The 107,109-nt window shown below is 52.4% G+C and carries 90 protein-coding genes and 1 tRNA gene (1 of these 91 running past the window's edge); 45 read left to right on the top strand and 46 right to left on the bottom strand.

The features are described 5' to 3' along the window. Nucleotides 1-315: transposase (locus OGX83_RS21160; RefSeq protein WP_286589071.1), on the top strand; the 315-nt coding region annotated here is incomplete at its 5' end. Between the two features lie 176 nt (nucleotides 316-491). Here OGX83_RS21160 and rsmJ read toward each other — a convergent pair. Next, on the bottom strand, nucleotides 492-1,241 hold the full coding sequence (rsmJ, locus tag OGX83_RS21155; protein ID WP_003827462.1) for a 16S rRNA (guanine(1516)-N(2))-methyltransferase RsmJ: 750 nt from the start codon (nucleotides 1,239-1,241) through the stop codon (nucleotides 492-494). A gap of 8 nt (nucleotides 1,242-1,249) precedes the next feature. Further along, nucleotides 1,250-3,292, bottom strand: coding sequence for an oligopeptidase A (gene prlC, locus OGX83_RS21150; protein ID WP_286589069.1), 2,043 nt, complete (start codon nucleotides 3,290-3,292; stop codon nucleotides 1,250-1,252). A gap of 208 nt (nucleotides 3,293-3,500) precedes the next feature. On the opposite strand from prlC, the gene OGX83_RS21145 reads away from it, so the two are divergent. Next, the gene (locus tag OGX83_RS21145) at nucleotides 3,501-4,343 is read left to right on the top strand and encodes a 23S rRNA (adenine(2030)-N(6))-methyltransferase RlmJ (protein WP_003827459.1); all 843 of its coding nucleotides are present in this window, start codon (nucleotides 3,501-3,503) and stop codon (nucleotides 4,341-4,343) included. Nucleotides 4,344-4,447: 104 nt separating this feature from the next. Continuing rightward, complete coding sequence (gene gorA / locus OGX83_RS21140) at nucleotides 4,448-5,800, top strand: glutathione-disulfide reductase (RefSeq protein ID WP_286589067.1); 1,353 nt, start codon at nucleotides 4,448-4,450, stop codon at nucleotides 5,798-5,800. 85 nt (nucleotides 5,801-5,885) lie between these two features. On the opposite strand, the gene OGX83_RS21135 is transcribed toward gorA, so the two are convergent. Further along, nucleotides 5,886-7,049: a mandelate racemase/muconate lactonizing enzyme family protein gene (locus OGX83_RS21135; protein WP_286589066.1), complete on the bottom strand. Its 1,164-nt coding sequence runs from the start codon at nucleotides 7,047-7,049 to the stop codon at nucleotides 5,886-5,888. A 183-nt stretch (nucleotides 7,050-7,232) separates the two neighbouring features. Between OGX83_RS21135 and OGX83_RS21130 the strand changes: the two genes are divergently transcribed. Further along, the gene (locus OGX83_RS21130) at nucleotides 7,233-8,159 is read left to right on the top strand and encodes a LysR family transcriptional regulator (RefSeq protein WP_020996067.1); all 927 of its coding nucleotides are present in this window, start codon (nucleotides 7,233-7,235) and stop codon (nucleotides 8,157-8,159) included. 65 nt (nucleotides 8,160-8,224) lie between these two features. Here the strand turns inward: OGX83_RS21130 and OGX83_RS21125 are convergent, their stop codons facing one another. Further along, nucleotides 8,225-9,619 carry a cytochrome-c peroxidase gene (locus tag OGX83_RS21125; protein ID WP_003837773.1) on the bottom strand — a complete coding sequence of 465 codons (1,395 nt, stop codon included), beginning with the start codon at nucleotides 9,617-9,619 and terminating at the stop codon, nucleotides 8,225-8,227. A 427-nt stretch (nucleotides 9,620-10,046) separates the two neighbouring features. On the opposite strand from OGX83_RS21125, the gene OGX83_RS21120 reads away from it, so the two are divergent. After that, nucleotides 10,047-11,696, top strand: coding sequence for an alpha,alpha-trehalase (locus OGX83_RS21120; protein ID WP_057068832.1), 1,650 nt, complete (start codon nucleotides 10,047-10,049; stop codon nucleotides 11,694-11,696). Between the two features lie 27 nt (nucleotides 11,697-11,723). Here OGX83_RS21120 and OGX83_RS21115 read toward each other — a convergent pair whose 3' ends face one another. Continuing rightward, a complete protein-coding gene (locus OGX83_RS21115; RefSeq protein ID WP_008786401.1) occupies nucleotides 11,724-13,313 on the bottom strand; it encodes an STY4199 family HEPN domain-containing protein in 1,590 nt (529 codons plus the stop codon). A gap of 167 nt (nucleotides 13,314-13,480) precedes the next feature. On the opposite strand from OGX83_RS21115, the gene OGX83_RS21110 reads away from it, so the two are divergent. Continuing rightward, nucleotides 13,481-14,020, top strand: a complete 540-nt coding sequence (locus OGX83_RS21110; protein WP_153752060.1) for a GNAT family N-acetyltransferase — start codon at nucleotides 13,481-13,483, stop codon at nucleotides 14,018-14,020. An 86-nt stretch (nucleotides 14,021-14,106) separates the two neighbouring features. Next, nucleotides 14,107-14,463 (top strand): glycoside hydrolase family protein, encoded by a 357-nt coding sequence (locus tag OGX83_RS21105; RefSeq protein WP_286589063.1) that lies wholly within the window; start codon nucleotides 14,107-14,109, stop codon nucleotides 14,461-14,463. A gap of 9 nt (nucleotides 14,464-14,472) precedes the next feature. Here the strand turns inward: OGX83_RS21105 and OGX83_RS21100 are convergent, their stop codons facing one another. Next, nucleotides 14,473-15,078: a helix-turn-helix transcriptional regulator gene (locus tag OGX83_RS21100; protein ID WP_286589061.1), complete on the bottom strand. Its 606-nt coding sequence runs from the start codon at nucleotides 15,076-15,078 to the stop codon at nucleotides 14,473-14,475. Between the two features lie 371 nt (nucleotides 15,079-15,449). Further along, on the bottom strand, nucleotides 15,450-16,208 hold the full coding sequence (locus OGX83_RS21095) for an SDR family NAD(P)-dependent oxidoreductase (RefSeq protein ID WP_103014705.1): 759 nt from the start codon (nucleotides 16,206-16,208) through the stop codon (nucleotides 15,450-15,452). A 119-nt stretch (nucleotides 16,209-16,327) separates the two neighbouring features. Between OGX83_RS21095 and OGX83_RS21090 the strand changes: the two genes are divergently transcribed. The 3 genes from OGX83_RS21090 (at nucleotide 16,328) to OGX83_RS21080 (ending at nucleotide 19,957) form a co-directional block, all read left to right on the top strand. Then, a complete protein-coding gene (locus OGX83_RS21090) occupies nucleotides 16,328-17,227 on the top strand; it encodes a LysR family transcriptional regulator (RefSeq protein WP_103014704.1) in 900 nt (299 codons plus the stop codon). Between the two features lie 71 nt (nucleotides 17,228-17,298). Continuing rightward, nucleotides 17,299-18,300 carry an inner membrane protein YhjD gene (yhjD, locus tag OGX83_RS21085; protein WP_032945313.1) on the top strand — a complete coding sequence of 334 codons (1,002 nt, stop codon included), beginning with the start codon at nucleotides 17,299-17,301 and terminating at the stop codon, nucleotides 18,298-18,300. A gap of 334 nt (nucleotides 18,301-18,634) precedes the next feature. Next, a complete protein-coding gene (locus tag OGX83_RS21080) occupies nucleotides 18,635-19,957 on the top strand; it encodes an MFS transporter (protein ID WP_003023312.1) in 1,323 nt (440 codons plus the stop codon). A gap of 83 nt (nucleotides 19,958-20,040) precedes the next feature. Here OGX83_RS21080 and OGX83_RS21075 read toward each other — a convergent pair whose 3' ends face one another. Beyond that, complete coding sequence (locus OGX83_RS21075) at nucleotides 20,041-22,101, bottom strand: AsmA family protein (RefSeq protein WP_048227286.1); 2,061 nt, start codon at nucleotides 22,099-22,101, stop codon at nucleotides 20,041-20,043. A gap of 78 nt (nucleotides 22,102-22,179) precedes the next feature. Then, a complete protein-coding gene (gene pdeH, locus OGX83_RS21070) occupies nucleotides 22,180-22,947 on the bottom strand; it encodes a cyclic-guanylate-specific phosphodiesterase (RefSeq protein ID WP_008786408.1) in 768 nt (255 codons plus the stop codon). Between the two features lie 230 nt (nucleotides 22,948-23,177). Between pdeH and kdgK the strand changes: the two genes are divergently transcribed. Then, the gene (gene kdgK, locus OGX83_RS21065) at nucleotides 23,178-24,107 is read left to right on the top strand and encodes a 2-dehydro-3-deoxygluconokinase (protein ID WP_286589057.1); all 930 of its coding nucleotides are present in this window, start codon (nucleotides 23,178-23,180) and stop codon (nucleotides 24,105-24,107) included. A gap of 99 nt (nucleotides 24,108-24,206) precedes the next feature. Here the strand turns inward: kdgK and OGX83_RS21060 are convergent, their stop codons facing one another. The 4 genes from OGX83_RS21060 to OGX83_RS21045 all read right to left on the bottom strand — a co-directional run bounded on the left by OGX83_RS21060 (nucleotide 24,207) and on the right by OGX83_RS21045 (nucleotide 29,705). Continuing rightward, nucleotides 24,207-25,700, bottom strand: a complete 1,494-nt coding sequence (locus tag OGX83_RS21060) for a M16 family metallopeptidase (protein ID WP_032945317.1) — start codon at nucleotides 25,698-25,700, stop codon at nucleotides 24,207-24,209. 221 nt (nucleotides 25,701-25,921) lie between these two features. After that, nucleotides 25,922-27,208: a C4-dicarboxylate transporter DctC gene (dctA, locus tag OGX83_RS21055; protein WP_008786411.1), complete on the bottom strand. Its 1,287-nt coding sequence runs from the start codon at nucleotides 27,206-27,208 to the stop codon at nucleotides 25,922-25,924. Between the two features lie 157 nt (nucleotides 27,209-27,365). Beyond that, the gene (gene hmsP / locus OGX83_RS21050) at nucleotides 27,366-29,372 is read right to left on the bottom strand and encodes a biofilm formation regulator HmsP (RefSeq protein WP_075553079.1); all 2,007 of its coding nucleotides are present in this window, start codon (nucleotides 29,370-29,372) and stop codon (nucleotides 27,366-27,368) included. A 225-nt stretch (nucleotides 29,373-29,597) separates the two neighbouring features. Continuing rightward, entirely contained in the window at nucleotides 29,598-29,705 is a 108-nt protein-coding gene (locus OGX83_RS21045) for a type I toxin-antitoxin system toxin Ldr family protein (protein WP_003827426.1), read from the bottom strand. A 425-nt stretch (nucleotides 29,706-30,130) separates the two neighbouring features. Between OGX83_RS21045 and megL the strand changes: the two genes are divergently transcribed. Both megL and OGX83_RS21035 read left to right on the top strand, forming a co-directional pair. Beyond that, the gene (gene megL, locus OGX83_RS21040) at nucleotides 30,131-31,327 is read left to right on the top strand and encodes a methionine gamma-lyase (protein WP_008786414.1); all 1,197 of its coding nucleotides are present in this window, start codon (nucleotides 30,131-30,133) and stop codon (nucleotides 31,325-31,327) included. 117 nt (nucleotides 31,328-31,444) lie between these two features. Beyond that, nucleotides 31,445-32,743 (top strand): SLC5/6 family protein, encoded by a 1,299-nt coding sequence (locus OGX83_RS21035; RefSeq protein ID WP_008786415.1) that lies wholly within the window; start codon nucleotides 31,445-31,447, stop codon nucleotides 32,741-32,743. Nucleotides 32,744-32,778: 35 nt separating this feature from the next. On the opposite strand, the gene OGX83_RS21030 is transcribed toward OGX83_RS21035, so the two are convergent. The 10 genes from OGX83_RS21030 to OGX83_RS20985 all read right to left on the bottom strand — a co-directional run bounded on the left by OGX83_RS21030 (nucleotide 32,779) and on the right by OGX83_RS20985 (nucleotide 44,917). After that, a complete protein-coding gene (locus OGX83_RS21030) occupies nucleotides 32,779-33,981 on the bottom strand; it encodes a sigma-54 interaction domain-containing protein (protein ID WP_057067482.1) in 1,203 nt (400 codons plus the stop codon). 176 nt (nucleotides 33,982-34,157) lie between these two features. Continuing rightward, complete coding sequence (dppF, locus tag OGX83_RS21025; protein WP_071446715.1) at nucleotides 34,158-35,162, bottom strand: dipeptide ABC transporter ATP-binding subunit DppF; 1,005 nt, start codon at nucleotides 35,160-35,162, stop codon at nucleotides 34,158-34,160. Next, complete coding sequence (dppD, locus tag OGX83_RS21020; RefSeq protein WP_048236981.1) at nucleotides 35,159-36,142, bottom strand: dipeptide ABC transporter ATP-binding protein; 984 nt, start codon at nucleotides 36,140-36,142, stop codon at nucleotides 35,159-35,161. Before dppD ends, dppF begins: the two co-directional genes overlap by 4 nt. A gap of 10 nt (nucleotides 36,143-36,152) precedes the next feature. Next, the gene (gene dppC, locus OGX83_RS21015; RefSeq protein ID WP_003024315.1) at nucleotides 36,153-37,055 is read right to left on the bottom strand and encodes a dipeptide ABC transporter permease DppC; all 903 of its coding nucleotides are present in this window, start codon (nucleotides 37,053-37,055) and stop codon (nucleotides 36,153-36,155) included. A 9-nt stretch (nucleotides 37,056-37,064) separates the two neighbouring features. Then, on the bottom strand, nucleotides 37,065-38,084 hold the full coding sequence (dppB, locus tag OGX83_RS21010) for a dipeptide ABC transporter permease DppB (protein WP_003827415.1): 1,020 nt from the start codon (nucleotides 38,082-38,084) through the stop codon (nucleotides 37,065-37,067). Nucleotides 38,085-38,250: 166 nt separating this feature from the next. Further along, nucleotides 38,251-39,858, bottom strand: coding sequence for a dipeptide ABC transporter periplasmic-binding protein DppA (gene dppA / locus OGX83_RS21005; protein WP_003827414.1), 1,608 nt, complete (start codon nucleotides 39,856-39,858; stop codon nucleotides 38,251-38,253). An 830-nt stretch (nucleotides 39,859-40,688) separates the two neighbouring features. Next, a tRNA-Pro gene (locus OGX83_RS21000) sits at nucleotides 40,689-40,765 on the bottom strand. Between the two features lie 91 nt (nucleotides 40,766-40,856). Beyond that, a complete protein-coding gene (eptB, locus tag OGX83_RS20995; protein WP_153687809.1) occupies nucleotides 40,857-42,551 on the bottom strand; it encodes a kdo(2)-lipid A phosphoethanolamine 7''-transferase in 1,695 nt (564 codons plus the stop codon). 210 nt (nucleotides 42,552-42,761) lie between these two features. Further along, a complete protein-coding gene (locus OGX83_RS20990) occupies nucleotides 42,762-43,964 on the bottom strand; it encodes an L-lactate MFS transporter (RefSeq protein WP_020996062.1) in 1,203 nt (400 codons plus the stop codon). A gap of 251 nt (nucleotides 43,965-44,215) precedes the next feature. After that, nucleotides 44,216-44,917, bottom strand: coding sequence for an autotransporter outer membrane beta-barrel domain-containing protein (locus tag OGX83_RS20985; protein ID WP_020996061.1), 702 nt, complete (start codon nucleotides 44,915-44,917; stop codon nucleotides 44,216-44,218). Between the two features lie 158 nt (nucleotides 44,918-45,075). On the opposite strand from OGX83_RS20985, the gene tag reads away from it, so the two are divergent. Together tag and OGX83_RS20975 are read left to right on the top strand one after the other, a co-directional pair. Further along, nucleotides 45,076-45,645 carry a DNA-3-methyladenine glycosylase I gene (tag, locus tag OGX83_RS20980; RefSeq protein ID WP_008786423.1) on the top strand — a complete coding sequence of 190 codons (570 nt, stop codon included), beginning with the start codon at nucleotides 45,076-45,078 and terminating at the stop codon, nucleotides 45,643-45,645. Continuing rightward, nucleotides 45,635-46,075, top strand: coding sequence for an N-acetyltransferase (locus tag OGX83_RS20975; RefSeq protein WP_008786424.1), 441 nt, complete (start codon nucleotides 45,635-45,637; stop codon nucleotides 46,073-46,075). The genes tag and OGX83_RS20975 overlap by 11 nt, the downstream gene beginning before the upstream one ends. Here the strand turns inward: OGX83_RS20975 and OGX83_RS20970 are convergent. Continuing rightward, nucleotides 46,044-48,377 (bottom strand): molybdopterin guanine dinucleotide-containing S/N-oxide reductase, encoded by a 2,334-nt coding sequence (locus tag OGX83_RS20970; RefSeq protein WP_286589056.1) that lies wholly within the window; start codon nucleotides 48,375-48,377, stop codon nucleotides 46,044-46,046. The two genes, OGX83_RS20975 and OGX83_RS20970, sit on opposite strands and share 32 nt — an antisense overlap. A gap of 159 nt (nucleotides 48,378-48,536) precedes the next feature. On the opposite strand from OGX83_RS20970, the gene OGX83_RS20965 reads away from it, so the two are divergent. The 6 genes from OGX83_RS20965 to ghrB all read left to right on the top strand — a co-directional run bounded on the left by OGX83_RS20965 (nucleotide 48,537) and on the right by ghrB (nucleotide 54,453). Next, the gene (locus tag OGX83_RS20965) at nucleotides 48,537-49,199 is read left to right on the top strand and encodes an OmpA family lipoprotein (protein WP_003827397.1); all 663 of its coding nucleotides are present in this window, start codon (nucleotides 48,537-48,539) and stop codon (nucleotides 49,197-49,199) included. A gap of 104 nt (nucleotides 49,200-49,303) precedes the next feature. Further along, a complete protein-coding gene (locus OGX83_RS20960) occupies nucleotides 49,304-50,320 on the top strand; it encodes a LacI family DNA-binding transcriptional regulator (RefSeq protein ID WP_005133828.1) in 1,017 nt (338 codons plus the stop codon). 99 nt (nucleotides 50,321-50,419) lie between these two features. Then, a complete protein-coding gene (locus tag OGX83_RS20955) occupies nucleotides 50,420-51,169 on the top strand; it encodes a sugar phosphate isomerase/epimerase family protein (RefSeq protein WP_174770944.1) in 750 nt (249 codons plus the stop codon). A 3-nt stretch (nucleotides 51,170-51,172) separates the two neighbouring features. Then, nucleotides 51,173-52,111, top strand: coding sequence for a sugar kinase (locus OGX83_RS20950; RefSeq protein WP_071446719.1), 939 nt, complete (start codon nucleotides 51,173-51,175; stop codon nucleotides 52,109-52,111). A gap of 64 nt (nucleotides 52,112-52,175) precedes the next feature. Continuing rightward, complete coding sequence (locus OGX83_RS20945; RefSeq protein WP_048215328.1) at nucleotides 52,176-53,456, top strand: MFS transporter; 1,281 nt, start codon at nucleotides 52,176-52,178, stop codon at nucleotides 53,454-53,456. A gap of 22 nt (nucleotides 53,457-53,478) precedes the next feature. Then, a complete protein-coding gene (gene ghrB, locus OGX83_RS20940; RefSeq protein ID WP_174770943.1) occupies nucleotides 53,479-54,453 on the top strand; it encodes a glyoxylate/hydroxypyruvate reductase GhrB in 975 nt (324 codons plus the stop codon). Between the two features lie 58 nt (nucleotides 54,454-54,511). Here the strand turns inward: ghrB and OGX83_RS20935 are convergent, their stop codons facing one another. Continuing rightward, the gene (locus OGX83_RS20935; RefSeq protein ID WP_003827386.1) at nucleotides 54,512-55,222 is read right to left on the bottom strand and encodes a DUF3053 domain-containing protein; all 711 of its coding nucleotides are present in this window, start codon (nucleotides 55,220-55,222) and stop codon (nucleotides 54,512-54,514) included. A gap of 380 nt (nucleotides 55,223-55,602) precedes the next feature. Here OGX83_RS20935 and OGX83_RS20930 point away from each other — a divergent pair, with 380 nt between their 5' ends. The 3 genes from OGX83_RS20930 (at nucleotide 55,603) to cueP (ending at nucleotide 57,112) form a co-directional block, all read left to right on the top strand. Further along, a complete protein-coding gene (locus OGX83_RS20930; RefSeq protein ID WP_003827383.1) occupies nucleotides 55,603-55,893 on the top strand; it encodes an HTH-type transcriptional regulator in 291 nt (96 codons plus the stop codon). A 279-nt stretch (nucleotides 55,894-56,172) separates the two neighbouring features. Beyond that, entirely contained in the window at nucleotides 56,173-56,385 is a 213-nt protein-coding gene (gene cspE, locus OGX83_RS20925) for a transcription antiterminator/RNA stability regulator CspE (RefSeq protein ID WP_000014594.1), read from the top strand. Nucleotides 56,386-56,572: 187 nt separating this feature from the next. Continuing rightward, a complete protein-coding gene (gene cueP / locus OGX83_RS20920; RefSeq protein WP_032945331.1) occupies nucleotides 56,573-57,112 on the top strand; it encodes a copper-binding periplasmic metallochaperone CueP in 540 nt (179 codons plus the stop codon). A gap of 113 nt (nucleotides 57,113-57,225) precedes the next feature. Here cueP and glyS read toward each other — a convergent pair whose 3' ends face one another. From glyS to OGX83_RS20905, 3 genes are all read right to left on the bottom strand, one after another. Further along, the gene (gene glyS, locus OGX83_RS20915; protein ID WP_008786433.1) at nucleotides 57,226-59,295 is read right to left on the bottom strand and encodes a glycine--tRNA ligase subunit beta; all 2,070 of its coding nucleotides are present in this window, start codon (nucleotides 59,293-59,295) and stop codon (nucleotides 57,226-57,228) included. Nucleotides 59,296-59,304: 9 nt separating this feature from the next. Then, the gene (gene glyQ, locus OGX83_RS20910) at nucleotides 59,305-60,216 is read right to left on the bottom strand and encodes a glycine--tRNA ligase subunit alpha (protein WP_001168551.1); all 912 of its coding nucleotides are present in this window, start codon (nucleotides 60,214-60,216) and stop codon (nucleotides 59,305-59,307) included. A 95-nt stretch (nucleotides 60,217-60,311) separates the two neighbouring features. After that, nucleotides 60,312-60,620, bottom strand: coding sequence for a YsaB family lipoprotein (locus tag OGX83_RS20905; protein WP_191226671.1), 309 nt, complete (start codon nucleotides 60,618-60,620; stop codon nucleotides 60,312-60,314). Between the two features lie 172 nt (nucleotides 60,621-60,792). On the opposite strand from OGX83_RS20905, the gene OGX83_RS20900 reads away from it, so the two are divergent. Continuing rightward, nucleotides 60,793-61,788, top strand: a complete 996-nt coding sequence (locus tag OGX83_RS20900) for an acyltransferase (protein ID WP_008786435.1) — start codon at nucleotides 60,793-60,795, stop codon at nucleotides 61,786-61,788. Here the strand turns inward: OGX83_RS20900 and yiaB are convergent. From yiaB to xylA, 3 genes are all read right to left on the bottom strand, one after another. Continuing rightward, nucleotides 61,785-62,150 carry an inner membrane protein YiaB gene (gene yiaB / locus OGX83_RS20895; RefSeq protein WP_286589053.1) on the bottom strand — a complete coding sequence of 122 codons (366 nt, stop codon included), beginning with the start codon at nucleotides 62,148-62,150 and terminating at the stop codon, nucleotides 61,785-61,787. The two genes, OGX83_RS20900 and yiaB, sit on opposite strands and share 4 nt — an antisense overlap. 167 nt (nucleotides 62,151-62,317) lie before the next feature. Continuing rightward, nucleotides 62,318-63,772: a xylulokinase gene (gene xylB, locus OGX83_RS20890; protein WP_286589051.1), complete on the bottom strand. Its 1,455-nt coding sequence runs from the start codon at nucleotides 63,770-63,772 to the stop codon at nucleotides 62,318-62,320. Nucleotides 63,773-63,843: 71 nt separating this feature from the next. Further along, nucleotides 63,844-65,166 (bottom strand): xylose isomerase, encoded by a 1,323-nt coding sequence (gene xylA, locus OGX83_RS20885; RefSeq protein WP_048236992.1) that lies wholly within the window; start codon nucleotides 65,164-65,166, stop codon nucleotides 63,844-63,846. A gap of 361 nt (nucleotides 65,167-65,527) precedes the next feature. Between xylA and xylR the strand changes: the two genes are divergently transcribed. Further along, nucleotides 65,528-66,706, top strand: coding sequence for a D-xylose utilization transcriptional activator XylR (xylR, locus tag OGX83_RS20880; RefSeq protein ID WP_286589048.1), 1,179 nt, complete (start codon nucleotides 65,528-65,530; stop codon nucleotides 66,704-66,706). 44 nt (nucleotides 66,707-66,750) lie between these two features. Here xylR and OGX83_RS20875 read toward each other — a convergent pair whose 3' ends face one another. Next, nucleotides 66,751-67,575: a protein bax gene (locus OGX83_RS20875; RefSeq protein WP_008786441.1), complete on the bottom strand. Its 825-nt coding sequence runs from the start codon at nucleotides 67,573-67,575 to the stop codon at nucleotides 66,751-66,753. Between the two features lie 316 nt (nucleotides 67,576-67,891). Here OGX83_RS20875 and malS point away from each other — a divergent pair, with 316 nt between their 5' ends. Together malS and avtA are read left to right on the top strand one after the other, a co-directional pair. Then, on the top strand, nucleotides 67,892-69,922 hold the full coding sequence (malS, locus tag OGX83_RS20870) for an alpha-amylase (protein ID WP_286589046.1): 2,031 nt from the start codon (nucleotides 67,892-67,894) through the stop codon (nucleotides 69,920-69,922). Between the two features lie 176 nt (nucleotides 69,923-70,098). Beyond that, entirely contained in the window at nucleotides 70,099-71,349 is a 1,251-nt protein-coding gene (avtA, locus tag OGX83_RS20865) for a valine--pyruvate transaminase (protein ID WP_353622198.1), read from the top strand. Nucleotides 71,350-71,383: 34 nt separating this feature from the next. Here the strand turns inward: avtA and OGX83_RS20860 are convergent, their stop codons facing one another. Both OGX83_RS20860 and yiaJ read right to left on the bottom strand, forming a co-directional pair. Next, the gene (locus tag OGX83_RS20860; RefSeq protein ID WP_048227301.1) at nucleotides 71,384-71,857 is read right to left on the bottom strand and encodes a 4Fe-4S dicluster domain-containing protein; all 474 of its coding nucleotides are present in this window, start codon (nucleotides 71,855-71,857) and stop codon (nucleotides 71,384-71,386) included. A gap of 105 nt (nucleotides 71,858-71,962) precedes the next feature. Then, the gene (yiaJ, locus tag OGX83_RS20855) at nucleotides 71,963-72,778 is read right to left on the bottom strand and encodes an IclR family transcriptional regulator YiaJ (protein WP_003827359.1); all 816 of its coding nucleotides are present in this window, start codon (nucleotides 72,776-72,778) and stop codon (nucleotides 71,963-71,965) included. A gap of 217 nt (nucleotides 72,779-72,995) precedes the next feature. Between yiaJ and yiaK the strand changes: the two genes are divergently transcribed. From yiaK to araD, 8 genes are all read left to right on the top strand, one after another. Then, entirely contained in the window at nucleotides 72,996-73,994 is a 999-nt protein-coding gene (gene yiaK / locus OGX83_RS20850; RefSeq protein WP_003827358.1) for a 3-dehydro-L-gulonate 2-dehydrogenase, read from the top strand. Nucleotides 73,995-74,005: 11 nt separating this feature from the next. Continuing rightward, nucleotides 74,006-74,470: a YhcH/YjgK/YiaL family protein gene (locus OGX83_RS20845; RefSeq protein ID WP_286589041.1), complete on the top strand. Its 465-nt coding sequence runs from the start codon at nucleotides 74,006-74,008 to the stop codon at nucleotides 74,468-74,470. Nucleotides 74,471-74,484: 14 nt separating this feature from the next. Continuing rightward, nucleotides 74,485-75,417, top strand: coding sequence for a DUF4862 family protein (locus tag OGX83_RS20840; protein ID WP_208743629.1), 933 nt, complete (start codon nucleotides 74,485-74,487; stop codon nucleotides 75,415-75,417). A 31-nt stretch (nucleotides 75,418-75,448) separates the two neighbouring features. After that, nucleotides 75,449-76,768 (top strand): MFS transporter, encoded by a 1,320-nt coding sequence (locus OGX83_RS20835; protein WP_286589039.1) that lies wholly within the window; start codon nucleotides 75,449-75,451, stop codon nucleotides 76,766-76,768. 98 nt (nucleotides 76,769-76,866) lie between these two features. Then, a complete protein-coding gene (locus OGX83_RS20830; protein WP_286589036.1) occupies nucleotides 76,867-78,369 on the top strand; it encodes an FGGY-family carbohydrate kinase in 1,503 nt (500 codons plus the stop codon). Beyond that, complete coding sequence (gene ulaD / locus OGX83_RS20825) at nucleotides 78,369-79,031, top strand: 3-keto-L-gulonate-6-phosphate decarboxylase UlaD (protein ID WP_048227376.1); 663 nt, start codon at nucleotides 78,369-78,371, stop codon at nucleotides 79,029-79,031. The genes OGX83_RS20830 and ulaD overlap by 1 nt, the downstream gene beginning before the upstream one ends. After that, nucleotides 79,024-79,884, top strand: a complete 861-nt coding sequence (locus OGX83_RS20820) for an L-ribulose-5-phosphate 3-epimerase (protein ID WP_286589034.1) — start codon at nucleotides 79,024-79,026, stop codon at nucleotides 79,882-79,884. The genes ulaD and OGX83_RS20820 overlap by 8 nt, the downstream gene beginning before the upstream one ends. Further along, nucleotides 79,878-80,576, top strand: coding sequence for an L-ribulose-5-phosphate 4-epimerase (gene araD, locus OGX83_RS20815; protein WP_103284584.1), 699 nt, complete (start codon nucleotides 79,878-79,880; stop codon nucleotides 80,574-80,576). The genes OGX83_RS20820 and araD overlap by 7 nt, the downstream gene beginning before the upstream one ends. 76 nt (nucleotides 80,577-80,652) lie before the next feature. On the opposite strand, the gene OGX83_RS20810 is transcribed toward araD, so the two are convergent. Next, complete coding sequence (locus tag OGX83_RS20810; RefSeq protein WP_003827350.1) at nucleotides 80,653-81,468, bottom strand: helix-turn-helix domain-containing protein; 816 nt, start codon at nucleotides 81,466-81,468, stop codon at nucleotides 80,653-80,655. Nucleotides 81,469-81,720: 252 nt separating this feature from the next. Between OGX83_RS20810 and OGX83_RS20805 the strand changes: the two genes are divergently transcribed. After that, nucleotides 81,721-83,121, top strand: coding sequence for an MFS transporter (locus OGX83_RS20805; RefSeq protein WP_048236996.1), 1,401 nt, complete (start codon nucleotides 81,721-81,723; stop codon nucleotides 83,119-83,121). 10 nt (nucleotides 83,122-83,131) lie between these two features. Then, a complete protein-coding gene (locus OGX83_RS20800; RefSeq protein WP_286589032.1) occupies nucleotides 83,132-85,087 on the top strand; it encodes a glycoside hydrolase family 127 protein in 1,956 nt (651 codons plus the stop codon). Between the two features lie 87 nt (nucleotides 85,088-85,174). Here OGX83_RS20800 and OGX83_RS20795 read toward each other — a convergent pair whose 3' ends face one another. After that, a complete protein-coding gene (locus OGX83_RS20795) occupies nucleotides 85,175-85,915 on the bottom strand; it encodes a MipA/OmpV family protein (protein ID WP_048215321.1) in 741 nt (246 codons plus the stop codon). A gap of 121 nt (nucleotides 85,916-86,036) precedes the next feature. On the opposite strand from OGX83_RS20795, the gene OGX83_RS20790 reads away from it, so the two are divergent. After that, nucleotides 86,037-86,987 carry a LysR family transcriptional regulator gene (locus tag OGX83_RS20790; protein ID WP_286589031.1) on the top strand — a complete coding sequence of 317 codons (951 nt, stop codon included), beginning with the start codon at nucleotides 86,037-86,039 and terminating at the stop codon, nucleotides 86,985-86,987. A gap of 15 nt (nucleotides 86,988-87,002) precedes the next feature. Here the strand turns inward: OGX83_RS20790 and OGX83_RS20785 are convergent, their stop codons facing one another. From OGX83_RS20785 to OGX83_RS20745, 9 genes are all read right to left on the bottom strand, one after another. Further along, nucleotides 87,003-88,139, bottom strand: a complete 1,137-nt coding sequence (locus tag OGX83_RS20785) for an HlyD family secretion protein (protein ID WP_003827345.1) — start codon at nucleotides 88,137-88,139, stop codon at nucleotides 87,003-87,005. 5 nt (nucleotides 88,140-88,144) lie between these two features. Then, entirely contained in the window at nucleotides 88,145-88,468 is a 324-nt protein-coding gene (locus tag OGX83_RS20780) for a DUF3302 domain-containing protein (RefSeq protein WP_003024200.1), read from the bottom strand. A 250-nt stretch (nucleotides 88,469-88,718) separates the two neighbouring features. Then, nucleotides 88,719-90,257 carry an aldehyde dehydrogenase AldB gene (gene aldB / locus OGX83_RS20775; RefSeq protein ID WP_048215318.1) on the bottom strand — a complete coding sequence of 513 codons (1,539 nt, stop codon included), beginning with the start codon at nucleotides 90,255-90,257 and terminating at the stop codon, nucleotides 88,719-88,721. Nucleotides 90,258-90,349: 92 nt separating this feature from the next. Beyond that, entirely contained in the window at nucleotides 90,350-91,501 is a 1,152-nt protein-coding gene (yiaY, locus tag OGX83_RS20770; RefSeq protein ID WP_286589029.1) for an L-threonine dehydrogenase, read from the bottom strand. Nucleotides 91,502-91,689: 188 nt separating this feature from the next. Then, complete coding sequence (gene selB / locus OGX83_RS20765; protein WP_286589027.1) at nucleotides 91,690-93,534, bottom strand: selenocysteine-specific translation elongation factor; 1,845 nt, start codon at nucleotides 93,532-93,534, stop codon at nucleotides 91,690-91,692. After that, a complete protein-coding gene (gene selA, locus OGX83_RS20760) occupies nucleotides 93,531-94,922 on the bottom strand; it encodes an L-seryl-tRNA(Sec) selenium transferase (protein ID WP_286589025.1) in 1,392 nt (463 codons plus the stop codon). The genes selB and selA overlap by 4 nt, the downstream gene beginning before the upstream one ends. 98 nt (nucleotides 94,923-95,020) lie before the next feature. Continuing rightward, nucleotides 95,021-95,629 (bottom strand): glutathione S-transferase, encoded by a 609-nt coding sequence (locus OGX83_RS20755; RefSeq protein WP_008786453.1) that lies wholly within the window; start codon nucleotides 95,627-95,629, stop codon nucleotides 95,021-95,023. Between the two features lie 97 nt (nucleotides 95,630-95,726). Continuing rightward, nucleotides 95,727-96,863, bottom strand: coding sequence for an HlyD family secretion protein (locus tag OGX83_RS20750; protein WP_003827339.1), 1,137 nt, complete (start codon nucleotides 96,861-96,863; stop codon nucleotides 95,727-95,729). 2 nt (nucleotides 96,864-96,865) lie between these two features. Next, nucleotides 96,866-97,228 (bottom strand): DUF3302 domain-containing protein, encoded by a 363-nt coding sequence (locus OGX83_RS20745; RefSeq protein ID WP_003827338.1) that lies wholly within the window; start codon nucleotides 97,226-97,228, stop codon nucleotides 96,866-96,868. A gap of 531 nt (nucleotides 97,229-97,759) precedes the next feature. Between OGX83_RS20745 and mtlA the strand changes: the two genes are divergently transcribed. From mtlA to mtlR, 3 genes are all read left to right on the top strand, one after another. Further along, nucleotides 97,760-99,676, top strand: a complete 1,917-nt coding sequence (mtlA, locus tag OGX83_RS20740) for a PTS mannitol transporter subunit IICBA (RefSeq protein WP_286589023.1) — start codon at nucleotides 97,760-97,762, stop codon at nucleotides 99,674-99,676. A gap of 230 nt (nucleotides 99,677-99,906) precedes the next feature. Continuing rightward, a complete protein-coding gene (gene mtlD / locus OGX83_RS20735) occupies nucleotides 99,907-101,055 on the top strand; it encodes a mannitol-1-phosphate 5-dehydrogenase (protein ID WP_020996057.1) in 1,149 nt (382 codons plus the stop codon). Further along, complete coding sequence (gene mtlR / locus OGX83_RS20730; RefSeq protein ID WP_003024179.1) at nucleotides 101,055-101,642, top strand: mannitol operon repressor MtlR; 588 nt, start codon at nucleotides 101,055-101,057, stop codon at nucleotides 101,640-101,642. The genes mtlD and mtlR overlap by 1 nt, the downstream gene beginning before the upstream one ends. A 12-nt stretch (nucleotides 101,643-101,654) precedes the next feature. On the opposite strand, the gene OGX83_RS20725 is transcribed toward mtlR, so the two are convergent. Continuing rightward, nucleotides 101,655-101,861 carry a hypothetical protein gene (locus OGX83_RS20725; RefSeq protein WP_032945348.1) on the bottom strand — a complete coding sequence of 69 codons (207 nt, stop codon included), beginning with the start codon at nucleotides 101,859-101,861 and terminating at the stop codon, nucleotides 101,655-101,657. Between the two features lie 292 nt (nucleotides 101,862-102,153). Here OGX83_RS20725 and OGX83_RS20720 point away from each other — a divergent pair, with 292 nt between their 5' ends. The 3 genes from OGX83_RS20720 to OGX83_RS20710 all read left to right on the top strand — a co-directional run. Further along, on the top strand, nucleotides 102,154-102,516 hold the full coding sequence (locus OGX83_RS20720) for a YibL family ribosome-associated protein (protein ID WP_071446115.1): 363 nt from the start codon (nucleotides 102,154-102,156) through the stop codon (nucleotides 102,514-102,516). Nucleotides 102,517-103,004: 488 nt separating this feature from the next. Further along, nucleotides 103,005-103,646: a SadB/YajI family lipoprotein gene (locus OGX83_RS20715; RefSeq protein ID WP_286589020.1), complete on the top strand. Its 642-nt coding sequence runs from the start codon at nucleotides 103,005-103,007 to the stop codon at nucleotides 103,644-103,646. Nucleotides 103,647-103,689: 43 nt separating this feature from the next. Then, a protein-coding gene (locus OGX83_RS20710) for a YadA-like family protein (protein ID WP_286589018.1) crosses the window boundary here: on the top strand, nucleotides 103,690-107,109 show its 5' portion. 792 nt of this gene lie beyond the right edge of the window; the window shows 3,420 of its 4,212 coding nt (coding positions 1-3,420); its start codon is at nucleotides 103,690-103,692; the stop codon falls past the right edge of the window.

Genomic DNA, 107,109 nt, shown 5'->3' with positions numbered 1-107,109 from the left:
AGTCAGGCGAGACAGTTCGCCGCCTTTGCCGGTCTGACACCGCGCCAGCATGAATCAGGCAGCAGCGTGAGGGGAATGAGTCGGATGAGTAAAAGCGGCCATGTATCCCTGCGCAGGGCTCTGTACATGCCAGCGATGGTGGCAATAAGTAAAACGGAATGGGGGCGGGCGTTCCGCGACCGTCTGGCAGGAAACGGTAAAAAAGGGAAAGTGATAATAGGCGCAATGATGCGCAAGCTGGCGCATGTGTCTTACGGGGTACTGAAATCAGGTGAGCCGTTCGATGCGTCGAGACATGGGGTGATAACAGCCTGAAGGGAAGATGAATCAGGAAAAAACAGCGCCTGACGGCGCTGTGACTGATCGTGCCTGCTATCCGTAACCGCGGAACCTGAAAAGGCTTGCAGGCGATAACAGTATCTACAAACCACACGCTGCCGTAGGCCTGATAAGCGCAGCGCATCAGGCAGCACAGCGCACAGATCTACAAACTATGCTGTCCCAGCGTAGATATCAAACCGATGTCCTTTCGTGACTACCGCATTCGGCGTGGCGACATCCGCCAGCGGCGGCGCGTAGTCTGGGCGCTTCACCACCACACGTTTGGTGGCCAACTGACGCGCAGGCTCCAGCAGCCCATCCGCATCTAAATCCGGCCCCACCAGCGACTGAAACACCCGCATCTCTTTTTTCACCAGCGCGCTTTTCTGCTTATGTGGAAACATCGGATCGAGGTACACCACCTGCGGGCGCGGCGTGATATCGGTTAACGCCGTCAGACTCGACGCGTGGATCAGCTGTAAACGTTCCTGCAGCCACGGACCGATTTCCGGGTCGGCATAGCCGCGCGCCAGGCCATCATCAAGCAGCGCCGCCACTACCGGATTACGTTCCAGCATTCGTACGCGGCAGCCTACCGAGGCCAGTACAAACGCATCGCGCCCCAGCCCTGCGGTTGCATCGACCACATCCGGCAGGTAATCGCCTTTAATGCCAACCGCCTTCGCCACCGCTTCACCGCGTCCACCGCCAAATTTGCGCCGATGGGCCATCGCACCGCCCACGAAATCCACGAAGATACCGCCGAGTTTGGGTTCATCACGTTTGCGCAGTTCCAGATGTTCCGGCGTCATCACCAGCGCCATCAGGTTATCTTCATCGTGTTCCAGTCCCCAGCGGGCGGCAAGAACAGATAAGGCGCCGTCTCCGGCGCCTGTTTCATCTACTAAGCAGATTTTCACGTGAATAATCAGCCTTTGATCCCGTAATGCTCCAGCATTGCATCCAGCTGTGGCTCGCGGCCACGGAAGCGCTTGAACAGTTCCATCGGCTCTTCAGAACCGCCACGGGTGAGGATGTTATCGAGGAACGATTGTCCGGTCTGACGGTTGAAAATCCCTTCATCTTCGAAGCGAGAGAAGGCATCTGCCGCCAGTACGTCTGCCCACAGATAGCTGTAGTAACCCGCTGCGTAGCCACCAGCAAAAATGTGGCTGAAGGCATGCGGGAAGCGGCCCCACGTTGGGCCCGGCACCACGGCGACCTGTTTTTTAATTTCCGCCAGCGTCTCGAGGATTTTAGCCCCTTGCTGCGGGTTAAACTCCGCGTGCAGACGGAAATCAAACAGACCGAACTCCAGTTGACGCAGAATAAACAGCGCTGCCTGGTAGTTTTTCGCCGCCAGCATTTTATCCAGCAGTTCCTTCGGCAGCGGCTCACCGGTCTCAAAGTGACCAGAGATAAACGCCAACGCTTCCGGCTCCCAACACCAGTTCTCCATAAACTGGCTCGGCAGTTCGACCGCATCCCATGGCACACCGTTGATACCGGAAACGCCCGCGGTTTCGACACGGGTCAGCATATGGTGCAGACCGTGGCCGAACTCGTGGAACAGGGTGATCACTTCATCGTGGGTAAACAGCGCAGGTTTACCGTTCACCGGACGGTTAAAGTTACAGGTCAGGTAAGCGACCGGCTTTTGCAATGTGCCGTCTGTCTTACGCATCTGGCCGACACAGTCGTCCATCCACGCCCCGCCGCGTTTGTGTTCACGGGCATACAGATCAAGATAGAAGCTACCACGCAGCTCGTTGTTTTCATCGTACAGCTCGAAGAAACGAACTTCCGGATGCCAGACATCAACATCGGTGCGCTCTTTGGCGGTGATGCCATAAATACGTTTAACGACTTCAAACAGACCGTTAACGGCTTTGTTTTCCGGGAAGTAAGGACGCAGCTGCTCGTCGCTGATGCTGTAGAGGTGCTGTTTTTGTTTCTCGCTGTAGTAAGCGATATCCCACGGCTGTAGCTCATCAACACCAAATTCCGCTTTCGCGAAGGCGCGCAGCTGAGCCAGCTCTTTCTCACCCTGCGGACGGGCACGTTTCGCCAGGTCGGTCAGGAAGTCGAGTACCTGCTGCGGGTTCTCCGCCATTTTGGTAGCCAGAGATTTAAAGGCGTAGCTTTCAAAGCCCAGCAGTTGTGCCAGTTCGTGGCGCAGCGCGAGGATCTCTTCCATTATCGGGCTGTTGTCCCATTTGCCCGCGTTTGGCCCTTGGTCAGATGCGCGCGTAGAGTATGCACGATACATCTCTTCACGCAGCCCCTGGTAATCACAGTAGGTCATCACCGGCAGGTAGCTTGGGATATCCAGGGTTAACAGATAGCCTTCCTGCTCTTTGGCTTCAGCCTGCGCTTTTGCGGCGGCCAGCGCGCTTTCCGGCATCCCGGCAAGTTCCGCTTCGTCGGCCACCAGCTTGGTCCAGCCCATCGTAGCATCGAGGACGTTATTGCTGTACAGGTTGCCGAGCTCAGACAGGCGGGTGGCAATCTCACCATAGCGCTGCTGTTTTTCCTTCGGCAGACCAATACCAGAAAGCTCAAAATCGCGCAGCGCGTTATCAACCGCTTTTTTCTGTGCGGTGTTCAGGGTGGCGTAATGATCGCCATCACGCAGGTCGCGGTACGCTTTGTACAGGCCTTCATGTTGTCCAACCCAGGTGCTGTATTCAGACAGCAGCGGCAGCGTTTGTTCGTAGGCTTCACGCAGTTCCGGGCTGTTTTTCACCGAATTCAGGTGACTAACCGGAGAGAAAATACGCCCCAGCACATCGTCGACTTCTGCCAACGGCTGGCAGAGATTTTCCCAGGTGTACGGCGCGCCCTGCGCAACCACTCGCTCAACGTTTTCACGGCAATCGTTCAGCGCCTTAGTGACGGCAGGCACAACGTGCTCTGGCTGAATTTTAGAAAACGGCGGCAGTTCGAAGGGAGTCAGCAATGGATTGGTCATTAGCGCGGTCCTGTTGAAAAGAGTGAATGAAGCGCGTATCCGGCGCTGTGCATATTAATTTGTACAATGGGGTTAAGTGTAGAGGATTTCAATGCTAACCGTGATGGAAAGACGCCCGGTGGCGCTGCGCTTACCGGGCCTACGGGTAATCTGTGCCGATCTGCTGTAAACTGTGGCAAATCGTCATTTCAGCGGAATTTCATTACCCATGCTCAGTTATCGCCACAGTTATCACGCAGGCAACCACGCCGACGTCCTTAAACACACCGTTCAGAGCCTGATCATTGAATCGCTCAAAGAGAAAGAAAAACCGTTTCTTTATCTGGACACCCATGCTGGTGCTGGCCGTTATCAGCTGAGCAGTGAGCATGCCGAACGCACCGGTGAATACCTGGAAGGAATCGCCCGTATCTGGCAGCAGGACGATTTGCCTGCCGAACTGGAACCCTACATTGGCGTAGTGCAGCACTTCAACCGTAGCGGTCAGTTGCGCTACTACCCGGGCTCTCCGTTAATTGCTCGCCAGCTGCTGCGCGAACAGGACAGCCTGCAATTAACTGAACTGCACCCGAGCGACTTCCCTCTGCTGCGCGGCGAATTCCAGAAAGATGAGCGCGCTCGCGTGGCCAAAGCCGATGGTTATCAGCAGCTGAAAGCAAAATTACCGCCGGTTTCCCGTCGTGGGTTGATCCTTATCGATCCACCCTACGAAATCAAAAGCGACTACCAGGCAGTAGTGACCGGTATTAACGAAGGCTACAAACGTTTCGCGACCGGCACCTATGCGTTGTGGTATCCAGTGGTTCTGCGCCAACAAATCAAGCGCATGATCCACGATCTCGAAGACACCGGCATCCGCAAAATTCTGCAAATTGAGCTGGCAGTACGCCCGGACAGCGATCAGCGCGGCATGACGGCATCCGGCATGATTGTGATTAACCCACCGTGGAAGCTGGAGCAGCAGATGAACAACGTCCTGCCGTGGTTGCACAGCAAACTGGTTCCGACAGGAACCGGGCATACTTCCGTAAGCTGGATAGTGCCGGAGTAATCGCAGCCATCGGTGGAACCTTTTAATATCAGGTATACAATCGCGAATATTTTGGCGGATGGCGTAACGCTTCTCCGCCCTACAATGAACATAAAGGAGCGGTCATGACCAAGCACTATGATTACATCGCTATTGGCGGCGGCAGCGGCGGTATTGCCTCCATTAACCGTGCAGCAATGTACGGTCAAAAATGCGCACTGATTGAAGCCAAAGAGTTAGGTGGCACCTGCGTTAACGTTGGCTGCGTACCGAAGAAAGTGATGTGGCATGCCGCACAGGTCCGCGAAGCGATCCATATGTACGGGCCGGATTACGGTTTCGACACCACCATCAATAAGTTCGACTGGGATAAACTGATCGCCAGCCGTACCGCTTATATCGATCGCATTCATACCTCGTACGACAACGTGCTGGGCAAAAATAATGTCGATGTGATTAAAGGTTTTGCGCGCTTCGTTGATGCCAAAACCATTGAAGTGAACGGTGAAACCATTACTGCCGATCATATTTTGATTGCCACTGGTGGTCGCCCGAGTCGCCCGGCTGTCCCTGGCGCGGAATACGGTATTGATTCTAATGGTTTCTTTGAGCTGCCAGCGTTACCTGAACGCGTGGCTGTTGTTGGTGCAGGCTACATTGCCGTTGAGCTGGCTGGTGTGATTAACGGCCTGGGTGCCCAAACGCACCTGTTCGTACGCAAACACGCGCCGCTGCGTAGCTTTGACCCGATGATCGTCGACACGCTGGTTGAGGTAATGAACGCCGAAGGCCCGACTCTGCATACTCACGCGATTCCAAAAGCGGTTGTTAAAAACGCTGACGGCAGCCTGACCCTGCAACTGGAAGATGGTCGTAGCGAAACAGTAGACTGCCTGATTTGGGCGATTGGTCGTGAGCCAGAAACGGACAACTTCAATCTGGCTGTTACCGGCGTGAAAACCAACGAAAAAGGCTACATCGTCGTTGATAAATTCCAGAACACCAGCGTGCCGGGTATTTATGCCGTCGGCGACAATACCGGTGCCGTTGAGCTGACGCCGGTTGCCGTTGCCGCGGGCCGTCGCCTGTCCGAGCGTCTGTTTAACAACAAGCCGGACGAGCATCTGGACTACAACAACATCCCGACCGTGGTCTTCAGCCACCCGCCAATTGGCACCGTGGGCCTGACCGAGCAGCAGGCTCGCGAACAGCACGGCGATGACCAGGTGAAAGTGTATAAATCATCATTTACCGCAATGTATACCGCTGTCACCTCACATCGTCAGCCATGCCGTATGAAGCTGGTTTGCGTCGGTCCGGAAGAGAAAATTGTCGGTATTCACGGTATTGGTTTTGGAATGGATGAGATGCTGCAAGGCTTCGCGGTCGCGCTGAAAATGGGCGCAACCAAGAAAGACTTTGATAACACCGTTGCGATTCACCCGACTGCGGCAGAAGAATTCGTCACTATGCGCTAATTGCCCATGTGTAGACGTTATTCACTACACGCTTAAGTAACACTCCTCCGGCAACCGGAGGGGTGTTATGTCACCGCCGCCCGCGCTATTCGGCCAACGCGCGCATCTCTTTAATCAGGTCAGATTTACCTTCAAACCCTATGCCCGGCAGTTCTGGCATGACGATATGACCCTCTTCCACCTTAACTGAATCCGGGAAACCGCCGTACGGTTGGAACAGATCCGGATAACTTTCATTCCCACCGAGACCAAGACCCGCCGCAATGTTCAGCGACATCTGATGACCGCCATGCGGTATGCAGCGTGATGGGGACCAGCCAAACTGCGCCAGTACGTCGAGGGTACGCAGATATTCGACCAGACCGTAGGAAAGCGCACAGTCAAATTGCAGGTAGTCGCGATCCGAGCGCATGCCGCCGTAGCGCAGCAGGTTGCGCGCATCCTGATGAGAAAAGAGATTTTCACCCGTCGCCATCGAACCTGGGTAAAATTCTGACAGCGCGGCCTGGAGAGAATAATCCAGCGGGTCGCCAGCTTCTTCGTACCAGAACAATGGATAATCTCGTAGCATTTTGGCATAGGCAATACTGGTTTCCAGATTAAAGCGTCCATTGGCATCAACGGCAAGACGCGCTTCATCGCCAATTTCAGTCAACACCGCTTCGATACGGCGACGGTCCTCTTCCAACGATGCGCCGCCGATTTTCATTTTAACCACGTTGTAGCCGCGGTTCAGGTAGCCTCGCATTTCCTGACGCAGCGCGCTCAGATCTTTACCCGGATAATAGTAACCCCCCGCCGCGTAGACAAAGACGCGTGGATTCGCCTCAACACCCTTCATCTCAGCCAGCAGACGGAACAACGGCTTGTTGGCAATTTTGGCAACGGCATCCCAGATAGCCATATCCAGCGTACCCACAGCCACCGAACGCTCACCATGGCCCCCCGGCTTCTCATTACTCATCATGACGTCCCAGATTTTATGCGGATCCAGGTTATCGCCTTCGGCATTCAACAAACTTTCCGGGTCAGCGTCCAGAATGCGGTTACGGAAGCGTTCGCGGATCAATCCCCCCTGGCCGTAACGGCCATTAGAGTTAAATCCGTATCCCACCACACGGCGGCCCTCTATCTCAACATCAGTCACAACGGCCACCAGGCTGGTCGTCATCTTGCTGAAATCGATATAGGCATTACGAATAGGGGAAGCGATGGGTTTGGTAATTTCTACAACATCGAGGATACGCATGTTTTCTCCGGCGGGTTCTTGGTCAGTTATGCTTGCACTTACGCGCCTGTAAAAAGTGATAACTCATGCCGGTTTATTATTGGCATAATGCACTCAGGCAGCATTTAAGGACGCCATCGTCCTGTATTTCTCCATCTTAAGCAGTGCCTATTTACTGATCTAATGCCAAAGAGGCTGGCTGTAATGCAAAATCGGCATCACCTGGAACTCACCTGGCTTGAAGACTGCGTTGCGCTGGCGCAGTCACTCAATTTCTCCCGCGCAGCCGCTTCCCGATATGTGACGCAGCCCGCATTCAGTCGGCGCATTGTTTCGCTGGAAGAGTGGCTTGGAACGCCGATTTTTGAACGTAACCGCCGTGGTGTCAGCCTGACCCGTGCGGGGGAAGTTTTCGTCGCTCAGGTGCCCGAACTGATCCGGGCGCTATACACCCTGAGAAATGAAACCATCGAAGCGGCGGGAAATTCCCGACCGGATGTTATTTTCTCCGCAACGCATTCCCTGTCGTTCTCATTTTTTCCGGCGCTGATGCGCAATAATGAAAAAATCGCCCGTTTCGGCTCATTTCGCCTGCTGTCAGACACGCTCAGCGCCTGTGAACGGATGATTGAAAAAGGGGATGCGCAGTTTCTGCTGTGTTATTACCACCCTCACATGCACATCAACCTCGATCAGACGAAATATCTTAGCGTCCGTCTCGGTCGAGAAATGTTATTACCTTACTCCAAATGCGATCCCCGCTCTCATCAGCCGCTCTGGCAGGCTACGGGGGGCAAAAAATTTCCGTTTCTCTCCTTCTCTGCAGAATCCGGTCTGGGGAGGATCCTCTCGAACACGTCATCGGTGAATCATGCCCGACGCGGTATGGACATCGCATTCACCGCCGATCTGGCCGCCACGCTGCTGGCAATGGTCAAAGCCGGGGACGGCATTGCCTGGCTGCCGGAAAGTCTGGCGGCCCCGGACGTTCAGGCCGGGACGATCGCCGCGGCGGCTTCACAGAAGAGCGGGTTATGGATACCCATTGATATCCGACTGTTTCGGCCTGCGGGCAGAATGTCCAGAGCAGTAGAAGAATTGTGGGGAATATTTGTGGATGAGCAGAGGTAAATACTCGCCAGGTAAAGAAGAATTATCCAGCCTGCAAAACGCGTCAGGCTGGATAACGCCAGAGGTTATTTACCCTGCATATATGGCGTATACACGCCGTTTAAGCTTTCGAGGAACGCCACGATATCGTCGATATCTTCCTGCGGCAGTTCTTTACCCACCTGATAACGCAGCATCAGTTTTACCGCGCCATCGAGCGTAGGCACATCACCGCGATGGAAATAAGGCGCGGTCAGCGCAACGTTACGCAAGCCCGGGACTTTTTGACGCAGCTTGTCACGTAATTCATTAGTGACGTTCATGCGGCCAATATCTGCGGCAGTGACCTCACCGAAATTAAAGTCCTTTTTCAAACCCAATGGCTCAAATGAGCGCCCGCCTAAAATAATACCGCCATGACAGGTCGCACACTTATTATCTTTAAACAATTGATAGCCATGTTTCTGCTGAGCAGTTAACGCCGCTTCATCGCCGCGTAGCCATTTATCAAACGGCGAATTTGGCGTAATTAGCGTTTTCTCAAACTCAGCAATCGCATCGGTAATATTATCCCCGCTGAATCCCTGCGGATAAACCGCGATAAACTCTTGCTTCAATTGCGGATCTTTATCCAGTTTCTGGATAATTTCATCCCAGGATTTAGACGCCATTTCGATAGGGTTCAACGGCGGGCCGCCTGCCTGCGCCTGCAATGTTGGCGCACGACCATCCCAGAATTGTTCAACGTTGAAGACCGAGTTAAACACCGTCGGCGCATTAATCGGGCCAACGGCGCCACCTACGCCGATCGACGTTTTCCGGCCATCCACGCCGCCTGCATTCAGGGCGTGGCAATGCGCGCAAGAAATCGTGCTGTCGCCTGAAATACGCGGGTCGTGGTAAAGCGTAAAGCCAAGCGCTACTTTGCGGGCATCGGTCGGGATACTTTCTGGTATCGGTTGTACCGGTTCATTACGATGCTGCGCGGCGGTATCGTTACTGGCGTAATACTGCTCACGCTGTTTCGCAATCCAGCCCAGGATCTCGGCTCGCTCCGTATCGCTGACCTTCCCGGCCCAGTGCAGCGCGGTATATCGCGTTGGCGGCATGGTGTCGTACTGCATCACCCATTCAATTTTATTCAGGTCGCTTTGCGAAACGGGTTTATCTGCGACCAGCGCCGCACGAACGGCTTCAAGATTGAATGATTTGTATCCCAGTTGAATATCATAATTCATCAACTGCTTAGCGACAGGAAAAGAAGAATAGAAAGGTAATTCAGCTGAAGGCGTGTGACAATAATCGCATCCTTTTTCGCGTAAAAATCCTAATACCTTATTATTTTCTTCCAGCGTAGAGGCCTGAACATCAGCCTGTTTGCTACGTTGATTATCGTGATACCACACATAACCGGATAATCCAAAATAACAAATCACGACGCCAGCTATGGCAATCGCGGTAAGACGGGTAATGATTTTCATTATTTTACCCTCACCGTTGTGAGTTATTGTGACCCAGAAAAATTAGAATAATTAATGCACAGTCTTTGTCAGACCTGACCATCATAGGAAATAAGGGGATTACTATTTTGATAAGTATCAAGCAATTACATGGAGGAGAACTATCAATAGAATAGCCTGCGCCTATTATAGAGATAAGGCGCTACCTGTCTTTGTTCACACCTCGTTGCAATCGAATGCTCTGAAAATGGAATATATTCAGATCATGCAGAACTTTGAATTATCCATTATTTTCATTGGGATAGTCTGATTCTTTAAATTTTGCTCAACATTAAAACGTGATCAACCGCACGCTTTACTCACCCGACACCGAAGCGAGTGTCTACGCTTAACTGACGACCGGGCAATAGCCTTAATCTTTCAACGTCCATCGGAGGTCTTTCTCATTATGCTCAACCAGAAACTACCCCACGCCCCTTCTGAAGAAATGACGATCGACATCGATCTGCTTTATGAAATGGATCCGTGCGAGTTAAAGCTGGATGAAATGATTGAGGCGGAGCCTGAGCCGGAGATGATTGAAGGGCTTCCCGCTTCAGATGCGTTAACTCCTGCCGATCGTTATCTCGAACTGTTCGAACACGTCCAGTCATCCAAACTGTTTGCGGATAGTAAAACCTTCCCTGATTGTGCGCCCAAAATGGACCCGCTGGACATTTTAATCCGTTATCGCAAGGTTAAACGCCATCGGGACTTCGATCTGCGACGCTTCGTCGAGAACCATTTCTGGCTCCCGGAAACGCCCTCCAGCGAATACGTTTCTGACCCAGAAAGTTCGCTGAAAGAGCATATCGATCAACTGTGGCCGGTGCTGACGCGCGAGCCGCAGGACCACATTCCCTGGTCCTCGCTGCTGGCGTTACCGCAGTCATACATTGTGCCAGGCGGGCGTTTTAGCGAAACCTACTACTGGGATTCCTACTTTACCATGCTGGGTCTGGCAGAGAGCGGCCGCGAAGATCTGCTGAAATGTATGGCAGATAACTTTGCCTGGATGATTGAAAACTATGGTCACATCCCGAATGGCAACCGTACTTACTATCTGAGTCGCTCACAGCCACCCGTTTTTGCCCTGATGGTGGAGCTGTTTGAAGAAGATGGCGTACGCGGCGCGCGTCGTTACCTTGATCATCTAAAAATGGAGTACGCGTTCTGGATGGATGGCGCCGATTCCCTGGTACTCAACCAGGCCTACCGCCACGTGATCAGAATGTCGGACGGCTCTCTACTTAACCGCTATTGGGACGATCGTGATACGCCACGCGATGAATCATGGCTTGAAGACGTCGAGACCGCCAAGCATTCGGGTCGCCCGCCCAATGAAGTGTATCGGGATTTACGCGCGGGCGCGGCTTCTGGCTGGGATTATTCATCGCGCTGGCTGCGCGACGCAGGCCGCCTTGCCAGCATACGCACCACGCAGTTCATCCCAATTGACCTGAACGCATTCCTCTACAAGCTGGAAAGCACTATCGCCAATATTTCCGCGCTGAAAGGTGACAAAGAAACGGAAGCGCTGTTTCGCCAGAGAGCCAGCGATCGTCGTGATGCGGTAAACCGCTATCTCTGGGACGATGAAAACGGCTGCTATCGCGATTACGACTGGCGGCGCGAACAAATGGCCCTGTTCTCTGCCGCCAGTATTGTGCCGCTGTATGTCGGTATGGCAACGCATGAACAAGCCGATCGGCTTGCTAACGCGGTTCGCAGTCGCCTGCTAACGCCCGGTGGCATTTTAGCCACAGAGCATGAAACCGGGGAACAATGGGATAAACCCAACGGCTGGGCGCCGCTGCAGTGGATGGCGATCCAGGGCTTCAAACTGTACGGTGACGACCATCTCGGGGATGAAATTGCCCGTAACTGGTTGAAAACGGTGAATCTCTTTTATCAGGAACACCACAAGCTTATCGAAAAATACCACATAGCCGACGCCGCGCCGCGTGAAGGCGGCGGCGGGGAATATCCGTTGCAGGACGGCTTTGGCTGGACCAATGGCGTGGTGCGCCGACTCATCGGTTTGTATGGCGAACCCTAGCGGCTGACGGTCTGAGTCATCAGGCTGTCAGTTAATTGCATCGTACAGCTCGGCGTGAATTTTCTGCCATTTCTTGTTCTCAGGGCTTGGCTGGGCGCGAACACGCAGCTCGGCCTGCTCAAGATCATATTGCTGACGCGCAACGACCGCAGGCACGGAACAAAAACTTTGCAGATAACTTTTATGCAGCGAAGTGAGCGATGCCCCATTCGACATCGCATGGCTGAGCGTAGTCATAAACTGTCGGCATGGTTTGCTTTCATCCATCTGCGAAGGGTAACGCAGCAGCAGTCTCAACACCTCAGTATTGCCCGCCGAAAATGCCTGCTCCGTCCACGCCAGCTTCCAGTCCATCCCGCCCTGCAGGAACAGTGACGTCACGCGGATGTCATTGCGATCGATAGCCGCCCGCATGTTAAAGGCATCCCAGGTGATGCCCATTCGGGTCACCGCCTCCCGTGCGCTGGGGGCATCGCGTCGCGGTTCCTCCTGCACAATTTCAACGGATTGTCCGGAAGACGCCTGTGGCGCTGGCGAAGTAAATAACCAGAACGCACCCAGCGAAATCGCCAGCACCATCACGCCGACCGCTACCCACAACATGCCGGAAATCAGCTGTTCACGTTCTTCCGCCGTGCGCTTGGCCCGCTTTTCCGGCGGATCAATACTGTCTGCGATTTCATGCTTATCGCCTCCCGCTTGCTCGTCTTTTTGCTTTGCTGTTTCCCAAAACTGGCGGACCATGGCCTCATCAGATTCCAGATACGACGCAGGATTAATGCGCGTACGCCGTTCTTCAAATGCCCGTTGCACAGGATGAGTTATCTGTCGGTACTGGTAGTCCAGCAACATCAGTTGTACCGACGTCAGCGGCTGCTGCGCGATAACGCAGTTACGAGCCAGGCGGCAATCATCCAAAAACATGCGTAGCGTGATGCGCGGCTCAACAAATGACATGAGCACTGAGGTATCGTTAAAAATCTGCGTAAAGTGGCGAACGAATAATTTCTTATCGACGACCATCAGCGCCAGCTCGCTAAACATCATACCGTCCAGCGCATCTCGTCCTTCGCCCAACTTTAGCCAGCGACGCAGACGTTCACCACCAAAGTGCTGTTTCAGAAAGCTGTTGAGAGGATGTTGATCCGGCCATACCCGTGCAATCAGAGATTTGAGGGTTAATTCTATTGCGCGAAGTTGACGCTGCGCCCGCATCTGAGCATCCGGCTCCACAGGTGCAATTTCGGTTTGATACTTCAGGATGGGCTGTTGCTGGCGTAATTGTTCCAGAGAAGCCACAAAGCGCAGCGCTGAAATCAGCTGGTTTTCACTGACGTCCTGGCCATTTTCATATTGGGGTACACTCTGTTGAAGATGACGTAGCCGCAGAGTGAACTGGCTCAATTGCGCATCATTCATCTGCAACCGTCTGGCGACAGCCCCCCAGCCGCCCAGATTCAGTCGTGCCTGATCCAGTTGCTCGAGAAACCACCGTGGGTCTTTGCCTTCTGCGGCATGTACGCCTAGCAGCAGTAATATTTCTACCGACGCCTGGCGGATAATCCCCAGACAATGTTCAAAGGGTGTACATGTCGCTTGTAACGCGCTATTGGTCATCATCTTCCCTAAAAGGACCCAAAACGTGCGGCCTCACCATGGTATGTAATTATCTTTTTTAAACGCAACATTGTGCCGATGTAGACTAGAACACATTCATATAGCAAATAAATAAGTTTTACAGTGACTTCCGCACAATCATTGAAAATTATTCTGGAGATAAGCCTGTGCCTGTACTGCAAACATCACGTCTGCTCTGCCGCCCACTGACAGAAAATGACTGGACGTTCTTCTTAACGCTACAGCAGAACCCAGATGTGATGCGCTTTGTCGCTGACGCACGTACTGAAGAGGAAATACGGACAGCCTTCGACTCCCGCCTGCCTGAATGGTATCCCGGCAGCCCACACTGGCTATGTCTGCTCCTGTGCGATAAGACATCGGGAGCACCGCTTGGCGTGACCGGATATATTCAGAATAACAATGAATGTGCCGAGGTTGGCTTTCTGCTCGCCCCACAGGCACAGGGTAAAGGTTATGGCGCTGAATCTCTGCATGCCGTGTGTGAATACGCTTTTGCCAGCGGCGGTCTGCGGCGGCTAACCGCCTGTGTCACCGCAGGAAACGAAGCCTCACGGCGTCTGTTGGAAAAGGTCGGGTTCATTCATGAAGGCACGCTACGCGCAAGCTACTGGATACATCAAACCTGGCACGATGACTGGATTTTTGGTCTGTTAAAACAGGAATATCAGCCGCCCACGGCATAGGTCGTTTTGCGGTAAATACTGGCTGTCAGGCAACTAGCGTAACGGCGTGTTTTTTTTAGAATAGGTCTCTTTGCACAGAGATGATTATGCCGCTGCGTTCGACGCATTTCACGCCCGCCTGTATTGCATTTATTAAGCAATGGCAGGGCCTGTCGCTGGAAAAGTATCAGGACAAAAAAGGCATCTGGGTCATTGGCTACGGGCACGAAATCTCCGCCAATGAATCCTTTGATACCCCAATTACAGTGATGCAGGCAGAAACATTACTGCTCGCAGATATGAGTATCTGCGAGGCATTCATCCATAAGGAAATGACGCAAATAAAAGACAGGTTTCAGCTGGAAGTATTAATTACGTGGATATTCAGCGTGGGAATTACCCAATTTTGCGCTAAAAATATCTGGCCAGTGTCTATTTCACAGCCAGAAACATTCTGGCTGTGAAATATGTTCCTAGTAAATGGTGTTGTTTAACATCATTGCCGCCTGCGTACGGTTTTTTACCTCCAGGCGCTGGTACAACGATTCAAGATGGGCTTTTACCGTTCCGGTACTGATATTTAACAGTCGACCTATTTGTTTATTAGATTCTCCGGCGGCCAGCATGGTCAAAATCTCCCGCTGACGTGCGCTGAGCAATCTGATATTTTGCCCACCGCTTTCGGTAGCGGTTATGTAGTCTCTGGGGATAAACATCATACCCATCGCGACGCTATTGAGGGCCAGCGTAAAGGTTTCCGCGTCAGAATCGCGCGGAACAATGGCCAGCACGTTCAGTTTAGTGACCTCTTGCAGCCATTTTTTACGGCAGTCCGTTGCGGTCACCAGCACCTTCACCATCGCAAAGCGCTCTGCTATCTGTTGCAGCAAGCTACAGCAGAACTCAGCATCAAGGTCGCCATCCAATATAACTAATGCCTCGGGTTTATCTTCCAGCATCAGCCAAAGTTCATCTGCCTGACTGACACCCTGAACATCCACTCCTGGAATACGTTGCTGCAAACTTACATTCATTCCATGAATAAATATTGACTGCCTGTCAAACATTACTACCTGCATTATTTATCTCCATCCGAATAGGATATTAGCCTTAACATGCGGAAGGGTATTACCCATAGGGTAAAATAAGAAGTCACCATTTGGCGGGGGGCCATTTTACCGATAGACGGAGAAGAAAGAAGCAGAAGTTATGAATAGTTACAGCTCAACCCGAAGGATCATACAAAGGAGCAAAAACAGGTTCGAAAATTAGGGAAAGTCTTAATATTCGACGCTCATGATGAGACAATGAATATTAATTAATATGATTTTATATTTTTAGCTAAAAATAAAATATCTACGACAATGGATAAATCTGTTACAAAATACAATCTAGCATTAAGTGCTTATTCAACGCATGCCGTGACCTATTGAATAAGCACCTTATGGGTTTACAGGAACATTCCGCCGGATACCTCGATACGCTGTGCCGTCATCCAGGCCAGTTCATCGCTAAGCAGCGCAGCAATGGCATCGCCGATATCATCCGGCAAACCAACGCGTCCCAGCGCCGTTTGCGATGCAATGTACGCATTCAATTGCGCATTATCCCGCACATTTCCGCCGCTAAAATCCGTTTCTATTGCGCCTGGCGCAATAATATTCGCCGTTATGCCGCGCTCTCCCAGCTCTTTTGCCTGATAACGGGTTAACACTTCCATCGCACCTTTCATGGCTGCGTATGCGCTGTAACCCGGTAGCGCAAAGCGGGCAAGCCCGGTCGAGACATTGAGGATGCGACCACCTTTATTCATCAGCGGTAGCAGGCTCTGCGTCAGGAAAAAGGGGCCCTTAAAATGGATGTTCAAAAGTTGGTCAAATTGCGCTTCAGTAAATGCCGGATACGGTGCGTTAATGCCGATCCCGGCATTGTTCAATAAATAATCAAATGAGTTACTTTGCCACTGCGTTTGTAACGTTCCCTGCACCTGTTGAACAAACTGAGGGAATGTAGAAATATCACCGACATTCAACGGTAATGCCGCCGCTTTACCGCCAGATTGGCGTATTTCATCCACAACCTGCTGCGCTTCTTTTTCATTGCTGTTCCACGTCAGGATAATACCGATTCCTTTACTCGCCAGCTTCAGCGCCGCGTTTTTACCGAGTCCACGGCCGCCGCCAGTCACCAATGCGATACGTTGCGTCATAAGAAACCTCATTTCAGGTGTTGTGAAGATTGAGACAAAGCTTATTAGGTGATAGAAGAACAATAAATACTGCTAACTACGCATTACTGTTTCATTTAGAACAACAATAGGGCATGAGAATGGATAAAATTCACGCAATGCAGTTGTTCATCCGCGTCGCAGAACTGGAGAGCTTTTCGCGTGCCGCAGACACCCTCGGACTTCCTAAAGGTAGCGTATCGCGCCAGATCCAGGCTCTGGAAAATCATCTGGGCACGCAGTTGTTGCACCGCACAACACGCCGCGTTCAGCTCACGCAAGACGGCATGATCTATTACGAACGCGCGAAAGATCTGTTGAGTAATCTGGATGAGCTGGATGGGCTGTTCCATCACGATCCGTCCAGCATCAGCGGCAAGCTGCGCGTTGATATGCCGGTCGGTGTAGCAAGAAACCTGGTGATGCCCCGCTTACCGAGCTTTTTGCATCAGTATCCGGGCCTGGAACTCGAACTCAGCAGCAGCGACCGCCTGGTGGATTTGATCCGCGAAGGTTTCGACTGTGTGGTACGCGTAGGTACGCTGAAAGATTCAGGGCTGATTGCCCGCCCGCTGGGGAAACTCACGCAGATTAACTGCGCCAGCCCGCAATACCTCGCCCGCTTTGGTTACCCGGAAAGCCTGGAGGATCTTGCCTCGCATGCAGTGGTGCATTACTCGGTCAATTTGGGAACGCGTGCGCAAGGTTTCGAAGTGGCGACAGAAAACGGCACGCAATGGGTTAAAACCGGCGGCATGCTAACGGTAAACAGTACCGAAACCTATCACGCGGCATGCCTTGCCGGTCTGGGCATTATTCAGGTGCCGCGCGTTGGCGTGCGTGATGCCCTGCGCGCCGGTACGCTGGTTGAAGTGTTGCCGCAATATCGCGCCGAGCCAATGCCAGTCTCTTTGCTTTATCCGCATCGGCGCAACCTCTCCCGCCGGGTACATCTGTTTATGGAATGGCTGACTGGCGTGATGAAAGACTATGTGGATTAGTCCATTTTTCAGGATGCGCCCCTGAGCAGGCTATAATGTCATGAGTGAACAAAATAAGGACAACCGATCGGATGACGCAGGAACAAGACGCAAAACACCCTACGCCAGAACATAAACCAGCCTCCGCCGCGCCGGAGAAAAACGCTAAAGCGAACCAGGCGCTGAAAACCGCGCTGACCTTCGCCGATAAAATTCAACGCCAGCCCATCATCGCCCATCTTATTCGTGCCGCAGAGCGGTTTAACGATCGTATGGGAAATCAGTTTGGTGCCGCCATTACCTACTTCTCGTTTCTGTCGATGATCCCAATCCTGATGGTGTCGTTTGCCGCCGCGGGTTTTATTCTCGCTTCGCACCCTACGCTGTTGCAGGATATCTTCAGCAAGATTCTGCTGAACGTCAGCGATCCGACGCTCGCCTCTACGCTGAAAAACACCATCAATACCGCCGTTCAGCAGCGTACGACCGTAGGTTTGGTTGGGCTGGGTATCGCGCTCTATTCCGGCATTAACTGGATGGGGAACCTGCGCGAAGCGATTCGTGCCCAGTCGCGGGATGTTTGGGAACGTACGCCGCAGGATCAGGAAAAAATTTGGGTCAAATATCTGCGTGATTTTGTTTCCTTGATTGGCTTACTGGTTGCGCTGATTGTTACTCTGTCCATTACCTCTATCGCCGGTTCCGCCCAGCAGATGATTATCTCTGCGCTGTATCTCGACGGTATCGAATGGCTGAAGCCCGCCTGGCGACTGATCGGCCTGACCATCTCTATTTTCGCCAACTACCTGCTGTTCTTCTGGATTTTTTGGCGGCTACCGCGTCACCGACCGCGTAAGAAAGCGCTCATACGCGGTACCTTTATCGCGGCGCTGGGGTTTGAAGTCATCAAAATGATCATGACGTATACGCTGCCATCACTGGTGCAGTCGCCGTCGGGCGCGGCATTTGGTTCCGTGCTTGGACTGATGGCGTTCTTCTACTTTTTCGCTCGTCTGACCCTGTTTTGCGCAGCCTGGATTGCCACGGCGGAATACAAAGACGACCCGCGTATGCCGGGGAAAACACACCGCTAATCTTTGTTAACTGGCCGGATGGGGCTGCGCTAATCTGGCCTACGGGAGACTTTTGTAGGCCGGATAAGCGTAGCCCCATCCGGCAATTATAATGCCGCCCGCTCTCACTGATTTAGTGAATAAATCCAACCCGTAACTTTTATTTAACCAAAAACCAGTTTTATCATCCAAGTTTTAAATTGTGTGAAGCATTTCATGGAAGTGAAATCTCAAGCCTAAAAATTATCCCCTTTTTGCTCTGTTTTTGACCAATCTCAAAGTTTGTTACAGATTGAAATGTCTCTTTTGCTGTGCGTAATATGACCTTTCGTTCGGCCAAAAATAAGAAAATATTATGCAAGCAACAGCCACAACACTCGACAACGAACAGGAACACACCCCGGTCAACTCGCGCAATAAAGTTGTCGTCGCCTCGCTCATTGGCACCGCCATTGAGTTCTTCGACTTCTATATTTACGCCACCGCCGCGGTGATCGTGTTCCCGCATATCTTCTTCCCGCAGGGGGATCCGACCGCGGCTACGCTACAGTCCCTCGCCACTTTTGCTATCGCCTTTGTGGCCCGACCAATCGGTTCCGCGGTGTTCGGACATTTCGGCGATCGCGTCGGCCGTAAAGTCACGCTGGTTGCTTCACTGCTTACCATGGGGATCTCGACAGTCGTCATTGGTCTGCTGCCGGGCTATGAAACTATCGGCATTTTCGCCCCACTGCTGCTGGCGCTGGCGCGTTTTGGCCAGGGTTTAGGTCTGGGCGGTGAATGGGGCGGCGCAGCGTTGCTGGCGACGGAAAACGCACCACCGCGCAAACGCGCGCTGTACGGATCATTTCCGCAGTTGGGCGCGCCTATCGGTTTCTTCTTCGCCAACGGTACCTTTCTGCTGCTCTCCTGGCTGCTGACCGACGAACAGTTCATGAGCTGGGGCTGGCGCGTACCGTTCATCTTCTCCGCGGTGCTGGTGATTATCGGTCTGTACGTCCGCGTTTCATTGCATGAATCCCCGGTTTTCGCCAAAGTAGCCGCGGCGAAAAAACAGGTGAAAATCCCGCTGGGTACTCTACTGACAAAACATGTTCGCGTGACGATCCTCGGCACGTTCATCATGCTGGCGACCTATACGCTGTTCTATATCATGACCGTCTATTCGATGACGTTCAGTACCGCCGCAGCGCCTGTAGGGCTTGGCCTGCCGCGTAATGAAGTGTTGTGGATGCTGATGATGGCGGTCATTGGTTTTGGCGTCATGGTGCCGGTGGCGGGCCTGCTGGCCGATGCGTTTGGTCGCCGCAAGAGCATGCTCATCATCACCACGCTGATCATTCTGTTTGCGCTGTTTGCCTTTAAACCGCTGCTCGGCTCTGGCAATCCGGTGCTGGTGTTCGCCTTCCTGTTGCTGGGCTTAAGCCTGATGGGTCTGACATTTGGCCCGATGGGCGCACTGCTGCCGGAGCTGTTCCCGACCGAAGTGCGCTACACGGGGGCGTCGTTCTCGTACAACGTTTCGTCGATTCTCGGCGCATCGGTTGCCCCATACATCGCTGCATGGTTGCAGGCGAATTATGGTCTGGCGGCTGTTGGTACGTATCTGGCATCGATGGCGGCATTGACGCTGATTGCACTGCTGTTGACCCACGAAACCCGCCATCAGTCGTTGTAATTCTTTTGCCGGATGCGGCATAACCACCTTATCCGGCCTGGGTTGAGCATGAAATCCAGGCCGGATAAACATCCGGCCAGACATCACTTCTTCATCTGTGACAGGATCGTCCGGCACTGATTCGCGTCACCCTCTGACGGCGAAATCAGCGCCAACAAGGCCGCCGCAGGAGTGACTAACGTGGCTAATGCGGCAGCAACCGCACCGCGCGCAATCAGCGGTCCGGCCTTCACGCCAGCCTGCGGATTCTTAAATGTGCCGCGAACATACAGCGGCGAACGCAGAGTAATAATACGAATCCCTTTGCTCTCCGGATCGATGGTTAAATCCAGTTGCTCCGACGCAAAGCTTGCCGTACCAGTGACATTGATGACTGCGTTTTCCGTGTCGAAAGCAAAAATCTGCGGACGCGCCACGCCGTTAACAATATCCAGATTCGCCGCCGCGCAGTTCACCCGCACTTCGTCATCACCAAATATCTGCCCGACAAGATAGTTCCCCAGATTCAAGCCCACAATTTCCATCAGATTCCGGCTGATCAAGCCGTCATTCATCAGCAGTTTCAGGTTGCCATTGCTGTTACCCAGCAGCGCCGCTACCGAGTTTCCACTTCCGCTAAACCGGGCGTCCCCGTTCATTTCACCGAGCGTTTTCTGCATCAGTTCCACATCGGGCATCAGCGCTTTTAGCTTCAGCCGCCGCGCCTGAATATCCGCCTGCCCCCGCATCGGCTTTTTATCCCCTTCCAGATGGATGCTGGAGACAATGCTGCCTCCCGCAAGACCAAATTTCAGCGGTTGCAGGCGCAGGTCAGCATTTTTCAGGATGATATGAGTGGAGAGATCGCTGATCGGCAGGCTACTGCCATGCTCAATACGCCGTCCTTTGAAACGCACGTCAGCGTCCATCACGTTCCATTTATCGGTTTCAAAACGGTCATACGGCAAGACCTTGTCCGCTGGCTGAACGCTCTTCTCACCTTTGCGCTGTTCAGATTGTTTTGCCCGTTCCGCCCCTTTGCCTGAATCCACCCCGATCAGCGGCCCCAAATCGGCCAGCCTCAGCTGGCGTGATTCCACATCGCCCTTCAGCATGGGTCGCGGTTTACCGGTGGTGTAGGCCAGCGTTCCGTGAATATCGCTGTCGCCAATGCGGCCATTGAAATCGCGATAATCAAAAACAGAGGATTTTTCCGGGTCAATTTTCGCCACCAGACGTCCGTCGGTTTCAAACGGCGGCGTATCCGGGAGCAGTACGCCGGTCAAATCGTACAAATCCCCTAGCGAATCTCCCGAGAATTTAAGCCGCAGATCCGCCCCGCCCATATTCATCGGATCGTTTATCGTGCCGATAAACGCTACGCGCGTATTGCCCGAACGGAAATCAGCCTGAATCGGGAAAGGCGTATCTTCGCCACGCAGCGCCAGCATTCCGCCTATTTTTCCGCTACCGCTTAGCGGTTCGCCGTTATATCGTCCTTGCGCTTTCAGCCCAAACACGTAGTCCTCGACACGGGCGTTGCTCTCTTTACCTTTTGCGCCGGTCACTTCGCTAAAGGGTAACGGTTTACCCAGCGGATCGACCAGGATCTCAATCTCCGACTTCGTCACCTTATCGTTAATAGCGATACGTCCCTGGTCGAACAGAATGTTATCCAGCCGGAAAGACCATGCGGATGGCGGCGCATCAGGATCGCGGTTTTCGTCCCCAGCTAAGTTAAAGGTCCAGTTATTGTTTTTCTCCGACAGGCGGATCAGCCGCGCATCGGGTTTGACCAGCTTGACCCACGGGAGCCAGACGGTTTTTGTCAGCAGTGCCAGCGGGGCGAGCGTAGCTTCAACGCGCGGGAGATGCACCATGGTGACGTCGGGAATGTCCGGCGGGTTGCCGAGGATGATATCTTCAGCATGAACATGCGGCCACGGAACCCAGCTACGCCAGCCAGTTTCCTGCTTCTGGCGTTCCCAAACCACGCCCAGGTCACCCCGTATAGCAAAGGGCCGGTTGAGTTCTGTAGAGACTTTCTGGTTGATGGTCGGTTTGAGCCGGTTCCAGTCAAATGTCGCAATCACAATGATGAGTACGACGATCAACAACAAGAAAACCCCTATTACTGATATGGTTATTTTACCTGTTTTCGTCATGTCTAACCTCCTTACTTCCTTCCTTGCCTGTCCTAAAGATAGTCCAGCAGGATGAAAAGGAGGTGCACTACGCCCTCATCAAAGCGACAGGATCACCTCTTCAAGCGTATCCAGAGGCACTGGACGAGAGAGAAAATAGCCTTGCGCAGCGAAAGCCGGTGAGTTTTGCACATCGCGCCACTCTTCCAGCGTTTCAACACCTTCGACAATGACACCGCGGCAATAGCGGTTCATGAGCTGTAATAGTAGTGTGAAGAGATTACGTCCCTCCGGCGTCTTGCGCAGCATGACGAACAGATCCCGCGCCACTTTGATATAGTCATAACTCACTTCACTAAGCGCCGAGAAGTTCGCCATTCCGGTACCAAAGTCATCCAGCCAGAGCGGGCCGAACTCGCACATTGAGGCGAACGACGACCCCTTCGGCAAGCGGATATGTTCCACCAGCTCAAAACGCAGCCACGGCAGGCCTTCAATGATTTTCAGGATTTCGGGATCCTGACGCATCGCAATGAGTGTTGGCCCATCGACATTCACTGAAGCCAGCAGGTTGTTGGCTCTGAAAAAGCCCCCTTTCAGCTCAAGCTGCAGAAGTTGCTCTTTCACTACATCAACACGATGCCGTACAGCCACTTCAGCAAAATAGCGGTCTGGTGCAATACGTTGGGAAGGGTTATCAGGATGGCTCACGACGGTCAGCAGTTCAACGGCCATCAGCCGTCCGTTGGTCTGGTAAATTGGCTGGTAGGTGTAAGCACGCTCGCACTGCAGCCAATAGCGTCTTTCCAGCAAGCTTTCAATACTCGCATCGGGCGTAATGAGCTGCTGGGTAACCTGCTTTATCATCTGAGATGTCCTGTAAATAAGAGTGTGACTGACCGGACTCGTCAAAGGTTATCGGCGCTCAGACGAAGAACTTTACGTTCAGCTGTGCGCAAAAATAAAAACTAAGTGGCAAAAACAACGCAGAACACGTGCTGGCTCAAAAAAATAATGGAACGATGTTTTAATATAGTTGACCACTTAACACCCACAGCGCACACTAACGCTAATTTTTTTCAGAGCAGGTTACGACTATGTCCAGAAAGATTGCCGTGATTGGCGAATGCATGATTGAGCTGTCACAGAAAGGCGCTGACGTTCAGCGCGGATTCGGTGGCGACACGTTGAATACATCCGTTTATATCGCCCGTCAGGTCGATGCGGCGGCACTTTCCGTACACTATGTGACTGCACTGGGTACCGACAGTTTTAGCCAACAAATGCTGGAGTCCTGGCAGGGTGAAAACGTAGACACTTCATTAACCCAGCGCATGGAAAACCGCCTGCCAGGTCTCTACTACATTGAGACCGACAGCACTGGCGAGCGCACCTTCTATTACTGGCGTAATGAAGCCGCCGCAAAATTCTGGCTGGAGAGCGAGCAGTCTGCCGCGGTTTGCGAAGAGCTGGCGACATTTGACTACTTGTATCTGAGCGGAATCAGCCTGGCGATTTTAAGCCCGGCAAGCCGTGACAAGCTGCTGTCATTGCTGCGTGAATGCCGTGCCAACGGCGGAAAGGTCATTTTTGACAATAACTACCGCCCACGTCTGTGGAGCAGCAAAGAAGAAACCCAGCAGGTGTATCAGCAGATGTTGGAATGCACCAATATCGCATTCCTGACGCTGGACGATGAAGACGCACTGTGGGGTGAAAAACCCGTTGCCGAGGTGATTGCCCGTACTCACGCAGCTGGCGTTCAGGAAGTGGTTGTGAAGCGTGGCGCAGACTCTTGCCTGGTTTCAATTGCAGGCGAAGAACTGATCGACGTTCCGGCCGTTAAATTGCCGAAAGAGAAAGTGATCGATACCACTGCGGCCGGAGACTCCTTCAGCGCCGGGTATCTGGCGGTCCGTCTGACCGGTGGCGATGCCGCCGAAGCCGCAAAACGCGGCCACCTGACGGCAAGCACCGTCATTCAGCATCGTGGGGCGATTATCCCCCGCGACGCCATGCCGCAATAATTTATTGTTCCTGTAGGCCGGATAAGGCGTTAACGCCGCATCCGGCACTGGGTAAGCCGGGAGCGCTTCACTTGCCCGGCTTACAGGTTACGATACCCTTTACTGTACAGGCGGGATATCCGTCACTTCAGGGTGTGATTCATCCGTTTCAACAGACGTTGCCGCTGCGGTAACGGGCGCCATAATGCTATCCCACGTCGCCTGCAGATCCTTCATATTGAATTCAGGTTCACCCTTCGGCTGCAGCAGAATTAACGCCATATCTTGCGACAGCTGCTGACGCAGGTCCTGATTCAGCATCTCAACGCTCAGGCTGTTGAGGAAGCTCTGGCGTAAACGCTGGTACTGTTCAGGCGCAATATCCACCACCTGATTTTGCAGCGAGCGCAAACGCTGGCTGATCAAAATATCGGTATCGGTACGACCATAGGTGGCAAACAGCTTCTGCAGTTCCAGATTCTTTTGCGCTACCAGCGCATTGAACTCTTCTTCCGGCAGTCCCTTATCACGCACTTTCGCCAGCTCACGCGCAACCGTACCCAGATTGGCGTTCAGCTTATCGTTCGGCGACTCAACGTTAATCGCGCACTGCGCGCGCAGGAACAGCACCCGGCAGTCAAATCCGAGGCCAATGTCTTTGGCATTGTTTTTGGTTAGCTCTTGCTGAATGTGCCAGAACAGCGCCTCACGAGCTAAATCAGCGCGCCAGTAACGTAACAGCGCGGCAGATTCACGGATCGGCTGCCACGGCGTATCCCACATAATAGACAGGCGATCCTGGCGTACCGCATCGGTCATAATACTCACGGCTTCAGCTCGCAGCGGAGAGAGCGTGGGAACCGGTGCAGGCGTTTCGCGTTTTCCTTTTAACTCGCCAAAGGTTTTATTGATTTGCTCAGCTACGCTGCGTGCATCAACGTTACCGACGATGATCAGCGTCATCGCGTCCGGGGTATACCATTTTTGGTAGAAAGACTGAATTTTCGACGCGTCTACCGGCGTTTTCAGCGGATCGGCGGGATCGTGCCCCAACAGGGTCGATCCCTTCAGACGGTAACGCCACCACCCTTCTTTGGTATCTGACGGCCAGGTTGCAACCATGTCTTCGCTATTCAGCGCATGATTGACCGTTTCAGAGGTGATGCTCAGTTTACCGGAGATATTTGCCAGATAAGAAAGTGACTCTTTCAGTAGGTCGTTACGGCTGTTAGGCAGACTGAGGTTATACAGCGTGGAATCATAGGAAACGATAACCGGCGGCATGGGACGTTTGGGATCGAACCCCTGCTGCCACAGTGAACGGGCTTGCGTGGCATCGAGGCCACCGCTTTGCGTCAGCGCGATACGCGGGATCGCATGGCTGAAACCACTCTGTTGCGCACTTTCGGTGAGTGAACCGGTATTGACCAGCAGGCGAACCTCAATACGGTCGCTCGGACGCTGGGGAGTGGCTAACACTTGCCACTGTAAACCATTTGCCAGCGTGCCCTGTTGCCACGCTGGATCAGGCTGGAGCGCATCTGCCTGCACATAGCCGGCAGTGGCCATCATCAGCAAGCCGCCCGCTAAAAGTCGAATTTTTGTGCCCTGCATGTGAACCCCTGATCAACTATCCTGGAAATAAAAAGACAGCCCTCGAAAGGACTCTCTGAATATGACGTTAAAAACACTTCGTGTTAGACCGCGAGAACATAAAAATGTCACGGAAGAAGTGAAAAAATCCCGAGCCGCCGAATCGACGGTTTCAGGCACAGGGGGTAATTATGCGCAAACGCCCGCAGTCCTGGAAGGGACTACGGGCATAAGTGACGAGATTAAGAGGATAAATCGTGCGTTTTGCCATCCGGCGCACGATTATTCAGCGTGTCATCCAGCTTTTTGGTATCCAATTCTTTCACCCATTTAGCCACAACGACAGTTGCAACACCGTTACCAATCAGGTTGGTCAGCGCACGGGCTTCAGACATGAAGCGGTCAATACCAAGAATCAGTGCCAGGCCAGCAACCGGTAAATGACCCACCGCAGAGATAGTCGCGGCCAGAACAATGAAGCCACTCCCGGTCACACCCGCTGCACCTTTTGAGGAGAGCAGGAGCACCACCAACAGGGTTATCTGATGGAAGATATCCATGTGGCTGTTGGTCGCCTGAGCGATAAACACCGCCGCCATAGTCAGATAGATTGATGTCCCATCAAGGTTAAACGAGTAGCCCGTGGGTATAACCAATCCGACAACCGACTTCCGACAGCCCAGTTTTTCCATCTTATCGAGCATACGCGGCAGCGCAGACTCGGAAGAAGAAGTACCCAGAACGATCAGCAGCTCTTCACGGATATAGCGGATGAATTTAAAGATACTGAAGCCGGTTGCGCGCGCAATTGAACCCAGCACCAGCACCACAAACAGAATACAGGTGATGTAGAAGCAGATGATTAGCTGACCCAGTTGCACCAGCGTTCCGACGCCATATTTACCGATGGTAAAGGCCATAGCACCGAAAGCACCGATAGGCGCCAGGCGCATGATCATATTGATGATGCCGAAAATAACCTGCGAGAAACTTTCAATCACGTTGAAAATCATCTGGCCCTTGCTGCCCAGACGATGCAGCGCAAAACCAAACATTACTGCAAACAGCAATACCTGCAGGATGTTACCGCTGGCAAACGCGCCAATGACGCTCGCCGGGATAATATCCATCAGGAAACCTACGATCCCCTGGTCTTTTGCCTGTTCGGCGTAAATCGCAACCGCTTTGGCATCCAGCGTCGCCGGATCGACGTTCATCCCGGCACCGGGTTGCACCACGTTAACAATGATAAGACCGATGATCAGCGCAATCGTACTGACCACTTCAAAATAAAGCAGTGCAACCGCACCGGTGCGGCCAACAGCTTTCATACTTTCCATGCCTGCAATGCCGGTAACGACAGTACAGAAGATGACAGGTGCGATGACCATCTTGATGAGCTTAACGAAGGCATCACCAAGCGGTTTCATTTGGGCGCCTAATTCAGGGTAGTAATGGCCAAGGAGAATACCAATGGCAATCGCTGTCAGGACCTGAAAGTAAAGGCTTTTGAATATAGAGGTTTTCATAGGGTGTCCTTAAAGTAAAAACCACAGGTCTTGTAAGGTTTTGTTTAACCTGCGGCCTTAAAGTAACACCCACACAACTTGACAGAAATGTACCTGGATCATAATTGATACAAAAATGTTAAAAATTTTGAGCTGGCTCGCACAAGCGAGACCTTTTTTAACTTTTGTAATCAGCGCTTTCCGGCGCCAGATAACGTTCTTCGAAGATATTTGCCGGAACCGGTCGGGCAAACAGGAACCCTTGTGCCACTTCCACCCCGGCTTGTGATAGCCATTCACGCTGCGCTTCGGTTTCGACACCTTCGGCGATCATCTGCAAATTAAGGCTGTGGGCCAACTGAATGATGGCGGAGATCATGCTGCAATCCTCAGGTACTCCGTCGACAAACATCTTATCGATTTTGAGGACATCCACCGGTAGCGACTTCATGTGCTGCAGCTGTCGCAGGCCCGCATACCCCATGCCAAAGTCATCCAGTGCGATACGTACTCCCGCATTACGCAATGGGCGCAAAATGGCCACCGCGGCGTGGGGATCATCGATATGCCGGCTTTCAGTCACTTCCAGGATCAACGTACCAGGCTTGATGCGATAGCGGTTTAACAACTCCAGCAGGTCCGAGACCATACTCGGGTGCATCAGCTGTAGTGCGGACAAATTCACCGACAGCGGCAGCATCAGACCCCGTTCCTGCCACGCTGACAGCTGGCGGCACGTCTCTTCCAGCACCCAGTAACCAACCGTCACCATCAGGCCGCAGGACTCAATCCTGTCGATTAACCCTTCGGGCAACTCCCAGCTTCCGTCCGGCTGCTGCATCCGCAATAATGCTTCTGCGCTCAATACCTTACCGCTGGACATTTCCACCTGCGGCTGCATCCAAAGCGCGAACTGACGATTATCCAGCGCGGTAAGAATATCGTTCTCTTCCGTCAAACGCTGCTGGGCCTCTTCCATCTGTAACGGATCAAAGAACTGAATTTGATTTTTACCCTTATGGCGCGAGGTTAACACGGCCGACAGGGCGCGGCGGTAAAGCTGTTCTGCGGTCAAATCACCATAGAACATTGCTACCCCAATGTTGCAGGTAGGACGCAGTTGAATACCCTGAATAGGTAATCGCTCGTTAACGATAGTGAGTACTTGCTGACCTAGAGTAATAGCGTGCCAGGGTTCTTTTACACCATGGGCGATGATGGCGAAGTCATAGCCACTCACTTGGGAAAGCACCATCCTGGGGGCTAATACCGACTTGAGTTTTTCGACCAGCGTAAGCAGCAGGATTTCCCGCTGAGTTTCGGTTAACACCCCCGCGGTGTCACGAAGGGTTTCGCAGGTGACAATCATCAGCGCCGTCGTCTGCTGGCGGGTAACAACCTGCTCCAGCAGCCCCATTAAAAACGACTTATTGGGCAGTTCGGAAACCGGGAAACGCATTGCAAAGTCGCTTTGCTCTTCGCTATGTCGCTGAATCAACTGCTGATTAAGATTGTAGCTACGCACCAGCATACCAATCTCATCATCCTGATGTAGACGCGGCAATGCCAGTTGATAGCCAATCAGATCCTGCTGTTGGATGTCGTTCAGCTCACGGGCAATTTTACGTAAGGGGTGCACAATCAAGCGGTTAATGCACCAGGAGATGGCGACGGTCAGTATTAACGACAAAAGTAAGTAAATGGTCACTAACGTCGAGAGCGTACTCATCACGAATTTGTACATGCGGTACGAATCCGCCTGCAGTACCAGATACGCCAGCGGTTGCGGGTTAGCTGAACGCTCAAGAGAATAGATCGGCAGCGAAATTTGTACCGGAAGCTCAAACAGGCGAGTCACCGTAACAGGAACGGGGCGTTCAGGGATAAAGCTCATCCGCAACGCCTGAAACTGATTGGGCAGCACCACATCGGCGCGACTTACCACGCCCGCTGGCCGAATACTTTTTAAAATGGCTTCCGCTTCGGGAATATCCCCTTTCAGGATAGTGTCCGACAGAGGCTCACGGACGGAGCGAGCGATACTTTCCAGTTGCGTAGCCGTGTTATAGCGGTTTTGCTGGACCAGATGGAACAACAAAACGGTGCAAAAAATAAAAACGAACACCATAACAACGGCCGCAACCATTGCCATCTGCTTAATTGTTAACGAGCGACTGACACGCAAACTGACTCTCCACGGATAGACGAAACTGCCGTCAGAGTATACCCGATCGTAGCGGTATTAAGAGAGGCGGTATCTGAAAACTTCCCAGCGTGCATTATCGCGACAGGATAGGCACCTGGCGACGAGATTTATCTGCATTTAAGCCGAAAAAGGCCGCAAGGTCGCCCCTGCGGCCTGGTTCGGGCGCATGTTGCCATCACGGCAGGCAGACGCCTACAAAGCGCATTACTTTCTGTTACGCAGCCAGCTCACAATCAGGCTGGCAATGGTGCCAGCGATGATTGGAGCCGCTAAATCGTGCCAGAAGGCCACGCCTAACTGTGCGAGCGTCATATAGCCGCCTGTGTTGCAATGGCAACTGTTCACGGCTATCCTTGAGTTGTTCAGGTTCAAGTCAGCCCCCGTTTTGTTGCCAGGTTTATACCGAACAACGTGCGGGGGTTTTCTCTTTCCAGCAACCGATGCCGCCGGGGATCAAGCCCCCGCAACATTGCGCCTCACCGGGAATTCCCGGCTTGCCGCTGATTCTACGGCAGCCCACTTGCCATATCACTGCGCAATATTGCGCTCTGCGTAGCGCCTCGCAATTCACCCATTTTCTTACCAGCACGCTGGAAAGATTCTTTCCAGTTGGCAACATTCCTGCCGACCATTAGTTCAGACAAAAACATAACACATTGATATCTATCAGTTCATTTTCTGGCACAGCGATTGCTATTTGACTGTGAGCTGTTCTGTTCCGAATTAAAGGAGATATCATGTCTGACTGTCGTACTTACGGATTCAACACCCAGATCGTTCACGCGGGGCAACAACCCGACCCTTCAACTGGCGCGCTTAGTACGCCTATTTTCCAGACCTCAACGTTTGTTTTTGACAGCGCCGAACAAGGTGCCGCCCGCTTTGCGCTCGAAGAGTCCGGGTACATTTACACCCGCTTGGGTAACCCCACCACCGATGCGCTGGAGAAAAAGCTGGCTGTACTGGAAAGAGGTGAAGCCGGGTTGGCAACCGCGTCCGGTATTTCTGCTATCACCACAACGCTGTTGACGCTTTGCCAGCAGGGTGACCATATCGTTTCCGCCAGCGCGATTTACGGCTGCACCCACGCGTTTTTGTCGCACAGCATGCCTAAGTTTGGGATTAACGTCAGCTTTGTCGACGCGGCAAAGCCTGAAGAAATCCGCGCCGCCATGCGACCAGAAACCAAAGTTGTGTATATCGAAACGCCCGCCAACCCAACGCTGTCGCTGGTCGACATTGAAACGGTTGCCGGTATCGCCCATCAACAGGGCGCATTGCTGGTGGTGGATAACACCTTTATGTCGCCGTACTGTCAGCAGCCTTTGCAACTGGGCGCGGATATTGTGGTTCACAGCGTCACCAAATATATCAACGGTCACGGGGATGTGATTGGCGGCATCATTGTTGGTAAGCAGGAGTTTATCGACCAGGCGCGGTTTGTAGGCCTGAAAGATATCACCGGCGGCTGCATGAGTCCTTTCAATGCGTGGTTAACACTGCGCGGCGTTAAAACGCTGGGCATTCGTATGGAACGCCACTGTGAAAATGCGCTGAAAATCGCCCGCTTCCTCGAAGGGCATCCATCTATTACTCGGGTGTATTATCCTGGCCTGACTTCGCATCCGCAGTATGAGCTGGGCCAGCGGCAAATGAGCCTGCCAGGTGGAATTATCAGCTTCGAAATCGCCGGCGGCCTCGAGGCTGGTAGGCGGATGATCAATTCTGTAGAATTGTGCCTCCTCGCGGTCAGTCTCGGTGATACCGAAACCCTCATTCAGCACCCAGCGTCTATGACACATTCGCCCGTTGCACCTGAGGAACGGCTCAAAGCAGGTATTACCGACGGGCTTATCCGTCTTTCTGTGGGTCTTGAAGATCCAGAAGATATTATTAACGACCTTGAACACGCCATCAGAAAGGCAACATTCTGACCAATATGGCCTGAACCGACGTCGTTCGGTTCAGGTTGTTGAGAATCAAGGCACAACAGTCTGGCAATACACGCGATCCTCTTTCGGGGAGAACGTGTATTTTGGGCAGGGGGTTCTATGCAGGACAACACATTACAATTAAGCAACAATACAGCAACCGCCGTACCATTCTCAAAAAAAATACCGTTTACGAAATACGATTTTGGCTGGGTATTACTGTGTATCGGCATGGCCATTGGTGCCGGAACGGTACTAATGCCGGTACAAATTGGCTTAACAGGCATTTGGGTATTTATCGTTGCCTTTATTATTGCTTATCCGGCAACTTATATTGTGCAGGATATTTATTTAAAAACATTATCAGAAAGCGAAACCTGCAATGACTACACTGATATTATAAGTCATTACCTGGGAAAAAACTGGGGCGTATTTCTTGGCGTCATCTATTTTCTGATGATTATTCACGGCATATTTATTTATTCCTTATCCGTGGTTTTTGACAGCGCCTCATATATTAAAACCTTCGGCTTGACCGAGGCCGATCTTTCGCAGTCGATAATCTATAAAGTGGCCATTTTTGCCGTGCTGGTCGCCATTGCTTCCGGGGGAGAAAAGCTGCTGTTCAAAATCTCCGGCCCGATGGTGGTGGTCAAAGTGGGTATCATCATCGTATTTGGTTTTGCGATGGTTCCGCACTGGAACTTCGCTAATATCAGCGCCTTCCCTGAAGCATCGGTCTTCTTTCGTGATGTACTGCTAACCATCCCGTTCTGCTTCTTCTCAGCGGTGTTTATTCAGGTGTTGAACCCAATGAACATCGCCTACCGCAAACGGGTGGCGGACCGGGTGCTGGCTACGCGTATGGCAATCCGTACGCATCGCATCAGTTACATTACTCTGATTGCTGTCATTCTGTTTTTCTCCTTCTCTTTTACCTTTTCCATTAGCCATGAAGAGGCCGTTTCGGCTTTCGAACAAAATATTTCAGCACTGGCGCTGGCGGCTCAGGTCATTCCTGGGCAGATTATTCATATCACCTCAACGGTATTAAATATCTTCGCCGTATTAACCGCGTTCTTTGGTATTTATCTGGGATTCCACGAAGCGATCAAAGGTATTATTCTCAACGTTCTGAGCCGCGTCATTGACATTGAGAAAATTAATCCGTTGGTGCTTACGCTGGGTATTTGCACCTTTATTGTTATCACCCTGGTCATTTGGGTGTCATTTCGCGTATCGGTACTGGTGTTCTTCCAGCTAGGTAGTCCGCTTTACGGGATTGTGTCGTGTATTATTCCGTTCTTCCTGATCTATAAAGTAACGCAACTGGAAAAACTGCGCGGACTGAAAACCTGGTTGATCCTGCTGTACGGAATTCTGCTGTGCCTGTCGCCCTTATTGAAGCTGATTGAATAACCCACGTATATCGCGCCGTCATACGCTGGCGGCGCTTAACTCACACTCTCCAGCTGATAGCCGCGAATTTTATTCAGCACCGTGGTGTGCGACACGCCCAGCGCTTTGGCGATATGCCGTGACGACACATTATCTTCCACCATCTGTTCAATGAGCTGGCGTTCAGCACACAGAACCTGCTCTTTAAAAGGACGTTCTGTCGGGCCCCGCTCAACGGCAGGCAAATTCACCATCCCTAATTCTTCCCGCGTAATAACATCGGATTCCGCCATCAGCATCAGGCGAATAATGGTATTTTCCAGTTCGCGCACGTTTCCCGGCCAGGTGTGATGGTGCAGGGCATCAAAACAGGCTTTATCCAGAATGATCCGCCGCTGGAATTCCTTTGCGTATTTCTGCACAAAGTGGCGAATCAGCAGGCTGATATCCTGTGGACGCTCGCGCAAAGGTGGAATGGTCAGTGAAAGCACGTTGATGCGGTAATAGAGATCGGCGCGCAGCAGACGTTGTTCTACCATCTCTTCCAGATTGGCATTGGTTGCCACAATAATGCGCACATTGACCGGAATAATATGCGCTCCGCCAACGCGCCGAATCCCGCCATCCTGAAGCACGCGCAGGAGTTTAGCCTGTAAGCTCAGCGACATTTCGCCAAACTCATCGAGAAAAAGGGTGCCTTTATCGGCCATTTCAAACAGCCCTTTTTTGCCTTTACAATCCGCGCCGCTGAAAGCCCCTTTCTCATAGCCAAAGAATTCACTCTCCATTAGCGACTCAGGTAGCGCAGAGCAGTTGACCGGAATAAACGGATAAAAACGTCGCTGCCCGGAATTATGGATAGCCCGGGCCAGCAGCTCTTTACCGGTCCCCGTATCGCCACGTATCAGAACGGTATATTTGCTGTCGGCAATTTTTATCGCCTTTTCGATAAGCGCGTGCATGCTCTGGCTGCTGCAAATAATGTCAGAGAAATAGCGCGGGCGTTCCGGTTCCGGCGTTGACAGCTCACTTATCTCCTCACAGAGGTAAGCGACATGAATAATATCGGCGCGCTGGCTTAAACAGGATTGCACACAGGAAATATCCTGTAGCTGGCGGCACCAGGATTTAATCAGGATCCGCCCAGGCGTGACTTTCATGGAGATGATATTGATATCACAGCAGGAAAATTCCTTCAGGACATCCTCAACCATCGACAGACGATCAATTGTTTTAATATCCCAGCGTATCGTGACCACATTTGCTCCTGGTAGTTAGCAACTGCGAAATAGATATTTTTGTGACTAGAGGGAATCTGACTACATTCTAGACGCTGTGGAATAATGTTCTGCCAAAGGACTCACATTGTGGACGTAAAGAGAAAATATAAAAAAACCGGAGCACAAGGCTCCGGTTATCGGGTCATAACCCAGGTTTATTGCTGTGGGTTTTCATCCTGGTCAACGGCAAAACACGCCACCAGTTGACCGCCGTAATCTTTCAACTGCGGCTGAAGCTGGGTACACGGACCAAAGCGACGACGGCAGCGGGCGTTAAACGCGCAGCCCGGCGGCGGATTCAGCGGGCTTGGCAGTTCACCGGTCAGCTTGATACGCTCACGGCGATCGTCCGGGTTCAGACGCGGCGTTGCGGAGAGCAGCGCTTGCGTGTACGGATGACGCGGATTATTGAAGATTTGGTCCTTCGTCCCTTTCTCCACGCAGCGGCCTAAATACATCACCATCACTTCATCGGCAATGTGCTCGACCACCGACAGGTCGTGCGAGATAAAGACGTATGACAGCCCCAGTTCCTGCTGCAAATCCATCATCAGATTCAGCACCTGCGCACGCACCGAGACGTCCAGCGCTGAGACCGGTTCATCGGCAATCACCACGTCCGGGTCAAGCATCAGACCGCGAGCGATGGCAATACGCTGACGCTGACCGCCGGAGAACATATGCGGATAGCGGTCGTAGTGTTCGGTTTTCAGCCCCACTTTCGCCATCATCGCCAGCGCTTTTTCACGACGCTCCTCTTTGCTGAGCGTGGAGTTGATCAGCAGCGGCTCTTCCAGAATCTGCCCCACTTTCTTACGCGGGTTCAGGGAACCGTACGGGTTCTGGAATACAATCTGGATTTTCTGCCGACGCAGCTTTTGCGCCTGCGGGTCGTGCTTAAGCAGATCCTGTCCCTGGTAATACAGCTCACCGCCGGTCGGGACTTCAATCATCGTCAGCAGGCGGCCAAGGGTGGATTTCCCACAGCCCGACTCGCCTACCACCGCCAGCGTTTTACCGCGTTCTAAGGTAAAGGAGACGCCGTCCAGCGCTTTCACCAGGCGCTCCGGGGCGAACATGCCCTTTTTCACCGGGTAGTGTTTTTTCAGATCAATAGCCTGCAACAGCGGCTGTGACAAAGCGGCCTTTTGCGTACTCATAGCCCAGGCCTCCCGGCATCATCAAGTGGGTAGTGGCATTTCGACTGACGACCGCCTTCCAGCAGGTTCAGTTCAGGTTCTTCAGCGCGGCATTTGTCGGTCGCATAGGGGCAGCGTGGGTTCAGCAAACAGCCGCTCGGGCGGTCATATTTCCCGGGAACCACGCCCGGCAGCGAGGCCAGACGTGCTTTATCCTGAGCAAACTCAGGCAGCGCACGCAGCAGCGCCTGGGTGTAAGGATGACGCGGCGCGCGGAAAATATCCTGCGCGGCTCCGGTTTCTACCACCTGGCCGGCGTACATCACGATGATTTTGTGTGCCGCTTCAGCCACCAGCGCCAGATCGTGCGTGATTAAGACCAGCGCCATGTTCTCTTTTTGCTGCAATTCCAGCAGTAGCTCGATGATCTGCGCCTGAATAGTCACATCCAGCGCCGTTGTCGGTTCGTCGGCAATCAGCAGTTTCGGACGACAGGCTATCGCCATCGCGATCATCACGCGCTGGCTCATCCCACCGGACAACTGGTGCGGATATACATCAAGACGCGAGGCCGGATCGGGAATTCCCACCAGCGTCAGCAGGTCTATTGCCCGCTGAACACGCGTTTTTTTGTTGCCGCCCTGGTGCACTTTAATGGCTTCCATAATCTGGTAGCCGACGGTGTAGCAGGGGTTAAGGCTGGTCATCGGGTCCTGGAAGATCATCGCCACTTCCGCACCCACTAACTGGCGACGCTCTTTCTCAGAGATGCGCTTCAGGTCGCGACCATTAAACTCCAGATTTTCGGCCATAACGCGGCCTGGGTAGTCAATCAGTCCCATAATCGCCAGCGAACTGACGGACTTACCAGAGCCGGACTCTCCTACAATGCCAACCACTTCACCCTGATTCACACTGTAGCTAATGCGGTCTACGGCGCGGAATTCGGAACCTACGTCGCCGAAATGCACCGATAATTTATCTACATTTAATAACGCCATCTCGAACCTCTTACTGCTTCAGTTTGGGATCGAGCGCGTCACGCAGACCGTCACCCATCAGGTTAAATGCCAGCACCGTCAACAGGATCGCCAGCCCCGGGAAGGTCACAACCCACCAGGCGCTTTGGGCAAACTGCAGAACGTCAGAGAGCATGGTGCCCCATTCCGGCGTAGGCGGCTGTGCGCCCATCCCCAGGAAGCCGAGGGCAGCCATATCGAGAATGGCGTTAGAGAAGCCAAGCGACGCCTGAACAATCAGCGGCGCAAGACAGTTAGGAAGAATGTTGACGAACATCTGGCGCATCGCGCCGGCTCCCGCCACGCGAGATGCGGTGACGTAGTCGCGGTTAACCTCCACCAGCACGGCGGCGCGCGTCAAACGGACATAGTGCGGCAATGCCACGAACGTCAGCGCCAGCGCGGCGTTGCCAATCGAGGGGCCAAATACAGCCACCAGCACCAGTGCCAGCAACAGGCTCGGCAATGCCAGCATGATATCGACCACACGCATGATGACGTTATCGACAATCCCGCCAAAGTAACCGGCGATCAGCCCAAGAACCACGCCCATCAGCAGGGAGAGTACTACCACCAGACAGCCGACCAACAGCGACAGACGCGCACCGTACATCAGGCGGGACAACACGTCGCGGCCCACATCATCAGTACCAAACAGATGGGCCATGGTTCCGCCTTCCTGCCACGCGGGAGGAGCCAGCAGCGTATCGCGGAACTGGTCTGCCGGGTTGTAGGGTGCGAGGACGTTGGCAAAGACCGCAATCAGGATCATCACCACAACGTACACCAGCCCAACAACCGCACCTTTGTTGCGTTTAAAATAGTGCCAGAACTCCTGCAGCGGAGTCATCGGCACCGGTGCAGCAATAACTTTATTTTCAGTAACCTGTGACATGATGGCCCCTTACTTCTTATGCCGAATACGCGGGTTCACCACGCCGTACAGCAGGTCTACCAGCAGGTTGACGAGGATAATCATCGTCGCGACCAGCAGCACCCCGCCCTGCACCACCGGATAATCGCGGCGTTGCAGCGCATCGATCAGCCAGCGCCCCAGCCCCGGCCACGAGAAGATGGTCTCGGTCAGAATCGCCCCGGCCAGCAGCGTACCAACCTGCAGGCCGATAACGGTCACCACGGGCAGCATCGCGTTACGCAGAGCGTGAATAATGATGACGCGCATACGGGTCAGGCCTTTGGCGCGCGCGGTACGGATGTAATCTTCACCCAGCACTTCCAGCATCGATGAACGGGTCATACGCACAATGACCGCCAGAGGAATGGTACCCAGCACCATCGCAGGCAGGATCATATGCGCCAACGCATCAATAAAGTTGCCCTCTTCACCCCAGATGGCGGTGTCGATCAGCATAAAGCCGGTTAGCGGATTGGAATCATCAAGGAACACCATGTCGCTCACGCGCCCAGAAACTGGCGTCAGGTTCCACTGCACGGAAACCAGCATGATCAGCATCATGCCCCACCAGAAAATCGGCATAGAGTAACCGGTCAGCGCCAGGCCAACTGCCGTGTGATCGAAAATGGAGCCGCGCTTAACGGCAGCAAGTACACCCACTGGGATACCCACTGCGACGGCGAAAATCATCGCGCAGACGCCGAGTTCCAGCGTTGCTTTGAAGCGAGGTACGAACTCTTCCCACACCGGTAAGCGGCTTTTCAGTGAGATACCTAAATCACCATGCATAACCCCCCAGATATAGTGGAGGTACTGCTGCCACATCGGCTTATCCAGACCGAGTTCAGCCAACAGTTGAGCATGACGCTCAGGGGAGATCCCACGTTCACCCGCCATGATCATAACCGGATCGCCGGGGATCATATGGACAAAGGCAAAGGTGAGAAGAGTGATACCGATAAACGTGGGGATGACGAGTCCCAAACGTCGGAGAATGAACTGCAACATAACCCGGATTCTCTCTAATGACGCACGGCCTGGAACCGTGAGTCTGTATTGCTCACAAATCTTATCCCACGCAAACTGCATCGCGGGTAAAGCATTACGCCGGAGGGCGCTGCGCTTATCCGGCCTACACAACACCGGGGCGCAGCGCTTCCTTAATTGCTTTTAATTATTCGACAGAGACGTTTTCGAAGTGGTGTTTGCCTAATGGATCAACCACATAGCCTTTCACTTCTTTACGCACTGGTTCGTACACGGTGGAGTGAGCAACAATCAGAGCCGGAGCCTGGTCGTGCATAACAACCTGAGCTTGCTTGTACAGTTCAATACGTTTGTTGTGATCGTCGGTCGCACGCGCCGGCTGGATCAGGTCTTCAAACGGCTTGTAGCACCAGCGAGAGTAGTTGGAACCGTCTTTCGCTGCCGCACAGCTGAACAAGGTCGCGAAGAAGTTGTCCGGATCCCCGTTGTCACCGGTCCAGCCCATCATCACCGCCTGATGCTCACCCGCTTTGGCGCGTTTCAGATACTCGCCCCACTCGTAGGTCACAATCTTGGCCTGAACGCCAATTTTCGCCCAGTCAGCCTGAACCATTTCTGCCATACGACGTGCGTTCGGGTTATATGGACGCTGTACCGGCATAGCCCACAGCTCAACGGTAAAGCCTTTGTCCTGACCAGCTTCCTTCAGCAGCGCTTTGGCCTTCTCAGGATCGTAGGTGTAGTCTTTAACGTCGTCGTTATAGCCCCACATGGTCGGCGGGATCAGGTTTTTCGCGGCAACGCCAGCGCCCTGATAAACCGCTTTGATGATCGCTTCTTTGTTTACCGCGTAGGTCAGCGCCTGACGGACTTTCACGTCATCAAACGGTTTTTTCTCGGTGTTGAAAGAGAGGTAGCCAACGTTCAGACCCGCCTGTTCCATCAGGTTGATGTTTTTATCCTGCTTCATGCGCGCGATGTCTGCCGGGTTCGGGTACGGCATCACCTGGCACTCGTTCTTCTGCAGTTTGGCGTAACGCACGGAAGCGTCAGGCGTAATGGAGAAGACCAGACGGTCGATCTGCGGCTTGGTGCCCCAGTAACCTTCGAATGCTTTATACAGAATACGGGAGTCTTTCTGGTACTGCTGCAGCTGGAACGGACCGGTACCAATTGGGTTCAGATCCACTTTCTCCGGAGAACCGGCTTTCAGCATGTTGTCAGCATATTCTTTGGAAAGAATAGAAGCGAAGTCCATCGCCAGGTCAGCCAGGAACGGCGCTTCCGGGCGAGTCAGCACGAACTGAACGGTTTTATCGTCCACTTTTTTCACTTCGGAGATCAGATCCGGCAGACCCATCCCTTCGAAGTATTCATAGCTGCCGCCAGAGACTTTGTGGTACGGGTTCTGGGCATTTTTCTGACGATCGAAAGAGAACACCACGTCATCGGCGTTAAAATCGCGCGTCGGTTTAAATTCTTTGTTGTCCTGCCACTTCACGCCCTGACGCAGGTGGAAGGTATAGGTTTTGCCGTCTTCGCTGATTTCCCACTTCTCAGCAAGGCCCGGGATCACTTCAGTCGTACCGGTTTTGAACTCGACCAGGCGGTTATAGATCGGTACGGAGCTGGCATCATAGGTGGTGCCAGAGGTGAAAAGCTGCGGGTTAAAGCCTTCAGGAGATCCTTCTGAACAATAAACCAGAGTTTTAGCCTGTACGCTTGCTGCGACGGTCATAGCCACCAGGCTCAGACCAAGCTTCAGCATCCCTGACTTCTTCAAGGAAATACTCATTCTTCTGCTCCAATGTGATGTTTGTTGTTTTACCCTTTGCAGTGGGTTTGCACCGCCTGGCCTTTTTTGTTTTTTACCCGGCCGGGTCGGCGTTAAGAGGATGGGGATTCCGTTCACATAAGCGACTGAGTTGCAGTGCGGATTCTCCATGAAATGCCCCTCATACCCTACAATCTGTCAACAGAATGTGAAAACGTCAATACAGGTCACCGTGATTTACGCCAACGGTGAGAATTCGCAAACAAAGATTAAAAAAAGTGCGGAAGGACATTTTCAGCAGGGAAATTTGTGCTACGCGCACTATGCCAGAATAAACATCTTCATATTTCGCAACATTTGGTGATTAACATTTATGCAATTTATTCAAACTTTCTAAATTAATGCTGCATATCTGAGCGATTAATACCATGAACGTTAAAGCGCACAGCGGAAAATGCCAGCTTCAGCCATAAGTAGCGCAAAAAAAGTTTCAAGCAAATATAAAAAAAGGCAATGGAATATGTCACAGAATCGTTAACAGTCAGTGGGAAGTGGTGCACAATTTTTGCAGATAAAATGAAGGTCAAACGTGGGGTCGGAAAAACACAAAATACGCCCTGCCAGCGCTTCGCCTGTAGGCCGGATAAGGCGCTTGCGCCGCCATCCGGCAATGTCTGTTATAGCGTGATGTTTTGCCTGATGCCGCTTCGCCTGTAGGCCGGATAAGGCGCTTGCGCCGCATCCGGCAATATCTGTTATAGCGTGATGTTTTGCCTGATGGCGCTTCGCTTATCAGGCCTACAAAAGCCACAAATGCAAAAAGCCCGCTCAGAGAGCGGGCTTTTCTAATTTGGTCGGTGATAGAGGATTCGAACCTCCGACCCCTTCGTCCCGAACGAAGTGCGCTACCAGGCTGCGCCAATCACCGAATGCGGGGCGCATCTTACTGCTCAGCTGCGCGCCCGTCAATCCCTTAGTATCAAAATGCCATTTGATCGGCGAGAAAGTCAGCAGCTCAGTTACTGGGCTGTAGCCTTATTCGCGTCCGGGATACGGCACCAGTTGTTATTCTCGTTAATACCGCCATTTGGCGAGGTATAACCGAGGCAACCCAAAATGGTGTCGTACAGTTCCACATGACGACGCGGCACCTTCATATCAGCTTCTTGCTTAAGGTGTGCAAACGCCTTCGCATGGTCGGGGTCTTCCAGATATTTGTCAGACATCCACACCATCATAGGAACGCGGAACTGCTCAGGTGGCGCCATTTTACGCGGCGTACCGTGCAGGTGCTCGCGCTCGTTAATCGACTCACCGTGATCGGCGGCGTAAAACACGATCGCTTTCTTATCGCGTAGTTGATCAAACACTTTGGTAATAAAGTGATCAACATAGGTTACCGAGTTATCGAATGAGTTGATCATCTCAGCTTTCGAGCAACCGCTATCAACATTGACACACTCCGGCTTCCACTGCGCATATTCGCGGGTGTAGCGCTGAGTGTAGTTAAAATGCGAGCCTTTCGTATGCAGAATAATCAGACGTTTTCCACTCTTATCATTCTGCTGCAAGGACTGCTGCATCTCGGCGATCAACAGCATATCGTCAACGTTCTTGCCACGGTTGCGCGGCTCTGCGCCAATCTGCTCACGATAGGCGATGTTCTCCGCCATGGTGTTACTGTAGAACCACATCTCGCTTTGCATCGCGTAAAGATCGGTCTTGAACCCTAACTGGCCGAGCACGGAGAAGACGTTTTGTTCTTTCAGAGTACGCTGCGGGTTTTCTTCTGCCCCACCCTCACGCACAAACATGCAACGCAGCGAAAGTTTGGTTGCCGTATCACAGGAATATCCACGGAAGGCGGCCAGATTTTTCTCCTGGGCGAGCCTTGGCGTGGTATTACGCTCATAGCCAAAAATCCCCATATGATCCCAGCGGGTCGTTTCGCCGATAATAAAGACCACATAGGTGTCGTCGAGGTTTTTGGGGGCAACATAGGTAAACTTCTTCGCCGGGTTCATCAACGATTTGTTGTCTGAGGATTCATCCACCTGTGCCCAGGCGTACAGACCCAGCGCGGAGAGCCAGTTTGACGGCAGATAGGAATTCGCCACTACCCCGCCATAGCTGGGCAAATCGATCCCCGTTGCTCGCTCAACGCTTCTCTGTTGCATACTCAGCAGGCGAATCGGGACCCATACCATCAGACCAGCCAGTAAAACTACCGCCACGCTGCGCCATCTCATACCAGGCGTACGGATCTGTTTCATCAGGGTATAGCGGCAGCGATTACTCCAAATCAGAACCAACGGTAAAATGCTGACCGAAACCAGCCACACGACAAAATGCCAGCCAACCACTTCTTTCGATAAATCAATATCCGTGGTCATTACGGAGGCAATAATACCGTAACCAATTACCACGTTCAGGAAGGTCATGTAATAGCTGGCACCGGCAGAACACAGCACCACTAACGTTGTCAGGACACGCCAGGCGCGCCGACCAAATAAAGAGAGAAGTCGTAGTAAAAAGAAGGTCACCAGCACAGTGCCGGCTAATTCAACAACCGCAGAGAGTCCTTTCCAGACGGTAAACTCGTGTGCATATCCGCTAAAGCGCCGGAAAAATACAGCACAGTTCATAAACAAACCGATATAGATTGCCAGCAGGAAACTGAGTTTCTGCTGCGTCATCGACTTAATATATCTCATGCAAACAAACCCTGGGAATCGGGATTAAAACACCCTGAGCAGTAGTCAAACAGACCAGGCAGGGGAAAATGCGACAACAGCAGAAGTGAAATGTCTACGGGCGCGGGTAAGTAGACCACAGGAGGGGGAAAAAGTGCTTATGGAGAATGCAAATGACGCATATATTTTTGTAAATATATGCGCCAGGTATTAATCAGACTACTAATAGGTTTAGGCGTGCGCCTCGGTATATACGCTACGCTGTGGCTGGCGGATGGTGGTGGAGAGTGCCAGCGAGATAATTAACAGCGCAAAGATAACGCAGAAGGTCACATAGAAACCGCCGAACAGCGAGGCGATAATGGAACCACAAATGCTGCCGATACCGAAACCTAAGTAAATGACGCCGTAGTTTTTAGCCAGGTTATTCAAACCGAAGAACTCGCTCACCAGTGACGGGAACACGGTGATGGTACCGCCAAAGTTAAATGCTACACAGGCAATCGCCGCGAAGAAGGTCGCATCATTCAGCGGGGCGAACAGCAGTGCCGCCATACCGACCAGCGAAACGACCTGCCCAATGGTGATAACGCGAATACGAGAGATTTTGTCGGACAGAATCCCCAGAACCAGACGACCTGACAGGTTAGCGATAGAAATGACGGTAACCGCATTTGCCGCCGTTGCCACATCCATATGCGCCAGGCTTTGTGCAATATCTTTCGCCACGCCAATCACATACAGCCCACTCATACACGCCGTCAGGAACATCACTGCCAGCATCCAGTACTGCGGTTTACGCATGGACTGCGCCAGGGTGTAGTCATTCTCAACCACGCCATTTTTCGTTTTCACTTCCTGATTCGGCGCGTCTTTCATCAGCGTGGAGCCAAAGACGATCATCACCAGCACAATCGCGCCCCAAATCATGAAGGTTTTTTCCAGACCCACAGTGCTCAACAGTTGGCTGTCGATGAATTTAAAACCGAGGCTGCCAAGACCGTAAGAACCGATGGCAAAGGCGGAAATCAGCCCTTTACGCTCAGGGAACCATTTTACACAGTTGGAAAGTGTTAACAGGTAGCCTGCGCCATCCGCCAGACCGACCAATACACCGGCGCTCAGCCACAGCATAATCAGGCTGTCAGAGTGGGCGGTTAAGAAGAAGCCGACACCCAGTAAAATACCGGAGGCCATGGTGACGCGTTTCACGCCAAAACGTTCCTGCAGTTTCCCGGCGACGGAAGAAGAAATCGCCAGCCCGAGGCTCAGCAGGCCAAAGGAAAAGGCAACCTGACTCACCGGCGCATCAAGCTTAGAAGAGAGCGCACCGTTAAACAGGCTCCAGGTATAAACAGAACCTAAAGCAAATTGGGTAATGATGGTGCCGATCAGTGTCAGCCAGCGGGTACGCTGATAATCAGAAGTTTTCATGGCAGTCTTCCTGCATAAACAAAATGGGAAATTCTCTGCCAACAACCATACCGAAGCGCTTTTATGAGCAGGAGAAAACGGCATGAAATGCCGCCAGGACGGAATGAAATGCCTGGAATGCGGAATGAATGACGAGACAAAAAGTCGGGTTACTGAATTTTATCGCATGAGTTAGTACACGCTATCGCTGGAGTGCGTGTGATTGTTGATCTCAACATGTAATCAAGATGTTTATATGCTGATTACTTACGTTAAAATTTGGCGCTCACTCCCATGGTGTACATATAGTCGCTGTTGTTGGTACTGTTTTCCGCCTGCGAAAGCGCCGCGTAAGCCGCCATGTGCGGGTTCAACAGCATATCTGCACCGACGGTGACATCCACCCAGTTACCATCCTGACCCGCTGCTGACATGCGGCTGAGACCCGACTGCGCCTTCCAGATATTCTCGCCAAACTGCTGGTTATAGCTGATTTGCGCCCACGGTCGCACATCACCGAACTGCGAATTGACTCGCCAGCCCAACGAGCTCACGCTGGCATGCCACAGCGGATCGTTCTGCGTTACCGACGTCGCGCTATCGCCAAATTCGTTGTAAGTAGATGTGGTTGAACCGTCATAATGCAGCGCGGCAACCGGACCAGTTGTCACCTGCCTTGAAAGCGGGAAGTTCCAGCCCATACTCATGCCGCTGGTCGCATCCATAGGCGTCTCATCCGCCAGATTCACCACGGGACCCGCCACGTTCTGAGTGGAACGAATACGTTCTTCCAGAATGTCGTTATAACGTGGTTGGTGATCGCTGTCCCATGTATAACGTTCAGCCGTATGCCCTGACATCGCATCAACGATATATTCTTGTTGCCAGCCATATGCTGTATTGATGGACAGCGCACAAACTACAACGCTCACCAGAGTTAACCTCTGATGACCACTACTGTTTCTTATAATCATCAACGCGACTCCAGAAAAGAGCCGAATTCGGCAATATTATTGTCATTGTATGAAGGATATGGGCCCATCTGGCCCTGTATTAAATATTGTCTTTTTAGCTGGCGCGTCAAGGCGGGCCGAATGAAATTTTTACGCCAGTAAAAACAGCGAGGAAGAATATGCAGCGTTGCGGATGGGTCAGTCAGGATCCACTTTACATTGCCTACCACGACAAGGAATGGGGCGTCCCCGAAACCGATAGTAATAAACTGTTCGAAATGATCTGCCTGGAAGGTCAGCAGGCCGGGTTATCGTGGATTACCGTGCTAAAGAAACGGGAAAATTATCGCCACGCTTTCCACCATTTTGACCCGGAAAAAGTGGCGGCCATGACCGAAGAGGATGTGGAAAGGCTGGTACTGGATGCCGGCATTATTCGCCATCGCGGAAAAATTCAGGCCATTATCGGCAACGCTCGTGCTTTTCTGACGATGGCGCAAAACGGAGAGTCGTTTAGCGAATTCGTCTGGTCATTTGTTGATAACCAACCGCAAGTGACTCGCGCCGCCAACCTGAGCGATATTCCCACCTCCACGCCTGCGTCAGACGCGCTGTCTAAAGCGTTAAAAAAACGCGGATTTAAGTTTGTCGGCACCACCATTTGTTACTCCTTTATGCAGGCGTGCGGCCTGGTCAACGACCATGTCACCAGCTGCATCTGTTATCCGGGAGAACAACATGATTCGTGAATCCAAGGCTGACGATCTGCCGTCAATTTTGGCGCTGTGGATGGAAAGCACAATCCATGCCCATCCATTTATCGAAGAGCGCTACTGGCGCGAAAGTGAATCCGTGGTGCGGGATGTTTATCTGCCCGCCGCGCAAACCTGGGTTTGGGAAGAAGAAGGCGAGCTCAAAGGCTTTGCCAGCGTGATTGACGACCGCTTTCTCGGCGCGCTGTTTGTCGCACCTGCCGCCATCAGAAGCGGGATCGGCAAAGCGCTGGTGCAGCATGTCCAGCAGCGCTTTTCGATACTCAGCCTTGAGGTATACCAGAAGAATCAATCAGCGGTGAACTTCTACCATGCGCTGGGTTTTCGCATTGAAGACGGCGCATGGCAGGAAGAGACTCACCACCCCACGTGGATTATGGGCTGGCAGGCGGATCAAACGCCGTAAGCGCCAACGTTGGTCCGCTATATTTTTCAAGCCACGCCAGCGCAGTATTGCCCGCGCAGCCATTCCCCAGCTTCGAGCTGGGGAGATCTTTGGTCAGCACGTTGACGGCGCCATTTTTACAAATACCGTTCGCTGCGAGATCCAAATCAGGCCAGGCGCCTTCATGAATACAGATGACGCCGGGTTTAATACCCGCCGTCACCACCGCGCCCGCAAGAACTTGCCCGCGCTGGTTCCACACCCTGACCGTATCGCCATCCGCAATGCCGCGCGCGTGGGCGTCCTGCGGATGAATCGTTATCGGCTCACGATCCGCTACCGCGTACTGCTCCCGTAGCGCACTGTAGTTAAGCTGACTATGCAAACGGTGCGCCGGATGGGCGGAAAGCAGCTGTAGCTGGTCCGGTTCGGCGTTACCGAACCACTCATCCGGCTCCAGCCACATCGGGTGTCCCCCGCAGTCCGCGTAGCCGTAACCTGCAATCCTCGCGGAGTAGATTTCAATTTTCCCGCTGTCCGTTTTCAGCGGATGCGCCTGCGGGTCGCGGCGAAAATCCGCAAAACGGATAAACTGCGCGCTGGCGGCGTTTTCCGGCATTTCGATCAGGGCGTTGCGCTGCCAAAACTCGGCGAAAGGCGGCAATGTCACCTGCTGACTGGCCCCACGTTGCCCGGCAATATTGTAAAAAGTCTCCAGCCACGCCAGTTCGCTTTTACCTTCGGTGAACCGTTCATATCCGCCCTTTTCCCAGCGCTCACTCAGCTCGGCAAAGACATCAAAATCATTTCGCGCTTCGTCCTGCGGCGGTACGACCTGCTTCATCGGCACCAGGTGCTGGTTGCTGTAATCGCCAGTCATGGTCAAATCATTACGCTCAAAGGAGGTGGTTGCTGGCAGCACGATATCGGCATGCTTTGCTGCGGCGGTCCAGAAACACTCCGAGATGACCACCAGCTCCGGTTTTTGCCAGGCGCGAATTAAACGGTTAGTGTCCTGATGATGGGTGAAGTTAGCCCCGCCCGCCCACCACAGCATACGGATGTCCGGGAAATGGCGGTCCATGCCGTTGTGCTGGTAAAAACCGCCGGGATTTTCCAGCGCTTCGACAATTCGCGCCACCGGGATTTTATCTACCGCGTCGGTGCCGCCTTTAACGCTGCCCTGCATTGAAGCCAGCACCGCAGCCCGGCGCGTTGGGTTGCCGCCATTGGCAAAATGGTACGACAGCCCAAAACCGCCGCCTGGCGTCCCGATTTGTCCGAGCATGGCGGCCAGGGTGACAATCATCCAGTGTTTCTGCTCGCCATACTGTTGGCGCTGCATGCCCCATCCGGCCATCAGCATGGTGGTATTTTGGTGAAATATCGCCGCAAGTTCGCGTATCTTCGCCGCCGGAATGCCACAAATCTCTGCCGCCCATTCTGCCGTTTTTGCAACATCATCAGATTTACCCAGCAGATAGTCGGCAAAACAGTCATATCCGGCAGTACACCGGGCGAGAAAGTCCTCGTCATGCCAGCCGTTTTCCACCAGCGTATGTGCGATGCCCAGCATCAGCGCTACGTCGGTCCCCATATGCGGGGCAATCCATTCCATCTTATCGCCAAAGAAATCGACGCTTTCCGATCGCATCGGATCGATACAGATCAACCGTTTACCGCTGTCGCGCAATGCCTCAAAGTACGCGAGGCCCTGCTCATCGGACGCGTTCCAGGCAATCTTCAGGGTATTCAGCGGATTGGCGCTCCACAACACCACCACCTCGCTGTTCTCCAGCACCACCGGCCAGCTGGTTTGCTGCTGGTAAACTTCGTTCCCGCCCACCACGTACGGCATGATCGCCTGCGCAGCCCCCGTCGAGTAGTCCCCCAGATGCCCGGTATAACCGCCCGCCAACGCCATATAACGCTGTAACAGGGTCGCCGCTTTGTGTAACACGCCGTTGGAACGCCAGCCGTAGGAACCGGCAAAAATTGAGGCCGGGCCGTAGCTGTCACGGATGCGTTTATGCTGCGTATGGATAAGATTCAGCGCGTCGTCCCAACTGACGCGAACAAACTCATCCTGCCCACGTACGCCCTGTGGGTTTTCCGGCGAGGCGAGAAACCCTTTACGCACCATCGGAAAACGTACCCGCGTTTTACTGTGAACCTGGTCGCGCACCACGGTTTGCAAAGAGTTGGGATGAGCGGTGGGCAGCGCGCCACGCGAGGAGAAAACCGTCTCACCATCAGTGTCGACGAGGATTGGTCCCCAGTGGGCGGCGGTTAACACCGAGTAATGTGCGGGTGAATTAGCCAAGATGGCGCTCCTGAATGCGATGTGACGGCTTATTTATTATGCCGTTCAATGTTACTTACAAATTTCAGAGTCTTCCCTGGAATTTTCTTCATGTTCACACGTCATAATCAACCGCCACGGTCGCTGTGGCAAAGAAGAAAAAGTCATTAAGGAATTAAGATGAAGAAACGTGTATTTGTTATTGCTGCCATCGTGAGCGGCGCCCTGGCGGTTTCTGGCTGCACAACAAACCCTTACACCGGCGAACGCGAAGCGGGTAAATCCGGCATTGGCGCTGGTATTGGCTCTCTGGTCGGCGCGGGCATTGGCGCACTCTCTTCTTCGAAGAAAGATCGCGGCAAAGGCGCACTGATTGGCGCAGCGGCTGGCGCGGCCGTTGGCGGTGGTATCGGCTATTACATGGATGTACAGGAAGCAAAACTGCGCGAAAAAATGCAGGGGACGGGCGTCAGCGTGACGCGCAGTGGCGATAACATCATTCTGAACATGCCAAACAACGTCACTTTCGACAGCAGCAGTGCCAACCTGAAGCCTGCGGGTGCTAACACCCTGACCGGCGTGGCGATGGTACTGAAAGAGTACAATAAAACCGCCGTCAACGTGCTGGGCTTCACCGACAGCACCGGCAGCCAGGATCTGAATATGCGTCTGTCACAGCAGCGCGCAGACTCCGTAGCCAGCGCCTTGATCACTCAAGGGGTCGCAGCTAACCGCATCCGCACTCAGGGTATGGGCCCGGCAAATCCGATCGCCAGCAACAGCACAGCGGAAGGTAAAGCGCAAAACCGTCGCGTAGAAATTACCTTAAGCCCGATCCAGTAACGTTTTGTGCCGGATGGAGACAGTCCGCGTCCATCCGGCATGAAGCACTTGCCATCGTTGATTTTCGCGTTAAGGTGTTGTCACCAAACTCAGGGAAATCAGCGATGAGCAAATCAACACGGGCAACCATCAGCGATGTGGCGAAAGCTGCAAAAACCGGCAAGACCAGCATTTCACGTTATCTCAACGGTGAAAAGCACCTGCTTTCCGACGCGCTGCTGGCCCGCATTGAACAAGCCATTGCCGATCTCGACTACCGTCCCAGCCTGATGGCAAGAGGCCTGAAACACGGTCGTACCCGCCTGATTGGCCTGATCATCGCCGATATTACTAATCCCTACTCCGTCAACGTGCTAAGTGGTATTGAAGCCGCCTGTCGCGATAAAGGCTTTACCCCGCTGGTGTGTAACACCAACAACGAAGTGGATCAGGAACTGCATTATCTCGACCTGCTGCGCAGCTACCAGGTCGAAGGGATTGTGGTCAACGCCGTCGGGATGCGCGAAGAGGGGCTGAACCGCCTGCAACAATCTGCGCTGCCGATGGTGCTGATTGACCGTAAAATTCCCGATTTCGCCTGTGATATGGTCGGGCTGGATAACACCCAGGCGGCAACGGTTGCCACCGAGCATCTGGTAGAGCAAGGTTTTGAAGCCATCCTGTTCCTCAGCGAACCACTCGGCATGGTGAATACCCGCCGCGAACGCCTGAGCGCTTTTCGCGCCACGCTCGCGCAATACCCTGGCGTTATCGCGCAAAATGCCGAAGTCCCGCTCACGGACAATACGCAACTGGACGACACCCTGCGCCAGTTTCACCAGCAGCATCGTGGAATGCGCAAAGCCGTTATCTCTGCCAACGGTGCCCTCACGCTACAAGTAGCCCGCGCCCTGAAACGCATTGGCCTCAACTGGGGGAGCGACATAGGCTTACTCGGTTTTGACGAACTGGAATGGGCAGAGCTGGCGGGCGTCGGTATTACCACGTTGAAACAACCCACCTGGCAGATTGGTTACACCGCCGTTGAGCAGGTTGTGCGCCGGATTGATGGCGGCTCCGCTGCCATTCAGGAACAGGTCTTCTCCGGCGAGCTGATCGTGCGCGGCTCTACCGCCCGTTAAATTACCTTCGTGATGGTGATCATAAATTCGACATCATAGGCTTTTCTTTGGAACCGGTTCCATCTAGCGTTATAACAAGAACGCTAGTCTGGAGTTTCCATGAAAAGAAAAATTATGGTGGTCACCGCCGCTTACGGCCACGACCAGGTACGGGCCGCAGGCGGGCAAACGGCAATGCTGCCCATCATCGCTGAAGCCGGTGCTGACGGCGTCGAAATCCGCCGCGAGCTATTAACCGACGCCGAGCTGAAGACGCTGTCAACGATGGCTTCTGCGATCGAAATCTTCGGCCTGCTGGCCTGTTACTCAGCGCCTGAACCGTTGTTCCTTGAGGACGGTAACCTCAACCCCCGTCTTCCAGAACTACTTGAGGAAGCGCAGGCCTTGCAGGCACTGTGGTTAAAAGTCTCCCTCGGCCATTTTTCCCATACAAAACAGTTCGACGTTCTACGCCAATGGCTGGACAACAGCGGAATGGAGCTGGTTGTCGAGAACGATCAGACCGACTGCGGACGCCTGCAGCCAATGCAGCGCTTTAACGAAGCCTGTCAGGCGCAAAACCTGCCGATATCTCTGACCTTCGATATGGGCAACTGGCTGTGGGTGGGCGACTCCCCGGAACAGGCGGCGCAGAACCTGGCGTCAACCGTTGGCTATATCCATGTCAAAGCCGCTGTTGCACATCGCGACAGCTACCGCGCCGTACCACCTGATGAAGCCGATCCGCGCTGGCTGGCGCTGCTAAAAACGCTGCCCAACGATGTCCCGCGCGGCATTGAGTTCCCCCTGGAAGGGCAGGATTTGGCGGCGGTTACCCGCCGCTACGTCGAGCTGTTACGCGAGGAGTAACGCATGAAAAATTCACTGGATGTGGTCACTATTGGTGAAGCGATGGCGATGTTTGTCGCCACGCAAACCGGCGAACTGGCGGATGTGGAGCAGTTTATCAAGCGCGTTGCAGGTGCGGAGCTTAACGTAGCGACCGGTCTTGCCCGTCTGGGCCTGAAGGTCGGTTGGGTGAGCCGCGTTGGCAACGACAGCTTTGGCCGTTTTATCGTTAAGTCGCTGGAAAAAGAAGGGATTGATGCGCAGGGAGTCACCCAGGACGGGCGTTACGCTACTGGCTTTCAGCTTAAATCTAAAGTCGAAAATGGAACCGATCCCATTGTGGAATATTTCCGTAAAGGTTCCGCTGCCAGCCACCTCAGCATTGAAGATTATCACGAGGCCTATTTCGCCAGCGCGCGCCACCTGCACCTGAGCGGCGTAGCAGCAGCACTTTCTGCCAGCTCTTATGAACTACTGGCGCATACCGCCCGCACCATGAAGGCCCAGGGGAAGACCATCTCGTTCGACCCGAATTTGCGCCCGGTATTGTGGAAAAGCGAAGCCGAAATGGTGGAAAAACTGAACCGCCTGGCATTCCAGGCAGACTGGGTTTTACCAGGGTTAAAAGAGGGCATGATTTTAACCGGTCAGCAAACGCCTGAAGCCATCGCCGACTTTTATCTGCGCCATGGCGTGAAGGCCGTGATCGTGAAAACCGGGGCTGATGGCGCCTGGTACAAAACCGCCAGCGGCGAACAAGGCTGCGTGGCACCGGTAAAAGTCGACAATGTGGTCGATACGGTCGGCGCAGGAGATGGCTTTGCCGTAGGCGTTATTAGCGCCCTGCTGGAAGGCCGCTCGTTGCATCAGGCGGTGACCCGCGGCAATAAAATTGGCGCACTGGCCATTCAGGTTCAGGGCGACAGCGAAGGATTACCCACACGTGAACAATTAGGGGAATAAACTCCCGGCCAACTCTGTACCCTACATACAGAGGCGGCGTATCAGCATAACCAGAGGGCAGTCTATGAATAGCTCAACTAATGCAGCAAAACGCTGGTGGTACATCATGCCAATCGTGTTTATCACGTATAGCCTGGCGTACCTTGACCGCGCGAACTTCAGCTTCGCCTCCGCCGCCGGTATCAACGAGGACCTCGGCATTACCAAGGGGATCTCTTCCCTGCTGGGCGCACTGTTTTTCCTCGGCTATTTCTTCTTTCAGATCCCGGGCGCAATTTACGCTGAACGCCGCAGCGTACGAAAACTGATTTTTGTCTGTCTAATCCTCTGGGGCGCATGCGCGTCGTTAACCGGCATGGTCAGCAATATTCCAATGCTTGCCGCCATCCGCTTTATTCTTGGCGTCGTTGAAGCCGCCGTGATGCCGGCAATGCTGATTTATATCAGCAACTGGTTTACGAAATCTGAACGCTCGCGCGCAAACACTTTCCTGATCCTCGGTAATCCGGTCACCGTCCTGTGGATGTCCGTGGTTTCCGGTTACCTGATTCAGGCGCTGGGCTGGCGGGAAATGTTCATCATTGAGGGCTTCCCGGCCATCATCTGGGCGTTCTGCTGGTGGGTGCTGGTAAAAGACAAACCGTCTCAGGTCGGTTGGCTGTCAGAATCTGAAAAAGCCGCGCTTCAGGCACAACTGGAAAAAGAGCAGCAAGGCATCAAAGCCGTACGCAACTATAGCGAGGCTTTCCGCTCACGTAACGTCATCCTGCTGTGTATGCAGTATTTCGCCTGGAGTATTGGCGTCTATGGTTTTGTCCTGTGGCTGCCGTCGATTATCCGCAACGGCGGCGCAAACCTGGGGATGGTGGAAGTTGGTTGGCTGTCATCCGTACCGTATCTGGCGGCAACGGCGGCGATGATCCTCGTCTCCTGGGCGTCCGATAAGCTGCAAAACCGTAAGCTGTTTGTCTGGCCACTGTTACTGATCGCGGCGTTCGCGTTTATCGGCTCCTGGGCCGTAGGCGCAGACCACTTCTGGATTTCTTACACGCTGCTGGTTATTGCAGGCGCGGCAATGTATGCCCCCTATGGTCCCTTCTTCGCCATCATCCCGGAAATGCTGCCGCGCAACGTCGCCGGTGGGGCAATGGCGTTGATTAACAGCATGGGCGCGCTAGGTTCATTCTTTGGTTCATGGTTTGTCGGCTACCTCAATGGCGCTACCGGCAGCCCGTCTGCCTCGTACATTTTTATGGGGGTAGCGCTTTTTGTCTCAGTGTGGCTAACTTTAATTGTTAAGCCTGCTAATAATTCTCAAATTCCGGTTGGCGCACGCCACGCTTAAATTTTAACTTACGGAGATTCGCATGAAGCCGTCCATTATTCTCTATAAAGCGTTACCTGACGATTTACTGCATCGCCTGGAAGAACATTTTACTGTGACTCAGGTGCCTAACCTGCGCCCGGAAACGGTCGCACAGCACGCCGACGCTTTTGCCAATGCAGAAGGTCTGCTGGGCTCCAGTGAAGCCGTCAATACCGCTCTGCTGGAGAAAATGCCCAGGCTGCGTGCGACATCTACGATTTCCGTAGGCTATGACAACTTCGACGTCGATGCCCTCAACGCGCGTAAGGTGCTGTTGATGCACACGCCAACCGTGCTGACGGAAACCGTCGCCGATACGGTAATGGCGCTGGTGTTAAGCACCGCTCGCCGCGTAGTGGAAGTTGCCGAACGGGTAAAGGTCGGCGAATGGACCAAAAGTATCGGACCGGACTGGTTTGGTACCGATGTACACCACAAAACGCTGGGGATTGTCGGTATGGGCCGCATTGGGCTGGCGCTGGCACAACGTGCGCATTTCGGCTTTAACATGCCGATTCTCTATAATGCGCGCCGTCATCATCATGAAGCAGAAGAGCGCTTCAATGCACGTTACTGCGACCTCGATACGCTGTTGCAGGAGTCTGATTTTGTCTGCCTGATCCTGCCGTTAACCGACGAAACGCATCATCTGTTCAGCACCGAGCAGTTTGCCAAAATGAAGTCTTCCGCCATTTTCATTAACGCCGGACGTGGCCCGGTGGTCGATGAAAAAGCGTTGATTGCTGCCCTGCAAAAAGGCGAAATTCATGCCGCTGGCCTGGATGTATTTGAGCAAGAGCCATTATCGGTAGACTCACCGCTGCTGTCACTGCCCAACGTGGTGGCCGTACCGCACATTGGTTCAGCCACGCACGAAACGCGCTACAACATGGCGGCCTGTGCGGTGGATAACTTAATCGATGCGCTGCAAGGACACGTTGAGAAGAACTGCGTAAACCCGCAGGTCGCATCATAAACAAAAGGCCGGGTAGCGCTTACGCTCACCCGGCCTTTCATGTATTACCGTATCTTAATTACTGAGCGGCATTCACCGCAGCAGTCCAGGCCTGATTAAATGCCTGATGCTGAGCAGCCAACGGGCCAATCAGCGTATTGTACTGACTTGCCTGCTGTGACGTTGGGAACTGGATACCGTTGGCGACAAAGCTCACCTGCGTATCCTGCTGCGCCACAAAATCACCAACCTGCACCAACTGCTGCGTGAAAATCTGCGCGGCAGGGATCAGCGGCTGTAAGGCCTCTGCTGGTGCAGTAACAACTTTGTTGTAGACCTGATCAAAGACCGGCTTCAGATCTTCGCCCTGCTTCAGCGCGCCATGCGCAGCATCTGCCTGTAGTTTCGCATTCTGCAACTGTTGCCCTAATACACCTAGCGCACCATTTGCCTGACGCAGCGGTTCACGCTGAGTCACATAATCCTGAGGAACACGAATCGCATTTACGCTATCAACCACCGGACGCAGACCGGAGTCCATCGCCTGATTAACCTGCTGCGAATAGCCATACAGAATCGCGTAATCGGACACAAACGGGCCAAACTGTTTTTTCTGATCGGCGGTCAGCGTTGGTAAACGCTCTCCGCTACGCATTGCAGTATTCTGCAGAAAATCGATAAACGCTTTGCGTTGATCGCCTTCTTTATCAAAACACCCACTCAGGCCAACTACCATTAAGAGCGCCAAAACAGGCGCAAACCAGCGAGAGCAGGACTTACCTGTCGCCATTTTAATACTCCTTTCACCCAAAAATGCGCACAACGACACCCGCGTGCCTGACGTTGACAAGGATAGTCCAGGTCAGCCCCGCAAGATACCCTTTCCGCGTAATCTTGTGGGGGAAAATAACCGTTCCCGCCACCGTTCGTTTTGCTAAACAATGCTGCATTTACCACTCGGCGTCATATTTTAGTCATCTTTACAATCGGAATCGATCGTTCGGAGATCCCGACCTTTATCAGTTCGTTAGCCAGCAAAAGATTGTCACCTGCGATCCGCTGAAACGAATCCATCACACAACCCTTAAATCCGGCTTCATTTTTTCCGACTACTCTTAATGAGCTTCGAAGAAATTCACGATCCCGCTGTGTGATTTGTAGGAGTTCTCAATGGAATACAAAGATCCTATGTTTGAACTGCTAAGCAGTCTGGAGCAGATTGTTTTTAAAGATGTATCGCAGACGGTCACTCTGCCGCAAAAAACCAACCCTTTCACCGAATTTGAACAGCTACGACGAGGGACAGGTTTAAAAACAGATGATTTTGCCCGAGTGATGGGCGTGACGGTCGCGATGGTTCATGAATGGGAGTCTAAACGCGTAAAGCCTTCCACTACCGAATTGAAGTTAATGCGCCTGATTCAGGCAGACCCTAGGTTAAGTAAGCAACTGATGGATTGAACTATTTTTCAATTTTGCTTAAGAACGGTCCTGTTTCAGGGCCGTTCTCTTACGAAGGTTATCCACAAAAAAGAAAATAGTAGTTGCATCCACATGCGTAAAATGAGTTAATGCCCTCAACGGTTTGACGTACAGACCATTACAGCAGTTAGTAAGGCAAGTCCCTTCAAGAGTTATCGTTGATACCCTTCGTAGTGAGCATTTCCTTTACTGTTAAAAAATCTGTAAAGCACGCCATATCGCCGAAAGGCACACTTATTTTTTAAAAGGTAATACACTATGTCCGGTAAAATGACTGGTATCGTAAAATGGTTCAACGCTGACAAAGGTTTCGGCTTCATCACTCCTGACGATGGCTCTAAAGATGTGTTCGTACACTTCTCTGCTATCCAGAACGATGGCTACAAATCTCTGGACGAAGGTCAGAAAGTTTCCTTCACCATCGAAAGCGGCGCTAAAGGCCCGGCAGCTGGCAACGTAACCAGCCTGTAAGCTTAAAAAGCTCAAAATTCTGAATCCCTGCCAAACGGCGGGGATTTTTTTTATCTGTACTTCGCAGCACATCCCACCTAAACGCTTCTTTGCATTACTTTACCCGTCGCCCCTTTGACCTTTCCCTAAGGGTAAGCTTTATAGTGAGCCAGTCTATATTCCACAATTTTCACAAGGAATTGAAGCTATGTCGAAATCCTCACTGCTGCTGATTTTAGGTTTGCTCACTACAGGTACTGCGTTCGCGGCAACGCCGGAAGCTACTTTTCTGGCCGAACACGGGCTTAGCGGGAAATCCGTCGAACAAATCGTAGAGACGATTGATCAGTCACCGCAGAGTCGCCCGCTGCCGTACTCCGCGTCCATCACCAGCACCGCGTTGAAGCTCTCTTCGGGCGATCAGGTTTATACCCTGCCGCTCGGTGACAAGTTTTATCTGTCGTTTGCCCCGTATGAATGGCAAACACATCCTTGCTTCAACCACAGCCTTTCTGGCTGCCAGGGCGAAATGCCGGAGAAGACATTCAATGTCAAAGTGACGGATAACAAGGGTGATGTGGTGGTACAAAAAGCGATGAAGAGCGGCCGTAATGGCTTTGTCGGGGTATGGCTACCGCGCAATATGGAAGGCACCATTGCAGTGAGCTACAACGGTAAAACGGCGGAGTATCCTATTAAGACGATGGAAGACAGCCAGACATGTCTGACAAAATTGCAGTTGCGCTAATAACATAAAAAAATGCCGGATGGCGCAATGCTTATCCGGCCTACTGGTGTTTCTCTCGTAGGCCGGATAAGGCGAAGCCGCCATCCGGCATTTTCTAAGTCAGCGCAGGGTCGTTACTGCAGCAGAGAAATATCTGCCACGCGCAAGAACAGCTCGCGCAGTTTTTCGAGCATAGACAGACGGTTAATACGCAGATCTTTATCTTCTACGTTGACCATCACTTTCTCGAAGAACGCATCAACCGGTTCACGCAGTTCCGCCAACTCAACCAGCGCTTCCTGGTAACGACCGGCAGCGAAGACAGGCTCCAGCTTATCGCGCAGCACAACCACCTGCATCGCCAGCGCAATTTCTTCCGGCTCTTTCAGCGTTGCCGCATTCACGCGGTCATTCAGCGTCTCTTCAGACTTCGCCAGGATGTTCGATACACGCTTGTTCGCGGCAGCCAGCGCGGACGCGGCTTCCAGCGTACGGAAGTGCGAAACCGCCTTCATACGTGCGTCAAAATCAGCCGGACGAGTCGGACGACGTGCCAGTACGGCCTGAATAGTGTCGACGGTATAACCTTCGTCCTGATACCAGGCGCGGAAGCGACCGAGCATAAAGTCGATAACGTCATCCACCACGTTGGCGTTGGTCAGCTTGTCACCATACAGACGAACCGCTTCTTCGGTCAGCGTTTGCAGATCCAGATTCAGGTTCTTCTCAACGATAATACGCAGCACACCCAGCGCAGCACGACGCAGCGCAAACGGGTCTTTGTCGCCTTTCGGATGCTGACCGATACCGAAGATACCCGCCAGGGTGTCCATCTTGTCAGCAATCGCCACGGCACAAGCTACCGGGTTCGACGGCAGGTCATCACCGGCAAAACGCGGCTGATACTGCTCGTTCAGCGCCACAGCTACATCTTCCGCTTCGCCATCGTGACGCGCGTAGTGCATGCCCATCACACCCTGGGTGTCGGTGAACTCGAAGACCATGTTGGTCATCAGGTCACACTTGGACAGCAGGCCAGCACGCGTTGCGTGGTTAACATCAGCGCCAATCTGACCAGCAATCCAGCCCGCCAGCGCCTGGATACGGTCAGTCTTGTCGCGCAGCGTACCCAGTTGCTGTTGGAACAGCACGGTTTGCAGACGCGGCAGATGGTCTTCCAGACGTTTTTTACGGTCGGTATTGAAGAAGAACTCGGCATCCGCCAGGCGCGGACGAACGACTTTCTCGTTACCGGAGATAATCTGGATAGGATCTTTCGATTCGATGTTGGCAACGAAGATAAAGTTCGGCAGCAGTTTGCCGTCGTTCGCGTAAACCGGGAAGTACTTCTGGTCACCTTTCATGGTGTGTACCAGCGCTTCAGACGGAACTGCGAGGAATTTCTCTTCGAATTTCGCGGTCAGCACTACCGGCCATTCCACCAGCGAGGTGACTTCTTCCAGCAGGCTTTCGCTCAGATCAGCGTTACCGCCAATCTTACGCGCCGCTTCTTCAGCATCGGCTTTGATTTTCGCTTTACGCTCAGCGTAATCCGCAATTACTTTGCCGCGCTCACGCAGGATTTCCGGGTACTGATCGGCAGAATCGATGGTGAATTCCGGCTCGCCCATAAAGCGGTGCCCACGGATCACGCGATCGGACTGAATGCCCAGAATCGTTGCCGGAATCACTTTGTCGCCCAACAGCAGGGTCACGGTGTGAACCGGACGCACGAAGTGGACATCAGACGCGCCCCAGCGCATCAATTTCGGGATAGGCAGCTTCGCCAGTGACGTGGCGATCATGTTTGGCAGCAGCGTTTCTGCGCTTTCGCCTTTTACATGCGCACGGTACAGCAGCCATTCGCCTTTGTCGGTAGTCAGACGCTCAGCCTGATCAACCGTGATACCGCAGCCACGTGCCCAACCTTCTGCCGCTTTGCTCGGTTTGCCTTCAGCGTCAAACGCCTGAGCAATGGCCGGACCGCGTTTTTCAACTTCGCGATCGGGTTGAGATTCCGCCAGATTCGCGACTTTCAGCGCCAGACGACGCGGCGCGGCGAACCACTCAACGTTGCCGTGCGCGATGCCAGCGTTATCCAGCTCCGCGGTAAAGTTTGCAGCAAAGGACTCAGCCAGGCTGCGCAGTGCTTTTGGTGGCAGCTCTTCAGTGCCGATTTCCACCAGAAAAGTTTTCTCAGACATGGCCGCCTCTTATTTGTCTTTGTTGCACATCGGGAAGCCAAGGGCTTCACGGGAAGCGTAGTAAGCTTCTGCCACTGCTTTGGTCAGGGTGCGAATGCGCAGGATATAGCGCTGACGCTCAGTGACGGAGATGGCTTTACGCGCATCCAGCAGGTTGAAGCTATGGGCGGCTTTCAGAATGCGTTCATACGCAGGCAGCGGCAGCGGATTTTCCAGCGCCAGCAACTGCTGCGCTTCTTTCTCGTACTGCTCGAAGCAGGTGAACAGGAAGTCCACGTCGGCGTATTCGAAGTTGTAGGTGGATTGCTCCACTTCGTTCTGATGGAACACGTCGCCGTAAGTAGTTTTACCCAGCGGGCCGTCGCTCCAGACCAGGTCGTAAACGCTGTCTACGCCCTGAATGTACATGGCCAGACGTTCCAGACCGTAAGTAATTTCCCCGGTTACTGGCTTACATTCCAGGCCACCAACCTGCTGGAAGTAGGTGAACTGCGTCACTTCCATGCCGTTCAGCCACACTTCCCAACCCAGACCCCAGGCACCCAGCGTCGGGTTTTCCCAGTTATCTTCCACGAAACGGATATCGTGAATGGTCGGGTCCATACCCAGTTCTTTCAGAGAACCCAGGTACAGCTCCTGAATGTTGTCCGGAGACGGCTTAATCACTACCTGGAACTGATAGTAGTGCTGTAAGCGGTTCGGGTTTTCGCCATAGCGGCCATCGGTCGGACGACGAGAAGGCTGCACATAAGCAGTCGCCATCGGCTCCGGCCCCAGCGCACGCAGGCAGGTCATTGGGTGAGATGTTCCCGCGCCGACTTCCATGTCCAATGGTTGAACGATGGTGCAGCCCTGGCGAGCCCAGTAATCCTGTAAGGTCAGGATCAAGCCCTGGAAGGTCCTGGTATCAAACTTTTGCATATTATTTCGTGCTGGATACGTGTGGATTTAAAGGAAGCGATCAGTATACCCGCTGGCTGCAAGATATACAGTACGAAACGGGAAAAAGGGGGAACTTAGCGCATGGAAAGGTGCAAAAACTGCCCGTCTGCATCAAAAGAACAGACAAAACTCTCTTTACGGAAGGTAGAACCACGCATCTCATAGCTGCCCTGGAATTGTTCCAGTCCAGAGATATCAATTTTCTGCGCGCCAGTGTTGTAGCGTTGCGCCGCCTCATTTTTGCACAATGACTCCATATCCAACGAACGTGTGGCACTGACCTTAACCTTTTGCGCTTTCTGCGCAGGATCAGACGATTGTGTGTCAGCGCACGCTACCAGCAAAAGGGCAGCGATCGCGGGAAAGAAATACTTCATCATCATTTTATTACCGCCTGGTTTGCTGGTCAGTCTTATTATTAGTGTCTGGAAACAGATCCTATTTTGAGAATCTCATCAGACCATCTCAAGCTTTAGCGTAAGAACTCGGATTATTCCAGTGAGCTACGTTCGCAAAATATCGGTCAGACTTTTTTTAATGGACACAGAGGAACTGATGCAGCCCAAAATTTTCTGGATTGATAACCTGCGCGGGATAGCCTGTTTAATGGTCGTGATGATCCACACCACAACCTGGTACATCACCAATGCGCAAAGCGTCAGCCCGTTGAATTGGGATCTGGCTAACGTGCTCAATTCAGCCTCTCGCGTCAGCGTTCCGCTGTTCTTTATGATTTCGGGCTATCTGTTCTTTGGTGAGCGTAGCGCCAAACCGCGCCATTTCCTGCGCATCGCGCTCTGCATCCTGTTTTACAGCAGCGTGGCGCTGGCCTATATTCTGCTGTTTACCTCGATCAACGCTGAGCTGTCGCTGAAGAACCTACTGCAAAAGCCGGTGTTCTATCACCTGTGGTTTTTCTTCGCGATCGCCGTCATCTACCTGGTTTCTCCGCTGATACAGGTGAAAAATATCAGCGGCAAGATGCTACTGGCGCTCATGGTTGTGATTGGGGTGATTGCCAATCCCAACACCGTCTCGCAAAAAATCGGCGGCTTTGAGTGGCTCCCAGTCAACCTGTACATCAGTGGCGATACTTTCTATTACATCCTGTACGGCATGCTGGGCCGGGCGATTGGCATGATGGATACGCAAAAGCGCTTGCTCAGCTGGCTCTGTGCGGCGTTGTTCATCACCGCGGTGTTTATTATTTCTCGGGGCACGTTGCATGAACTGCGCTGGCGAGGCAATTTTGCCGACACCTGGTACCTCTACTGCGGCCCAGCAGTATTTATTTGCGCCACCTCGCTCCTGACGCTGGTCAAAAATACGCTCAGCGCACGTACTCTGCCGCTACTGGGCCTTATTTCTCGCCATTCATTGGGCATATATGGTTTTCATGCGCTGATCATTCACGCACTACGTACCAACGGAATTGAACTCAAAAACTGGCCGCCGCTGGATATGCTGTGGATTTTCAGCGCCACGCTGGCAGGAAGTTTACTGTTGTCTATTCTGTTGCAGCGTATTGATACGCGCAGGCTGGTGAGTTAGGTGTCTCCAGGCAGCGCCTTCTTACGCGAACGCTGCAGTAAAAATTGCCCCATTAAACACACGAAGAATGCTGCCGGGTATAACCCTATTTCGAAGGGCGCCAACGGGGCATTCCACACCCCCACCAGCAACAGCCCTGCCGTGATGAGCGCCACCATCTGACATACGGAAGCGAAGCGTTCATCGTTTTGATTGAGATTTACTGCGCGCTGATAGGCATACGTTACGAACATCCCCGTCATCAGCGCCCCCAAAAAATACCCCTTGCCGCTCAATAACGGGCATGCGCGCCATAAACCGATACTGTAAGTCAGTATGCCTGAGAGGAATAATATCCATGGCAACAGCCTGGTTGTCTTCATTGGGATCTCCTTATCCATCATGGATACAATATGAATAACCCGCTAAAGACAACACAGAAAAAAGCGACTACACAGGACTTTCAGAATACATCCATACGTGTAATTTATTATTTTTGTGGATATATGTATGCGGCAAATTCCCCTCTGCTAGCCAGAGGGGAAAGTGGTCAGGACATCAGCGGTTGTAATTGCTGATAGATACGACGGAAGGTTTCTCGACGCTGTTGATAACGAGCATGACGCTCCGCGTCAGGATAATGCGCCTGCTCCAGCGTAAGTTGAGGCAGTAACTCTGATAACGACGTTTGCGGATTCATGGCAACTTGCGCCAGGCGCGCCGCGCCGAGTGCAGGACCAACGTCACCGCCGGTACGGTAATCCAGCTGCAATCCGCTGATGTCAGATAGCATCTGACGCCAGTATTCACTGCGTGCCCCACCGCCGATCAGCGTAATGCTGGCGGGCTGAACGCCACAGGCATGTACCACGTCCATACCATCAGCCAGCGCAAACCCCACACCTTCCAGCACCGCCTGCGCCAGTTCTGCCGGACCATGCTGATGCGTCAGACCGAAAAATACGCCCTTGGCCTGCGGATTGTTATGCGGAGTACGCTCGCCGGACAAATAAGGTAAAAACCAGACCGGCTCCGCGTGTTCATCCGCCTGTTGCGCAGCGTCAATCAACGCAGGAACGCTCGCCAGTCCGGTTAATTTTGCCGCCCAGTCCAGACACGATGCCGCACTTAACATTACAGACATCAGATGCCATCGCTCAGGCAAAGCATGGCAAAAACTGTGAACCGCACTTTCCGGTTTGCTAAGGAAACCATCACTCACCGCAAAATAGACGCCGGATGTCCCCAGCGAAAGCATCGCCTGACCGGCATTCATCATGCCTACGCCAACCGCGCCCGCCGCGTTATCACCACCTCCGGCAACAACCGCAACCTCCTGCATTCCCCAGGCTTTAGCGACGTCTGGCAATAAGGTTCCGGTAATCTCGCTGCCTTCATAGAGCGCAGGCATATGTGCGCGAGTCAGTTTACAGGCAGCCAGCATGACATCGCTCCAGTCACGCTTCGCGACATCCAGCCACATTGTCCCTGCCGCATCAGACATATCGCTGGCAAAATCACCGGTCATGCGCAAACGCAGGTAATCTTTCGGCAGCAGGACTTTATCAATCTGGTTGAAAATCTCCGGCTCGTGGCGTTGCACCCACAGCAGTTTTGGCGCGGTAAAGCCAGGCATCATCAGGTTGCCAGTGATGGCACGAGACTGCGGTACCTGATTCTCCAGCATCTCGCACTCTTCAGCACAGCGACCGTCGTTCCATAAGATAGCCGGACGCAATACCTTCTGTTGTTCATCCAGTAGCGTCGCGCCGTGCATCTGCCCGGCAATCCCCAACGCTTTCACCTCGCGGAGTGAATGCTGCTGACCCAGTGCTTTTACCGCCCGATCCGTTGCCAGCCACCACTGCTCAGGGTCTTGTTCTGACCATAACGGGTGCGGGCGCGAGACGGTGAGTTTCTCCGTTTTTGAAGCCACCACATCGCCCTGCTCATTGAGCAGAATGGCCTTTACGCCTGATGTGCCAAGATCTATCCCGATATACATAAGGCATCGTTCCTTAAAGAAAGGCCCGGTAGCGCTAACTGACCGGGCTTACGGACGTTCTCAGAGACCCGTTATTTGTCGAACAAATAATGATTTACCAGATTTTCCAGCAATTCCTGATGACCGCTCTGGTGCACTGGCGCCAGGTTGTGTTGTTCAGCGTACTGCGCAATTTCTGTCAGCGTCATCTGGCCTTTCAGAATTTGCTGGCCCAGCTCACCATTCCAACCGGCATAACGTTTAGCCACACGCTGATCCAGGCCACCGTCTTCAATCATACGGGCCGCAATTTTCAGCGACAGCGCCATGGTATCCATCGCGCCAATATGACCATAGAACAGATCGTATTTATCGGTACTCTGGCGACGTACTTTGGCATCAAAGTTCAGGCCGCCGGTAGTGAAGCCGCCCGCTTTCAGGATTTCGTACATCACCAGCGCATTCTCTTCTACGCTGTTCGGGAACTGGTCGGTATCCCAGCCCAACTGTGCGTCGCCGCGGTTGGCATCGACAGAGCCAAACAGACCCAGCGCGATAGCAGTGGCGATTTCGTGATGGAACGAATGGCCTGCAAGCGTAGCGTGGTTGGCTTCGATATTCAGTTTGATCTCTTTTTCCAGACCGAACTGCTTGAGGAATCCGTACACGGTCGCCGCATCGTAGTCGTACTGGTGCTTGGTCGGTTCCTGCGGTTTCGGCTCGATAAGCAAAGTGCCCTGGAAACCGATTTTGTGTTTGTGTTCCACGACTAATTGCATGAAACGACCAATCTGCTCACGTTCCTGACGCAGATCGGTATTCAGCAGTGTTTCATAACCTTCACGGCCGCCCCACAGAACGTAGTTTTCACCACCTAACTTGTGCGTGGCATCCATGGCCGTAACCACCTGCGTGGCGGCCCAGCTGAACACTTCTGGATCTGGGTTTGTGGCCGCACCCGCACCGTAGCGTGGGTTAGTGAAGCAGTTTGCTGTTCCCCACAGCAGCTTCACGCCGCTCTGTTCCTGTTTTGCCGCCAGCACATCAACCATCTGCGCAAAGTTGTTTTTGTACTCTTTCAAAGACGCGCCTTCCGGCGAAACATCCACGTCATGGAAGCAGTAGTAAGGCACGTTCAGCTTGTGGAAAAACTCAAATGCCACATCCGCTTTGCGTTTCGCCAGCGCCAGAGCTTCACCAGGCTGCTGCCATGGACGATCGAAAGCGCCCATACCGAACATATCCGCCCCGTTCCAGCAGAAGGTATGCCAGTAGCAGGCCGCAAAACGCAGATGATCTTCCATGCGCTTGCCCAATACGATTTCGTCAGGGTTGTAATGGCGAAATGCGAGCGGGTTGGTGGATTGAGTGCCTTCGAAACGAACACGATCGAGTTGGTCAAAATAAGCCGGCATAATAAGCTCCATAATCAGGTAATACGGCAAGTAAACTGCGATATGGCTATACTGGAATTTCCTGATTTATTGCTCAATTACGTTATTTCACACCGCCATTAAGAGAATACCCAAACGTGCGCTGGCTCCCAAAAAAACGCGCTAAATAAAGAAATAAAAAAGCGATCGCGATCGAAGGTTAGTCATTAAACAAAAAACCGTAATGCGCAGATAAAAAATGACAATTGTCATCCCGCGACCAGTATGTAAATTTTGCGTAGCCTCAGGCAATCAGGAATTTTGTCACGCTTCATCAAGCAGTCGTACCTGCGGTTTTGCTAGTATCGACAGGCCCACGTTAACCTTTCCAGGACAGGTTCTTATGTTTGATAAACGTCACCGCATCACTCTGCTATTTAATGCCAATAAAGCCTACGACCGCCAGGTGGTAGAAGGTGTGGGTGAATATTTACAGGCATCGCAATCCGAGTGGGATATATTCATTGAGGAAGATTTCCGCGCCCGTATCGATAATATTAAAGACTGGTTAGGCGACGGCGTTATTGCTGATTATGACGATGATGATATTGCGCAATTACTTGCCGATGTTGAAGTTCCCATCATCGGCGTTGGAGGCTCCTACCATCTGGAGCAAGATTATCCACCGGTACATTACATCGCCACCGACAACCACGCGTTGGTAGAAAGCGCTTTCCTGCACCTGAAGGAAAAAGGGATTAACCGCTTTGCGTTCTATGGTCTGCCATCGTCAAGCGGAAAACGCTGGGCCGAGGAACGTGAGTATGCGTTTTGCCAGCTGGTTGCCAAAGAGAAGTACCGCGGCGTTGTCTATCAGGGGCTGGAAACCGCACCGGAAAACTGGCAGCACGCGCAAAATCGTCTGGCGGACTGGCTACAAACACTACCGCCGCAAACCGGTATTATCGCCGTTACCGACGCGCGGGCACGACACGTCCTGCAAGTCTGCGAGCACCTGCATATTCCAGTACCGGAAAAGCTGTGTGTGATTGGTATCGACAACGAAGAACTGACCCGCTATCTGTCGCGGGTGGCGCTGTCATCCGTGGCCCAGGGAGCCAGGCAGATGGGGTATCAGGCCGCTAAGCTCTTACATCGTTTACTGGCAAATGAAGAGCTGCCGCTGCAACGTACACTGGTTCCTCCGGTGCGCGTCATTGAACGCCGCTCAACCGACTACCGTTCATTAACCGATCCGGCGGTGATTCAGGCGATGCACTTTATCCGCAACCATGCCTGTAAAGGTATTAAGGTTGAACAAGTGCTGGATTCAGTGGGGATTTCTCGTTCGAATCTGGAGAAGCGTTTTAAAGAAGAGGTCGGAGAGACTATCCACGCCGTGATTCATGCCGAAAAGCTGGAAAAAGCGCGCAGCCTGTTGATATCTACCACGCTTTCAATCAACGAAATTTCACAGATGTGCGGCTATCCGTCTCTGCAATACTTTTATTCGGTCTTTAAGAAAGAGTATGACACAACGCCCAAAGAGTATCGCGATGTGAACAGCGAAGTGTTGATATGAGGATTATTGCCGGATGCGGCGAAGCCGCCATCCGGCACACAGAATTACATATGCGCGGCGATTAAACGCTGGTTATCCTGATACATTGCGAACAGATAGTTGTTGTAGCTCTGTCCTTTAGTGGAATAACCCTTCAGCTTATGAATCATCGCGGTAGCGGTGACTTCCTGATCGGCTTTACGCAGTTGCGCACGTGACTTACGGAATGAAGAGTAAGCCGGATGCGTGTTCAGGTTGATGACATAAGCATTCACCGACTCTTTCACCGATTCAAACTGTGAGTAGCCTTTCACCTTACCCGGGGCATTATTACAACGACCTTTGCCACATTTCATGCCAAACAGGTTGTTGTTGCTACGCGCCAGCTTCGACGTACCCCAGCCACTTTCAGCCGCAGCCATGGTTGCCACCATACTGGTCGGGATAATGTCTACGCGCTCAAGCAGCGTATTCCATGGGATTTTACGCGTGTTGCCAGACCAGCTCACCTTGTAGCGCTTCGCGATATCTTTCATACGCGTACGCTCAGTCGGTGACCAGCGGTTCTGGTACTGTTTTGAAATCAGCCAGTTACGGTCCGCCGTAATGGCAGCATTTTGACTGGTAATATAAGGCATAACCGTCCGGAGAAACGCTTTTTTCCTTGGTGTTCCGGAAGGGTATTTTCGCAAATCAGGAAGTGAACTACTCTTTGCACTATTGCGAGAATACTCTTGTTTACTGCTTACCTGTGTATTACTTGTCTTGATTACCTGGGGCTTGTGACTCGTTGTCGCCGTGTGTGTCTTTGCCAGCACCTCACCCGAAAATGCAACGGTGAGTAACATAAGAATCATTGCCCCATATCGTCGAATGGGAGTCAATATCATTAGGTCTCCTGGTCGGATTTATACATTCCAACACCTTATATTTTTCACAAAAATGAGAGATGAATCTCAAATCATATCAAAAATAGCCGTCAAGAGCACCCAAAGGAATAGTCCAATTCTGAAACCATGTCACGCATTAACGGTTCAGGGTGCTATTAATTCGAAGAAAATGTGGAGGTTATCGCAAAATGAGTTCATTTTTTGCGCGCGATCGCTCACCCTCACTTCTCCTCCTGGCGGAATCGACTCAAAGGAGGAGTTTCCGGCCTGATTTCACTGGCAAACTGGCGAAAATCGCAGCACCAAGGACAGCATTATGAAACTTGCCGCCGTTGCGCTGGCGCTCATGCCCGGCATTGCCATCGCCTCATCATGGACTTCTCAGGGACTCCCCACCTTCGAAGCGGAAGGTACGGGTAAATTCGTCAGCCATGCAGCGTTGACGAAGGGTACGCGTCCTTTAATCCTAAATTTTGACCAACAGTGCTGGCAGCCTGCTGATGCGATAAAACTCAACCAGATGCTGTCGCTAAAACCGTGTGAAGGCGCCCCGCCGCAGTGGCGCTTATTCAAAGACGGCGATTACACGCTGGAAGTGGATACCCGCTCCGGAACGCCAACGTTGATGCTCTCGGTAAAAAGCGCCGCAGACCCTGTCACGACCCAGATTCGCCAGTGCCCGAAATGGGATGGTTCGCCGTTAACACTGGATGTGAGCCAGACCTTTCCGGAAGGTGCCGTGGTGCGCGATTTCTACAGCCAGAAAACGGCAACGGTAAAAAATGGGACAATTACCCTACAGCCTGCCGCAGCCAGTAACGGACTGTTGCTGCTGGAACGGGCGGAAACCGATGCCCCGGCCGCTTTCGACTGGCATAACGCTACGGTGTATTTCGTCCTGACAGACCGCTTTGTAAATGGTGACCCGAGCAACGACCACAGCTACGGTCGGCGCAGCGATGGCATGCAGGAAATTGGCACCTTCCACGGGGGCGATTTACGCGGTCTTGCCAGCAAACTCGACTATCTGCAACAACTGGGCGTCAATGCGTTATGGATCAGCGCGCCGTTTGAGCAAATCCACGGCTGGGTCGGCGGTGGCACCAAAGGCGATTTCCCCCATTATGCTTACCACGGCTATTACACTCAGGACTGGACCACGCTCGATGCGAATATGGGTAATGAAGCTGACCTGCGTGCGCTGGTTGACGGCGCGCACCAGCGCGGCATTCGCATCCTGTTTGATGTCGTCATGAATCATACCGGCTACGCCACGCTGGCGGATATGCAGGAGTATCAGTTTGGGGCCCTGTACTTGTCGGGCGATGAACTGAAAAACACGCTCGGTGAACGCTGGACGGACTGGAAGCCAGCCGCCGGGCAAAGCTGGCACAGCTTTAATGATTACATCAATTTCAGCGATAAAGCAGGCTGGGAAAAATGGTGGGGGAAAAACTGGATCCGCACCGATATTGGCGATTACGACAATCCGGGTTTTGACGACCTGACCATGTCGCTGGCTTTCCTGCCCGATCTGAAAACCGAATCCACCACGCCTTCCGGGCTGCCAAACTTTTATCAACACAAACCGGATACGCACGCTAAAGCTATTGCTGGTTATACGCCCCGCGATTATCTGACCCACTGGCTCAGCCAGTGGGTGCGTGATTACGGGATTGACGGGTTTCGGGTCGATACCGCCAAACACGTCGAACTTCCCGCCTGGCAGCAGTTAAAAACACAGGCCAGCGCGGCGCTGGTTGAATGGAAGAAAGCGAACCCGGATAAAGCGCTTGATGACAAACCTTTCTGGATGACCGGCGAGGCCTGGGGTCACGGCGTGATGCAAAGCGACTATTACCGTCACGGCTTTGATGCGATGATCAATTTCGACTATCAGGAGCAGGCGGCAAAGGCCGTCGATTGTCTGGCAAATATGGATGTCACCTGGCAACAGATGGCTGAGAAATTGCAGGATTTCAACGTTCTGAGCTATCTTTCCTCGCACGATACGCGTCTGTTCCGCGAAGGTGGAGACAAAGCCGCCGAGCTATTGCTGCTGGCGCCAGGCGCGGTACAACTCTTTTACGGAGACGAGTCGGCCCGGCCCTTTGGACCAACAGGTTCAGACCCATTGCAGGGTACGCGCTCAGAAATGAACTGGCAGGATGTGGCCGGGAATTCTGCCGCCAGCGTCGCTCACTGGCAGCGCATCAGTCAGTTCCGGGCCAGACATCCCGCCATCGGTGCTGGTAAACAGACCACGCTGACATTGAAGCAGGGATACGGATTTATCCGCGAGCATGGCGACGATAAGGTGATGGTGGTGTGGGCCGGTCAGCCCTGATCCCAACAGGCTTCCCGCTGTGCATACAGCGGGAAGCCCAACACAAAATAAAAAACCAGCCAGGCAAACATCTGTAGCACAAAACATCAATCCAGCTCGTTCCCCCTGATTTGCACCCTGCCATAGGTAGCGCTATGGTTAGCCACTTTACTACTCAGTTCGACAGACCCCCTGCTATGACATTCTCACTTTTTGGCGACAAATTTACCCGCCATTCAGGCATCACCCGCCTGATGGAGGACCTCAACGACGGTTTACGCACCCCAGGCGCCATCATGCTCGGCGGTGGTAATCCGGCGCAAATTCCAGAGATGCAAAATTACTTCCAGTCTCTGCTGACAGATATGCTGGCAAACGGCAAAGCCACTGATGCGCTTTGCAATTATGACGGTCCGCAAGGGAAAACCGAGCTACTGTCTGAACTGGCGAAACTGCTACGTGAGAAGCAGGGTTGGGATATCGAGCCACAAAATATTGCACTGACAAATGGCAGTCAGAGCGCGTTTTTCTACTTATTCAATTTGTTCGCCGGACGCCGCGCTGACGGAACAACGCAAAAAGTGTTATTCCCGTTAGCGCCGGAATACATTGGCTATGCCGATTCCGGGCTGGAAGAAGATCTCTTCATCTCAGCACGTCCGAACATTGAGCTGCTACCGGAAGGCCAGTTTAAGTATCACGTTGATTTTGAACACCTGCACATCGGTGAAGAAACGGGCATGATCTGCGTGTCGCGCCCCACTAACCCGACAGGCAACGTGATCACCGACGACGAGCTGATGAAGCTGGACCGGCTGGCCAACCAGCATGGGATCCCGCTGGTGATTGATAACGCCTATGGCGTACCGTTCCCTGGCATTAGCTTTAGCGAAGCACGCCCACTGTGGAACCCCAACATTGTGTTGTGCATGAGCCTTTCCAAGCTGGGTCTGCCAGGCTCCCGCTGCGGTATCATTATCGCGAATGAAAAAATCATCACTGCGATTACCAATATGAACGGCATCATCAGCCTTGCACCTGGCGGGATGGGACCGGCGATGATGTGCGAGATGATTAAACGTAACGATCTGCTGCGCCTGTCCGAAACGGTTATCAAGCCGTTTTACTATCAGCGCGTTCAGGAGACGATTGCGATTATTCGCCGCTACTTGTCTGAAGATCGCTGCCTTATCCATAAACCTGAAGGCGCGATTTTCCTGTGGCTATGGTTCAAAGATTTACCGATCACCACCGAACTGTTGTATCAGCGTCTGAAAGCGCGCGGCGTACTGATGGTTCCTGGTGACTACTTCTTCCCGGGGCTGGATAAACCCTGGCCGCATACCCATCAGTGCATGCGGATGAACTACGTGCCAGAGCCGGAGAAAATCGAAGCTGGCGTGAAGATTCTGGCTGAAGAGATCGAACGCGCCTGGCTGGAAGGCTAACGCAAACCCGACCCAGGTGCGGGTCGGGCTCACTTCACAGCGGCTGTGAACGCAGGCGCTGTCGCTGAATACTGACGGCATCAATACACTGCAACGCGCTGGTCGGGCAGGCCTCGACACACGCGGGCCCCGTCTCGCGATGCCAGCACAAATCGCATTTTATCGCCTGCGCCCGCGACGAACGGGCAACGACATTCATTGCCCCAAACGGGCAGGCCAGCATACAGCTTTTACAACCAATACACCGTGCCTGTTCAACGAAGATATGCCCATGTTCACGACGAATGGCGTGAGTTGGACAAACATTCGCACAGGGAGCGTCTTCGCATTGATGGCAGGCGACCGCCGTGGTAAAGGCGTCGTCTTTGATGACCCGAATCCGCGGTATAAACGCAGAAGAAGAGACCGAAGCACAGTCCTGATTTTGCTGATGCGCGACGACGCAGGCAACTTCGCAGGTACGACACCCAATACATTTTGCCGCATCCGCCATAATAAACGCGTTCATTGCCCCCTCCCTCTGCGTGAAAACCACAGAGTGCCAGAGAGACCGCCCCTGACGCTTTGATCGGACAGGGGAAACGGTTAAATATTGTCAGGTGCCTGAATAACCTTAATCGCGAACGGTAAAACCCAGCTCATTTGAAATCGCCTGCGCGGTTTCCCGTAGCGGCTTGAGTAGATTTTTTTCCCCTATCTGCTTAAGTCGCGAGGTAGAGAGTGAAATTGACACCGCGTACGGCACCCGACCATGAATATCAAACACCGGCACGGCAATACAGGAAACGCCCAATTCGTTCTCTTCCCGATCCATCGCCATACTGCTTTCGCGGATCTGCGCCAATTCGTCGTACATCGCCGGTAAACCGGTAATGGTATTGCGGGTCAGCGGCTGAATAAGATCCTGATGGCTCTCCCAGTAAGATTTCACATAATCCGCATGCCCAAACGCCATGTAAATTTTACCCATCGCGGAGCAATACAGTGGCATATGTTGACCGATATAAGCGCGAGTACGCAGCATGCCCGTCGTCGGTTCCAGCTTATAAATCAGAATCGCGTGGTCATCTTCACGGCTGGAGAAGTTGATTGTTTCACCAGTAGCAATATTCAACGCTTCGAGGTGCGGCGCGGCAACATGGATGATATTCAGTGACGACAGTGCCTTCTGCCCAACGGCGATAAATTTGGTGGTCAGCCTATAGCTACCCGCAGCAGGTGCAGGCGTGACATATCCGCAGGACTGCAGCCCTTGCAGGAGTCGATGCACTGTACTTTTGTTCAGCCCGGCCAGTTCAGACAGATGGGCCAATGGGCACCCATTCGGATAGTTACTCAGAATCTCAATCAACATCAAACCACGGAACAGGCTCTGACTTCCGGCTGGCCTCTCTTTGTCTTGCGTCATTTCACTCTCTTTTGTGCCCATCGCTTCCGCTCCCCTTTTCGTCGCGCTCTGATGGTAGCGCAAAGTGTGTTTTAGTTCACGATCTGAACCGAAAAAACACAACTATTTGATTTTGATGATTTTAAAAAATAGACCACCCCGTTGATCTGTCAAAATTTGATCGCTATATTTGAAATCAGATTTCGCATAGTGAAATTTAGAGATAAAAAAGCGATCAAATTTAAACAAGGAAACAGGAATGAAAGTCACTTTTGAGCAGTTGAAAGATGCGTTCAATAGGGTACTGCTGGCACGCGGTATTGCCGTTGAAACCGCCGATGCCTGTGCCGAAATGTTTGCGCGCACCACCGAGTCCGGCGTTTATTCGCACGGTGTGAATCGTTTTCCTCGTTTTATTCAGCAATTGGATAACGGCGACATCATTCCTGAGGCCAAACCGCAACGCATTACCAGCCTGGGGGCGATTGAACAATGGGATGCTCAGCGTTCGATCGGCAATCTAACGGCGAAAAAGATGATGGACAGAGCCATTGAGCTGGCCTCCGATCACGGTATTGGCCTGGTCGCACTGCGTAACGCCAACCACTGGATGCGCGGCGGCAGCTATGGCTGGCAGGCGGCGGAGAAAGGTTACATCGGTATCTGCTGGACTAACTCGATTGCCGTCATGCCACCGTGGGGTTCGAAAGAGTGCCGCATTGGTACTAACCCGCTGATCGTCGCGATCCCCTCATCGCCAATCACCATGGTTGATATGTCGATGTCGATGTTCTCCTACGGCATGCTGGAAGTGAATCGCCTGGCCGGTCGCGAACTGCCGGTAGACGGTGGCTTTGATGATGAAGGCAATCTCACCAAAGAGCCGGGCGTTATCGAAAAAAACCGCCGCATATTGCCAATGGGTTACTGGAAAGGTTCAGGTCTGTCGATTGTGCTGGATATGATTGCCACCCTGCTTTCTGATGGCTCTTCCGTTGCGGAAGTCACCCAGGATAACAGCGATGAATATGGCGTTTCACAGATATTTATCGCCATTGAAGTGGATAAGCTGATCGATGGCGCCACCCGTGATGCCAAGCTACAGCGGATTATGGATTTCATCACCACCGCCGAACGCGCAGATGAAAACACGCCTGTCCGTCTGCCGGGCCACGAGTTTACGAAGCTACTGGAAGAAAATCGCCGGAACGGTATCACCGTTGACGACAGCGTCTGGGCAAAAATTCAGGCCCTGTAAGGAGCAACACCATGATCTTCGGACATATTGCTCAACCTAACCCATGCCATTTGCCTGCTGCGATTGAAAGGGCGCTCGACTTTCTGCGCACCACAGATTTTCGCAAACTGGAGCCGGGCGTGGTGGAGATCGACGGTAAAAATATCTTCGCGCAAATTATTGATTTAACCACGCGTGACGTTGCCGAAAATCGTCCTGAGGTGCATCGCCGCTATCTGGATATTCAGTTTCTGGCCTGGGGTAAAGAGAAAATCGGGATCGCCATTGATACCGGGAATAACCAAATCAGTGAATCGCTATTAGAACAGCGCGATATTATTTTTTATCACGCCAGCGAACATGAATCTTTTATTGAAATGATTCCGGGAAGTTACGCCATATTTTTCCCGCAGGATGTTCATCGTCCAGCATGTCATAAAACTGTCGCCACACCGATCCGCAAAATAGTCGTGAAGGTTGCTATTTCAGTTTTATAAAAGGAGCACAAAAAATGAAAGCTAACACTACCGGTTATATTATCGGTGCGTACCCCTGTGCACCCTCATTTCACCAAAAGAGTGAAGAGGAAGAGAAGGAATTCTGGCGACAACTCTCCGATACCCCGGATATTCGCGGACTGGAGCAGCCCTGTCTTGAACATCTGCACCCGTTAGGCGACGAATGGTTATTACGCCATACGCCGGGCGACTGGCAAATCGTGGTCACGGCCATTATGGAAACCATGCGCCGTCGCGGTATTAATGGTGGTTTCGGGCTGGCCTCCAGCGATGAAGAACAGCGTAAAGCCTGCGTGGCGTATTACCGTCATCTGCAGCAGAAAATCAACCATATCAATGCGGCCAACGGCGGAAAAGTGATTGCACTGGAGTTGCATGCTGCCCCGCTGGCGGGCAACCCGAACGTCGCTCAGGCCACCGACGCGTTTGCTCGTTCGCTGAAAGAAATTACCCGCTGGGACTGGTCCTGCGATCTGGTGTTGGAACATTGCGATGCCATGACAGGCCCCGCGCCACGCAAAGGATTTTTACCGTTAGACAACGTGCTGGACGCGATAGCCGGATATGACATCAGCGTGTGCATTAACTGGGCGCGCTCGGCCATTGAAGGGCGGAGCCTCACCCTACCGCTGACCCACACGCAGCAGACCAAACGGGCTGGAAAACTGGGCGCACTGATGTTTTCCGGTACCACGCTTGCGGGGGAATACGGCGAGTGGCAGGACTTACACGCACCGTTTGCCCCTTTCTGTCCAGAAGGTCTAATGACCACAGAGCATGCCCACGAATTATTCGCCTGCGCAGGAGCAGACCCATTGCAATTTTCTGGCATTAAATTGCTGGAAATAAATGCCAGTGCAGATGTGAACCATCGTGTAGCGATATTGCGCGACGGTATCGCCGCATTAAATAAAGCAAAACTATAAAAATAAAATACTACTCTACGAGAATATTAATATGAACATGACCTCTCGCCCTACACTTCAAAACATACCCCGTCAGCGCTGGCTACGGATTATTCCACCTATTCTTATCGCCTGTATTATTTCTTATATGGACCGCGTCAATATCGCATTCGCGATGCCCGGCGGAATGGATGAAGAATTAGGTATTTCCGCCACCATGGCCGGTCTGGCCGGTGGTATTTTCTTTATCGGTTATCTGTTTTTACAGGTTCCCGGCGGAAAAATTGCCGTACACGGCAGCGGCAAGAAATTTATCGGCTGGTCGCTGGTTGCCTGGGCGGTTATTTCCGTTCTGACGGGATTAATCACGAATCAGTATCAACTGCTGGTTTTGCGTTTCTTACTCGGTGTTGCTGAAGGCGGCATGCTGCCGGTCGTGCTGACGATGATCAGCAACTGGTTCCCCGACGCCGAGCGCGGTCGCGCCAATGCGATTGTGATTATGTTTGTGCCGATTGCCGGGATCATTACCGCCCCGCTCTCGGGCTGGATCATCACCGTACTCGACTGGCGTTGGCTGTTTATCATTGAAGGTTTACTGTCTGTCGTCGTCCTGGTGCTGTGGGCCTATACCGTTTACGACCGTCCGCAGGAAGCACGCTGGATCTCTGAGGCGGAGAAAAATTACCTGGTAGAAACCCTGGCCGCCGAGCAAAAAGCTATTGCCGGAACAGAGATCAAAAACGCCTCTCTGGGTGCAGTGCTTTCCGATAAAACCATGTGGCAGCTAATCGCGCTGAACTTCTTCTATCAGACCGGGATTTACGGTTACACCCTGTGGCTGCCGACCATCCTCAAAGAGTTGACTCACAGCAGCATGGGACAGGTCGGCATGCTCGCCATTCTGCCATACGTCGGCGCAATTGCCGGGATGTTCCTGTTCTCTTCACTCTCTGACCGCACCGGTAAACGCAAGTTGTTCGTCTGCCTACCGCTGATTGGCTTCGCCTTGTGCATGTTCCTCTCTGTGGCGCTGAAAAATAACGTCTGGCTGGCTTATGCCGCGCTGGTCGGCTGCGGATTCTTCCTGCAATCGGCTGCGGGCGTGTTCTGGACTATTCCAGCACGTTTGTTCAGTGCGGAAATGGCCGGTGGCGCACGTGGGGTCATCAACGCTCTCGGCAACCTCGGTGGTTTCTGCGGCCCTTACGCAGTCGGCGTTCTCATCACCCTGTACAGCAAAGATGCGGGCGTTTATTGCCTGGCAATTTCACTGGCTCTGGCCGCGCTGATGGCCCTGTTGCTGCCAGCGAAATGTGATGCAGGTGCCGCGCCGCTAAAGACGCTGAATCCACATAAACGTACAGCTTAAAACAATGCCCGGTGGCGCTTCGCTTACCGGGCCTACAGGTAGCAACCGTCCCAGGCTGGATAAGCGCAGCGCCATCCGGCAAAAATGAGATAACAAAGATGAGTGAGAAAGCGACCTTCTGGCTGGGTATTGATTGTGGCGGTACATATCTGAAAGCGGGTTTGTATGATGCCAAAGGTCATGAGCAGGGAATTAACCGGCAATCGCTGCAGACAATATCGCCATTGCCAGGTTACGCCGAACGCGATATGCACCAACTGTGGCAACAGTGCATCGCGACCATCGCCGGGCTGTTAAAGCGCACAGGCGTGTGCGGTGAGCAAATCAAAGGCGTCGGTATATCCGCTCAGGGCAAAGGTCTGTTCCTTCTCGATAAACAAGATAAGCCACTAGGCAATGCCATTCTCTCTTCTGACCGACGCGCGATGGAAATCGTTCAGCGCTGGCAGCAGGATGGGATACCTGAGCAGCTCTACCCGATCACCCGCCAGACATTGTGGACCGGTCATCCGGCATCGCTCCTGCGCTGGGTGAAAGAGAACACCCCCCAGCGCTATGCGCAAATTGGTAGCGTCATGATGGGTCATGACTACCTGCGCTGGTGCTTAACCGGCGCCAAAGGCTGTGAAGAGAGCAATATCTCCGAGTCGAACCTCTACAACATGACCACGGGTCAGTACGACCCGAGGCTGACTCAGTGGCTGGGCATCAGTGAAATCGACAATGCCCTGCCCCCCATCGTTGGTTCAGCAGAAATATGCGGGGAAATCACCGCTCAGACAGCCGCCATAACCGGTCTGGCGGCGGGTACCCCCGTCGTCGGCGGACTGTTTGATGTGGTTTCCACCGCACTCTGCGCCGGTATCGAAGATGAACGCACCCTCAACGCGGTGATGGGTACCTGGGCCGTCACCAGCGGGATCGCTCACGGCCTGCGCGACCACGAGCCCCATCCCTACGTCTATGGTCGCTATGTAAATGACGGGCAGTACATCGTTCATGAAGCCAGTCCGACCTCTTCAGGCAATCTGGAATGGTTTACCGCCCAGTGGGGCGAACTCTCTTTTGATGAGATTAATCAGGCCGTTGCCAGCTTACCGAAAGCCGGTAGCGAGCTTTTCTTTCTGCCCTTTTTGTACGGCAGTAACGCCGGACTGGAGATGACCAGCGGCTTTTATGGCATGCAGGCTATACACACTCGTGCCCACTTATTACAGGCCATCTACGAAGGCGTGGTTTTCAGCCACATGACCCATCTGAACCGCATGCGCGAACGTTTTACGCAGGCACATACCCTGCGCGTCACCGGAGGTCCAGCGCACTCCGACATCTGGATGCAAATGCTGGCGGACGTCAGCGGTTTACGTATCGAATTGCCACAGATTGAAGAGACCGGCTGCTTTGGCGCTGCGCTCGCCGCCCGCGTAGGCACCGGCATTTATCACAATTTCAGTGACGCGCAGCGCAGCTTACAGCACCCGGTTCGCACACTGCTGCCAGACGCTACGGCGCATGCGAGCTACCAGCGTAAATACCGCCAATACCAGAATTTAATTACCGCACTACAGGGCTATCACGCCCGCATTAAGGAGCACGAATGATGAGTCGACCATTACTGCAACTGGCGCTCGACCACACCAACCTGCAGGCGGCCCAACACGATGTCGCACTGCTACAAGAGAGCGTTGATATCGTTGAGGCAGGGACGATTCTCTGCTTAACCGAAGGCCTTGCTGCCGTGAAAGCGCTGCGTACCCAGTGTCCAAATAAAATCATCGTTGCCGACTGGAAGGTAGCCGATGCGGGCGAAACCCTCGCACAGCAAGCGTTTGGCGCTGGCGCTAACTGGATGACTATCATCTGCGCTGCCCCACTGGCGACGGTAGAGAAAGGCCATGGCGTCGCGCAGTCCTGCGGCGGCGAAATTCAGATGGAACTGTTCGGCAACTGGACGCTGGATGATGCCCGTGACTGGTATCGCGTTGGGGTTCGCCAGGCAATTTACCATCGTGGCCGCGATGCTCAGGCCAGCGGACAACAATGGGGAGAAGCTGATCTGGCGCGCATGAAAGCGCTTTCCGATATCGGTCTGGAGTTGTCGATTACCGGCGGGATTACGCCCGCCGACCTGCCGCTGTTTCGCGATATCAACGTCAAAGCCTTTATCGCCGGACGCGCGCTGGCTGGGGCGCAAAACCCAACGCAGGTTGCCGCTGAATTCCATACGCAAATCGATGCTATCTGGGGAGCACAGTATGCGTAATCATCCGTTAGGTATCTATGAAAAAGCGCTGGCGAAAGACCTCTCCTGGCCGGAGCGTCTGGTGCTGGCGAAAAGCTGTGGTTTTGATTTCGTCGAGATGTCGGTGGATGAAACCGATGAACGCCTGTCGCGTCTCGACTGGAGCCCTGCTCAGCGTGCATCGCTGGTGAGCGCAATGTTGGAAACCGGCGTGGCAATCCCCTCAATGTGCCTGTCCGCCCACCGCCGTTTTCCGTTTGGCAGCCGCGATGAATCAGTCCGCGTTCGGGCGCGCGACATCATGACCAAAGCCATTCGTCTGGCGCGCGATCTGGGTATTCGCACTATTCAACTGGCAGGTTACGACGTCTATTACGAGGAACATGACGAAGGTACGCAGCAGCGCTTTGCCGAAGGGCTGGCATGGGCAGTCGAGCAAGCCGCCGCCGCGCAGGTCATGCTGGCGGTAGAAATCATGGATACCGCTTTTATGAACTCAATTAGCAAGTGGAAAAAGTGGGATGAAATGCTGTCATCGCCGTGGTTCACCGTCTACCCGGATGTGGGCAACCTCAGCGCATGGGGTAATGACGTCACTGCCGAATTGACGCTGGGCATCGACCGTATCGCCGCTATCCATCTGAAAGACACACTGCCAGTAACCGAAACTCATCCGGGCCAGTTTCGCGATGTGCCCTTTGGCGAAGGGTGCGTGGACTTTGTTGGTATCTTCAAAACGCTGCATGAGCTGAACTATCGCGGGTCTTTTCTGATTGAAATGTGGACTGAAAAAGCAAAAGAGCCGGTACTGGAAATTATCCAGGCACGACGCTGGATAGAAGCACGTATGCAGGAAGGAGGATTTTCATGTTAGAACAACTGAAAGCCGATGTGCTGGCGGCCAATCTGGCGCTTCCGGCTCATGGTTTAGTCACCTTTACCTGGGGTAACGTCAGCGCTGTGGATGAAACGCGTAAGCTGATGGTGATTAAGCCGTCCGGCGTGGAATATGACGTGATGACCGCCGACGATATGGTGGTGGTGGATATTGCCAGCGGCAACGTGGTTGAAGGCAGTAAAAAACCCTCCTCAGACACGCCAACCCATCTGGCGCTGTACCGCCGCTACCCTGAGATCGGTGGGATCGTCCATACTCACTCACGCCACGCGACGATCTGGTCGCAGGCGGGTCTTGATCTCCCGGCATGGGGCACCACGCATGCCGATTATTTCTATGGTTCTATTCCGTGTACCCGGCTGATGACCGTTGAGGAAATCAATGGTGAATATGAATATCAAACCGGTGAAGTGATCATTCAGACCTTTGAGCAACGCGATCTCAATCCGCTGCAGGTTCCGGCAGTGTTAGTGCATTCACACGGTCCGTTTGCCTGGGGTAAAGATGCCGCAGATGCCGTACATAACGCAGTGGTACTCGAAGAATGCGCCTACATGGGGCTTTTCTCGCGCCAGTTAGCTCCGCAGTTGCCGGATATGCAGCCTGAGTTGCTGGATAAACACTATCTGCGTAAACACGGTGTGAATGCGTATTACGGGCAAAATTAACGTCCGGCGGCGCTGTGCTTGCACTGGTCTGTCATTTTTAGGCCGGGTAAGCATAGCGCCACCCGGCGATCCTCATTTACGCCGAATTAATATGCTCTTTGCAGTAGCGCCTTTTCCACGCCGCAGGCGTCAGGCTGGTATGCTTACGAAAGATTTTACGAAAGTAACCCACATCATTAAATCCACATTTAATCGCCACTTCGGTAAGCGACAGCGAGTCACTGATCAACAGCTTTTCTGCCGCCCTTACCCGCTGGCGATGCAATGCTTCAGTTAGCGTCAGCCGGAAAGCGCTCCGGAATACACGCCCCAGATAATCCGCATTGCAATGCAGCTCTTTCGCCAGAGTTGAAGCACTAATCGGCAGGTGGAACTGGGTGTGGATTATTTGTTGCGCTTTCCATGCCAGCGCATTACCGGGGCTATCTGCGGGTTGCTCGCTAGCCGCCGCGGAGATTTGCTGCAAAATCAGCAGTAGGATCAGTTCCAATGCAACGCTGCGATGAATATTTTCCTGCTCACGTAAGAACTGGCGAAACAGCGAAATAATATATTGTGGCTCGCTAACCCGGGCATGCTGAGGAATCGCAAGCAACGGTTCTGTAAGTGAAGCATCGTTTTCTGCTGTCACCTCAAAGTGTAGCCAGTAAAATTTTAAATCAGCCGGAAACTGTCCCACACCAATATGCGAACGCTGCGGCCATAACAGCAAACTTTCTCCAGCATTCACGCAAAAAACGGTCTGACCTTCGCGAATCGTTAATGTCCCTTTTTCGACAAAGATGATTTCCCAGGATTGCAATTGCCGCGCCGGATGGCTTCCCACACCTCGGGAAATAAATAGCCCACCATTTTGCACTTTAATCGGAAGAGACATGGATAATTCGAGCATATATATTCAAATTCCCGCTTTTTGCATTATTTAAACTGCTCTTTATTATTGATTATTCACGATAAACTTGCTTTTCGCTGGATCGAAATCACATTTTTATAATGAAGTCGGAATTGTCATCTTTTTATACTTTTCTCTTCCCTTGTTGACCCAAACATTTCGTGCAGAATAAATAACGTACTTTGCAAATTACAAACAAATAACCCGCAACGTAGCGGGATACTTTCTGAACATCCTCTCCGGGAGTTATTTATGACTTCGGCTCCGATTACGACATCTGATTTGGCACAGCGTGCCCAGGACGACAAATTATCCCTGCGTGAAAAAATAGGTTATGGGTTAGGCGATGCAGGTGGGACGGTAATTACCTGTCTGATCATGAACTTCCTGACATTTTTCTACACCGATGTCTTCGGGTTAACGCCCGCGCTGGTCGGCACATTGTTTATCGCCCTGCGCGTATTTGATGCCATTTCCGATCCGATAATGGGCATACTTGCCGACCGCACGCAAAGCCGCTGGGGGCGTTTTCGCCCATGGCAGCTGTGGGTGGCAATTCCCATTGGCATCATTGGCGTACTCACGTTTACCGTCCCTGACGCCAGCATGAGCGTAAAAATCGCCTGGGCATTCGGCACCTATCTACTGCTCTCTGTCGGCTATACCGCCATCAACGTACCGTATTGTGCGCTGATCAACACCATGACGACCCGCCATAACGAGGTGATCGCCTGTCAGTCCTGGCGCTTTGTGCTGTGCGGCGTGGCGGGATTCCTTGTCTCCGTTGGTCTGCCGTGGATGGTGGATATTCTGGGTCAGGGCAATGTCGCGCAGGGTTATCAGTTCGGCGTGGGCATCCTGTGCGCCATCGCTGTGGTGATGTTCCTGTGCTGCTTCTTCTGGGTTCGCGAGCGTGTGCCGCTGGCGATGATGGGGAAATTTACCCTGCGTGAACACATTGGTGGGCTACGCAAAAATGACCAGTTGCTGCTAATGCTGGTGATGTCTTTCCTGCTGATTAACGTCTTCAATATTCGTGGCGGCGGGTACATGTATTTCATTACCTACGTGCTGGAAGGCAGTACCGCTTACACGTCGCTGTTTTTCACCATGGTGACCTTTGCGTCCATCATCGGTTCAGTGGTTGTCAGCCCGCTGACCCGCCGTATAGATACCGTCAAACTCTATTACTACACCAACCTGGTGCTGGCAGCCCTGGCAGTGATGATGTGGTTCCTGCCGACCGGCCCGGCTTATCAAACATTATGGCTGGCGGTTATTCTCGGCAACGGCATTATTCTGGGCTTTACGCTGCCTCTGCACTTCTCGCTGATGGCCTTTGCCGACGATTACGGCGAGTGGAAAACCGGCGTGCGTTCTTCCGGCATGAATTTCGCCTTCAACCTGTTTTTCATCAAGCTGGCCTGGGCCTCAAGCGCGGGGATCATCAGCCTGTTATTTATTTTTGTCGCCTATCAGCCAGGCGCTGGTAACCAAACCGCCAGTTCGCTGCAAGGAATTACCGCGATGGAGACGCTGCTTCCCGCGCTGTTCCACCTGCTGTTGGCGCTGTCTATCCGCATCTGCAAACTCAATAATCCGATGATGTCGCGCATTGCCACCGATCTGCGTCAGCGTCATGTACAGCCTTAAGGAGCACGAAATGAACGTACTGGAAGTCGACCTGCATAAGCTCACCGTCAGCGATCCGTTCCTCGGACAATACCAACAGTTGGTCCGTGATGTAGTGATCCCCTACCAGTGGGATGCGCTGAATGACCGCATTGCAGAGGCGGAACCAAGTCATGCGATAGAGAACTTTCGTATCGCCGCAGGACTGCAGGATGGCGAATTTTACGGCATGGTTTTTCAGGATAGCGACGTAGCGAAATGGCTGGAGGCAGTCGCCTGGTCCCTGTGCCAGAAACCTGATGCGGAACTTGAGAAAACCGCAGATGAGGTCATCGAGTTGGTGGCTGCTGCGCAGTGTGAAGACGGCTATCTCAATACATACTTTACAGTGAAAGCCCCGGATGAACGCTGGACTAACCTCGCCGAGTGTCATGAGTTGTACTGTGCAGGTCATTTGATCGAAGCAGGCGTCGCGTTCTTTCAGGCGACGGGAAAACGTCGTCTTTTAGATGTAGTGTGCCGTCTGGCAGACCACATCGATAACGTTTTCGGGCTTGGTGATAATCAACTGCACGGCTATCCGGGACACCCGGAAATTGAGCTGGCGTTAATGCGCTTATACGAAGTGACCCAGCAACCACGCTATATGGCGCTGGTAAATTACTTTGTGGAACAGCGCGGCGCGCAACCCCATTTCTATGACGAAGAGTACGAAAAGCGCGGCCAAACCTCTTACTGGCATACTTACGGCCCGGCATGGATGGTGAAGGATAAACCCTATAGCCAGGCTCATCAGCCCATTTCAGAACAGCAAACGGCGATCGGTCATGCAGTACGTTTTGTTTATCTGATGACCGGCGTGGCGCATCTGGCCCGCTTGAGTCAGGACGAAGGCAAGCGTCAGGATTGCCTGCGTCTGTGGAAAAACATGGCCCAGCGTCAGTTGTACATTACCGGCGGGATCGGTTCACAAAGCAGCGGCGAGGCGTTTAGCAGCGATTACGATCTGCCTAACGACTCCGTGTATGCGGAAAGCTGCGCCTCAATCGGTCTAATGATGTTCGCCCGCAGAATGCTGGAGATGGAGGCAGACAGCCAGTATGCCGACGTGATGGAGCGCGCCCTGTATAACACCGTATTGGGCGGGATGGCGCTCGATGGCAAGCACTTCTTCTATGTGAACCCGCTGGAAGTGCATCCTAAATCATTAAAATTAAATCATATTTATGACCACGTGAAACCCGTTCGTCAGCGCTGGTTTGGTTGCGCCTGTTGCCCGCCGAATATCGCCCGCGTACTCACCTCAATTGGTCATTACATCTACACACCACGTCAGGACGCGCTGTATATCAATATGTACGTGGGCAATAGCATGGAAGTCCCCGTGGCGGATGGCTCGCTCAAGCTGCGCATTAGCGGGGATTATCCATGGCATGAGCAGGTGAAAATCGCCATCGAATCACCGCAGTCGATATATCACACCCTGGCCCTGCGCCTGCCAGACTGGTGCACCGCACCGCAGGTTTTACTGAATGGTCAGCCAGTTGAGCAGGATATTCGTAAAGGATATTTGCACATCAGCCGAACCTGGCAGGAAGGCGATACGCTCAGTCTGACCCTGCCAATGCCGGTGCGTCGGGTATACGGAAATCCATTAGTGCGTCATGTCGCCGGTAAGGTCGCCATTCAGCGTGGACCGCTGGTGTATTGCCTGGAGCAGGCCGATAACGGTGAGGAATTGCATAACCTGTGGTTGCCAAAAGAGAGTGAGTTCAGAGTATTCGAGGGTAAGGGATTGTTCAGCCATAAAATGTTAATTCAGGCTGAAGGCGTGAAGCAAAGTACTGCCGATGCAGCACAACAATCGTTGTGGCACTACGATGTTTCCCCAGCTTCGCGCCAGGCGCATACGTTGACGTTTATTCCGTGGTTTAGCTGGGCGAACCGTGGTGAAGGCGAAATGCGTATCTGGATAAACGAGCAGTAATAATAAGGCGGATGGCGGCGGTTAGCCCCCATCCGTCAATGTCTCATGAAAAGATTGCCCTCCTCCCTGAGGACAAACGGGTGAGAATCAGAAACGCCAGGTCAGACCGGACATAAAGGTGAAGCTGTCATCACGATCAACCATCGGACTATTTTTAATGTCATCCGGCAGTGCGCTATAGTTGGCGCTTGCCAGCAGCGTCAGGTTAGTGGTTAATGCGTATTTAGCGGACAGGCCAACATACGGTGTCCAGCTATCGCCTGGGGAATAGCTTGATAAACCACTACGACGGGACTCATTACCCGAAATGCCGTAGTAGTATTCATTGAATTTTTCGTCATAGTAGAGCACGCCAATTGATGGCGTCAGCGTCAGCTTGCCCATCGGCATTGGACGGAACAGTGAAACTTCCCCTACCCAGCCATTACTGTTGTCCAGCACATCCGCAGCGGCGGAGACTTTCACGCTACCCCATCTTTCATGGTGATACCACGCGGCACCCGCCATTGCAGTTGCGTCACGCTTATCCAGCGTTTTCATCGCGTGATCGTCATTGTCACCGGGATCAAACTCCAGCGGCATATAAGAGGCAGTAATACTAAATTCATTACTTTCACTCTTAGACAAAATATAACCTAGCGTTGTTTGCCTAAAATAAAATGATTCACTTTCATAACTGACAAGCGGTACTGCGTGAACATTATCATTATACCCGCGATAAGGTGATTCATTATATACAGCGCCAGCGCCAATAGAAAATTCTGCGGCAGTTGCACTCGCCATAAAAGAAAAGGCGAGCAGCGCCACAATATTGCGTTTAATTAACATGCCAACATTCCATTTTAAAATAAGCTACAAAGCGGGTGCATAATAATGCTTACAATTTCATCGGTGCAAGGTTCTTATTTATATAGTAATATATATAAAATTATATATATTGGGCTTGGCGATGAATAAATTACAACTTAAACACCGGGAACTGAAGATTATTTCGGTAATTGCTGCCAGTGAAAATATCAGCCATGCCGCTACTGTTCTCGGCATTGCTCAGGCCAACGTAAGTAAGTATCTTGCTGATTTTGAATCAAAAGTGGGGCTAAAGGTATTTGACCGCACCACCCGACAACTGACCCTCACGCCGTTTGGTATAGCGTTACTTCCTTACATCAATGACATGTTAGACAGAAATGATCAGTTAAATAATTTCATTGCTGATTATAAGCACGAGAAACGTGGAAAAGTAACGGTATATGCACCAACCGGAATTATTGCTTACTTATCGCAACATGTTATTGCAAAAATTATGGATATTGGCGATATCAGTCTGGTGCTAAAAACCTATAACCTGGATCGCAAAGCATTTTATGAAGGCGTCGACTTTCCTGACGATTGTGATATTTTACTTTCCTATGCTCATCCTAAAGATGAATCACTGGTCGCTAGTTTTATCACTAAATATGCGGTTATTGCTTTTGCCAGCCAGGAATATCTCACAAAGCATCCCATTAGCAGCCCTGATGAATTAGTCAACCACTCCTGTATTCTAATTGATTCTATGATGATTGATGATGCCAACATTTGGCGATTCAATTCTGCTGAAGACAAAAAGATGCGCGACTATCGTGTGACGGGAAATTACATCTGCGACAATACACAATCCGCACTGGCGCTGGCACGTAATCATTTGGGGATTGTTTTTGCGCCAAATGAAAGTGTGCAAAGAGATTGTCGTTCCGAGATGCTGGTCCCGTGTTTCACGGAGCAACATGAATGGTGGCTGGATTTAGTGGCGATTTTCCGCAAGCGTGAATACCAGCCCTGGCGTGTGCAGTATATTCTCGATGCAATGCTCGCGGAGATACGTCAGCAACTTGCTCAGGCGATACGACAGCCTGAGTAAGCGAAATAGCCTGCGCTAGTGGTCGAGGTACAGGTAATGCACCCAACTGGTCATCCGCAGCAACACCTTGCGCATGACCGACACATGTTCGAAGTGGTCAGAGTAAACGGCGACCTGGGCGTAGATCCCATCAGGTAATGCGTTCACATCCGCATTATCGTTCAGCTCAATCGTGGCGATTACCCCTTCCGAACCAGGCGTAGAGTTTAAAGATTGCAGTGCCCCGTTCGACTGGTATGTACCACCCGGTACTGCCGGACTAATAGCTGCCAGTTTACCGCTAAACACCTTACCCGGCAGGGCATTAAACACCACTTCCGCTTCATCGCCTGGCTCCAGTCGCAACAACGAGTTTTGACGGAACTGGGCGATAATTTGTCGTTTCTGATCCGGGATGAATACCATGACCGGGCGCATCGGCAGCGCGGCGGCATAGGTTCCTGGGCGCATCAGCACCTGAGTGACGTAACCATCGCTGGGCGCGCGAACCACGGTCTGGTCCAGGTTGAACTCTGCTTCCGCTAGCTGTGCTTTCAGGCTGGCAATTTGCGAATTCTCACCCAGTACCAGGCTGTCCAACTGGCTCTGAATTTGCTGTTGTTCTGCAACGGAGGATTTCACCGAGGCTTCCTGCGCCAGGTAGTTTTGGCGCGCCGCGTCGATATCGCGTTCAGAAAAAGGATTCACCTTCGCCTGACTCCCCTGCGCATAGCGCTGGTAATCTTTTGCCAGTTTGTCACGCGTGGCCTTTGCCCGCTGCGTGTTGGCTTTCATTTCGTCTAACTGCGCAACCAGAGCCTGCTCTTTATGCTGTGCGGTGACAATATCAGCCTTCAGGCGATCGACCCGCGCCTGATAACGCCCTGGATTAAGCTTAAACAGAACCTCGCCTTTTTTGATTAGCGTATTCTTCTTATCCGTTACTTCTGTCACTACACCCGTTACCTGCGGCACCACGGGAATAGAAATTACCGCTTTTTGTGCCTTAAATGTATACGGATGGTTATAATTCATCAGTAATATAAGTCCGCAAACAATGAATATACCGCCTAATGCCGCGGTAGGAACTGTCCATTTATTTACAGGAATTTTAAAAATTTTAAATATTGACCATGCACACGCCACATAGGTCAGAACAATCAGTAAATCCATCGATATTACTCCGCCGGAGAGGTCTTGGCCTCACCCAGTTTCTTTTCCAGATCCGCAACCCTTGCCTGAAGCTGGATCAGGGAAGAATCCGCGCTCTGCATGCCCCACCCGCGTTCCGGGCGATAAAGCGTTGCCCAGATCCATAAAAAGGGCCAAATAACATGTAAGGTAAACAAACTAACCCAACCCGCAACATGTATTGCGTCGGCATGAGGATGGTTACGTTTCTTTGCAATTAGATAGGGAATATCATGCAGAATAATAATCCCGTAAAAAATGACCAGGAATACAAAAATAAGCACTCCTAATGCAAAATAATTAAGGAACATATTTGCCTCAGGGATTTAAATTAAGGAATTCGGATGCAATTTGATTTAAACAATAGAGTTGATAATAGTATTGGAATGACCAGATTGGATGCAATTATCTTATTTATATAACGATATATGGGTTTATATATACCCGTCGTCTTTCGAGCTGCTTCTTTGTTGGCTGCGTTCGTTCACCCCAGCCACTTACCTGAGGACATAACTTGATGCCCGGTACGCTAAACGCGACCGGGCAGTAGGTGACGTGAAATTAAAACAGCCCCAGTGGTTTATCAGAGTAGCTCACTAACAGGCATTTGGTTTGCTGATAATGCTCAAGCATCATCTTATGCGTCTCGCGCCCGATACCCGACTGCTTGTAGCCGCCGAACGCCGCATGTGCCGGGTAAGCATGGTAACAGTTGGTCCAAACTCGCCCCGCCTGAATCCCACGTCCCATTTTGTACGCCAGATTTCCGTTACGACTCCAGACGCCAGCGCCAAGCCCATATTGGGTGTCATTAGCGATTTCCAGCGCTTCCTCCATGGTTTTAAACGTCGTGACAGCCAGCACCGGCCCGAAGATCTCCTCCTGGAAAACCCGCATGTTGTTCTTACCAAACAGAATGGTCGGTTCGAGGTAGTACCCCTCTTTTAACTCGCCATCCAGCTGCTTGCGCCGCCCGCCGGTGAGAACATCTGCCCCTTCTTTTTTACCAATGTCGATGTAATTCAGAATGGTTTCCAGTTGACCATGCGACACCTGCGCGCCCATTTGCGTCACGCTGTCTAACGGGTTGCCGCTACGGATACTTTCCACCCGACGAATAGCTCTTTCCATAAAACGTTCGTAAATGGATTCTTGTACCAGCGCCCGACTTGGGCAGGTACATACTTCGCCCTGGTTGAAGGCAAACAATGCAAAACCTTCCAGCGCTTTGTCAAAGAACGCATCTTCTTCATCCATCACGTCCGCGAAGAAGATATTGGGGGATTTCCCGCCCAGCTCCAGCGTGACAGGGATAATGTTCTGCGTGGCGTACTGCATGATCTGCTGCCCAACTTCCGTTGAGCCGGTAAACGCCACTTTTGCAATGCGTTTTGACGTCGCCAGATACTCACCGATTTCCCCTCCCGCGCCGTTTACCACGTTCACCACGCCAGGCGGGAGCAGATCGCCGACAACTTCCATCAGCAACAACACGGACAGCGGCGTCAGACGCGCAGGTTTAAGCACGACACAGTTACCGGCAGCCAGGGCGGGCGCCATCTTCCAACTGGCCATCAACAGCGGGAAGTTCCACGGGATAATTTGCCCCACCACGCCAAGAGGTTCATGGAAGTGATACGCCACGGTATCGCTATCAACTTCGCTTATTCCCCCTTCCTGTGCACGAATACAGGACGCGAAATAGCGGAAATGGTCAATCGCCAGCGGTACATCTGCCGCGCTGGTTTCACGGATGGGTTTACCGTTATCCCAGGTTTCAGCCGTCGCCAGTAGCTCCAGATTTTGCTCCATACGATCGGCAATTTTGAACAAAATCGCCGCCCTGTCCTGCACGGAAGTCTGCGCCCATTTGTCTTTTGCTTTGTGCGCGGCATCCAGTGCCAAATCGATGTCCTTTTTGCCGGAAGAGGCCACTTCGCACAGTAATTGCCCGGTTACCGGCGTCAGGTTTTGGTAATACTCACCGTCCACCGGTGCGACCCAGTCACCGCCGATAAAGTTATCGTATCGGGCTTTTAACTTCAGAGGGTAACCATACTCGCCGGGATAAATACGCGTTGAAGGGGGGTTATTGGTCATGACCGTCTCCTTGCTGTAGGGGTACTACAAGGGTAGACGGGACTGGCGAATTATTCGCCAGCCTTTTACTGCTTTACGACAAGTATCACGAATTACATGGCAGCACGATAAATCGCCATGATTTCTTCATGTGTCGCCTGAATCGGGTTAGTGAAACCACAGGCGTCTTTCAGGGCATTAGTCGCCAGAATGGCAAAATCTTCTTCTTTCACGTTCAGCTCACGCAGCCCAGCCGGAATATTCACTTTCTGCGCCAGTTCACGGATCGCCGCGATGCAGGCTTCTGCCCCTTGCTCTTCGCTCAGACCAGCAACGTTCACACCCATTGCCGAGGCGCAATCGCGCAGGCGGGCGGCAGCAACTTTGCTATTAAATACCTGTACATGCGGCAGCAGTACGGCATTACATACTCCGTGTGGCAGATCGTAGAAGCCACCCAGCTGGTGCGCCATCGCATGCACGTAGCCAAGGGAGGCATTGTTAAAGGCCATACCTGCGAGGAACTGCGCATAGGCCATGGCTTCGCGCGCCTGAGCATTGCCGCCCTCTTCCACGGCGACCGGCAGGTTTTCCGCAATCATGGTGACAGCTTTAAGCGCGCACGCATCGGTAATGGGGGTCGCAGCAACAGAAACATAGGCTTCGATAGCGTGAGTCAGCGCATCCATACCGGTAGCCGCCGTCAGAGACTTCGGCATACCGACCATCAGCGAGGAGTCATTGACGGACAGCAGCGGTGTAACATGCTTATCCACAATCGCCATTTTAATGTGGCGTACTTCATCAGTGATGATGCAGAAGCGGGTCATTTCAGATGCCGTACCCGCCGTGGTGTTGATGGCGATCATCGGCAGTTGCGGTTTTGCAGAGCGGTCTACGCCTTCGTAGTCACGAATATCGCCACCATTAGCCGCCACCAGCGCAATGCCCTTCGCACAATCATGAGGAGAGCCGCCACCGAGAGAAATAACGCTATCACAGTCATTTTCTTTCAGCATTTTCAGGCCAGCGGCAACGTTACTGGTCGTGGGGTTAGGATGCGTACCATCGTAAATTACGCTGGAAATATCATGTTCCTGTAGCGCTTTTTGAATATCGCCAGCCATACCTAATTTCGTCAGCATGGCATCCGTAACAATCAGCGTACGGCGAAAACCATATTCCGCCATTGTATTCATTGCGTCTTTTAATGCGTCAGCGCCGATTACATTCACGGAAGGAATAAAAAATGTTGAAGCAGCCATTGTACGATCCTTAATTACTCTAAAGAGGTAGGAAGCATACGAGTGAAATTTCCAACAAAATATGATCGTGGTTGTTATTTTAATAACACTTACAATTAAAAAGCACATTAGGTTCATAATCTAATGTGCTTATTTCAATCAACATCTATTTTGTATTAATTCATTTAATCCATGAATTAATTGTTTCATTATTTTTCAGGGAACAGCAACGCATCGCGTAATAAATGATCATTTCCCCGACGGCGAGTAAAACCAATGCGGTCAAAATATTCCAGAATTTGGATAGCCAATTTGCGCCCAACGTTAAGCCTGTCGCGAAAATCGGCGGCACATGTCGATCCCCTTTCCTGATCCAGTTCGCGGATCATATTGGCAAAGGCCACAATCCGATCGTTACGGTAATAACGATCTTTCACGATCGCGGTAATGATGCCTTGCTGTGCCGCTTGTCGTAACGCCACACGCATCATCTGTTCATCCGTTCCCGTCTGTTTTGCCAAATCGCGCACCCACCACGGCTCATCGCCAAAAAGCGGTTCTACTTTTTGCCAGATTGCCAACTGCTCATCGCTGAAACCCGCCTTATGTTCCGGCAAATGCAACCAGCCATGATGGCTATGGATCGCGCCACTCTCGCGCATCTTTTCAATTAGCAGCAATACCAGCGCTTCGTCTTCCATCGGCAAAGCCATACGGCGCAGGCGCTCGCGCCCGGGCCCTGGTTCATCACGGTGCTGCTCATGGTAGGTCGCCAGCGTATCGAGAACTTTCCGCTGCCAGCGCGCGGCAACGGGGGCATTCAACAGGCTGTATCCCGCCTGAATAAATCCATGTTGCTCAATCAACGGACGCATACCGTTGCCATTGAGCTGACGCGCCCAGGCAAAGTCAGGAATATTCACCGCCCCACGCGCCAGGTGCAGCGCCAGAGCGTCACCGTCAGTCTGCGCGTTTTCCAGCGCCGACAGCCACTGTAAATATTCCGGCTTACGCTTTCCGCGTCGCGGCGGATTAAGCGTCACAACACGTGCACCTGCCAGCGTTGTCCGGGCAGAAATATCACGCAGCACCAGACGGTCGTTATCAGCAAGCCAGAGTGGTATATCAAACACCAGTTCCGCCAGCGTTCCTTCAAGCAGAGAGATGCGCCCGGTGACATGGCTGGCCGCGTGGTGAATATGCAACGGTTGCCACTGCATCAGCGGCGCGGCATGTTCTAAAGAAACAATCACGCGGGTAAAAGCCTCTGGCGGCGCATCGGAAAGCAGCCAGTCGCCGCGGTTTAGTTCTTCTTTTTGCGCATCACCGGCAATATTCAGCGCAATACGTTGTCCCGCTTGCGCGCGGTCGGTGGCCTGATTTTGTGCATGCAGGCTACGTACGCGCATCGGTTTGTTGACGCCCGTGAGCCACAGCGTGTCACCGACATTCACTTCACCGCTGAGCGCCGTCCCGGTCACCACCAGCCCTGCGCCTTTGACCGTAAAGGCACGGTCAATCGCCAGGCGGAAGCTGTGATCGCGGGCATGCTCGCGCGACGTTAATTGCAACAAATGGTCACGCAGTTCCTCGATGCCACGGCCTTCACTGGCCGCAGTGACGAAAAGCACCGACTCCGCGAAACCATAATTCCCCAGCGTGGCCTGAATCTCCGCACGCACCTCTTCAATTCTTGCTTCGTCTACGCGGTCGGCTTTCGTGAGCGCCACGGTGATCTGCGGATTGCCCGTCAGCTGCAGAATTTGCAAATGCTCACGGGTTTGCGCCATTACGCCATCATCACACGCCACCACCAGCAACGCGTGATCGATGCCGCCGACCCCCGCCAACATGTTGGACAGAAACTTTTCGTGTCCAGGAACGTCGATAAACCCCAGCACCCGCCCATCCGGCTGCGGCCAGTAGGCATAGCCGAGATCGATGGTCATGCCGCGCTTTTTTTCTTCCGGCAGACGGTCGGCATTCACACCGGTAATCGCCTGTAATAACGTTGTTTTTCCGTGGTCAACGTGTCCGGCGGTTGCAATAATCATTTCAGCATCATCTCCATAAACCGGGTCTCGTCTTCAAGGCAGCGCAGATCCAGCCATAAGCGGCCATCATAAATTCGCCCAATAACCGGCACGGGCAGCGTACGCCAACGGGCTGCCAACGCTTCAAGGCGGCTCCCGCGCCCGTCATGTGGGGTAAAGGTTAGCGCCACGCTGGGCAGCCTATCAACAGGTAGTGAGCCGCTGCCAATCTGCGACAGGCAAGGCATCACATTCAGGGCGAACTCATCACCGTAATGCTCTGCAAGCTGTGCCTGTAATTGCTGTGCCTGCGCGTGGATCGCTTCTTGTGAGCGGGTGAGCTGGCGCAATGTGGGCAACTTCTCCGCCAGTGCTTCCGGGTGCAGATAGAGCCGTAGCGTAGCTTCCAGCGCAGCCAGTGTCATTTTATCTGCCCGTAATGCGCGTTTCAGCGGATGGCTCTGCAAACGAGCGATCATCTCTTTTTTACCGACAATTATCCCTGCCTGCGGCCCGCCCAGCAGTTTATCGCCGGAGAAACTCACCAGACTGACGCCAGCGGTAATCAGTTGCTGCGGCATCGGCTCCTGCGGCAAACCATACTGGCTGAGATCGACCAGCGAACCACTGCCCAGATCCGCCACCACCGGTACATCCAGCTCCTGGCCAATTACGGCCAGCTCCGCCTCATCCACCGACTTTGTGAAGCCTTCAATGCTGTAATTACTGGTATGCACTTTCATCAGCAGACCGGTGTTTTCATTCACCGCCTGGCGGTAATCTTTCGCATGGGTCCGGTTGGTGGTCCCCACCTCACGCAAAATGCATCCGGCCTGACACATGACGTCCGGAATACGAAACGCGCCGCCTATTTCCACCAGCTCGCCGCGAGAAACAACCACCTCTTTGCCGTTCGCCGTGGCGGCCAGCATCAGCAGAACAGCTGCCGCATTGTTATTGACGATACAGGCGTCTTCCGCCCCCGTCAGACGGCAGAGTAAATCCGCCAGGGCCCGATCCCGATGTCCCCGCCCGGCATCATCCAGACTATATTCCAGCGTCACCGGCGTGCGCATCGCCTGTACCACCGCTTCAATTGCTTCTTCAGCCTGCGACGCGCGCCCAAGGTTGGTATGCAGCACCGTTCCGGTCAGGTTAATCACCGGGCGTAGCGCGCTTTGCGATTCTCGTTCCAGCCGGGCGCTGGCTTCTTGCGCCCAGTCCTCACACCATGCCGGGAGCGCGTGCGTGTCGCGAATAGCTTCTCTGGCTTCGTCGAGCATGTGACGCAGCAGGTCAACCACCCGGGTATGGCCGTGAGATTCACGTAAGGCTGGGAAGGCGCTATCGCGCAATAAACGATCGATAGCAGGAAGCTGGCTGTAGAGTGAACGCATGTCGGTTGTCATGAAAGGGCCTGGCTGTTGGTGGCCCTCTCCACCGTGGAGAGGGATATCGATATAGGAAGGATTGTACCGTGACTTTGCTCAGGCGGACATAATACGCATCAAGCCTTTGGCGGTTCTGTACGGGCAAAACTCTCGCGTTGAAAGAGCGTTTCCACCAGTTTGACCAGACGGGGGCGATCAACACACCAACCGGGCGCAACCCGACGGAAATTGAGATAACCGACGGCGCAGGCAATCGCAATGGTTGCCAGGTTAACCGTATCCGTTTTCAGCGTACCATCCGCCAGATAGCCTTCCAGCACATCCAGACTACGGGTGATCTTCTCACGCTGACGTAATAATTCAGTTTCTGACTGCTGCGCGGCAGGGCGAGCCTGTTCGCGCACCGAAACTAAACCGGCATCCATAATGCCGTCTGCCAACGCTTCCAACTGGCGTACCTTCAGCGCAGCCAGCGGATCACGCGGCAGCATGGCTGGTGCAATATCCAGTAGCTCTATATATTCCGCAATGATAGGAGAATCAAACCAATACTCGCCCGCATCGGTGACCAACGCGGGTACTTTACCTAACGGGTTATAGCGCGCCACGCCGCTATCCGCGTTATAGGGGAGTTCATTCACAAATTCGAAGGTGATGCCCTTTTCCAGTAACAGAATAGAAATTTTACGCACAAAAGGGCTGGTATAGCTGCCAATGAGTTTCATGCCGGGTCCTTTTTGCCAACAAAAAAGCGGTGCCCAACGATAGTGGGACACCGCTTAGTATGGCTCAGGTCACTGAAAATGGCAGGTGATGGCAGTCTCAATGATCCAAATAAAGGTAATGCATCCAACTGGTCATGCGCAGCAGTACTTTACGCATTACCGACACGTGGGCGAAATGGTCGGAATAGACTGCAACCTGAGCATAGATACCGTCCGGCAGCGCATCCACATCGGCATTCGGATCCAGCTCAATCGTGGCCAGCACGCCATCGGTACCCGGCACCACCGTTAAGGACTGTAATGCGCCCTGCGCCTGATAAGAACCGCCCGGAACGACCGGAAGAATACTGGTCAGCTTGCCGGTGAAAACCTGGCCAGGCAGCGCATTAAACACCACTTCCGCTTCATCGCCCGGTTTAAGGCGCAGCAGCGAGTTCTGGCGGAATTGCGCCACGATTTGCCGTTTTTGTTCAGGAATAAACACCATTACCGGACGCAAAGGTAATGCTGCTGCGTAAGTCCCCGGACGAATTAAAATCTGCGTGGCATAACCGTTGCTGGGGGCACGAACTACCGTCTGTTCAAGATTGTATTTAGCCTCGGCAAGCTGGGCACGTAGGGACGCAACCTGAGATTGCTCACCGTTGACCATACTGTCTAATTGGCTCTGAATCTGCGTCTGTTCTGCAACAGAGCCTTTGACCAGCGCATCCTGTGCCAGATAGTTTTGCCGGGCGTTATCGATATCGCTTTCAGAGAACGGGTTAACCTTCGCCTGACTGCCTTTCAAATAGCGTTGATAATCTTTATACAGACGGTCACGTTCAGCAGATACACGGGTGGTATTGGCGACCGCTTCCGACAACTGTGCTTTCAGGTTGTCGATGTTGTGCGTAGCGGTAACCAGATCAGCCTGCAGCCTGTCGACACGCGCCTGATACCGTACCGGATCGAGCTTAAACAGCACATCGCCTTTTTTAATTAGCTGATTATTTTTATCCGTTACCTCACTAACAATTCCTGTGACTTGCGGAGTGACCGGAATTGAAATAACCGCTTTTTGCGCCGTAAAGGTATATGGGTGGTTATAGTTCATTAATAAAATCAATCCCGCAACAATGAACACCCCACCTAATGCAGCGGTAGCAAGCGTCCATTGGTTTACCGGAATACGGAATATTTTAAAGATGGCCCAGGCAAAGGCCACATAGGTCAGGACTATCAACAAATCCATGATTAAATCTCCGGAAAGGTGGAGTTATCGGTTTTTTTCTCCCCATCCAGTCTTTTTTCCAACTGGGTGATTCGCGCTGCCAGCGCGGCAATCTCAGGGTCTGACTCCTTTCCGGTCGGTGTGATGTGTGACTGCATTCCCCATCCCTTTTCAGGCTGGTAGAGCGTGGCCCAGATCCACAGGAACGGCCAAATAACATGAAGAGTGAACAAGCTCACCCATCCTGCAGTATGGATGGCATCGGCATGGGGATGGTTGCGCTTCTTAGCCATGTTATAGGGGATATCGTGGATGGCGATGATTCCATAAAACAGAACCAGAAATACGAAAATCAGCACGCCCAACGCGAAATAATTTAGAAACATACCTGCCTCGAATTCACGCTAATTAGAGTTTTTTTATGCCGGCAGCCGTATGCACCCTGGCTGATGTTTTGAACATAACTGGAGTTAAGGGTTTTTGCCATACCACAAAATAAATATTTTTTCTGGTGAGAAATTGCTTTGTTTTGCAATAAAAAATGTCGGGGGTAGAACCTGCCGCAGATCACATCTGATAAATTTCAGATGAAAATACTTTGCGATTCACATCACAAAAATCCAACAAACAAGGAAAGCAAAAATGTGAACCACTTCACATTTAATCCTCATTTTCAGCGAATTATTGCACTGCGATGTTTTTTTGTACGGGTATTTTGTGATGAAAATCACATTAACTAACGCCATACACCCTATATTTACGTGACGAATGTCACATAAAAGGCCGTCGACTGGACAGTTGAACGATTCAGTGCCAGATTTCGCAGTATCTACAGGGTCCGGCTACCTCCTGCCGCTACATTAACAAACCTCGGGCTTTCAGCCTGCGTGATAGCAAACATAAGAAGGGGTGTTTTTATGTCATCCGATATTAAGATCAAGGTGCAAAGCTTTGGTCGATTCCTCAGCAACATGGTGATGCCAAATATCGGCGCGTTTATCGCGTGGGGTATTATCACCGCATTATTCATTCCGACAGGGTGGTTGCCGAACGAAACGCTGGCGAAGCTGGTCGGCCCGATGATCACCTATCTGCTGCCGCTACTGATCGGTTATACCGGTGGTAAACTGGTTGGCGGCGAGCGTGGCGGCGTAGTTGGTGCAATCACCACCATGGGCGTTATCGTCGGTGCGGACATGCCAATGTTCCTCGGCGCGATGATTGCAGGTCCACTGGGCGGCTGGGCGATCAAACACTTCGACAACTGGGTAGACGGTAAGATCAAATCCGGTTTTGAGATGCTGGTGAATAACTTCTCCGCTGGCATCATCGGTATGATCCTCGCCATTCTGGCATTCCTCGGCATTGGCCCATTGGTTGAAGCACTGTCCAAAATTCTGGCGGCAGGCGTTAACTTCATGGTTGTCCATGACATGCTGCCGCTGGCGTCTATCTTCGTTGAACCGGCGAAAATCCTGTTCCTCAACAACGCCATTAACCACGGTATTTTCTCACCGCTGGGTATTCAGCAGTCCCATGAGATGGGCAAATCCATCTTCTTCCTGATTGAAGCAAACCCGGGTCCGGGTATGGGCGTCCTGCTGGCGTACATGTTCTTCGGTCGCGGCAGCGCTAAGCAGTCTGCAGGCGGCGCGGCTATCATCCACTTCCTGGGTGGTATCCACGAAATTTACTTCCCGTACGTGCTGATGAACCCGCGCCTGATCCTGGCCGTTATTCTCGGCGGTATGACTGGCGTATTTACCCTGACTATCCTGAACGGCGGTCTGGTTTCTCCGGCGTCTCCGGGTTCTATCCTGGCCGTGCTGGCAATGACACCTAAGGGAGCTTACTTCGCTAACATCGCTGCTATCTGTGCGGCTATGGCAGTCTCCTTTGTGGTCTCAGCCATTCTGCTGAAAACCAGCAAAGTGAAAGAAGATGATGACATTGATGCCGCAACCCGTCGTATGCACGACATGAAAGCGGAATCCAAAGGCGCATCCCCGCTGGCGGCTGGCGACGTCACCAACGACCTGAGCCATGTGCGTAAAATCATCGTTGCCTGCGATGCCGGTATGGGTTCCAGTGCCATGGGTGCGGGCGTACTGCGTAAGAAAGTACAGGATGCAGGGCTGTCTCAGATTTCCGTCACTAACAGCGCGATTAACAATCTGCCGCCGGATGTGGATCTGGTCATTACCCACCGTGACCTGACCGAACGCGCGATGCGCCAGGTGCCTCAGGCACAGCACATTTCGCTGACCAACTTCCTCGACAGCGGTCTGTACTCCAACCTGACCGAACGTCTGGTCGCTGCGCAGCGCCACAACGTGAACGAGGAGAAAGTTCGCGACCACCTGAAAGACAGCTTTGAAGAGGGTGATACCCACCTGTTCAAACTGGGTGCGGAGAACATCTTCCTTGGCCGTAAAGCGGCTAACAAAGAAGAAGCGATTCGCTTTGCTGGTGAGCAACTGGTGAAAGGTGGCTACGTTGAGCCAGAATACGTTGAGGCGATGCTGGACCGCGAAAAACTGACCCCGACTTACCTGGGTGAGTCCATCGCAGTACCGCACGGTACGGTTGAAGCCAAAGACCGCGTGCTGAAAACCGGTGTGGTGTTCTGCCAGTACCCGGAAGGCGTTCGCTTCGGTGAAGAAGAAGACGATATTGCCCGTCTGGTTATTGGTATCGCAGCGCGTAACAACGAGCACATCCAGGTGATTACCAGCCTGACCAACGCTCTGGATGATGAATCCGTGATCGAACGTCTGGCCCATACCACCAGCGTGGATGAAGTTCTGGAACTGCTGGCAGGTCAAAAAGCTTAACAGTTAAGTATCCCCAAAATAGTTCGAGCTGCAGGAAGGCGGCAACGCAGTGAATCTCCAGGAGCGTACATAAGTACGTGACTGGGGTGAGCGAGGAGAGCCAACGCATCTGCAGTTCGAAATATGAAGGCGATATCCTCTCCCTTGTGGAGAGGGTTAGGTTGAGGGGAAATCAATGCAGTCCCTCACCCCAGCCCTCTTGGGTAAAAACATTAATGAAGGTTAATACTATGAAAGCATTACATTTTGGCGCAGGTAATATCGGTCGTGGCTTTATCGGCAAACTGCTGGCGGACGCGGGGATACAGCTGACGTTCGCGGATGTAAATCAGGTCGTGCTCGATGCCCTGAATGCCCGTCATAGCTATCAGGTTCATGTCGTGGGTGAAAATGAGCAGGTTGATACCGTCTCCGGCGTCAACGCTGTAAGCAGCATCGGCGATGATGTTGTTGAACTGATTGCCCACGTAGATTTAGTCACTACCGCCGTCGGTCCGGTTGTACTTGAGCGTATCGCTCCAGCCATCGCCAAAGGACTGGTTAAACGCAAGGCGCAGGGCATCGCTACTCCACTAAATATCATCGCTTGTGAAAACATGGTGCGCGGAACGACCCAGTTGAAAGGCCATGTAATGAACGCGTTAGCAGATGAAGATAAAGCCTGGGTTGAAGAACATGTTGGCTTTGTCGATTCTGCCGTGGACCGCATTGTTCCGCCTTCGGCTTCAGCAACCAACGATCCGCTGGAAGTTACCGTCGAAACCTTCAGTGAGTGGATTGTCGACAAAACACAGTTCAAAGGTGAACTGCCAAATATCCCAGGAATGGAATTAACTGATAACCTGATGGCATTTGTCGAACGTAAACTCTTCACGCTGAACACCGGGCATGCTATAACCGCGTACCTCGGAAAATTGACCGGTCATCAGACCATCCGTGACGCGATTCTCGACGAGAAAATCCGCGCAGTGGTAAAAGGTGCGATGGAAGAGAGCGGCGCGGTACTGATCAAACGCTATGGCTTTGATGCAGCAAAACATGCGGCATACATTCAGAAAATCCTCGGTCGTTTTGAAAACCCGTATCTGAAAGATGACGTTGAGCGCGTAGGTCGTCAGCCGCTGCGTAAGCTGAGCGCAGGCGACCGCCTGATTAAACCGCTGCTGGGTACGCTGGAGTATGGTTTGCCGCATGCGAATCTGGTTACCGGTATTGCGGCAGCGATGCACTATCGCAGCGAAGAAGATCCGCAGGCACAGGAACTGGCCGCGCTGATTGACGAAAAAGGTCCACAGGCCGCGCTGGCGCAAGTTTCCGGGCTGGATGCCAATAGTGATGTCGTGCTTGAGGCTGTTAACGCGTATAACGCAAAGAAATGATGCAGGACCTGGCGCAGGATATCCTGCGCCTGAATAATAGATTGTCAGATATGCAGGCAATAATGGAACAAACGCAGGCCTTTGAAAATCGTGTGCTTGAGCGTCTGAATGCTGGCAAAACCGTACGCAGCTTCCTCATCACCGCCGTAGAACTGCTCACCGAGGCGGTGAATATCCTTGTGCTTCAGGTATTTCGCAAAGACGACTATGCGGTGAAATACGCCGTAGAACCGCTGCTAGACGGCGATGGTCCGTTGGGCGATCTTTCTGTTCGTCTGAAGTTAATCTACGGCCTGGGCGTACTCAGTCGCCCGGAGTACGAAGATGCGGAGCTGCTGATGGCGCTGCGGGAGGAGCTGAATCACGACGGCAATGAATACGCATTCACCGACGACGAAATTCTTGGACCGTTTGGTGAACTTCACTGCGTGACGGCACTCCCGCCGCCACCCCAGTTTGATACCTCAGACTCTGGTTTGCATGCCATGCAGATCCAGCGTTACCAGCAGATGGTACGATCCACCATGGTCCTTTCCCTGACCGAGCTGATTTCTAAAATCAGCTTAAAAAAAGCCTTTCAAAAATAAGACGATGTTTGCTTATTTCTCTTCCTGCTGCGGTCGATACAGCTGCCGATAGTACGCCAGACGTTGCAGATACAGCTGCGCGTTTTCCTGCGGTATTTCTGAAGGGACAACGTTGCGCGGCGGTGTTTTATTCAAATATTCGCGAAAAGCCTGGCTTGAAGCCATAAAATCGACAGTTTTATCAATCAGGATTGAAACGTTCTCACCTATTTTCGCCATAATCTTCCCTCCTCCATGTATTAACCGCGCTCAGCCTGTGCGGTTGATCATTTAAGTTTAGGATCAGTTGGGTGTTTATATTGAGGAAAACGTGCTTCACCACGAACACGCCAATAAAAAGCACCACGGCCGATCTTATCGCTTAAAATTCCTTGTTAATCAATGTAGTAACATTATCATTAGCTAATTAATACTTACGGTATTTGATTATTTATCTTCGAGCAGTTGTGAATAATCCCGCTCTGCGCGCATACTATAGGGCATTCATCCTATTTTTAGCAGAAGCTATCCTATGAAAGAAGTCGAAAAAAACGAAATTAAACGCCTGAGCGATCGTCTGGACGCTATTCGCCACCAGCAGGCAGACCTGTCCCTTGTTGAAGCCGCCGACAAATACGCCGAGCTGGAAAAAGAGAAAGAAACTCTGGAAGCCGAGATCGCACGCCTGCGTGAAGTCCATGGCCAGAAGCTGAGCAAAGAAGCGCAAAAGCTGACAAAACTTCCGTTCCGTCGGGCCATCACCAAAAAAGAGCAGGCTGACATGGGCAAACTGAAGAAAAGCGTGCGCGGCCTGATCGTCGTCCACCCGATGACCGAGCTTGGCCGTGAAATGGGCCTGAAAGAGATGACTGGCTTTGCGAAGAACGAGTTCTAAACACTCTCGTATCACAGGCTCTCAAGACACCCGTCGTACAGCGGGTGTCTTGAGAGCATCGGGCTATATTCCGAATTTTTCCCCATAAATATTTACACCGCTTATATACAAGTTCATTTTTAACGGCCCTCCCTGCTTTTCATGAAAATAAATTACTCCACCATGTCCATTTGTATTTATACAATGAATTTTTTCTTCCACTTTTCTCATGACCCGCAGAATATAATTGACCCACAAAATTAAATAACATTATCATCTATAAAATAATGCCCCATACATAAATATTATGATTATATTTTTATAAGGCATTGCCATGGATAATTGATAAAAATTATCGAGCACTGGCTCAATCCTATAAAAGCAATGAATGTGTTCATTATAACCATGCATTAACGGGTTATTGATAATACTCGCAGGATGATGAGTTAGCTGTATAAATAATAGGTTAACTATTAATACTACATTAGTAATTAATAAGGATATTTTATATGCACAAAAATGGAAAATTTATTCCCCTGATTGTTTTGGGATTCACATTCTTGTTATCGGGTTGTGATTACTTTGCAGATAAACACCTTGTCGAAGAACTAAAAAAACAGCAAAAAGAACAAGAAGCAAAGATAGACCTTTTAGAAAAACAACAAACTACGCTTATCCAGGCGACCCAAAAGGTCGCCGAAGTCGTTGGCCGCATTGAACGTAAACAACGACTATTCGACTACACAGAACTGGACCCATCACAAACGCACTATTTTATTATTAACAACGGCAATATTGGATTAGCCGGGCGTATTTTATCTATTGAGCCAATAGATGATGGAAGTGTTATTCATCTTGATTTGGTTAACTTACTCAGCGTTCCCGTATCAAACCTGGCGTTTAATATGACGTGGGGTACGAAAAAACCTTCCGAGGCAAAAGATCTACCTCGCTGGCGACAACTCCTGCTCAACACGCAAATGGATTCGACAATCGAACTCTTACCGGGAGCATGGACCAATGTCACGCTGACATTAAAAGGCGTATCGCCCAATAATCTTAAGTATCTAAAAATAGGCATTAACATGAAGAATGTTATTTTCGAAAGCATACAACCTATTAACGATACAAAAAAGAAGCCCAAAAAATAATAGCTATTGATACAACTATTTTAGAAAAGGAAAGCACTTATCCATGAACAGAATATTTAAAGTCCTCTGGAATGCCGCTACGGGAACATTTATTGTCACCAGTGAAACCACAAAAAGCCGCGGGAAAAAAAGCGGCCGTAGAAAGCTGGCGGTTTCCGCACTCATCAGCCTTAGCGGTATTATGATCTCAGCGGATGCGCTGGCCAACGCAGGGAACGATACTGGCAGCGGTGTTACTGTATCCGGTACAACGGGAACAGGGTGGATTGCAATTGGTACCGCTGCCACAGCCAATACTTACACCAACGAAGATGGCGCAAGCGCCGCAATGGGTTATCACGCCTCCGCGATGGGGAAATGGAGTACCGCCATTGGTTCATACAGTGATTCATCCGGAGACTCTTCCCTAGCGCTCGGCGTAAAAGCAAGCTCAACCGGCAACCGTGCCATTGCGATGGGTGCCTCATCTTCAGCCGCGGGAAGTTATTCAATGGCAATGGGGGTCAACGCTAACGCCAGCGGAGAAACCTCGGTTGCGTTGGGCAATAAGGCTACCGCGGGCGGCAATAATAGCGCCGCTCTCGGTAATGGAGCAAAAGCGACAGGCACTAACTCCGTTGCCATTGGCGCAGGCTCTACCGCCCAGGAAGACAATTCCGTTGCTGTGGGTAACAGCACCACGCAGCGGCAGATCACCTACGTTGCTAAAGGCGACATCAATTCCAGCAGTACAGATGCAGTCACAGGTGCGCAAATTTATTCTTTAAGTCAATCCGTTGCCGACCGACTAGGCGGAGGCGCCTCCGTTAACTCTGATGGTACAGTGAATGCTCCCCTCTACGAGGTAGGCACAGGCACCTACAATAACGTAGGCAGTGCGTTAAGCGCACTGAACAACTCTATCACTAACACAGAAGCCTCTGTCGCTGGCTTAACCAATGACGCGTTATTGTGGGATGACAGCGCAAGCGCATTCAGCGCTAACCACGCGGGAAGCGCCAGCAAGATCACCAATCTGGCGGCAGGCTCCCTGACCGCGGACAGCACCGATGCCGTTAACGGGTCCCAGTTGTTTGATACAAATGAGAAAGTGGATCAGAACACTGCTGATATCACCACCAATACCGACAGCATCAACCAAAACACTGCCGATATTACCGCCAATACCGACAGCATTAACCAGAACACAACCGATATCGCCGCTAATACGACCAGCATCAATCAGAACACCACTGATATCGCCACCAATACCACCAATATCAACAGTCTGAGCGACTCCGTCACCACGCTCACCGACGATGCCCTGTTGTGGGATGCAGCCTCTGGTGCATTCAGTGCTAAGCACAACGGAAGTGCCAGCAAGATCACCAATCTGGCGGCAGGCTCCCTGGCCGCGGACAGCACCGATGCCGTTAACGGCTCCCAGTTGTTTGGTACAAATGAGAAAGTGGATCAGAACACTGCTGATATCACTACCAATACCGACAGCATCAACCAAAACACTGCCGATATTACCGCCAATGCCGACAGCATTCACCAGAACACAGCCGATATTGCCGCTAATACGACCAGCATTAACCAGAACACAACCGATATCGCCACCAACACTACCAATATCAATAACCTGAGCGACGCTGTTACCACACTCACTGACGATGCACTGCTTTGGGATGCTAACTCTGGTGCATTCAGCGCTAAGCACAACGGAAGTGCCAGCAAGATCACCAATCTGGCGGCAGGCACCCTGGCCGCGGACAGCACCGATGCCGTTAACGGCTCCCAGTTGTTTGATACAAATGAGAAAGTGGATCAGAACACTGCTGATATCACCACCAATACCGACAGCATCAACCAAAACACAACCGATATTGCCACCAACACCACCAATATCAACAACCTGAGCAACTCAGTTACCACGCTCACTGACGATGCCCTTTTGTGGGATGCAGCCTCTGGCGCATTCAACGCTAACCGCAACGGAAGCGCCAGCAAAATCATTAATGTCGCCGCCGGCGACCTTTCTGAAGACAGTACAGACGCGGTGAACGGCTCACAGTTATATGAAACCAACCAGAAAGTAGATCAAAACACATCAGATATTGCAGATATCAATACGACGATCACCAACCTTAGCACTGATGCACTGAGCTGGGATGAAACAACGAGTTCGTTCTCTGCCAGCCACGGAAGTAGTACGGCAAACAAAATCACCAACGTTGCTGCCGGGGACCTTTCTGAGAGCAGTACCGACGCGGTTAACGGCTCGCAGTTGTTCGAAACCAATGAAAAAGTGGATCAGAACACGACCGATATCGCCGCCAATACCACCAACATCACTCAGAACAGCACCGCGATTGAGAACCTGAATACTTCTGTCTCCGACATTAATACGTCCATTACCGGCCTCACTGATAATGCTCTGTTATGGGACGAAGACATCGAAGCTTTCAGCGCAAACCACGGTACCAGCGGTACCAATAAGATAACCAATGTAGCAGCAGGTGAAATCGCCAGTGACAGTACTGACGCCGTTAATGGCTCTCAGCTCTATGAAACTAACATGCTGATTTCTCAGTACAACGAATCTATTAGCCAAATAACCGGCGATACCAGCGAAACCTATATCACGGAAAATGGTACCGGCGTGAAATACATCCGCACGAATGATAGCGGGCTTGAAGGCCAGGATGCATACGCAACGGGTGACGGCGCAACAGCAGTGGGTTACAACGCCGTCGCATCCGGTGCTTCGAGTCTGGCGCTTGGAGAGAACAGCAGCAGCAGCATTGAGGGCAGCATCGCCTTGGGCAGTGGCTCCAGCTCTAACCGCGCTATTACAACCGGTACACAAGCAACGAGTGTAACAAGCGATGGCGTCGTCATTGGTTACGATACAACAGACAGAGAGTTGCTGGGCGCGTTGTCATTGGGGACGGATGGAGAAAGCTATCGTCAAATTACCAACGTTGCGGACGGCTCTGAAGCGCAAGATGCAGTAACAGTTCGTCAGTTACAAAATGCCATTGGTGCGGTCGCCACTACACCGACCAAGTACTACCACGCAAACTCAACGGAAGAAGATTCACTGGCTGTCGGGACTGACTCACTGGCAATGGGTGCGAAAACCATCGTCAATGCTGATGCAGGTATTGGTATTGGTCTGAATACACTGGTGATGGCTGATGCCATCAACGGTATTGCTATCGGTTCTAACGCACGCGCCAACCATGCAAACAGTATTGCAATGGGTAATGGTTCTCAGACCACTCGCGGCGCACAGACTGACTACACCGCCTACAACATGGACGCACCGCAGAACTCTGTCGGTGAGTTCTCTGTCGGCAGTGAAGACGGTCAACGTCAGATCACTAACGTCGCGGCGGGTTCGGCAGACACCGATGCCGTAAACGTTAGTCAACTGAAAGTCACCGACAGCCACGTTGCCGCAAATACCGAAAGCATC

This window comes from Citrobacter sp. Cpo074 (assembly GCF_030332745.1).
Classification (GTDB): Bacteria; Pseudomonadota; Gammaproteobacteria; order Enterobacterales; family Enterobacteriaceae; genus Citrobacter; species Citrobacter portucalensis.
Note: the sequence above shows the minus strand (reverse complement) of the source record. Positions and strands in the feature narration are given on the sequence as shown.

Coding starts and splice junctions, on each gene's coding strand:
- prlC (WP_286589069.1), bottom strand. CDS start 3,292: ATGACCAATCCATTGCTGACTCCCTTCGAACTGCCGCCGTTTTCTAAA.
- OGX83_RS21145 (WP_003827459.1), top strand. CDS start 3,501: ATGCTCAGTTATCGCCACAGTTATCACGCAGGCAACCACGCCGACGTC.
- gorA (WP_286589067.1), top strand. CDS start 4,448: ATGACCAAGCACTATGATTACATCGCTATTGGCGGCGGCAGCGGCGGT.
- OGX83_RS21135 (WP_286589066.1), bottom strand. CDS start 7,049: ATGCGTATCCTCGATGTTGTAGAAATTACCAAACCCATCGCTTCCCCT.
- OGX83_RS21130 (WP_020996067.1), top strand. CDS start 7,233: ATGCAAAATCGGCATCACCTGGAACTCACCTGGCTTGAAGACTGCGTT.
- OGX83_RS21125 (WP_003837773.1), bottom strand. CDS start 9,619: ATGAAAATCATTACCCGTCTTACCGCGATTGCCATAGCTGGCGTCGTG.
- OGX83_RS21120 (WP_057068832.1), top strand. CDS start 10,047: ATGCTCAACCAGAAACTACCCCACGCCCCTTCTGAAGAAATGACGATC.
- OGX83_RS21115 (WP_008786401.1), bottom strand. CDS start 13,313: ATGACCAATAGCGCGTTACAAGCGACATGTACACCCTTTGAACATTGT.
- OGX83_RS21105 (WP_286589063.1), top strand. CDS start 14,107: ATGCCGCTGCGTTCGACGCATTTCACGCCCGCCTGTATTGCATTTATT.
- OGX83_RS21100 (WP_286589061.1), bottom strand. CDS start 15,078: ATGCAGGTAGTAATGTTTGACAGGCAGTCAATATTTATTCATGGAATG.
- OGX83_RS21095 (WP_103014705.1), bottom strand. CDS start 16,208: ATGACGCAACGTATCGCATTGGTGACTGGCGGCGGCCGTGGACTCGGT.
- OGX83_RS21090 (WP_103014704.1), top strand. CDS start 16,328: ATGGATAAAATTCACGCAATGCAGTTGTTCATCCGCGTCGCAGAACTG.
- yhjD (WP_032945313.1), top strand. CDS start 17,299: ATGACGCAGGAACAAGACGCAAAACACCCTACGCCAGAACATAAACCA.
- OGX83_RS21080 (WP_003023312.1), top strand. CDS start 18,635: ATGCAAGCAACAGCCACAACACTCGACAACGAACAGGAACACACCCCG.
- OGX83_RS21075 (WP_048227286.1), bottom strand. CDS start 22,101: ATGACGAAAACAGGTAAAATAACCATATCAGTAATAGGGGTTTTCTTG.
- pdeH (WP_008786408.1), bottom strand. CDS start 22,947: ATGATAAAGCAGGTTACCCAGCAGCTCATTACGCCCGATGCGAGTATT.
- kdgK (WP_286589057.1), top strand. CDS start 23,178: ATGTCCAGAAAGATTGCCGTGATTGGCGAATGCATGATTGAGCTGTCA.
- OGX83_RS21060 (WP_032945317.1), bottom strand. CDS start 25,700: ATGCAGGGCACAAAAATTCGACTTTTAGCGGGCGGCTTGCTGATGATG.
- dctA (WP_008786411.1), bottom strand. CDS start 27,208: ATGAAAACCTCTATATTCAAAAGCCTTTACTTTCAGGTCCTGACAGCG.
- OGX83_RS21045 (WP_003827426.1), bottom strand. CDS start 29,705: ATGACGCTCGCACAGTTAGGCGTGGCCTTCTGGCACGATTTAGCGGCT.
- megL (WP_008786414.1), top strand. CDS start 30,131: ATGTCTGACTGTCGTACTTACGGATTCAACACCCAGATCGTTCACGCG.
- OGX83_RS21035 (WP_008786415.1), top strand. CDS start 31,445: ATGCAGGACAACACATTACAATTAAGCAACAATACAGCAACCGCCGTA.
- dppF (WP_071446715.1), bottom strand. CDS start 35,162: ATGAGTACGCAAAAGGCCGCTTTGTCACAGCCGCTGTTGCAGGCTATT.
- dppD (WP_048236981.1), bottom strand. CDS start 36,142: ATGGCGTTATTAAATGTAGATAAATTATCGGTGCATTTCGGCGACGTA.
- dppC (WP_003024315.1), bottom strand. CDS start 37,055: ATGTCACAGGTTACTGAAAATAAAGTTATTGCTGCACCGGTGCCGATG.
- dppB (WP_003827415.1), bottom strand. CDS start 38,084: ATGTTGCAGTTCATTCTCCGACGTTTGGGACTCGTCATCCCCACGTTT.
- dppA (WP_003827414.1), bottom strand. CDS start 39,858: ATGAGTATTTCCTTGAAGAAGTCAGGGATGCTGAAGCTTGGTCTGAGC.
- eptB (WP_153687809.1), bottom strand. CDS start 42,551: ATGAGATATATTAAGTCGATGACGCAGCAGAAACTCAGTTTCCTGCTG.
- OGX83_RS20990 (WP_020996062.1), bottom strand. CDS start 43,964: ATGAAAACTTCTGATTATCAGCGTACCCGCTGGCTGACACTGATCGGC.
- OGX83_RS20985 (WP_020996061.1), bottom strand. CDS start 44,917: ATGATTATAAGAAACAGTAGTGGTCATCAGAGGTTAACTCTGGTGAGC.
- tag (WP_008786423.1), top strand. CDS start 45,076: ATGCAGCGTTGCGGATGGGTCAGTCAGGATCCACTTTACATTGCCTAC.
- OGX83_RS20975 (WP_008786424.1), top strand. CDS start 45,635: ATGATTCGTGAATCCAAGGCTGACGATCTGCCGTCAATTTTGGCGCTG.
- OGX83_RS20965 (WP_003827397.1), top strand. CDS start 48,537: ATGAAGAAACGTGTATTTGTTATTGCTGCCATCGTGAGCGGCGCCCTG.
- OGX83_RS20960 (WP_005133828.1), top strand. CDS start 49,304: ATGAGCAAATCAACACGGGCAACCATCAGCGATGTGGCGAAAGCTGCA.
- OGX83_RS20955 (WP_174770944.1), top strand. CDS start 50,420: ATGAAAAGAAAAATTATGGTGGTCACCGCCGCTTACGGCCACGACCAG.
- OGX83_RS20950 (WP_071446719.1), top strand. CDS start 51,173: ATGAAAAATTCACTGGATGTGGTCACTATTGGTGAAGCGATGGCGATG.
- OGX83_RS20945 (WP_048215328.1), top strand. CDS start 52,176: ATGAATAGCTCAACTAATGCAGCAAAACGCTGGTGGTACATCATGCCA.
- ghrB (WP_174770943.1), top strand. CDS start 53,479: ATGAAGCCGTCCATTATTCTCTATAAAGCGTTACCTGACGATTTACTG.
- OGX83_RS20935 (WP_003827386.1), bottom strand. CDS start 55,222: ATGGCGACAGGTAAGTCCTGCTCTCGCTGGTTTGCGCCTGTTTTGGCG.
- OGX83_RS20930 (WP_003827383.1), top strand. CDS start 55,603: ATGGAATACAAAGATCCTATGTTTGAACTGCTAAGCAGTCTGGAGCAG.
- cspE (WP_000014594.1), top strand. CDS start 56,173: ATGTCCGGTAAAATGACTGGTATCGTAAAATGGTTCAACGCTGACAAA.
- cueP (WP_032945331.1), top strand. CDS start 56,573: ATGTCGAAATCCTCACTGCTGCTGATTTTAGGTTTGCTCACTACAGGT.
- glyS (WP_008786433.1), bottom strand. CDS start 59,295: ATGTCTGAGAAAACTTTTCTGGTGGAAATCGGCACTGAAGAGCTGCCA.
- glyQ (WP_001168551.1), bottom strand. CDS start 60,216: ATGCAAAAGTTTGATACCAGGACCTTCCAGGGCTTGATCCTGACCTTA.
- OGX83_RS20905 (WP_191226671.1), bottom strand. CDS start 60,620: ATGATGATGAAGTATTTCTTTCCCGCGATCGCTGCCCTTTTGCTGGTA.
- OGX83_RS20900 (WP_008786435.1), top strand. CDS start 60,793: ATGCAGCCCAAAATTTTCTGGATTGATAACCTGCGCGGGATAGCCTGT.
- yiaB (WP_286589053.1), bottom strand. CDS start 62,150: ATGAAGACAACCAGGCTGTTGCCATGGATATTATTCCTCTCAGGCATA.
- xylB (WP_286589051.1), bottom strand. CDS start 63,772: ATGTATATCGGGATAGATCTTGGCACATCAGGCGTAAAGGCCATTCTG.
- xylA (WP_048236992.1), bottom strand. CDS start 65,166: ATGCCGGCTTATTTTGACCAACTCGATCGTGTTCGTTTCGAAGGCACT.
- xylR (WP_286589048.1), top strand. CDS start 65,528: ATGTTTGATAAACGTCACCGCATCACTCTGCTATTTAATGCCAATAAA.
- OGX83_RS20875 (WP_008786441.1), bottom strand. CDS start 67,575: ATGATATTGACTCCCATTCGACGATATGGGGCAATGATTCTTATGTTA.
- malS (WP_286589046.1), top strand. CDS start 67,892: ATGAAACTTGCCGCCGTTGCGCTGGCGCTCATGCCCGGCATTGCCATC.
- avtA (WP_353622198.1), top strand. CDS start 70,099: ATGACATTCTCACTTTTTGGCGACAAATTTACCCGCCATTCAGGCATC.
- OGX83_RS20860 (WP_048227301.1), bottom strand. CDS start 71,857: ATGAACGCGTTTATTATGGCGGATGCGGCAAAATGTATTGGGTGTCGT.
- yiaJ (WP_003827359.1), bottom strand. CDS start 72,778: ATGGGCACAAAAGAGAGTGAAATGACGCAAGACAAAGAGAGGCCAGCC.
- yiaK (WP_003827358.1), top strand. CDS start 72,996: ATGAAAGTCACTTTTGAGCAGTTGAAAGATGCGTTCAATAGGGTACTG.
- OGX83_RS20845 (WP_286589041.1), top strand. CDS start 74,006: ATGATCTTCGGACATATTGCTCAACCTAACCCATGCCATTTGCCTGCT.
- OGX83_RS20840 (WP_208743629.1), top strand. CDS start 74,485: ATGAAAGCTAACACTACCGGTTATATTATCGGTGCGTACCCCTGTGCA.
- OGX83_RS20835 (WP_286589039.1), top strand. CDS start 75,449: ATGAACATGACCTCTCGCCCTACACTTCAAAACATACCCCGTCAGCGC.
- OGX83_RS20830 (WP_286589036.1), top strand. CDS start 76,867: ATGAGTGAGAAAGCGACCTTCTGGCTGGGTATTGATTGTGGCGGTACA.
- ulaD (WP_048227376.1), top strand. CDS start 78,369: ATGAGTCGACCATTACTGCAACTGGCGCTCGACCACACCAACCTGCAG.
- OGX83_RS20820 (WP_286589034.1), top strand. CDS start 79,024: ATGCGTAATCATCCGTTAGGTATCTATGAAAAAGCGCTGGCGAAAGAC.
- araD (WP_103284584.1), top strand. CDS start 79,878: ATGTTAGAACAACTGAAAGCCGATGTGCTGGCGGCCAATCTGGCGCTT.
- OGX83_RS20810 (WP_003827350.1), bottom strand. CDS start 81,468: ATGCTCGAATTATCCATGTCTCTTCCGATTAAAGTGCAAAATGGTGGG.
- OGX83_RS20805 (WP_048236996.1), top strand. CDS start 81,721: ATGACTTCGGCTCCGATTACGACATCTGATTTGGCACAGCGTGCCCAG.
- OGX83_RS20800 (WP_286589032.1), top strand. CDS start 83,132: ATGAACGTACTGGAAGTCGACCTGCATAAGCTCACCGTCAGCGATCCG.
- OGX83_RS20795 (WP_048215321.1), bottom strand. CDS start 85,915: ATGTTAATTAAACGCAATATTGTGGCGCTGCTCGCCTTTTCTTTTATG.
- OGX83_RS20790 (WP_286589031.1), top strand. CDS start 86,037: ATGAATAAATTACAACTTAAACACCGGGAACTGAAGATTATTTCGGTA.
- OGX83_RS20785 (WP_003827345.1), bottom strand. CDS start 88,139: ATGGATTTACTGATTGTTCTGACCTATGTGGCGTGTGCATGGTCAATA.
- OGX83_RS20780 (WP_003024200.1), bottom strand. CDS start 88,468: ATGTTCCTTAATTATTTTGCATTAGGAGTGCTTATTTTTGTATTCCTG.
- aldB (WP_048215318.1), bottom strand. CDS start 90,257: ATGACCAATAACCCCCCTTCAACGCGTATTTATCCCGGCGAGTATGGT.
- yiaY (WP_286589029.1), bottom strand. CDS start 91,501: ATGGCTGCTTCAACATTTTTTATTCCTTCCGTGAATGTAATCGGCGCT.
- selB (WP_286589027.1), bottom strand. CDS start 93,534: ATGATTATTGCAACCGCCGGACACGTTGACCACGGAAAAACAACGTTA.
- selA (WP_286589025.1), bottom strand. CDS start 94,922: ATGACAACCGACATGCGTTCACTCTACAGCCAGCTTCCTGCTATCGAT.
- OGX83_RS20755 (WP_008786453.1), bottom strand. CDS start 95,629: ATGAAACTCATTGGCAGCTATACCAGCCCTTTTGTGCGTAAAATTTCT.
- OGX83_RS20750 (WP_003827339.1), bottom strand. CDS start 96,863: ATGGATTTGTTGATAGTCCTGACCTATGTGGCCTTTGCCTGGGCCATC.
- OGX83_RS20745 (WP_003827338.1), bottom strand. CDS start 97,228: ATGTTTCTAAATTATTTCGCGTTGGGCGTGCTGATTTTCGTATTTCTG.
- mtlA (WP_286589023.1), top strand. CDS start 97,760: ATGTCATCCGATATTAAGATCAAGGTGCAAAGCTTTGGTCGATTCCTC.
- mtlD (WP_020996057.1), top strand. CDS start 99,907: ATGAAAGCATTACATTTTGGCGCAGGTAATATCGGTCGTGGCTTTATC.
- mtlR (WP_003024179.1), top strand. CDS start 101,055: ATGCAGGACCTGGCGCAGGATATCCTGCGCCTGAATAATAGATTGTCA.
- OGX83_RS20725 (WP_032945348.1), bottom strand. CDS start 101,861: ATGGCGAAAATAGGTGAGAACGTTTCAATCCTGATTGATAAAACTGTC.
- OGX83_RS20720 (WP_071446115.1), top strand. CDS start 102,154: ATGAAAGAAGTCGAAAAAAACGAAATTAAACGCCTGAGCGATCGTCTG.
- OGX83_RS20715 (WP_286589020.1), top strand. CDS start 103,005: ATGCACAAAAATGGAAAATTTATTCCCCTGATTGTTTTGGGATTCACA.